129 protein-coding genes are annotated in these 110,009 nt (G+C 47.8%); 40 read left to right on the forward strand and 89 right to left on the reverse strand.

The window, feature by feature from the left end; genetic code table 11:
• The first annotated feature begins 294 nt into the window (after nt 1–294).
• On the forward strand, nt 295–1,080 hold the full coding sequence (locus K2Y22_06015) for a MerR family transcriptional regulator (protein MBX9877997.1): 786 nt from the start codon (nt 295–297) through the stop codon (nt 1,078–1,080).
• Between the two features lie 87 nt (nt 1,081–1,167).
• Here K2Y22_06015 and K2Y22_06020 read toward each other — a convergent pair whose 3' ends face one another.
• The 8 genes from K2Y22_06020 to K2Y22_06055 form a co-directional block, all read right to left on the reverse strand.
• Nucleotides 1,168–1,599 (reverse strand): glycine-rich domain-containing protein-like, encoded by a 432-nt coding sequence (locus K2Y22_06020; GenBank protein ID MBX9877998.1) that lies wholly within the window; start codon nt 1,597–1,599, stop codon nt 1,168–1,170.
• Between the two features lie 6 nt (nt 1,600–1,605).
• Entirely contained in the window at nt 1,606–1,953 is a 348-nt protein-coding gene (locus K2Y22_06025; protein MBX9877999.1) for a hypothetical protein, read from the reverse strand.
• Between the two features lie 16 nt (nt 1,954–1,969).
• Nucleotides 1,970–2,458: a hypothetical protein gene (locus K2Y22_06030; GenBank protein ID MBX9878000.1), complete on the reverse strand. Its 489-nt coding sequence runs from the start codon at nt 2,456–2,458 to the stop codon at nt 1,970–1,972.
• A complete protein-coding gene (locus tag K2Y22_06035) occupies nt 2,455–3,519 on the reverse strand; it encodes a hypothetical protein (GenBank protein ID MBX9878001.1) in 1,065 nt (354 codons plus the stop codon). The genes K2Y22_06030 and K2Y22_06035 overlap by 4 nt, the downstream gene beginning before the upstream one ends.
• A 155-nt stretch (nt 3,520–3,674) precedes the next feature.
• Complete coding sequence (locus K2Y22_06040) at nt 3,675–4,715, reverse strand: S41 family peptidase (protein ID MBX9878002.1); 1,041 nt, start codon at nt 4,713–4,715, stop codon at nt 3,675–3,677.
• Nucleotides 4,716–4,760: 45 nt separating this feature from the next.
• Entirely contained in the window at nt 4,761–5,207 is a 447-nt protein-coding gene (locus tag K2Y22_06045) for a hypothetical protein (GenBank protein MBX9878003.1), read from the reverse strand.
• A 101-nt stretch (nt 5,208–5,308) separates the two neighbouring features.
• Complete coding sequence (locus K2Y22_06050; GenBank protein MBX9878004.1) at nt 5,309–6,571, reverse strand: alpha/beta hydrolase; 1,263 nt, start codon at nt 6,569–6,571, stop codon at nt 5,309–5,311.
• Between the two features lie 84 nt (nt 6,572–6,655).
• Entirely contained in the window at nt 6,656–8,287 is a 1,632-nt protein-coding gene (locus K2Y22_06055) for a M48 family metalloprotease (protein MBX9878005.1), read from the reverse strand.
• Nucleotides 8,288–8,898: 611 nt separating this feature from the next.
• Between K2Y22_06055 and rfaE2 the strand changes: the two genes are divergently transcribed.
• Nucleotides 8,899–9,366, forward strand: a complete 468-nt coding sequence (rfaE2, locus tag K2Y22_06060) for a D-glycero-beta-D-manno-heptose 1-phosphate adenylyltransferase (protein MBX9878006.1) — start codon at nt 8,899–8,901, stop codon at nt 9,364–9,366.
• Between the two features lie 51 nt (nt 9,367–9,417).
• Here the strand turns inward: rfaE2 and K2Y22_06065 are convergent, their stop codons facing one another.
• A complete protein-coding gene (locus K2Y22_06065; GenBank protein ID MBX9878007.1) occupies nt 9,418–10,935 on the reverse strand; it encodes a tetratricopeptide repeat protein in 1,518 nt (505 codons plus the stop codon).
• A 201-nt stretch (nt 10,936–11,136) separates the two neighbouring features.
• Between K2Y22_06065 and K2Y22_06070 the strand changes: the two genes are divergently transcribed.
• The 3 genes from K2Y22_06070 (at nt 11,137) to K2Y22_06080 (ending at nt 13,273) form a co-directional block, all read left to right on the forward strand.
• A complete protein-coding gene (locus tag K2Y22_06070) occupies nt 11,137–11,658 on the forward strand; it encodes a hypothetical protein (protein MBX9878008.1) in 522 nt (173 codons plus the stop codon).
• A complete protein-coding gene (mce, locus tag K2Y22_06075; protein MBX9878009.1) occupies nt 11,645–12,070 on the forward strand; it encodes a methylmalonyl-CoA epimerase in 426 nt (141 codons plus the stop codon). The genes K2Y22_06070 and mce overlap by 14 nt, the downstream gene beginning before the upstream one ends.
• Before the next feature lie 120 nt (nt 12,071–12,190).
• Nucleotides 12,191–13,273 (forward strand): class I fructose-bisphosphate aldolase, encoded by a 1,083-nt coding sequence (locus K2Y22_06080; protein ID MBX9878010.1) that lies wholly within the window; start codon nt 12,191–12,193, stop codon nt 13,271–13,273.
• An 85-nt stretch (nt 13,274–13,358) separates the two neighbouring features.
• Here K2Y22_06080 and K2Y22_06085 read toward each other — a convergent pair whose 3' ends face one another.
• Nucleotides 13,359–13,538 (reverse strand): hypothetical protein, encoded by a 180-nt coding sequence (locus K2Y22_06085; protein ID MBX9878011.1) that lies wholly within the window; start codon nt 13,536–13,538, stop codon nt 13,359–13,361.
• Nucleotides 13,539–14,085: 547 nt separating this feature from the next.
• On the opposite strand from K2Y22_06085, the gene K2Y22_06090 reads away from it, so the two are divergent.
• Nucleotides 14,086–14,460, forward strand: coding sequence for an NUDIX domain-containing protein (locus K2Y22_06090; GenBank protein ID MBX9878012.1), 375 nt, complete (start codon nt 14,086–14,088; stop codon nt 14,458–14,460).
• On the opposite strand, the gene lysC is transcribed toward K2Y22_06090, so the two are convergent.
• A complete protein-coding gene (lysC, locus tag K2Y22_06095; protein ID MBX9878013.1) occupies nt 14,450–15,835 on the reverse strand; it encodes a lysine-sensitive aspartokinase 3 in 1,386 nt (461 codons plus the stop codon). The genes K2Y22_06090 and lysC overlap by 11 nt on opposite strands.
• Nucleotides 15,836–15,957: 122 nt before the next feature.
• On the opposite strand from lysC, the gene K2Y22_06100 reads away from it, so the two are divergent.
• Both K2Y22_06100 and K2Y22_06105 read left to right on the forward strand, forming a co-directional pair.
• Nucleotides 15,958–16,197, forward strand: a complete 240-nt coding sequence (locus K2Y22_06100; protein MBX9878014.1) for a type II toxin-antitoxin system Phd/YefM family antitoxin — start codon at nt 15,958–15,960, stop codon at nt 16,195–16,197.
• The gene (locus tag K2Y22_06105) at nt 16,194–16,580 is read left to right on the forward strand and encodes a type II toxin-antitoxin system VapC family toxin (protein MBX9878015.1); all 387 of its coding nucleotides are present in this window, start codon (nt 16,194–16,196) and stop codon (nt 16,578–16,580) included. Before K2Y22_06100 ends, K2Y22_06105 begins: the two co-directional genes overlap by 4 nt.
• Before the next feature lie 155 nt (nt 16,581–16,735).
• On the opposite strand, the gene K2Y22_06110 is transcribed toward K2Y22_06105, so the two are convergent.
• The 15 genes from K2Y22_06110 to K2Y22_06180 form a co-directional block, all read right to left on the reverse strand.
• Nucleotides 16,736–18,253 carry an NAD(P)/FAD-dependent oxidoreductase gene (locus K2Y22_06110; GenBank protein ID MBX9878016.1) on the reverse strand — a complete coding sequence of 506 codons (1,518 nt, stop codon included), beginning with the start codon at nt 18,251–18,253 and terminating at the stop codon, nt 16,736–16,738.
• Between the two features lie 116 nt (nt 18,254–18,369).
• A complete protein-coding gene (locus K2Y22_06115; protein MBX9878017.1) occupies nt 18,370–18,981 on the reverse strand; it encodes a hypothetical protein in 612 nt (203 codons plus the stop codon).
• Between the two features lie 88 nt (nt 18,982–19,069).
• Complete coding sequence (locus tag K2Y22_06120; protein MBX9878018.1) at nt 19,070–19,486, reverse strand: hypothetical protein; 417 nt, start codon at nt 19,484–19,486, stop codon at nt 19,070–19,072.
• A gap of 24 nt (nt 19,487–19,510) precedes the next feature.
• Nucleotides 19,511–20,296, reverse strand: coding sequence for a GNAT family N-acetyltransferase (locus K2Y22_06125; GenBank protein MBX9878019.1), 786 nt, complete (start codon nt 20,294–20,296; stop codon nt 19,511–19,513).
• A complete protein-coding gene (locus K2Y22_06130) occupies nt 20,293–20,706 on the reverse strand; it encodes a hypothetical protein (protein ID MBX9878020.1) in 414 nt (137 codons plus the stop codon). The genes K2Y22_06125 and K2Y22_06130 overlap by 4 nt, the downstream gene beginning before the upstream one ends.
• 10 nt (nt 20,707–20,716) lie before the next feature.
• Nucleotides 20,717–21,484 carry a hypothetical protein gene (locus tag K2Y22_06135; GenBank protein MBX9878021.1) on the reverse strand — a complete coding sequence of 256 codons (768 nt, stop codon included), beginning with the start codon at nt 21,482–21,484 and terminating at the stop codon, nt 20,717–20,719.
• Nucleotides 21,481–21,813, reverse strand: coding sequence for a hypothetical protein (locus K2Y22_06140; GenBank protein ID MBX9878022.1), 333 nt, complete (start codon nt 21,811–21,813; stop codon nt 21,481–21,483). Before K2Y22_06140 ends, K2Y22_06135 begins: the two co-directional genes overlap by 4 nt.
• On the reverse strand, nt 21,810–22,460 hold the full coding sequence (locus tag K2Y22_06145) for a hypothetical protein (protein MBX9878023.1): 651 nt from the start codon (nt 22,458–22,460) through the stop codon (nt 21,810–21,812). The genes K2Y22_06140 and K2Y22_06145 overlap by 4 nt, the downstream gene beginning before the upstream one ends.
• A gap of 360 nt (nt 22,461–22,820) precedes the next feature.
• A complete protein-coding gene (locus K2Y22_06150) occupies nt 22,821–23,384 on the reverse strand; it encodes a hypothetical protein (protein ID MBX9878024.1) in 564 nt (187 codons plus the stop codon).
• A gap of 213 nt (nt 23,385–23,597) precedes the next feature.
• A complete protein-coding gene (locus K2Y22_06155; GenBank protein MBX9878025.1) occupies nt 23,598–23,972 on the reverse strand; it encodes a hypothetical protein in 375 nt (124 codons plus the stop codon).
• 28 nt (nt 23,973–24,000) lie between these two features.
• Nucleotides 24,001–24,381, reverse strand: a complete 381-nt coding sequence (locus K2Y22_06160; GenBank protein MBX9878026.1) for a hypothetical protein — start codon at nt 24,379–24,381, stop codon at nt 24,001–24,003.
• A gap of 19 nt (nt 24,382–24,400) precedes the next feature.
• Nucleotides 24,401–25,072, reverse strand: coding sequence for a hypothetical protein (locus K2Y22_06165; protein MBX9878027.1), 672 nt, complete (start codon nt 25,070–25,072; stop codon nt 24,401–24,403).
• A gap of 87 nt (nt 25,073–25,159) precedes the next feature.
• Nucleotides 25,160–26,188, reverse strand: coding sequence for a hypothetical protein (locus tag K2Y22_06170; protein ID MBX9878028.1), 1,029 nt, complete (start codon nt 26,186–26,188; stop codon nt 25,160–25,162).
• Nucleotides 26,189–26,567: 379 nt separating this feature from the next.
• The gene (locus tag K2Y22_06175) at nt 26,568–27,713 is read right to left on the reverse strand and encodes an acyl-CoA dehydrogenase family protein (GenBank protein ID MBX9878029.1); all 1,146 of its coding nucleotides are present in this window, start codon (nt 27,711–27,713) and stop codon (nt 26,568–26,570) included.
• Nucleotides 27,714–27,862: 149 nt separating this feature from the next.
• Nucleotides 27,863–29,071 carry an ATP-binding protein gene (locus K2Y22_06180; protein MBX9878030.1) on the reverse strand — a complete coding sequence of 403 codons (1,209 nt, stop codon included), beginning with the start codon at nt 29,069–29,071 and terminating at the stop codon, nt 27,863–27,865.
• Nucleotides 29,072–29,251: 180 nt separating this feature from the next.
• Between K2Y22_06180 and K2Y22_06185 the strand changes: the two genes are divergently transcribed.
• Nucleotides 29,252–29,551 (forward strand): hypothetical protein, encoded by a 300-nt coding sequence (locus tag K2Y22_06185; GenBank protein ID MBX9878031.1) that lies wholly within the window; start codon nt 29,252–29,254, stop codon nt 29,549–29,551.
• A gap of 110 nt (nt 29,552–29,661) precedes the next feature.
• Here K2Y22_06185 and K2Y22_06190 read toward each other — a convergent pair whose 3' ends face one another.
• The 11 genes from K2Y22_06190 to hisS all read right to left on the reverse strand — a co-directional run bounded on the left by K2Y22_06190 (nt 29,662) and on the right by hisS (nt 35,768).
• Nucleotides 29,662–29,928, reverse strand: a complete 267-nt coding sequence (locus K2Y22_06190; GenBank protein MBX9878032.1) for a hypothetical protein — start codon at nt 29,926–29,928, stop codon at nt 29,662–29,664.
• Nucleotides 29,929–29,989: 61 nt separating this feature from the next.
• Entirely contained in the window at nt 29,990–30,949 is a 960-nt protein-coding gene (locus K2Y22_06195; protein MBX9878033.1) for a hypothetical protein, read from the reverse strand.
• A gap of 90 nt (nt 30,950–31,039) precedes the next feature.
• A complete protein-coding gene (locus K2Y22_06200) occupies nt 31,040–31,705 on the reverse strand; it encodes a hypothetical protein (GenBank protein MBX9878034.1) in 666 nt (221 codons plus the stop codon).
• A 48-nt stretch (nt 31,706–31,753) separates the two neighbouring features.
• Complete coding sequence (locus K2Y22_06205; GenBank protein ID MBX9878035.1) at nt 31,754–32,266, reverse strand: hypothetical protein; 513 nt, start codon at nt 32,264–32,266, stop codon at nt 31,754–31,756.
• A 71-nt stretch (nt 32,267–32,337) separates the two neighbouring features.
• The gene (locus tag K2Y22_06210) at nt 32,338–32,664 is read right to left on the reverse strand and encodes a hypothetical protein (protein MBX9878036.1); all 327 of its coding nucleotides are present in this window, start codon (nt 32,662–32,664) and stop codon (nt 32,338–32,340) included.
• A gap of 20 nt (nt 32,665–32,684) precedes the next feature.
• On the reverse strand, nt 32,685–32,876 hold the full coding sequence (locus K2Y22_06215) for a hypothetical protein (protein MBX9878037.1): 192 nt from the start codon (nt 32,874–32,876) through the stop codon (nt 32,685–32,687).
• Between the two features lie 27 nt (nt 32,877–32,903).
• Complete coding sequence (locus K2Y22_06220) at nt 32,904–33,212, reverse strand: hypothetical protein (protein ID MBX9878038.1); 309 nt, start codon at nt 33,210–33,212, stop codon at nt 32,904–32,906.
• 17 nt (nt 33,213–33,229) lie between these two features.
• Nucleotides 33,230–33,655 carry a hypothetical protein gene (locus tag K2Y22_06225; protein MBX9878039.1) on the reverse strand — a complete coding sequence of 142 codons (426 nt, stop codon included), beginning with the start codon at nt 33,653–33,655 and terminating at the stop codon, nt 33,230–33,232.
• A gap of 96 nt (nt 33,656–33,751) precedes the next feature.
• Nucleotides 33,752–34,147: a hypothetical protein gene (locus K2Y22_06230; protein ID MBX9878040.1), complete on the reverse strand. Its 396-nt coding sequence runs from the start codon at nt 34,145–34,147 to the stop codon at nt 33,752–33,754.
• 67 nt (nt 34,148–34,214) lie between these two features.
• Complete coding sequence (locus K2Y22_06235; protein ID MBX9878041.1) at nt 34,215–34,415, reverse strand: hypothetical protein; 201 nt, start codon at nt 34,413–34,415, stop codon at nt 34,215–34,217.
• A gap of 69 nt (nt 34,416–34,484) precedes the next feature.
• On the reverse strand, nt 34,485–35,768 hold the full coding sequence (gene hisS, locus K2Y22_06240) for a histidine--tRNA ligase (GenBank protein MBX9878042.1): 1,284 nt from the start codon (nt 35,766–35,768) through the stop codon (nt 34,485–34,487).
• Between the two features lie 561 nt (nt 35,769–36,329).
• Here hisS and K2Y22_06245 point away from each other — a divergent pair.
• Both K2Y22_06245 and K2Y22_06250 read left to right on the forward strand, forming a co-directional pair.
• On the forward strand, nt 36,330–36,671 hold the full coding sequence (locus K2Y22_06245; GenBank protein MBX9878043.1) for a BrnT family toxin: 342 nt from the start codon (nt 36,330–36,332) through the stop codon (nt 36,669–36,671).
• Nucleotides 36,619–36,954 carry a BrnA antitoxin family protein gene (locus tag K2Y22_06250; GenBank protein ID MBX9878044.1) on the forward strand — a complete coding sequence of 112 codons (336 nt, stop codon included), beginning with the start codon at nt 36,619–36,621 and terminating at the stop codon, nt 36,952–36,954. Before K2Y22_06245 ends, K2Y22_06250 begins: the two co-directional genes overlap by 53 nt.
• A 1-nt stretch (nt 36,955) precedes the next feature.
• Here the strand turns inward: K2Y22_06250 and wecB are convergent, their stop codons facing one another.
• Nucleotides 36,956–38,074, reverse strand: coding sequence for a UDP-N-acetylglucosamine 2-epimerase (non-hydrolyzing) (gene wecB / locus K2Y22_06255; protein MBX9878045.1), 1,119 nt, complete (start codon nt 38,072–38,074; stop codon nt 36,956–36,958).
• Between the two features lie 96 nt (nt 38,075–38,170).
• Here wecB and K2Y22_06260 point away from each other — a divergent pair, with 96 nt between their 5' ends.
• The 4 genes from K2Y22_06260 to K2Y22_06275 all read left to right on the forward strand — a co-directional run bounded on the left by K2Y22_06260 (nt 38,171) and on the right by K2Y22_06275 (nt 43,023).
• A complete protein-coding gene (locus K2Y22_06260; GenBank protein MBX9878046.1) occupies nt 38,171–39,103 on the forward strand; it encodes a DnaJ domain-containing protein in 933 nt (310 codons plus the stop codon).
• Between the two features lie 395 nt (nt 39,104–39,498).
• Nucleotides 39,499–40,461 carry a hypothetical protein gene (locus K2Y22_06265; protein MBX9878047.1) on the forward strand — a complete coding sequence of 321 codons (963 nt, stop codon included), beginning with the start codon at nt 39,499–39,501 and terminating at the stop codon, nt 40,459–40,461.
• Nucleotides 40,462–40,530: 69 nt separating this feature from the next.
• Nucleotides 40,531–41,442, forward strand: coding sequence for a hypothetical protein (locus tag K2Y22_06270; GenBank protein MBX9878048.1), 912 nt, complete (start codon nt 40,531–40,533; stop codon nt 41,440–41,442).
• A gap of 105 nt (nt 41,443–41,547) precedes the next feature.
• Nucleotides 41,548–43,023 carry a hypothetical protein gene (locus K2Y22_06275; protein ID MBX9878049.1) on the forward strand — a complete coding sequence of 492 codons (1,476 nt, stop codon included), beginning with the start codon at nt 41,548–41,550 and terminating at the stop codon, nt 43,021–43,023.
• A 288-nt stretch (nt 43,024–43,311) separates the two neighbouring features.
• Here K2Y22_06275 and K2Y22_06280 read toward each other — a convergent pair whose 3' ends face one another.
• The 10 genes from K2Y22_06280 to K2Y22_06325 form a co-directional block, all read right to left on the reverse strand.
• Nucleotides 43,312–43,899: a hypothetical protein gene (locus K2Y22_06280; GenBank protein ID MBX9878050.1), complete on the reverse strand. Its 588-nt coding sequence runs from the start codon at nt 43,897–43,899 to the stop codon at nt 43,312–43,314.
• A 34-nt stretch (nt 43,900–43,933) separates the two neighbouring features.
• A complete protein-coding gene (locus K2Y22_06285; GenBank protein ID MBX9878051.1) occupies nt 43,934–44,860 on the reverse strand; it encodes an N-acetylmuramoyl-L-alanine amidase in 927 nt (308 codons plus the stop codon).
• A gap of 115 nt (nt 44,861–44,975) precedes the next feature.
• Nucleotides 44,976–45,473: a hypothetical protein gene (locus K2Y22_06290; protein MBX9878052.1), complete on the reverse strand. Its 498-nt coding sequence runs from the start codon at nt 45,471–45,473 to the stop codon at nt 44,976–44,978.
• Complete coding sequence (locus tag K2Y22_06295) at nt 45,474–45,731, reverse strand: hypothetical protein (GenBank protein MBX9878053.1); 258 nt, start codon at nt 45,729–45,731, stop codon at nt 45,474–45,476. It lies immediately after the preceding gene.
• Between the two features lie 265 nt (nt 45,732–45,996).
• On the reverse strand, nt 45,997–47,100 hold the full coding sequence (locus tag K2Y22_06300) for a histone deacetylase (GenBank protein MBX9878054.1): 1,104 nt from the start codon (nt 47,098–47,100) through the stop codon (nt 45,997–45,999).
• Nucleotides 47,101–47,251: 151 nt separating this feature from the next.
• Nucleotides 47,252–47,587, reverse strand: coding sequence for a hypothetical protein (locus K2Y22_06305; GenBank protein MBX9878055.1), 336 nt, complete (start codon nt 47,585–47,587; stop codon nt 47,252–47,254).
• 37 nt (nt 47,588–47,624) lie between these two features.
• Nucleotides 47,625–47,858: a hypothetical protein gene (locus tag K2Y22_06310; GenBank protein MBX9878056.1), complete on the reverse strand. Its 234-nt coding sequence runs from the start codon at nt 47,856–47,858 to the stop codon at nt 47,625–47,627.
• A 105-nt stretch (nt 47,859–47,963) separates the two neighbouring features.
• Nucleotides 47,964–48,893, reverse strand: a complete 930-nt coding sequence (locus K2Y22_06315; protein ID MBX9878057.1) for a hypothetical protein — start codon at nt 48,891–48,893, stop codon at nt 47,964–47,966.
• 302 nt (nt 48,894–49,195) lie between these two features.
• A complete protein-coding gene (locus K2Y22_06320; protein MBX9878058.1) occupies nt 49,196–50,083 on the reverse strand; it encodes a hypothetical protein in 888 nt (295 codons plus the stop codon).
• A 101-nt stretch (nt 50,084–50,184) separates the two neighbouring features.
• The gene (locus K2Y22_06325) at nt 50,185–50,790 is read right to left on the reverse strand and encodes a hypothetical protein (GenBank protein ID MBX9878059.1); all 606 of its coding nucleotides are present in this window, start codon (nt 50,788–50,790) and stop codon (nt 50,185–50,187) included.
• Between the two features lie 460 nt (nt 50,791–51,250).
• On the opposite strand from K2Y22_06325, the gene K2Y22_06330 reads away from it, so the two are divergent.
• The gene (locus tag K2Y22_06330) at nt 51,251–52,084 is read left to right on the forward strand and encodes a BtpA/SgcQ family protein (GenBank protein ID MBX9878060.1); all 834 of its coding nucleotides are present in this window, start codon (nt 51,251–51,253) and stop codon (nt 52,082–52,084) included.
• A gap of 96 nt (nt 52,085–52,180) precedes the next feature.
• Here K2Y22_06330 and K2Y22_06335 read toward each other — a convergent pair whose 3' ends face one another.
• From K2Y22_06335 to K2Y22_06380, 10 genes are all read right to left on the reverse strand, one after another.
• Complete coding sequence (locus K2Y22_06335; protein MBX9878061.1) at nt 52,181–52,372, reverse strand: hypothetical protein; 192 nt, start codon at nt 52,370–52,372, stop codon at nt 52,181–52,183.
• A 303-nt stretch (nt 52,373–52,675) separates the two neighbouring features.
• Nucleotides 52,676–52,981, reverse strand: coding sequence for a hypothetical protein (locus K2Y22_06340; protein ID MBX9878062.1), 306 nt, complete (start codon nt 52,979–52,981; stop codon nt 52,676–52,678).
• 115 nt (nt 52,982–53,096) lie between these two features.
• Nucleotides 53,097–53,573 (reverse strand): hypothetical protein, encoded by a 477-nt coding sequence (locus tag K2Y22_06345; GenBank protein MBX9878063.1) that lies wholly within the window; start codon nt 53,571–53,573, stop codon nt 53,097–53,099.
• A 147-nt stretch (nt 53,574–53,720) separates the two neighbouring features.
• A complete protein-coding gene (locus tag K2Y22_06350; GenBank protein MBX9878064.1) occupies nt 53,721–53,918 on the reverse strand; it encodes a hypothetical protein in 198 nt (65 codons plus the stop codon).
• An 84-nt stretch (nt 53,919–54,002) separates the two neighbouring features.
• On the reverse strand, nt 54,003–54,743 hold the full coding sequence (locus K2Y22_06355) for a hypothetical protein (GenBank protein MBX9878065.1): 741 nt from the start codon (nt 54,741–54,743) through the stop codon (nt 54,003–54,005).
• Nucleotides 54,744–54,788: 45 nt separating this feature from the next.
• Nucleotides 54,789–55,052 (reverse strand): hypothetical protein, encoded by a 264-nt coding sequence (locus K2Y22_06360; GenBank protein MBX9878066.1) that lies wholly within the window; start codon nt 55,050–55,052, stop codon nt 54,789–54,791.
• Nucleotides 55,053–55,143: 91 nt separating this feature from the next.
• On the reverse strand, nt 55,144–55,377 hold the full coding sequence (locus K2Y22_06365) for a hypothetical protein (GenBank protein ID MBX9878067.1): 234 nt from the start codon (nt 55,375–55,377) through the stop codon (nt 55,144–55,146).
• A gap of 342 nt (nt 55,378–55,719) precedes the next feature.
• The gene (locus K2Y22_06370) at nt 55,720–56,943 is read right to left on the reverse strand and encodes a type II toxin-antitoxin system HipA family toxin (GenBank protein MBX9878068.1); all 1,224 of its coding nucleotides are present in this window, start codon (nt 56,941–56,943) and stop codon (nt 55,720–55,722) included.
• On the reverse strand, nt 56,940–57,176 hold the full coding sequence (locus K2Y22_06375; GenBank protein ID MBX9878069.1) for a helix-turn-helix domain-containing protein: 237 nt from the start codon (nt 57,174–57,176) through the stop codon (nt 56,940–56,942). Before K2Y22_06375 ends, K2Y22_06370 begins: the two co-directional genes overlap by 4 nt.
• 238 nt (nt 57,177–57,414) lie before the next feature.
• Nucleotides 57,415–57,669 (reverse strand): hypothetical protein, encoded by a 255-nt coding sequence (locus tag K2Y22_06380; GenBank protein ID MBX9878070.1) that lies wholly within the window; start codon nt 57,667–57,669, stop codon nt 57,415–57,417.
• Between the two features lie 122 nt (nt 57,670–57,791).
• On the opposite strand from K2Y22_06380, the gene proS reads away from it, so the two are divergent.
• The gene (gene proS, locus K2Y22_06385) at nt 57,792–59,258 is read left to right on the forward strand and encodes a proline--tRNA ligase (GenBank protein MBX9878071.1); all 1,467 of its coding nucleotides are present in this window, start codon (nt 57,792–57,794) and stop codon (nt 59,256–59,258) included.
• Between the two features lie 175 nt (nt 59,259–59,433).
• Nucleotides 59,434–60,078, forward strand: a complete 645-nt coding sequence (locus K2Y22_06390) for a hypothetical protein (protein MBX9878072.1) — start codon at nt 59,434–59,436, stop codon at nt 60,076–60,078.
• Nucleotides 60,079–60,240: 162 nt separating this feature from the next.
• On the opposite strand, the gene K2Y22_06395 is transcribed toward K2Y22_06390, so the two are convergent.
• Both K2Y22_06395 and K2Y22_06400 read right to left on the reverse strand, forming a co-directional pair.
• Nucleotides 60,241–60,801: a hypothetical protein gene (locus K2Y22_06395; GenBank protein ID MBX9878073.1), complete on the reverse strand. Its 561-nt coding sequence runs from the start codon at nt 60,799–60,801 to the stop codon at nt 60,241–60,243.
• Nucleotides 60,798–61,100, reverse strand: a complete 303-nt coding sequence (locus tag K2Y22_06400; protein ID MBX9878074.1) for a hypothetical protein — start codon at nt 61,098–61,100, stop codon at nt 60,798–60,800. The genes K2Y22_06395 and K2Y22_06400 overlap by 4 nt, the downstream gene beginning before the upstream one ends.
• Before the next feature lie 525 nt (nt 61,101–61,625).
• Between K2Y22_06400 and coaE the strand changes: the two genes are divergently transcribed.
• Genes coaE through K2Y22_06425 form a run of 5 tightly spaced genes read left to right on the forward strand, consistent with a single transcriptional unit; the run spans nt 61,626 to nt 63,957 of the window.
• The gene (coaE, locus tag K2Y22_06405) at nt 61,626–62,441 is read left to right on the forward strand and encodes a dephospho-CoA kinase (protein MBX9878075.1); all 816 of its coding nucleotides are present in this window, start codon (nt 61,626–61,628) and stop codon (nt 62,439–62,441) included.
• 34 nt (nt 62,442–62,475) lie between these two features.
• Nucleotides 62,476–62,784: a hypothetical protein gene (locus K2Y22_06410; GenBank protein MBX9878076.1), complete on the forward strand. Its 309-nt coding sequence runs from the start codon at nt 62,476–62,478 to the stop codon at nt 62,782–62,784.
• Entirely contained in the window at nt 62,774–62,965 is a 192-nt protein-coding gene (locus tag K2Y22_06415; GenBank protein ID MBX9878077.1) for a hypothetical protein, read from the forward strand. The genes K2Y22_06410 and K2Y22_06415 overlap by 11 nt, the downstream gene beginning before the upstream one ends.
• A gap of 19 nt (nt 62,966–62,984) precedes the next feature.
• Nucleotides 62,985–63,506 (forward strand): hypothetical protein, encoded by a 522-nt coding sequence (locus K2Y22_06420; protein MBX9878078.1) that lies wholly within the window; start codon nt 62,985–62,987, stop codon nt 63,504–63,506.
• Nucleotides 63,507–63,546: 40 nt separating this feature from the next.
• The gene (locus tag K2Y22_06425) at nt 63,547–63,957 is read left to right on the forward strand and encodes an ATP-binding protein (GenBank protein ID MBX9878079.1); all 411 of its coding nucleotides are present in this window, start codon (nt 63,547–63,549) and stop codon (nt 63,955–63,957) included.
• 156 nt (nt 63,958–64,113) lie between these two features.
• On the opposite strand, the gene K2Y22_06430 is transcribed toward K2Y22_06425, so the two are convergent.
• Nucleotides 64,114–64,524 (reverse strand): hypothetical protein, encoded by a 411-nt coding sequence (locus K2Y22_06430; protein ID MBX9878080.1) that lies wholly within the window; start codon nt 64,522–64,524, stop codon nt 64,114–64,116.
• A 316-nt stretch (nt 64,525–64,840) separates the two neighbouring features.
• On the opposite strand from K2Y22_06430, the gene K2Y22_06435 reads away from it, so the two are divergent.
• Both K2Y22_06435 and K2Y22_06440 read left to right on the forward strand, forming a co-directional pair.
• Entirely contained in the window at nt 64,841–65,389 is a 549-nt protein-coding gene (locus K2Y22_06435; GenBank protein MBX9878081.1) for a hypothetical protein, read from the forward strand.
• Between the two features lie 55 nt (nt 65,390–65,444).
• Nucleotides 65,445–65,654, forward strand: coding sequence for a hypothetical protein (locus tag K2Y22_06440; protein MBX9878082.1), 210 nt, complete (start codon nt 65,445–65,447; stop codon nt 65,652–65,654).
• A gap of 87 nt (nt 65,655–65,741) precedes the next feature.
• On the opposite strand, the gene K2Y22_06445 is transcribed toward K2Y22_06440, so the two are convergent.
• From K2Y22_06445 to K2Y22_06455, 3 genes are read right to left on the reverse strand one after another with little or no spacing between them, the layout of a single operon-like run.
• The gene (locus K2Y22_06445; GenBank protein ID MBX9878083.1) at nt 65,742–66,614 is read right to left on the reverse strand and encodes a 1-acyl-sn-glycerol-3-phosphate acyltransferase; all 873 of its coding nucleotides are present in this window, start codon (nt 66,612–66,614) and stop codon (nt 65,742–65,744) included.
• Entirely contained in the window at nt 66,611–66,964 is a 354-nt protein-coding gene (locus tag K2Y22_06450; GenBank protein MBX9878084.1) for a hypothetical protein, read from the reverse strand. Before K2Y22_06450 ends, K2Y22_06445 begins: the two co-directional genes overlap by 4 nt.
• Nucleotides 66,965–66,983: 19 nt before the next feature.
• Nucleotides 66,984–67,820 carry a hypothetical protein gene (locus tag K2Y22_06455; GenBank protein MBX9878085.1) on the reverse strand — a complete coding sequence of 279 codons (837 nt, stop codon included), beginning with the start codon at nt 67,818–67,820 and terminating at the stop codon, nt 66,984–66,986.
• Between the two features lie 494 nt (nt 67,821–68,314).
• Here K2Y22_06455 and K2Y22_06460 point away from each other — a divergent pair, with 494 nt between their 5' ends.
• The 4 genes from K2Y22_06460 (at nt 68,315) to K2Y22_06475 (ending at nt 72,617) form a co-directional block, all read left to right on the forward strand.
• Complete coding sequence (locus K2Y22_06460; GenBank protein ID MBX9878086.1) at nt 68,315–69,769, forward strand: TldD/PmbA family protein; 1,455 nt, start codon at nt 68,315–68,317, stop codon at nt 69,767–69,769.
• A gap of 23 nt (nt 69,770–69,792) precedes the next feature.
• Nucleotides 69,793–71,142 (forward strand): TldD/PmbA family protein, encoded by a 1,350-nt coding sequence (locus K2Y22_06465; GenBank protein ID MBX9878087.1) that lies wholly within the window; start codon nt 69,793–69,795, stop codon nt 71,140–71,142.
• Nucleotides 71,143–71,241: 99 nt separating this feature from the next.
• Nucleotides 71,242–72,165, forward strand: coding sequence for a patatin-like phospholipase family protein (locus K2Y22_06470; GenBank protein ID MBX9878088.1), 924 nt, complete (start codon nt 71,242–71,244; stop codon nt 72,163–72,165).
• A gap of 2 nt (nt 72,166–72,167) precedes the next feature.
• Nucleotides 72,168–72,617, forward strand: coding sequence for an acyl-CoA thioesterase (locus K2Y22_06475; protein ID MBX9878089.1), 450 nt, complete (start codon nt 72,168–72,170; stop codon nt 72,615–72,617).
• 156 nt (nt 72,618–72,773) lie between these two features.
• Here the strand turns inward: K2Y22_06475 and K2Y22_06480 are convergent, their stop codons facing one another.
• Nucleotides 72,774–73,355, reverse strand: a complete 582-nt coding sequence (locus tag K2Y22_06480; protein ID MBX9878090.1) for a hypothetical protein — start codon at nt 73,353–73,355, stop codon at nt 72,774–72,776.
• A 126-nt stretch (nt 73,356–73,481) separates the two neighbouring features.
• Nucleotides 73,482–74,081, reverse strand: coding sequence for a histidine phosphatase family protein (locus K2Y22_06485; GenBank protein ID MBX9878091.1), 600 nt, complete (start codon nt 74,079–74,081; stop codon nt 73,482–73,484).
• A gap of 108 nt (nt 74,082–74,189) precedes the next feature.
• On the opposite strand from K2Y22_06485, the gene K2Y22_06490 reads away from it, so the two are divergent.
• The gene (locus K2Y22_06490) at nt 74,190–74,759 is read left to right on the forward strand and encodes a 2'-5' RNA ligase family protein (GenBank protein MBX9878092.1); all 570 of its coding nucleotides are present in this window, start codon (nt 74,190–74,192) and stop codon (nt 74,757–74,759) included.
• On the opposite strand, the gene K2Y22_06495 is transcribed toward K2Y22_06490, so the two are convergent.
• The 9 genes from K2Y22_06495 to K2Y22_06535 form a co-directional block, all read right to left on the reverse strand.
• On the reverse strand, nt 74,748–77,012 hold the full coding sequence (locus K2Y22_06495) for a nucleotidyltransferase domain-containing protein (GenBank protein MBX9878093.1): 2,265 nt from the start codon (nt 77,010–77,012) through the stop codon (nt 74,748–74,750). The two genes, K2Y22_06490 and K2Y22_06495, sit on opposite strands and share 12 nt — an antisense overlap.
• A gap of 71 nt (nt 77,013–77,083) precedes the next feature.
• Complete coding sequence (gene metG / locus K2Y22_06500) at nt 77,084–78,703, reverse strand: methionine--tRNA ligase (GenBank protein MBX9878094.1); 1,620 nt, start codon at nt 78,701–78,703, stop codon at nt 77,084–77,086.
• 92 nt (nt 78,704–78,795) lie between these two features.
• A complete protein-coding gene (locus tag K2Y22_06505) occupies nt 78,796–79,431 on the reverse strand; it encodes an HAD family hydrolase (protein ID MBX9878095.1) in 636 nt (211 codons plus the stop codon).
• A 22-nt stretch (nt 79,432–79,453) separates the two neighbouring features.
• A complete protein-coding gene (locus K2Y22_06510; protein ID MBX9878096.1) occupies nt 79,454–79,765 on the reverse strand; it encodes a hypothetical protein in 312 nt (103 codons plus the stop codon).
• Nucleotides 79,762–80,484 carry a hypothetical protein gene (locus K2Y22_06515; GenBank protein MBX9878097.1) on the reverse strand — a complete coding sequence of 241 codons (723 nt, stop codon included), beginning with the start codon at nt 80,482–80,484 and terminating at the stop codon, nt 79,762–79,764. Before K2Y22_06515 ends, K2Y22_06510 begins: the two co-directional genes overlap by 4 nt.
• An 85-nt stretch (nt 80,485–80,569) precedes the next feature.
• Nucleotides 80,570–80,761 carry a hypothetical protein gene (locus K2Y22_06520; GenBank protein ID MBX9878098.1) on the reverse strand — a complete coding sequence of 64 codons (192 nt, stop codon included), beginning with the start codon at nt 80,759–80,761 and terminating at the stop codon, nt 80,570–80,572.
• 26 nt (nt 80,762–80,787) lie between these two features.
• A complete protein-coding gene (locus K2Y22_06525) occupies nt 80,788–81,522 on the reverse strand; it encodes a hypothetical protein (GenBank protein MBX9878099.1) in 735 nt (244 codons plus the stop codon).
• A 37-nt stretch (nt 81,523–81,559) separates the two neighbouring features.
• The gene (locus K2Y22_06530; protein MBX9878100.1) at nt 81,560–82,360 is read right to left on the reverse strand and encodes an HAD family hydrolase; all 801 of its coding nucleotides are present in this window, start codon (nt 82,358–82,360) and stop codon (nt 81,560–81,562) included.
• 69 nt (nt 82,361–82,429) lie between these two features.
• Nucleotides 82,430–83,107, reverse strand: a complete 678-nt coding sequence (locus K2Y22_06535) for a hypothetical protein (GenBank protein ID MBX9878101.1) — start codon at nt 83,105–83,107, stop codon at nt 82,430–82,432.
• A gap of 780 nt (nt 83,108–83,887) precedes the next feature.
• Here K2Y22_06535 and K2Y22_06540 point away from each other — a divergent pair.
• The 4 genes from K2Y22_06540 to K2Y22_06555 all read left to right on the forward strand — a co-directional run bounded on the left by K2Y22_06540 (nt 83,888) and on the right by K2Y22_06555 (nt 88,264).
• Nucleotides 83,888–85,219, forward strand: a complete 1,332-nt coding sequence (locus K2Y22_06540) for a hypothetical protein (protein ID MBX9878102.1) — start codon at nt 83,888–83,890, stop codon at nt 85,217–85,219.
• 77 nt (nt 85,220–85,296) lie between these two features.
• Nucleotides 85,297–85,695 carry a hypothetical protein gene (locus K2Y22_06545; protein MBX9878103.1) on the forward strand — a complete coding sequence of 133 codons (399 nt, stop codon included), beginning with the start codon at nt 85,297–85,299 and terminating at the stop codon, nt 85,693–85,695.
• A gap of 5 nt (nt 85,696–85,700) precedes the next feature.
• Nucleotides 85,701–86,315, forward strand: a complete 615-nt coding sequence (locus K2Y22_06550) for a class I SAM-dependent methyltransferase (GenBank protein MBX9878104.1) — start codon at nt 85,701–85,703, stop codon at nt 86,313–86,315.
• An 83-nt stretch (nt 86,316–86,398) separates the two neighbouring features.
• The gene (locus tag K2Y22_06555) at nt 86,399–88,264 is read left to right on the forward strand and encodes a hypothetical protein (GenBank protein ID MBX9878105.1); all 1,866 of its coding nucleotides are present in this window, start codon (nt 86,399–86,401) and stop codon (nt 88,262–88,264) included.
• Between the two features lie 176 nt (nt 88,265–88,440).
• Here K2Y22_06555 and K2Y22_06560 read toward each other — a convergent pair whose 3' ends face one another.
• Nucleotides 88,441–90,174, reverse strand: coding sequence for an FMN-binding glutamate synthase family protein (locus K2Y22_06560; protein ID MBX9878106.1), 1,734 nt, complete (start codon nt 90,172–90,174; stop codon nt 88,441–88,443).
• A gap of 578 nt (nt 90,175–90,752) precedes the next feature.
• Between K2Y22_06560 and K2Y22_06565 the strand changes: the two genes are divergently transcribed.
• Together K2Y22_06565 and K2Y22_06570 are read left to right on the forward strand one after the other, a co-directional pair.
• Nucleotides 90,753–91,277 carry a hypothetical protein gene (locus K2Y22_06565; protein ID MBX9878107.1) on the forward strand — a complete coding sequence of 175 codons (525 nt, stop codon included), beginning with the start codon at nt 90,753–90,755 and terminating at the stop codon, nt 91,275–91,277.
• The gene (locus K2Y22_06570; GenBank protein ID MBX9878108.1) at nt 91,277–91,675 is read left to right on the forward strand and encodes a hypothetical protein; all 399 of its coding nucleotides are present in this window, start codon (nt 91,277–91,279) and stop codon (nt 91,673–91,675) included. The genes K2Y22_06565 and K2Y22_06570 overlap by 1 nt, the downstream gene beginning before the upstream one ends.
• A 113-nt stretch (nt 91,676–91,788) precedes the next feature.
• Here K2Y22_06570 and K2Y22_06575 read toward each other — a convergent pair whose 3' ends face one another.
• From K2Y22_06575 to K2Y22_06600, 6 genes are read right to left on the reverse strand one after another with little or no spacing between them, the layout of a single operon-like run.
• Nucleotides 91,789–92,997, reverse strand: coding sequence for an HTTM domain-containing protein (locus K2Y22_06575; protein MBX9878109.1), 1,209 nt, complete (start codon nt 92,995–92,997; stop codon nt 91,789–91,791).
• On the reverse strand, nt 92,994–93,548 hold the full coding sequence (locus K2Y22_06580; GenBank protein MBX9878110.1) for a hypothetical protein: 555 nt from the start codon (nt 93,546–93,548) through the stop codon (nt 92,994–92,996). Before K2Y22_06580 ends, K2Y22_06575 begins: the two co-directional genes overlap by 4 nt.
• Entirely contained in the window at nt 93,532–95,166 is a 1,635-nt protein-coding gene (locus tag K2Y22_06585; GenBank protein MBX9878111.1) for a tetratricopeptide repeat protein, read from the reverse strand. Before K2Y22_06585 ends, K2Y22_06580 begins: the two co-directional genes overlap by 17 nt.
• Before the next feature lie 10 nt (nt 95,167–95,176).
• Nucleotides 95,177–97,150, reverse strand: coding sequence for a tetratricopeptide repeat protein (locus K2Y22_06590; protein ID MBX9878112.1), 1,974 nt, complete (start codon nt 97,148–97,150; stop codon nt 95,177–95,179).
• Entirely contained in the window at nt 97,147–98,082 is a 936-nt protein-coding gene (locus K2Y22_06595) for an HTTM domain-containing protein (GenBank protein MBX9878113.1), read from the reverse strand. Before K2Y22_06595 ends, K2Y22_06590 begins: the two co-directional genes overlap by 4 nt.
• Nucleotides 98,079–98,663, reverse strand: coding sequence for a hypothetical protein (locus tag K2Y22_06600; protein ID MBX9878114.1), 585 nt, complete (start codon nt 98,661–98,663; stop codon nt 98,079–98,081). The genes K2Y22_06595 and K2Y22_06600 overlap by 4 nt, the downstream gene beginning before the upstream one ends.
• A gap of 116 nt (nt 98,664–98,779) precedes the next feature.
• On the opposite strand from K2Y22_06600, the gene K2Y22_06605 reads away from it, so the two are divergent.
• The 4 genes from K2Y22_06605 to K2Y22_06620 all read left to right on the forward strand — a co-directional run bounded on the left by K2Y22_06605 (nt 98,780) and on the right by K2Y22_06620 (nt 104,695).
• Nucleotides 98,780–99,694, forward strand: coding sequence for a cbb3-type cytochrome c oxidase subunit II (locus tag K2Y22_06605; GenBank protein ID MBX9878115.1), 915 nt, complete (start codon nt 98,780–98,782; stop codon nt 99,692–99,694).
• Nucleotides 99,695–99,699: 5 nt separating this feature from the next.
• Nucleotides 99,700–100,473, forward strand: a complete 774-nt coding sequence (locus tag K2Y22_06610; GenBank protein ID MBX9878116.1) for a c-type cytochrome — start codon at nt 99,700–99,702, stop codon at nt 100,471–100,473.
• Nucleotides 100,474–101,700 (forward strand): tetratricopeptide repeat protein, encoded by a 1,227-nt coding sequence (locus K2Y22_06615; GenBank protein MBX9878117.1) that lies wholly within the window; start codon nt 100,474–100,476, stop codon nt 101,698–101,700.
• Nucleotides 101,701–101,905: 205 nt separating this feature from the next.
• A complete protein-coding gene (locus K2Y22_06620; GenBank protein MBX9878118.1) occupies nt 101,906–104,695 on the forward strand; it encodes a hypothetical protein in 2,790 nt (929 codons plus the stop codon).
• A gap of 51 nt (nt 104,696–104,746) precedes the next feature.
• Here the strand turns inward: K2Y22_06620 and K2Y22_06625 are convergent, their stop codons facing one another.
• The 7 genes from K2Y22_06625 to K2Y22_06655 all read right to left on the reverse strand — a co-directional run.
• Complete coding sequence (locus K2Y22_06625) at nt 104,747–105,643, reverse strand: HTTM domain-containing protein (GenBank protein MBX9878119.1); 897 nt, start codon at nt 105,641–105,643, stop codon at nt 104,747–104,749.
• Nucleotides 105,640–106,167: a hypothetical protein gene (locus tag K2Y22_06630; protein ID MBX9878120.1), complete on the reverse strand. Its 528-nt coding sequence runs from the start codon at nt 106,165–106,167 to the stop codon at nt 105,640–105,642. Before K2Y22_06630 ends, K2Y22_06625 begins: the two co-directional genes overlap by 4 nt.
• Nucleotides 106,164–106,577, reverse strand: a complete 414-nt coding sequence (locus K2Y22_06635; GenBank protein ID MBX9878121.1) for a hypothetical protein — start codon at nt 106,575–106,577, stop codon at nt 106,164–106,166. Before K2Y22_06635 ends, K2Y22_06630 begins: the two co-directional genes overlap by 4 nt.
• A gap of 10 nt (nt 106,578–106,587) precedes the next feature.
• Entirely contained in the window at nt 106,588–107,058 is a 471-nt protein-coding gene (locus K2Y22_06640; GenBank protein MBX9878122.1) for a hypothetical protein, read from the reverse strand.
• A 106-nt stretch (nt 107,059–107,164) separates the two neighbouring features.
• Nucleotides 107,165–107,656, reverse strand: a complete 492-nt coding sequence (locus tag K2Y22_06645; protein MBX9878123.1) for a hypothetical protein — start codon at nt 107,654–107,656, stop codon at nt 107,165–107,167.
• Nucleotides 107,657–107,932: 276 nt separating this feature from the next.
• Complete coding sequence (locus K2Y22_06650) at nt 107,933–109,123, reverse strand: cupin-like domain-containing protein (GenBank protein MBX9878124.1); 1,191 nt, start codon at nt 109,121–109,123, stop codon at nt 107,933–107,935.
• Nucleotides 109,124–109,290: 167 nt separating this feature from the next.
• On the reverse strand, nt 109,291–110,009 hold a 719-nt coding region (locus K2Y22_06655), incomplete at its 5' end, for a hypothetical protein (GenBank protein ID MBX9878125.1).

Below are 110,009 nucleotides of genomic sequence, written 5' to 3' on the forward strand. Positions count from 1 at the left end.
TTCAACTCAAGTGAGTCCGGCGTGCAAACGTCGGGCTCACGCGAGTCAATTTTTTAGCAGTCTATATTATCTCCTATAGTATTCACCGCCTTTTTGAACTATATATAGGTAGACAGCTGTAGCTTGGTTCTAGTAGGGGCGCATTGCATGCGCCCGCTTTAGCTGCCAAGAAGCCAAAATGCCCACCCAGTACATTAAAAATACAGAAATCAAGATGAAATTTCTTAAGCCTTAGCAAAGCTGCGCTAGTTATGCCGTATTATATTGGTGAACCTCTTGGCATTGGAGAAAGAGATGACCCAGACAGACATGTTGTCGATCAACGCCGTAGCCGACAAGCTCGGGTTATCAGTCCACCAGCTTCGCCGCTGGGAATTGATGTTCGGACTGGAAATCAAAAGAGGTCGAGGACAACAGCGCCAATACCGCGCAGAAGATTTGACTGTGTTGGAACGCATCAAAGAGTTGGTCGAGCAAGGCTGGCCGACATCCCAGATTCGCCCGCAACTTGAAGCCGAAGGATTGATCACACCAAAACTAATTGGTCTTCCGGCAGCCCCACAAAACACAGATGTTTTGATGGAAGCACTAATAGGCTTCCGCACATTCAGCGAAAGACGCTTTATCGATTTGTCAAAGCAAATAGACGAGTTGAGACAACTGGTAATTTCGTTGAGTCTGCGTCAGGAATTAGAAAGCGAACAGCGTGCCACCAGCACTCCATCACCATGGCAGCCTATGCAGCGTGAAGACTATTCACTAGAAGCTGTTACCGCACCGCCAACACCAGCTCCTGCTGTGCCACCAAGACCGGTAGAAGAAATTTCCATCGGGCCACAAGTAACAATGTCCATGCCTACGCAAACGGAAGCCCAAAGCGCTGACTTAGCAATTGGCGAAGTCACCGATCAAAACTTCTTGACGCTTTTAGGCAGAGCCTTGGACTTGGTTGGCTGGAGCGACGAGCAAGCAGACCAATATTGCACACAGACTTTCGGTGTTGCTCACTGGGATATGCTCGGACGCAGCCAAGCTGAAACGCTTATTGCTCACTTGCGCTCCCTCGGACAAGCTGCTTAGTCTGAAGATCAGGTATAAAAAGTACCAAAAAGGTAAAAAAGTCGCAGAGTTTGGAACACCTGAATGTTCCAAACTCTGCCTAGTCGACTAACTTTCTGCAGAACCGGTATCTAGTTGTACCGGAATGCTTCCCCAAATTTCTTTGGGTGGTTGTCCAAAGTGATCGATGTACACCATAAGCGTCTCGATGTACTGTTCTTTGAAGAGCTCCGAGTCTTCTTGTCCGCCCTTACCAGGATCGTGATAGACGATTTGTCCAATCACATTCTTGCAAAATGCCAAGTAGTTGCGCAAGTAAAGAAGATGCATGTGCCAGACCGAGTCCACCACGACAGAAGGCGTCAAGGGCTGTTCTGTAACTGTCTTCAGGTACATGAACTTTCGATACTCGGCGATAGCCTTCGCCGTATACTCTTCGTCCCATTCATTCGCTTCACGCAGGCGAACTGAAAAGGGTCTTTCTGCCGTCGGATCATCGAGCGGCCAGTAAAGCACTTGTTGCCAGCGTTCAGCATTCATATAGAATTACCCGCAGCCGCCGTAACTGCAGTTGCCATTCGTGCTCCAGGGCTGACTCCCACTTTGGTTTTGGTTGTCACAGCGGCCGTTACACTTGCTTCGGCAATCGGAAGCGCCTTCTTCTTTCTTAGACTTGCAGTCACCTTTGTGACTGGAAGTTTCGTCGCCACGGTAGATGTTACCTTCAGTCGGAGCATCTGCTGTCTCAAGTTTCTGAATGACCTGCAGTTTCACCGCTTTGGTGTTTTCCTGAATCGCAGCAAGCAATTGCTTCTGCGTTTCATTGCTTGTTTTCAACTCAGTGAGGACTTTATTCAACAGCCCAATCATCTGTCCTAGTTCTTTTCCAAACATAGTCGTTTCTCCTTAGTTATGCATTGCTCGCCAAATCGCCAAGGTGCACGTTACTCTCTTCAGGAAATTTCGCGACAAAATTGCGCAAACTTTCCGAGAAGAAACCACCTATGGTTATGTCGAGCACAGGTTCTGTATCGTCAAACCAAAATTTAGGCTCATTCGTGAAAATATCGCGCGCAGACAAGTACTCGCGACAACGATAGAGCCTAAGAGTTTGCACAAGAGCGTTGCCGGAAAAGGTTGGTGGCAACACCTTTGCAGCGCGTATTTCGTTCCACGGCAATTGAATTTTCATCAGCGTGACATTGTTGTCTGCGCTGACAAACACCGTGTCCTGTGCAGTCGGCTCCTCCACATCCATAAGATGAATGAAGCCTGCTGCATTTGCCCAGACGTAACTGTCACCTGCCTGCATCTTACAAGTGACAAAAAACGGTGCAGCCACGTCTATACATTCCACCACAAGCATTAGAAAAAGCTTGCGCTGATTGAGAGACATCATGATGCCACCTCCTGGTCATCGACTGTAAGCAGACGATAGGCGGGCTCGCCCAAAAGGCGCATTGGAACAATTGGATCCAAAAGACCTGTGCCCCAGCCAAGAAGTCCGGTGCCGTAATCATTCATCGCCACGCCAAGACGCTTGTCCAGTTCAACACAAGCACCAATACAGGTGAAGCGGTTGCTATGCAAGACACCGATAAACAAACCAAACCAGTCGTAGCCGGTCGGTTCGATTTTTGCGTAGATTGCATCACGCAACTTTTGCGGCAGAGGAATAGAATCGGCAAATTTGCGCCGGCGAATTGTTTCTTCGTTACGCCAAACTACATTGTCTGCATACATTTGCTCGACTATGTGACTAGCTCTGACAATTTGCTCCGGCGTCCAGGGTTCTACGAGTCGCAAAACAATGTAATGTTCACCGTCGGCAATTACTTTTGCCAGAACTTGTTCCAAAGGCTGGCGAATGACGCCCTTCTCCATGTAAGAGCTGAAGCTCCACATTTCGCCATCGGCATTGAGATAGGCAATTTCGCCGTGTCCGACATTTTGACGAACACGCTTAGAGACGCGACCGCTTGTTAGGATCATGTCTCCTGGTCGAATGAGTCGCGCTTCCGCATTGACCAATGTACCGGCAGGAAGCGGCCCATGTTTTCTGTCGACATACAAATTACGATTGTGGCGATATTGCATGTAGACATAAAACCAACCAATGAGTTCTGCTACTGCCGTATAACGAAAAACGTCAGACGCACCATGGTATAGAGCCAGTCCGGAGAGGATGGCGCCAATTAAAAGCGGGATCCAGATGAGTATGCGTGACAGCGTGTCGTAATAGGTACGCAATAGCACACGCAGCTCAAGGGCAGTTAGGGCAAGCCAGGCACCGCTCAAGGTGAGGGATGCGATCATAGCTGTTGAGTCGAATTCGCCCTTGCCCAGCTTAATACTGAGGGCGAGTAATCCTGCATACGCAGTGGTTTCGATGAACTTCTTATTCCAGAAGTAGCGTCGCAGTCTGTTTCTCAGCCGCGAACGCTTAAACAACTCGAACATTGCGGCCTCCTTTTTGAGTGTTGTTTTTTGTCATTCGATTTTTTGTTTTGTCATTCTGAGCGAAGCGAAGAATCTGCCGTAGCAGATCGTTGTTCGAGTTGAACTCCGAAAAGCCGCGGTAGATTCTTCGGCTATCGCCTCAGAATGACAAGAACCTACTTCCCTCTAGTCGATTGCTCCTTCAGACGAGTGAGCGCTTCACGAAGAGCGGGATCGCGCTCCGTGTCGCCGAATTCGCTGGTGTTATTAGTGCCTTGCACCGGGAAGTCCGGGTCAATGCCATTGCTGCAACGCCTGTAATCGCTGCCGATACATTTGCCGGCAGGATTATAAAATTCCGCAGCGTCGGCTCGTACAATGCGATCACCGCGATCGTCTTTCTTGCGCACGTAGTAGGCGGTACGTCCGTCACCATAAGTGCGCTCGCCGACAATCTTGCCACGCTTGTTTTCACGCACCGCAGCCAAAAAGATTTCGGCGCCTTGCGTCGTATAGCGATCGGCGAGGAACATCATCGGCTTCTTACGACCTTCTTCTCTGCCTCGGCGGTAATACTCGGTATTACGCTCTTTGGTTTGATAGTTGTAAGTCGTTACAGCCATGCCATTGCCGAATAGCTTGAAGTTCTGCGCTATGTCGTCTCTGTCAACACGTGCGTTCACGTCGGACAAGGTGCCATCGGGCAGAAGCACATGCGAGCAATATATGGACTTGTCGAAGTCGTTGGCATAGCGGATGTTGCGAATATCGATTGCGAAGCCTTCCGCGCCTTGACGATCCATATCGTTAACAGCGCGCTCAAAGTCATAATCGACATCACGATACTCGAGGTCGTTAATACGGACCCAAGCATACTTGTGTCCTTCCCAATCGATTAGCTTGTACTCAACGCCACGTCCGCCGGCATTTTTTGTAGCCGACTTTTGCTGGTGAGCAAACAGGCGTTTGATTTTCTGAATCAACGTCGCTGACTTCTCGGCGGCCTTGCCTCTTTCGGTCATGTTGTATTTAGGCAACCATATCGTATTGCCCGACGGAGCTTGCACATCATCGAAGTTCGGAAGTGTTTTTGCCGGACACGATAAATCCGACGGTGCGAGCGAACCCGCAAGCGAAGGTGAGACACATGCCGTGAGCAGCATCATTACAAATGCCATCGTCATCGACACGAGTCTGGGCAGTTTGGTTTTTATCATAGGATTCTCCTTCATCGACAGGTTGCAACCTGTCCAAAGTGAAATTTATTCGTTGCCTAGTCCGCCTTGAGCAAGAAAGGCGAATACGAAAACGACATCCAGAAAGGCGCCGTAGGCAGCAGAAAAAACGCCGGTCAAAGCGACTGAACGAATTGTCGGATCAACAACCAGTGACAATTGCGGTTGGCACAGAACTCCAAGCACACAGTACACAAACGTCAATGCGAGAATAAAAGCAATAGCTCCGCCCAATATAGCGAAGCCGATTTTGCTTTTAGTTCCCTGTCCAATAACGTACGCGGCATATGCAGGAATTATGTGACCAACAGTTAGAGCGGCTGACATTAAGACGGCCGACAAAAGTCCACTGAATTGCAGAAACTCAACCGTGACCCGAAATTGAATCATCATTTGACTGGCAATGGCGAAGACAAAAAGCGGATTATGCATAATTGTCGTTGTTGTTGTAATAAGCTTTTGAAATTTGTTCACGCGAGTTGCACCTCCGTATGTTTTGTCATTCTGAGGAGCGTAGCGACGAAGAATCTCACGTCTTTAACACGCGAGATTCTTCGCTCTGCTCAGAATGACGACTACTCGTCGCAGTCTTCTTTGTAGAGTTCTTGGAAGTGCTCGTTGGTGGGCACTTTCACTCGAAGCTTCCACGGACTGCGCGGCTTGCCAAAGCTAGCCATATCGGATTCCAGCCATTGCGGCTCAGCATGACCTGTGGGACCATGATCGGCGACACTGAAATCAATGGTTGTTACACCATCGACTTTAGGCGGCACTTTCCAATCAAGATCAACGCCGGCTCTACCAAGACGTGTGTAGCCGTTAATTCCTTTCGACCAGCGAAGCGGATGATCGTATTTGGAGATGTAGTTGAAAACCTTCTCCTTTCCTGAGCAAGCAACTACTCTTGTACCGTCGTGGCAATACGTTTCCGTATCCATGTCGGGTGAGGCAAATTGCGTGAACCAGAAACGATCTTTTTCCGGCAATGGCTGCACATCTTGCATCATTTGCACGCTCACAAGATCACCATTTGCCGGACACGTGCGGCTGAGTTTTTCGTATCTCAGCTTTTCATACCAGAAAATAATTCTCGTGCCCATGCTGTGTCCTGTCAGTCCGATGTTATTGGGACCACCAAATCGCGAATCAGCAGCCAATGCATCGACGAACTCTTCAAAATTCTTGAGAGTCCACTCAGCATTCACTGAAGCAGCAAAATAGCTGCGCTTCTTCGCATCTGACGGCCATGCCCAGTTGATGACCATGCAATTGGACCAGTAGGCAAATTCACCGGACTTGCGTACTGAATATAGCCAGTCGTTGTTGTAACCGTGCACACGGACAATCAGGCGTTCGTAGCCATAGCGCTTCATCACGCCGGGGATACGCTCGAAAAGCGCAGCCTGCGATGGCACCAGCTCGACTGATTCGATGTGCGAGTTTTTCTGAAACGGTGTATCAATTCTGTGCACGATGGACTTCATCAGTCTTGTGTGCGGGCAGACTTTCGGCTCGGTGGACATCACTGCTTTCACCTTATCCAGGTGCAAAACGACAATGCCGTAATGAAGTCCGTTTTTGCTACGCTTTGCTGTGAAACCTGTCGGCTTGCCTTTCTTGTCACAAGCCAACTCTCTGTCAGTGGCAAAAACAATTGCCACGTGTTTGGCGCCGAGTTTCTCGGGATGTTCAGGGTTGGCGCATCGTTGCGGGGGCATCAAGTAGTCACCGGAGGCAATTGCCGTATCTGGTGACGCCGCTTGTACACCCGGCGAAACATAACTAAAAAACATCATCAAAACTGCGGCTATCACGCTAAGAATTTTGGGTCTGAGCATAAGCTCACCTCCTGGACGTTCCTCCCAAAAGTAAAAAAAGAGAACAGGGGCATCGACTGATACCCCTGCATCTCAATTTTGAATCTAGAACTCCTGATCCGGATTCGGTTCGGTGAAGACAGGGCAGAAGCCAGCCTTGCCAAACTCGTATTCGCAGTTTTTCCAAATTCTCGTCTCAATCGACGGGTGGGTGTAGAAGAGACTATCCCAAGCACGTCTGATGCGAGCAACACCGGCCTTAACGGCTGCCACCAATCTGATGATCAAATCAAGAATGGGATTGCCGGTTTTAGGCTGTGGCGCTGGTTCCTCTTTCTGTGCCGGAAGGGCATCGTAGAGGGAGTCGATGAACATGATTGGACGCAAAGCCATCATCGCCGATTCCATACGATGTTCTTCGTAGGTCTTGGCGAACTTAGCACCCAAGAAAGAGCGACGAAGCGCGTCTTTCGATTCACGACGCCACATGACGAACGGTCTCAACGCCTTCAGGCTGTACGCCAGATCAAGCGGTCTGTCCGTTACCATGGCTGCGTATGCATCAGCACCAGACTCACGGCTACGTGTTACGAAAGCCGGGATGATCTTCTGCACTTGCGAAATGCCCATCTGAATCACCTGACCGACAACACGCATAATCCAATCAAGACCCAACGCTTTTGCAGCATCCGGCAATCTCAATTTGTTGAGCAGTGTTTCGACCCACTTGGTTCTGATGAAACCTGTTACCAGGCGAACCGGTGTGTCGACGATCATTGAGAGAACAACCGTCTCAAGGTTCATCAGCGCGTTGACCATAATGTCCAAGCGAGCAACGTGACCACGTTCGTGCGCAAGCACGCCTTTCATACCACGACGAGTGATGCGCTGTTCAGGAAACTCCTTCAAGTGCTCAACTACATCAGGATCAGACGGCAACCACTGCTGCAGAATGTCGCTGGAAACAGCGATGACGCTCATGAACGGCAGCGGACCCGACGCGAAAGCGTTGGAGTCGCCGTCGAAGAAGAACAACTCAGGATCTTCGGCCAGACGATTCAAGCCGGCGATGGCGATGACGAATCTAGCGAACGCTCTGCGCTGAAACTCAGGCATCTTAGGCATCAGCTTGTCGAAAACGAAATTGATACCATCGCGAACGTTACGCAGTCTCCTCAAGAGCCACGGCGATTCCAACGGAACATCATCACCAAGCGACAGCAGATGCTGCAACTGCTTAGCCTTTTTCGGATCGGCTTGATACTTCTTGATCAATTCCTTGCGCTCTAGCTTGCGAGCATCGCGCAGGACTTCGTTGTACACTTCGATGAGTTTGGCTTCACGAGGATCAGCCGGGTTGGCCTTTCTCGCTCTCACCATGAACAACGCTGTGTTAGCGCTGTGCCAGTAACCCATGAAAGTCATGACCATCATGACGATTGCTGTTTCGTTCAGCACTTGATCCTGCCAACCGAAATGCTTCGCAACCAAAAGAATGGTCACTCCACGGAGCAACATTCCACCAAGAGTCTTCAAAGTGCTGACCAGCAAGCCACCCTGAACACGCGGAAAACGTGGGTCGGACGGCGTGATGATTCTCTTGAGACCGTGGGGTTTAACCAGCGGCAAAATGTCGATCACATCTCGCAGGCGGCCTAAGCCTTTTTCCCGCGAGGTAAACAAAACACCTAGCGCGCATGCAATGAGCGCCAGGATAAACGCATTAATTGCAAACATAAAATTACCTCCTGCACCTCATTGAGCGGGTGCCAGATAGAAGTTTCAAACGAAGAAACGACGGCGGCCAGCATCTGGCCAACCAGCCACGGACGGCAAAACCGTTCACCGGGCAAGTATGTTCAGCTACGTCGACGCAAACGCGGCAGCAAATTCCAGTCTTGAACGAGTACAACGTCATGTGGGTGCAACCACACATGAGCGCAACCTCGTAGGGGGGGGAACTTAAAACCTCGTAGGGGCGCATTGCATGCGCCCGACTTAGCACCGCCGGCAGTAGCAAACTTTGTGTTGAACTTCGACGCCTTCAGGGAAATTACTCTCTGAAGAACTTCTATTTCAAACCAGTACTTGCTTTAGGCGATCGTTTCTATATAACTGCAATAAGTAAATAACTAATATGCAAATTCAAATTACTCTTTAATTGCGTTGCAAAGCAATTTAAAAGCTTGCAATAAAGCCTGTTTTGGGGCTTTTTACTGGTCCGAAAGCTAGCGCAGCGCGGGCAAACCCAGCAGATCAGCAGCCAAAATCGATAGTAACTAGCGAAGCTCACCAACCGCTTGAAAACTATATCGTCTTACAATAAAGACCACAACAAGGTGCTCAAAATGAACTCCGTCATAGAAAAGTCAAACCTAAAAGCCCTCGCCGAGAGACTTCGCAGCGAAGGAAAAACAATCGTCTGTACTAACGGATGCTTTGATTTGCTACATGTCGGACACGTGCGTTACTTAAAAGCAGCACATGAACTTGGTGACATTCTTATCGTTGGATTGAACAGCGACGCATCAGTAAGCAAACTAAAAGGACCTGAGCGCCCAATAAACTCACAAGATGATCGCGCCGAAATTCTGGCGAGTCTGGATTGCGTCGACTACGTCTCCATCTTCGACGAGAACACCGCCGATGAATTTCTGAAGCTCATTAAGCCGGACATCTATGTCAAAGGCGGCGACTACGCCCCCAGAGACCTCCCGGAAGCGCCCACAGTCGAAGCCTTAGGTGGACAAGTGCGCATCCTCCAACACGTGCCGGGCAAAAGTACAACAAACACCATTGAGAAAATGAAGAAATAAAAGAAAGGGCGGTCATAAGACCGCCCTTTCTTTGTTCGTAACTCTACTGACTTACTGAGTACCAGCATCCTTCTTAGCCGCTGTCGCTTTCTTGTTGCTACCTGTGAGGAAGCTCAAGCGTTGACGTGCGTCTTCTGCGTATTCAGCATTCGAAGATACCTTCAAAGCCTGGCTGAACTGCTGAGCTGCATCATCTAGACGGTGCTTACGCTCCATGATGAGTCCCATGCGGTAGTAGGCTTCGCCAAGACGATAGTCATTTTTGACTGCGTCTTTGTAAGCGTCAACTGCTTTGTCGTATACCTTTTGGATTTCGTAGGCTGTGCCCAAGTTGTAGTAGGCAGTAGCCAAATGCGGATCGAGTGATACCGCTGTTAACCAATTCTTGATTGCGCCTGGAAGATCACGCTCAGCACGCAGTGCAGCGCCGATACCGTTGTATGTGATCGCATCTTTCGGGTTAATCGCCAACGCTTTGCGAAACTCGGAAAGAGCTTGCGCATAGTTGTGCTGTTGATTGTGAATCAATCCCAAGTTGCTGTGCGCTTCAGACAAATTCGGATCAGCTTGCAAGGCAGCCTGGTATTCAGCAACCGCTTCGGTCAACTTACCGGTGAGGTGCAATTGAACAGCTGCGTTATAGCGCTTAACTGCTTCAGCTCTAGCGGCTTTACTTTCTGTCGGAGTAGAAGTTGATTCAGCAGAAGCTGTTGTTGTTTCGCTTGTAGCTGGAGCAGCTCCCATTTCAGGCTTCAACGGAGCAGAATTATCTGCTGGAACTTCATTTGTTGTTGCCGGAGTTGCTGGAGCGTTATCGAGACCACGCAGACCTGGCTCAGAGGAAGCAACCGGTTGTGCATTGGTTGCTGGAGCTTCCCAACCAGCTGTTGGAGCTGGAGTTGGAGCTGGAGTTGGAGCTGGAGTTGCTGCCGGTGTTGGTACCGGCTCTGATACCACTGGCATTTCAGCCGGTTTGGCTGCTTCGGCTGATGCAGGTGCTGCAGCGGTTTCAGCAGCTGGAGTTGCTGCCGGCTCAGTTGTTGCCGGCGTTGTTTCAGCAGGCTTTGTTTCCGTTGTTGGAGCAGCAGCAATTGTTTCTGTTGTTTCAGCAGCAGAAACTTCTTTGCCGTTGGCACCGAAATTGATGGTGATTGAACCTTCTTCAACTTTGACGACACGCGGCTTCACTGTCAAAGCTTCCGGCAAATCGATTACGACACGAGCTGTCGGTTTGGCAGACTTAGTGAGGTCGCCGTAGCGAACCGACTTGACGTAAGGAATTGCTTGATGCAATTGTCCGCCGAGTTCTTCAACAGCAGGAAGAGAATTTTTGTCGAGAGTAGCGTCGACAAAGTCCATGACGATACGGTGGTTTGGTCCCGGAAGATCAAGAAGCTTCGGGACTGTCGGGAATGCACCTGGAGCAAACTCCACAACTAGTTGTTGCGCGTTGTCGACCGATATCTTTTTGATTGGCAAAATGGCGCCTTGGGCAAAGACGGCTTGTGACGCCATCACTCCGGCGATCCCGGCTATCCCAAGATACCCCATCAGATTTTTGCGACTCATGCTCTAAAACTCCCCTCATTTCCACAGAATTTTTCGCCAGTGACTGAGCCTTCTCAGGCTTTCTCACCGTGCAATAGTTTACTTTACTTCTGATAACATTGCACTGAATATTTGGGTTAATTTGAAAGAAAGCTTGATTCAAATTAAGCATTCAAAGCTATTATGAGCTTAGATCAATCTTTCAACTGGAAGGCCCGCGTCATGTCAAAACACAACGCCCAATTTATTGCCCTGACGCTTGTGTTAGCGAGCTTTATCCCGGCAATTGCCGCTGATGCTCCAGCAAGCGGTCAAGCACAACCGGCAAGCAAAAAGCATCTTGGCTTCCCATTCAAAAAGCAAATTGCCGCCCGCTTCTTTGCTCAACAGCCAAGCGATCCGTCACAACTTTCATATCCTCCGGCACCACCGGCACCTTCGGGTCAATTAATTGCGCCACCCGGAGAAAGTCCCTACTATCCAGTTCGCAAAGACGGGCAACCTTACGTCAACAATTTGGACACCCACACCAACCAAACCGCGACACAAAATCGTTTCAAATATGACCAAGCATGGGACGGACTAGTTAGATCCGATTTTGACTCCTATTCAATCATTGGACGAGCCGAGCGCTCTATGGCGACCTGGCCCGAGAAAAACGAATTTAGCGTCTATCGCGTCGGCACACGTATCAACAAAATGTTCGAGCGCTGGATGGGCTTCGATCCCTATGAGTTCCGCTGAGTCAGGCAAACGGCTTGATCACATAGCGATAGCCGTCAATAACCTTGAGGAAGCACTTAAGTTCTGGCAAGAGCAATATGGACTTGCCAACTTAGGCGTGGAAGTCGTCGAAGAACAAGGCGTCAGAGTCGCCAAGCTCGATGTTGGCAACACGCACATCGAACTTCTTGAACCGTTGTCCCCGGATACTCCCGTCGGAAAATTCCTGGCTCAAAAAGGTCCCGGACTTCATCACATCTGTATTGGCGTCGACGATATCAAGTCCGACCTTGCCAATTTGTCCAGCCAAGGCACCAAGCTAATTGACAGCCAGCCAAGAATAGGAGCCGGTGGGGCAAAGATTGCCTTTGTTCACCCAAAAGCAACCGGCGGCGTGCTTCTTGAATTGTCCCAGCCGCAAAATACTGATTAGTTTCACCTCAATTTCAGGCTAAATAGCCTCTGCGCTTGCTAGCATTTACTGGTGATGGCGCATTAGCGCAAACCCAAGGCACATTGCGGTGCGCCATACCAGCGCAATGAGGAAGGCAAAATGGCAGTTATGACAAAAACAAACAACGCCAAGATTGACGTTGAAAAAATTCTAGGTTCAACAAAATCAGCTTATCTGATGGACCACAAATGCAAAACCATCTCCAAAGATCTCTTGCATTTGCCGGGCCCTGATTTTACCGATCGTGTATTTGTAAACACCGATCGCTCACCGCAAGTTTTGCGCAGCATCCAGGCTTTGTTCAACCATGGTCGTTTGGCCGGTTCCGGCTATCTATCTATTCTGCCGGTTGACCAAGGAATTGAGCACTCAGGTGGAGCATCTTTTGCCAAAAACCCAATATACTTTGACGGTGAAAACATCGTGAAGCTTGCTATCGAAGGCGGCTGCAACGCTGTTGCTTCAACTTACGGTGTTCTTGGGTCAGTTGCTCGCAAATACGCGCACAAAATTCCATTCATCGTAAAAATCAATCACAACGAATTCCTCTCCTACCCCAACAAATTCGACCAAATCATGTTCGGCAATGTGCGTGAAGCATGGGAAATGGGAGCCGTCGCGGTAGGCGCAACCATCTACTTCGGTTCAGAAGAATCAACAAGACAGATTCAAGAAGTGGCTCGCGCCTTCCGTGAAGCACACGAACTCGGCATGGCTACAATTCTCTGGTGCTACTTGCGTAACTCCGCTTTCAAAGTCGGCGATACCGACTACCATGTCTCGGCTGACTTAACCGGTCAAGCCAACCACTTGGGCGTCACCATCGAAGCCGACATCATCAAGCAGAAGTTGCCGGAAAACAATGGCGGCTACAACGCCTTGAAATTCGGTAAGACCGATTCACGCGTCTACTCCGAATTGACCACCGACCACCCAATCGATTTGACTCGCTATCAGGTAGCTAACTGCTACATGGGACGCGCAGGGCTGATCAACTCCGGTGGCGCCTCCGGTCAAAACGACTTGGAAGATGCAGTTGCCACGGCAATCATCAACAAGCGCGCCGGCGGAACAGGACTCATCTCCGGTCGCAAAGCCTTCCAAAAACCAATGAAGGATGGCATTCAGTTGCTCAACGCGATTCAGGATGTCTATTTGTCCGACGATATAACGATTGCCTAGGGGCGCATTGCATGCGCCCACTGTCCGTGGGAAACAAAAAAGGGCGCCCAATGGGCGCCCTTTTTTTAATGCCTAGTAAAACGGCTTAGCTGTTGACTGCTTTGTTGGGCTTCCAGGTAATCTGGCAAGCTCCAGCGCAGCAATTGCTTTCCGGGTTGGTTTCCTGATTGGACTGGCCGACTTGTTGTGCGTTGTTCAAGCTGTTCGCTTGCTCATCGCGCCCTGAGAAATCCGAAGGATCTGCAACGTAAATCGGGGGATTCATAGCCATGGTCTCCTTGGTCTAGTTCAATATTCGGTTTGTCCGCTCTGATTCTATTGACTACCGAATTGGGTAATTGTTCCATCCACCACTAAAAGACATTTATTACGGTCCAAAATCGCTGAGACATATTAACAGCGGTCGATCGTTTATGCAAAAGTGATCGAGCGCTTATCCGTCACTGGTTGTTAACAGATCACTTGATCTCAAAACGACACCCTGCGAGGCTTTGCGCGATTTTCCGCAAATTTCGATTCTCTTTAGGATGATTAAAAATCCACGAACTTTTTCGTACCATCTGTGGTGGCACATTTGAAGCCTGCACGCGTTTTTACGCCACTGGTGAAGGTCTTGCAGCTTTTTCTTTTACGGCTATGATGTATACAGTTCCTGAGTTATCCGTCATTTATAAAACTTGATATCATCCAGTTTACAATCATTAGTTATGAACACCTGCCCGCTTTGCGCTAGCCCGCTTAAGTCCGTCCACATTGGCGGACGCGATCGCATTGGCTGCAGCAAGTGCGAATTCGTATATTGGAATAATCCGTTGCCGGTTACCGCAACACTAATCCCACACGATGATGGACTTGTATTAGTAAAACGCAAGTTTGAGCCATTTGTTGGTTGGTGGTGTTTGCCTGGTGGCTTCATGGAGTCTGCCGAACATCCAGAAGAATCCGCCATTCGCGAAGTCTATGAAGAGACAGGTCTAACCGTTGAAATAGACCGACTTCTTGGAGCCTATTCTCCTGGTCGTGGCATCAACGTACTTATTTTGTTCTACCTAGCAAAACAAAATAGCGGCATTCTTCAAGCAGGCGATGACGCTGAAGAAGTGAAGACCTTCCAGCTAAAAGATTTGCCTGAACAAATTGCATTTGATCTACACAGAAAAATGATCGGCGATTTCTTTAACGGCTGACAGCCTGATTTGAAATAGATTTCACAACAGCAACAGTTGATAGAAATTCAGCATGAAGCATGCGCACCGCATCGTCTGCATTTGCTCCTTCGACAACGAAGCTCAAATTGATATCGGAAGCCCCGCCAGAGATCATAACGATGTTCACGTCTTTTAATGCGGCAAAGACACGTCCGGCGATGCCTGATTTTTCTCTGTATTGACGTCCGACAACAGAGACAATGGCCACGTCATGAACAACACGCACTTCACCGTACTCTGACAAGTCGCGCACTATTTCTTTAAGACTTTCTGTTTGATCAATAGTCAGAGCAACAGAAATTTCCGATGTAGCAATTGTGTCAATTGATGTTTGATATCTATCAAAAATGGCAAACACTTTTGCCAAGAAACCATAACTCATCAACATCTTAGGCGTGCTGATGAAGATAGCCGTAATGCCTTTCTTTGAAGATACCGCACGAATTATGTCGTCAGACACAACAGTATCTTTGATAAGTGTCCCTGGCTCATTAGGACGAAACGTATTGAGAATTCGCACTGGAATTTTCTTTTCCACGGCAGGCTTGATCGTCAGCGGATGCAAAACCTTCGCCCCGAAATACGCAAGCTCAGAAGCTTCTTGGAACGAGACTTCCGATATCACACGCGCATCTTTCACCACACGCGGATCAGCCGTCATCATGCCATCCACGTCAGTCCAAATTTGTATTTCGTCAGCATCAATAGCAACGCCCATGATAGAAGCTGAGTAATCAGAGCCGCCACGACCTAATGTTGTGGAGACTCCATTTTTAGTCGAGCCAATGAAACCTTGCGTGAAGACAACCGTACCTTGTTCCAAAAGCGGCACTAGAGCTTCACGAGTCGCCGGCACCAATTCTCCCCAAACAGGGTTGGCACGCCCGAATGAATCATCAGTAACCATGAATTTGCGTGCATCGAGCCACTGGCTACGCAATCCTTGTCCATTAGCAATTCGAGCGACAATTGCTGATGAAAGAAGCTCACCCATTCCAGAGACTGCATCAAGAGAGCGCTTACTCAGTTCACCAACAGCAGCAATGCCTTTATAGGTAACGACTAGTTCAGAAAGTCTTTCCTCGACTTCGGACAGGAGATCCGCACCACCCGAAATCGCATTTATAGCTTCAACGTGCTTCGCCCGAATCAAATCAACTTGGCGAAGCGCATCATTGAAATTTCCAGCAGCCGCAGCCTCAGCTCCGGCAATCAATGCATTGGTCACACCAGACATTGCGGACAGCACAACTACGGGGCATGACTTTGTCGCCGCCTGTTTTACGAGCTGCACAACTTCCTGCATGCGCTCAGCACTGCCAACCGAGGTACCACCAAACTTCATTACAATCATGCCGTCACCTACAAGCGAGAAGCGCCCATATTGTCTCACAATGATCAATTACTTTGGCTATGCCATCAGTCTATGATGTGATACACTAGACTAAGTTAAGTAAACTAAGTTTCTTTATTTTCATGCAAATCATCAACATTCACCAAGCTAAGACTCACCTTTCTCGGCTCATTGCCCAAGCGGTCAAAGGGGAATCATTTCTGATCGCCAAATCCGGAAAACCACTCGTAAAAATTAGTCGCGTGGACGAACCTCCTGCAAAACGCCGCCTGGGTTTTCTAAAAGGCGAGATTGATGTGCCTAAAGATTTTGACCACATGGGCGCGAAGGAAATTGCACAACTGTTCAATGGTGAGTCGTGAAATTACTACTGGACACTCATTTGCTGCTCTGGGCATCAGCTACCCCCAGCAAGCTGTCATCAAACGCACGAAAACTCATTGAAGATACAAACAACGAATTGCTATTCAGCACGGCCAGCATCTGGGAAATTGTAATCAAACACGGTCTTGGACGAAAAGATTTCCGTGTTGAACCACGCGTCTTAAGACGCGGATTACTAGACAACGGCTATGATGAGCTAGCCATCACCAGCCTACACGCGGTAACGATGGACACTCTGCCGCCAATTCATAAAGATCCATTCGACCGCATAATAATTGCCCAGGCGATTGCCGAAGGCATAACACTAATCACAACTGATTCAACTATGGCAAAATATCCAGGACCTGTGCGCAAAGTTTAATTCATCCCATCCTACATGGACTAGTAGTACCTTGTCAAAAACAAGGACAAGCGTGGAAACTACGCACATGGATCAAGAATTCCAAAACAAAGCCAGAAAGAATCTCACAGTTTAAAGCTGTGAGATTCTTCGCATTGCTCAGAGAATGACGGTACTTATTTCAAGCGACGAATTATTTCCTGAGCACACATATAGCCGACTGTTCCTGCGACAGATCCGCAAGGATAAGCGCCGGCACCGCAGTAGTAGACATTTTCATGTCTGCCAAATTGGTAAAAGCGCTTCGAGGGATTAGCCGAAAATGTGCGTGCAAAGAAATTTTGCCCGTCGCAGAGTTCAATGTGGTCAATGTTGCCTTGGGGCATGAAGAAGTTGTCTCTTATGTCCTTCGGTGTAAACAAAAGACTGCCGATCAAATCCTCGCGATTGAGAATTTTTGAAAGCACAATGTCCTCTACCTGTTGTTTTACTTCAGGCAACTCGATACCGGTTTTGGCAATAGCTAGATTTTTCAAGAAGACAGCTACAACATCGTAGTCCATCTTGTCGCCCAGGCGCCGGCGTCCGGCTCCTTCGCAGTAGACCTCAAAGTAGGCATCAGAGAAGTCCTTCTTCCCGAGTTCTACTTCTTTTGATGACTCTGCAAATTCGCCTGGGCTATTCGTATTGATTATGAATCGAAATGCCGAATCGAAATCAGTGGCGCCAGTTGAACCTTTCCACTGAACAGGATTCTTGAAAAACAGCAAGACCTTGCCGCTTGTACCAAGCATCTTCTTACCGGAAACCCGCACTTCCAATTTACTGTCTTGAAGAAGTCGTGCAGCGCTCAAGGGATCAGTTGCAAAAACAACATAGTCTGTCTTTAATTTGTGCAGCTGTCCATCGAATACATAGCGAACTTCCTTACCAGACTTTGCCACCGAGCGAATTTCGACACCGCTAACGAGATTCACTCCCAACTCAGCGTTGATGTCCGCCAGAGTCTCGGTAATTTTTCCAATACCACCGCTGACAAAGCCCCACTTGCCATCAAAAATTGCGCCAGTATTCATCAGCGCAACATTGAAGGCGGAATAGGGAGAATCAAATTCGACCGGACCGCTTTCCGTGACCTCAATATAGAAAAACATCTTGGTTTTTTCGGACGTGAAATAGTAATTCAGAAGATCGCGAGCACTGCCGGATATCCAGCGATCACTCAATTCCTGACCTAGAGTGTCGACAGCAGATGTCATTGAAGGAATTGTTGCAGATTTGAAGTTAGCAATTAGGAAATTGCAAACCTTCTCCATATCCTCTATGAATCCCTCAACATCACCTTCTTCACTCCACTTCTGCTTCAGCTCTTGCTTGAGCATTTGGACATCGTCGTGAAGCAGGCAAGATTCATCTTGCCCATCAAAGTAAACAATCTCCGGATGCTCTGGGGCACCAACAACGACTCTTTGAGCAAGACCGGTTTCTTCAAAAACAAAATCCTGCATAAAGCCAAATGCTGATGCGCCGTTTGAATAGCGATACTGCTTCCCGTCGATCGAAACAACATCAGAAGTGCAAGCACCACCAATTGAAGTCTTCTTCTCCAACATTGTTACAGCAAAACCGTTGCGTTGAAGATAATTTGCAGCCACAAGTCCATTTATTCCACCACCAATTACAACTACCTTCATATCAACACCTCCTTCTACTTGATACTATGCATGTTTCTCTACTCCAAAGCAGGCAGATAGGAATTGAGATCCTCCCTGCCTACTTCGGTAATAATTGACACGCGTTAGCGCTTGGATTATTGAGCGACGTTGGCGCTGTATGCCTGGGCCTCGCCGTAATACCGATTCACCTTTATCACCCAATCGGCCTCGTTGAACCTTCTGATCAAACCGGCCTTCACTCGCACAAGCCTCGACTTGGTCGCATCATGTCTTGCATCGATTACACGAGCGCCATGCTCTCCGAACAAAGCCAGGAGCTTCTTGGACACTTCGATATCTGACATCTCTTCTTTCAGATGCAGGCTAACATCAATGCCCTTATCAAAGGGAATTGCAGCCTGATTAAGATATGCGCGCAATCCTTCACTAAGTTTGTTTTCCGCTGGTGTTTCTGGTGCTGCGGGCTTCTCTTCCGGTTGTCCCTCTTCCTGAGCTTTGAGCGTCTTTAAGCGCACAAGAATCTCTACTGGCGCCTTACACTTCTGCTCATTGAGCGTTTGTTGGATGTGCGGCAAGGCTTCTTCGGCTGATTCTTGAGTGAACACAATCATGCGAACGGATGTTTTGGTCTGCTCCAATTTAAATTCGTCCGGTTGTTCACCAAACACCAAACGTATCGCCAGTGCAGTTTCAAAAATGTCTTTCTTTGTAACTTTGGTGGATTTACCACTTGCTTTGCGTGTCATAGCTAGAACTCCTTTTTTTGGATTTACAAATCGAATAACGAAGGGGAAGCTCAATAGCTTCCCCATATCAACACAATTGGAAATATTGTTATCGCCAGTTGATCACATCGAGCCAAGCGAATGGAATACCGATGACGGTATTCACAGCAGCGCCGGCTAATGCGCTTAAACCAATTGCGCCCAGCAAACCAAAAGTGCCGGTGGCAACCATTACACCTCCTGGAATTAGCGCGGATAATCCCAGTATTACGCCAGTCAAAACGACCGCGTAGATTCCCGACACAAAAAACATGGCTGCCGCCGAGCCAAGAAACGTGTTGGGACCACCGCTGCCTGTAGACCAACCCGCTACTGTCAAAAGAGTTACTGCCGCATTGAGAAAGGCCAGCAACAAGATGAGTAATCCAGAAAAGATTACCGACTTAAACGTCAGGGTTGCTCCAAATACAAACCCCTGGACAACCAACTGCAACAGAAAGATAAAAATACATCCGAGTATAATCATACACTTTCTCTCCTAGAGTGAATTTCACAGCTGCTTTTGCATTTTCACGCAGGGCATTTCGAGGCCCGTATGCAGTGTGTAAAAAATTGGGGCAATACGCTCATAGCCGTGCTTTACATAAAAGCCTTCGGCATTTATTGCTGCATCCAGCTCAAGATATGTACAACCGGCACCTCTAGCTAGTCGTTCCATCTCTTGCAAAAGTCGAACACCGACTTTCTTTCCGGCAGCTTGCGGACTGACATATAAGCTCAAGAGATAATTTTTCTCCGGCACATATGAAGCAAATCCAATTATCCTTTTGGCAAGCTCAGCGACTACAGTCACTCGCTTATCCGGATATCGTTGAGGAAAAGTGCGAACCCATTCCCTGTAGAGAGTAATTCGTTCAGCACTTACCTTCGGCGACCAGTCCTCTAAGATTTTCGGACCGTAATATCCATAATTTGCCGCCGTTATATGTACAGCCTTCCAATGCGTCCAAACCATATCGTAAGCATCAGATTCGACTGCTTGGCGAATTTTGATGGAGGATAAAACCTCTGCCAGCAATTTCTCGTCTCGGTTTTTACACCATAGCAAATTAGCCGGCAGAGCAAGGTCTCTTTCACAAAGAGACCTTTGTACTCCATCCGGAAGGACTTCGAACTCCCGGAATCGCACGATTACTGTGTCATCAGTAAATGTTATGCGTGCGATTTTCTCGACGGTGATGCCTGTGATTTGTGACCATTTTGCAACTAGCTTTTCAGTTGCTTCCTGAAGTTGTTGCTGCCGGCGTACAAATAGATTGTATGTTCCATTGTTCATACTCCCTCCGAACCAGGCGGGCTTGCATCAGGGTACCGGCGAGGTTCATTCGTCGGGGACTGCGATGCCTGATGAAAGTGAAATGAGATTAGACTGACACCGGAGCCGCAGAAGAGTCCATTTAGAATTCCTTCTGCCAGACTGACTTTGACGTCGAATCGGGAATTGTTCATCGCGCCATTGAGAATCTTGTCAGTTGTTTCAACATCAACTTCATTTTTCTCTCGGCTTGCTTGCAGTTTTGCCTGCTCTTCGGCGGCTTGTGCAGCACTTTCAATTACCAATGAGGTTGCGTTTGTAAAAGCTTCAGCAATTGAGTTTGTCACTTTACCGGCTCTTTCTATTACTTGGGCAGCAATATCGGCAACGCGAATTGCCAGCCTTTCTTCTATGTTGTTTCCATCAGCCATTGTTGTATCCTCAATAATATTTCCTTACTTTCAGTCCTTCGTGTCGTGCAAAGACAGGACCACGCTGTCCTAGCTGCCAGTCCTGCAGCAGAAGCTTGTTGAATCGAATATCGGCTTTATGCGGATCGGTTTCGCGGTCGTCATCTACGAGTATCAATCCGTGATCCAAGTATTCCTGCAAATACTCTTTCCCGATGCTACTTCTGTAAAGATGCGCGAGCGGAGGCAAGTCCGCGTTTTCCACCGCGCGCTCCAAATAGATGCTTCTTTCAACCAAATTCATGGTGCCGGTTCGTTCGGACAACACCCTGATAAGTGTTGTCTCAAGTGCAGCAAACTTTCCTTGAGGCACACGACTGACTAGATTTGCGATAGCATCTACGAAGCACACTGCATCGATGGGAAAGCGCTTCTTTTCCACAGCGACTTTGGCGACTTCCTCGACAAGTGACCATAGCCAAAAGTCGTTGAGACATAAGTCGCTAAATATGTCGTAGCCATCGCCTCTCGTAACGAGCTTCAATTCGAATAATTCGCGCTTAACAGAAAATGCTCCGAATCGAAGTAATTCTTGTTCAGAAAATTCGTCTTTGGCAAATTCATCTGTGCGCTTACCACTGGCGGCAATTGCAATACCGGCAAAACTGCCCCAAGCCGTTGAATTGTTGATGCCGTATTTGGGCACATAGAATTTCTTTCGAGGCTCCTGATAGTTTTCCTTCAGCCGAGCCGCGACTGCGGACATCGAGTGCAAACATTGCTTTTGTGTTGGATTCATAAATCTCTCCTCTTGCGCAGCAGACGCGCCAAATCCGCGCTCTGCTTTTTGAGTAGACGTTTAGCCGATTTGATCTTGCGATTACTCTCTAGAAACTTGTCTATTGCTTTGACGACGTCTTCATCGAGAGTTTCGAGATTGTCCGGGTAAGCACTTGCAGGCTCACCCGTTTTGCACTGCCCGAGGAAAGAGTTTGCCCAACCGCACTTTTCCGCTACTCGCCATCGAGCAAATTCATGCTCTTTTGCAAGTTTGGCGATGGACGCAGTCGTGGCTTTAACTCTTTCCTCGGCGACCTCAATTTGGTCCTTGTCGGTATTCGAGGTCATCTCGTTCTGCCTAATTTGCCAAGACGGTAGATGCCCTTCACGATAGACAGAAGTCCGGCGTTTAGGGCGGCGTTGGCGTCAGCCTTTGCACGGAATTGAACAGCTTTAGCATCGAAAAAGGCGTCTTTAATGTCTCCCAATATGGTGGGCGAAAACTCCTCCCACCTTTGAAAGACTTTGCCAGCCGTTATCTTTGCTAGATCGTAATCGTCGTGTACCTTCTTCGCCCGTATGTCTAATTCTTTCGGGTCATCGTCCGGCTTAATCTCACGATAAAAGAAATTCGACGCTTGTTCGTACTTATCGATAGCTTCGTGATAAGCATTTCTTGCAGCCTCAGTGCTCGCGTCATAAAGATCTGCTTGCACTCGAAATGTTTTTACGGCTTTGTCATAAACCTTTTGTGCTTTCGCATAGGCTTTATCCCGTGCATTTAAGAGGAGCCTCACCTTTGCTACAACTTTCTCATCGCGACCGGATTCCAATGTCTTGCCACAACCCTGGCACCTATCTTCGACAATTGCGCATGAGGTACACAGAGTAATTCCACCCTCATCTGCCATGTGTTTGCATTCACTGGCGACACGGTGGATTCCTATAACGGCCATGTGCATGCACGTGCTGCACTCCAAAGTTTGTTGTTTCATGTTCCTAGGTCCTTAGTGAAATGGTGTACAGAACTTCCAGCCGAACAAAAACCGAGCCGCGAATTAATCGGCTCTTTTGGTGGTTGCTATGTCCAGCTATCTAATTTCTAGTTTCTGTTCAATATCGGAGAAGTTCTATTTCTAATGGACTTTGAATTTAGAAAGTTCAGCACACCCAAGTCAAGCAGCACGAGCCTCTCACCCCGCGCCCTACGGGGCATACAGTCACCTCTTAGCAACATCTAACTAATTCTTGCTGTGCGCTAGCTGTGCAACGCAATGAAATTTGCCCCTTGGCTACCATGCGCAAGGAGTTTTGTACTATCCACCCTAGTATTCAAAAGGCAAAAAGAGAAAGCCCTATTTAAGAGCTTTCTCTTGAAGTTCCATCAAGATTCGAAACGGCAGAGGCACCTGTTTACCAATCGGCACCCACTGCAAATCGTTGTTTAGCGCGTCTTGCAAAAACACACGCAGATTGGCTTCATTCAATTCCTTACGAAATCCGCTACCGAGACGGTCAGTTTTGGTTTTGTAGGAAATACAAATGAAGGTCTGGTCATCAATGTGAAGTTGTGCTCGGAATTTTGCAGTGATTTTAGGTGATTTCTGGATGTTGATGCGGATGAATTTCATCCCCTTTGATCCAAATTCCGCCGCCATCTTTTCCAGCAACTGATCAGCATGGGGCGTAGAGCCGCCATCTGGAGCGCAGGCTGGTTGCAAAAATGCGAGCACAATGTAGGGTTTGCTCGGGTCGAGAAATTCTTTTAGAAAATTTGTTCGATCGACCGGGATTATGAGCGAAGTATTGGTGTTCGGCTGCCCTTCCGAGCCGTCTAGTTTTTTGTGGATTGGAGCTGTGTTGTCCGCCAAGCATAGGCTGGGACTCAACCACAGAGCCATACCAACAATGGCGGACATAAATTGTTTTGGTTTGAACATACTGTGGATTTTCGACATTACGCAGTCGGGGTGGCTCCTCCACCTCGGGCGGTACTTTCGGCAATAGCACTTATAAACACACTACAGGAACAGGAGCCACCCTGTCCACAAGCTTCAGATAAAGCCCGATGACAAGCGCTGCCGTTACCGAGCTGTGGATGCAGCGCGATAACGGCGATCACTTGGGCGAGTCTATTCCAGAGTGAATGAAATTTCGCCGTCCTCGTCATCATCGACAGGATCAAGAACATCGACAGACTGAATCGAGCGACGCCCCTTTCCACCCAAAATGAACTCAATGACTTCATCGCCTTCTTCAGTCGCATCATTCATGCGCACGGCAACAACGTCATCACCGCGGAATGCTCCGTGGATGCCCGGTTTGCGAGGAGTTATCGAAAGAACTTTGAATACTGCTTCGGCACGCGTGGGATCAAATCCATCTTCATCGCGATAGCCAATCATCAGACGTTCTTTGCCTTCAATTTCCGCTCTGCGAGCGTAAACGAATGCTTCGGACTGAACAAATTCACCAACTTTCAAACCAGTTTCGTTCTCATTTTGCATATCAATTCTCCTTTCCGTAGAAGTGTGATTAGTGTGGGTGACAACGACAGTCCTTCTGCCCCGACCAGGGCAAGAAGAGCCGATATCGCGCAACAAATTCGTGACGAACGCCGTTCACCTTGCCATTTTCATCGAGTGAAAACAATCGAAACTCCGCCGTGCAAGCTTTCATGATTCCGCCATCGACCGGTAGCATGTCGGGATTCTTCGGTGCGCATAGCAAATCCAAGCGAAGTCTTGCCTCAGTTGTCTTGCTCGCTTCGTTGAACAACCTTTCTGCTCGATCAGCAACGATACTCACGTGATCCGTGCAGGCTTGTTCTTCCAAGAACTTCGTCAACTGTTCTTCACCAAGACGGTGATCTCGGCGCCGGAATGCCTCCAGCGCCTCATCTAATTGCGTATTCATTTGGGGTTCTCCTTTCCGCTCAACGAATCAGCTGAATGTATTTATTCAGCCAAAGTCTCGAGCGAAGTAATTGAATGAGGTATTCCCTGCTGCTATCTAGGCTGTCTTCAACCAATCGTGCTTCAGCCGAATCTTCCGAAGTCAGCCTGTACACGTAAAGCCGCTCGCTAGTCTGAACACACCAAGCATCGAATCTGACGACTGCCGCACGCATGCAAAAGTCATCTTCGGGTCGGACAACAACTGCAGTCTCAATGCGGTTGGCGTCGAGACTGTCGACTATGCGGCTTATGTCTTCCAATCGATAAACGATGTCGATGATTTCGTTGTGAGTGTGCAGCAAGTCTTTTGCTTTGGAGACGAGCTTGTCACCGACAATATCCTTGCCGAAGTGCGTATTCACAATCGCGCCGCTAACTAACCACACGATCAAGGCGCGCAGCAACATCTCACGCCAAGCAGCAGCCGTCATTCCAACTTCCGGATGTGCGTGCAATCCCCAAGTCGCCAGAATAACTGGAATTGAAACTATGAGCACAAAGCGCCAGACTTTGATTGCCCCGTGTTTACTGATGGATTCTCCAAATGCTTTGTCTAAGTCCTCAATTCTTTCTTTGTTAATGCGAATGTTGCTGGTAATTGCCAGCGCGCGATCTGCTTCGCTGCCATCATAGGCACCTCTAATTTCCATTTTCGTCACCTCGTAAAACTTCAACAAGCAACAGAAAGAGGCGCACACCGATGCGTGCACCTCTTTTGAATTTAGTCAAAAACCGCTTTAAGCTAGCGGTTCATCAATAGCGAGTTGTTTCAATTCAGCAAGCAATGTCTTGCGCCCTTCTTCTTCCGCCTTCGTCAGGGAGCGCTGCAAAAGATCAACCAGGTTCTGTAGATCTTTGGCCGCCGATTGGTGAGAGACAGCGTTTTTATTCTGTGTTTCTCGCTTTGCACTGCAGTTTCGAACTCGTGCCTGCAAACCAGATACATCAGACAGCAGTTCTGTCTTCTGCTTCTCAAGAAATTCCAATTCTGCATCCGCAGCCTCAGGTTCTATGATCGCGCCAAGCCTCGCTACACTTTGCTCGGCCGCTTTCAAGTCTTTCTGCTTGGAGAGCAATTGCTCTGTATAGCGATCTAAATCACGGCCTGCCTGCAGAGCTTCTCCCTCACAGCGAGAAACTGATCTTTTCTCGTCCTGAATTTGGCGACAACAAACAACTACTAGCTGCTCAATTGCGCTCACGGGTCCATTAACGCCACTGCCATACCACTCGGAGTTAAGCACTTCATCGAGAAATTTCAGTCTGTTGTTCATGGTTAACCTATTCATCGCAGAGTTGAGAGTATGCTCCCACTCAAATTCGGCATAAGCTCGCAGTAAAGGTTGATTGGGTACATTTTGCAACAACTCCGACGCAAAATCGTATCCGGGTAACTTATCTCTTCGCCAATCCGTAAATAACTTGTAGATAACTTTCCTGAGCAGGCAGGAGCTACCAGTAACCCACAGATCTTCGTCTTGATAGACTAACTCACCTTCCTTAATCACCCTAGTCGCTTCATCAGAAAGTCCTGTGTACTCAACCGAAGTATCTCCTTGACCCAAACGCTCCCTAATGAGCCCTTCAAATCCATCCGGAAGATTTTTTACGTCCAATCTCGTTGGAGCAACAGCCATGATGCCCAAGAGCAAATGAGCTGTTCCCGCCTGAGCGTGACCCAACTTACGTGCCTCGTTGGCCGCGTACTCCAAAACTGCTTGCACATCGCCGTCTAATTGCATTGTCTTGCCTGAATATCCTTTCATGGTCTTGCTCCTTTTGCTTGGGATAGACAGCGAGAAAGTCCAGCGAGCGGCAAAGCACATTCCGATAAAGATCCGGAATATCGCGCTGCCGTTCGATGGTTATTTCCCGCGTGCTGAGTCTTTTAGAAATCCAAATATATTTTTGAAGTAATAACTTCAACTTACAGATTTGATGGAAACAAACCAACAAATTAGGCTTAACTCTCTATATTCAATTTCAATTTAATTAGTAGTTCCCGCAAGCAATCATCTCTCACAGCTCGCGCGAACATGTTTCGTTTTGTCATTGTAGGGGCGCATTGCATGCGCCCTTGAATAATCTGGCGCAAAGAAACGGGCGCATGCAATGCGCCCCTACGCTTGGACTGACAAAGGAACCTTAGAATCCCAACTGTCTGGCAATAAGCAGACGTTGAATTTCAGATGTGCCTTCGCCGATTTCGCAAAGCTTGGCGTCACGCAAGAAGCGCTCTGCCGGGAAATCTTCGATGTAGCCATAACCGCCGTGGATTTGAACACAGAGGTTGCACACACGCGAAGCAATTTCAGAAGCGAATAGTTTGGCTTGTGAGCCTTCCAATGTTACGCGCTGTCCGTGGTCTTTCATCCAAGCAGCATGATACAGAAGCAATCTTGCTGCTTGTATCTGCGTGGCCATATCAGCCAAATAACCTTTAATAAACTGGAAGTTACCAATCGGCTCACCAAATGCTTCACGCTGTCTGGCATAAACCAATGCCGCATCAAGAGCAGCTTGAGCAATACCTAGTGCCAATGCGCCGATGGAAATGCGTCCGCCTTCCAATGTCGTGAGAGCTTGCTTATAGCCTTCACCTGGTGCACCAATAATATTGCCGGCAGGAATGCGGCAGTCTTCCATGGTCAAGCTGGCTGTCGGCGAACCGCGCATACCCAATTTCTTTTCCACTTTGCTGACAAAGAAACCAGGTGTTCCTTTTTCAACTATGAAAGCAGAAATGCCCTTTTTGCCGAGAGACATGTCCGTCATCGCCATAATGATGGCAACATCTGCGTGTGTGGCATTGGTGATGAATTGCTTTGTGCCGTTCAACACCCAATGATCGCCATCGAGCTTGGCAGTAGTTCTCTGCGCAGCAGCGTCTGATCCAGTGCCTGGTTCAGTCAATGCCCAACATCCGATGTATTCACCGGAAGTCAACTTCGGCAAGTACTTCTTTTTCTGCTCTTCGCTACCAAATTTGTAGATTGGGTTAGTACCCAACGACACGTGAGCGGCGTAGCTCAAACCTGTCGAGCCACATGCGCGACCAATTTCTTCAACGGCAATAGCGTAGCTTCTGTAATCAGAACCAGCTCCGCCGTACTCAGCGCCAATTGGCAATCCCAGCAAATCCAGTTTGCCTAATTTTTTGAACGCCTCAACGTTAAAACGTGCTTCGCGATCAACCGCAGCTGCTTGAGGAGCAAGTTCCTTCGTCGCAAAATCACGAATCATCTCGCGTATTGCCTGATGCTCTTCGGTCAGGAATTCGCCGTAAGGCATTACTTCTTGTGTAGTCATGGTTGGGCTCACGTTTCCGTCTCCTTCGCTATATCAGCCCTGATCATACAGCTTATTGAAAACAGTTAGCCCGCTTCCCTGCTTGTAAAACTCTCATGTTTGGGGCTGTCAGGAGTTTATTCAATCAAAATTCACAGCCCGGCCAGCAAGGCCGTTAATTCTTCCAACCCAATTGCCTCAATTCCATCGCCTATTGGATAGCGTTCACTGCCGGAATAAACTACAAACGCTCGTGTAGGTTTGAGGTCTTCGCAAGCAGAATAGAATCCCTTTTCCAGTTTGGCTGACAAACTACGTTTGATTTCGATAGCCCAGCACTCACCATCCGACAACTCGAGAACCAAATCAATCTCTGCACCAGTGAAACTTCTATAGAAGAAGGACTTGATTGACCAAGGTAAGACGGAAAGCAAATTTTCAATAACGAAGCCTTCCCAGCTAGCACCAATAACCGGATGTCCTGCTAACCTCTCCATGTTTTCTATCCCCAACAATGCGTGGACCAAGCCGCTGTCTCGCACATAGACCTTGGGAGACTTCACTAACCGCTTACGCGCATTGGCATGAAATGGTATCAAACGACGAACCAAAAGAAGATCAACCATCAGATCAAGGTACCGAGCAATCGTTTTTCCATCGACAGACAAATTTCTAGCCAGTTGCGCAGCATTCAATAGATTGCCCTGATTGTGAGACAACATTGTCCAAAATCTGCGCAAAGTCTCGGCTGGAATGCGCGGCCCTAGCTGAGGAATGTCGCGCTCCAGATAAGTGCGAATGAAATTGTCTCGCCAAATGGTGCTCGCATGATCATCTTTCGAGATAAAACTCTTGGGAAATCCACCACGCAACCATAGGGGATCCCGACTTGCATTGATCTCCAACACATCCAAAGGGAAAAGTTCTTCATAGGCAATGCGTCCGGCTAGGCTTTCGCCGGATTGTTTCAACAAATCAACAGAAACAGAACCAAGGAGGAGGAAGCGTCCTAATCCTCTTCCATCGCGGATGCCTTGATCGATAAGTCCCCGCAAAGTTTGAAAAAGCTCGGGCGCTCTCTGGACTTCATCCAAAATTACCAATTTATCCTCATGGGCAGAGAGGTATGATTCGGCATTCAGTAGCTTTGCGCGGTCTGTAGCAATTTCAAGATCTAGATAGATACTTTTGCGGTCTTTAGCAATCGTGTGGGCTAAAGTAGTCTTACCAACCTGACGAGGTCCAAGCAAAGCCACAGCAGGGAATTGCTCCAAACGATTGATAATTGTCGGTGTAAGTCGTCGAGGTATCATTATTGAAATTATGGCACACGACTCCATGATTTCAATGTTAAATTTCATCTTACACGATAGGGCGTAGTAGCTCATTTCGCACAGAAGGGAGGAGAGCCCAGCCATTGTCCACATGCAAATCACGAGCGGCGGGGGCGCCTGACAAGTCTGTGTTTCGTAGCGGCGCGCTGTATGCGCCCTCATGCATCCGCCCGGCAACCAGTCTGATGAGGTCAGTTATAATGCTTTGTGAAGGCGAAACTTGCACGTATGAGCAGCTATGACGATTACAGACTGTCTTCTGATACTTCTCCTGAGACAGAAAGACTACTTTTCCAATTGCTGGCACAAAAATCCCCAGCAGAACGGCTGCAGATGGTTTCCAAATCAACCATCATGATGCAGTCCCTATCACTTAGCGGTTTGCGTGAGCGTTATCCTGAAGATACAGACGTTCAGCTGAAAATTAGACTGGCTGAACTCCTTCATGGCAAAGACGTCGCCAGAAAAATAGCCGACAAATTGATGAATAAACAAGATCATGAATGACAGACCAATTTTCCAACGACTTCTGCCAGATTGACAAACAGCTAAAGGTAAAAAAGTGCCAAAAAGATGAAAAAGGGAGTTGGTTTACTCCCTTTATTCATCTACTTTCCCTACTCCACGCTGGTAAGCATTTCGAACGAGAACATCGTGGTGTACTCGTCAGAAAGACAGCAACAGTATTCTTCATATCCCACTACGACGCCTGCATCTGTAGCCGTAGCTGTTCGAAATTGTCTCTTGAGACTAGGTTTACAGGGATTCAATTTGTTCCAGACTGCAAAAGCTCGTTCAGCCGTTTCCTCTAGCTTTTCTTGCAAAGGATTTCGTTCGGCATTCAATTCAATCAGTCTCTTCAACTCGTCTTGTGTGATTTTCATGGTGTCTCCTCCTGTAAATTTGACATTTTGCTTTCCTCAGATTGAATTGGTTTTTAGCAGCTCATGATTTCCCTAGCGCGGCAATGCGCGCAGCAATTGCGCCGGAAGCTTTGCGAGAGTCCAAAAGCTCTTGCCAGAGCCTGCATGCGTCACTGCTTATATTTCGGCACAATCTGACATCTGCATCGGTCAGATATGCAAGATGCGATATGTGCGCCAAACCGGCATCTGTTATCTTCGCGCCGCAGATTCGAAGCACCGCAAGATTGCTAAGCCCGGATAAATACGCGAGTCCGGCATCAGTTATTTCCGACTTGTGGCTGTCGCAGTGAGAGACATCAAGCTCTTGCAACCTTGTGAATCCCGCTATATGCGATAACCACGCATCAGTTATGGTGTTTTCGACATTGTAGAGGTAAAGCTTCTCCAATTTGGTGAGACTTGAAAGGCTTGCCAGTCCCCTATCGGTTATTGCTGTTCCTGTTAGGGTGAGAGTTTTCAAGTCAGTCAAACCGGACAAGTGAACTAGTCCCGCATCGCTTACGGCAGAGCTATGCAAGTTCACTCCCTGTAGCTTTTTTAGCTTCGCAAAATACGGCATTCCCGCATCAGTTATATTTCTCCCGTCAGTCCAGAGTACTTCCAGATTAGTAAGCCCTTGCAGATGCGCTAAGCCTGCGTCGCCAACCGTGGTTGAGTAGTCGATGTTCAAAGATCGCAACTGAGTCAACCCGGACAAATGCCTCATTCCGTCATTGGTAATATTGCTCATTTGTCCCAAATCCAGCATTTCCAGATTTCTCAGTCCCGACAGATGCGCTAGTCCAGCATCTGTTATGTCAGTTGCTCGCAGTTTGAGCGAGCGCAGGTTAGGACAATCCGGTAACAATGCTGCAAGATCTTCGTCAGTCAATTGGTGACCGAGAGTGAAATCCAACTCCGTTGCCAAACACGCAAAGTTAACAGGAGCAGGCGGTCTTGCCTTGCCTAGTATCGATACATATTGGTCAAACTTATTCATGAGCTTGTGTCTCCTGAGGTTTCCTGTCTCCGCAAGAAAAGAGCGTGCAGCAGCTAAGCAGCACAGAAGCTGCCTAGCTGCACACACTAACTACATTGTAAATCTGGATTTTTCTTCGTCAGTGTATGGTTTAAGTCTGACAGTGATTTTGCCGGACTTATACAATCTAACGAATTCTTCCTGCAAAGCTTTGAGTTTCTTTTCCTCCTCATCCGTGTCGGAAAGAACATTGATCGTTATATGAGTGATCTCCTTTCCGGCTTCTTTACTGATGTTTTTCGACCTAATCTGAAGTGAATACGTTGGTTCTTCAGCCTCAGATTCTTCTCCTTCCGAACTCATGGCCTGCAAAACTGCAAGAAGATCCTCTACACTAACTTCATTCAGCGCTTTCGTATCAATAAACACCATCGCCAGTGTCATCAAAAGTGCACCGGTAAGGTCAGTGCGCTCACCGGATTCATCGATTGTTTTTTGTCCTTCGGCTGTTGGCACCCACTTACCCGCGGCATCTTGCTCTACTGGTATTGTCTGCACGCCGGCGGTCTCCATGATGCGTGACAACACTCTGATGTCTCGTTCTGCTGCGCGAACATAGCTCTCTTCACTCGAACGTACATTTACAACAATCTCCGGCGGATTCGGTCCGTCTTCAGTTTCGACCGTTAAGAAGAAACTATTGCAGGCAGAATTCCACAATTGAATGAGTTGCTTAGCGGCTTCCGATGCGGGTTGTGGTTGATCTTGGTTAGTCATGATTTTTCCTCTGTTAATTGTTGATCTGTTTCTCAAGAAAAATGGGCGCTAAATTTCTGGAGGCAATTGGGGCATTACTACCAACCCGACTCGTGCGATGTTTTTGGAATCATCGACACCCAAGTGCGGGCTGCCTTCGAATGTCATTCCGAAGGTGGCAAGCATGCCTTCCAAGCTAACCTTCTCCATTTGCCCTGTCTTCATTGCGTACAGAATGGAGATATTCATTCTGTGGTCGCTAAACTTAGCGCCCAATTGTTCTTCCAAGAATTGGATTTCGTTACTCATGTCAGTCAACAACAGCCTGTTTTTGAAACCGTGTTTGTTGATCAACATGTTCGCAATCTGCTCAAGTGGCATGCCTTGTCGCTGCAACTTCCGATTAGTCCAACCAGTAAGTGCAGTAATCTCCGGTGAAATCTCGAAGTCGACTTTTACAGGCATGCAGTAACTCTTCAGGATTTTTCTCTCTTTCAAATTGAGCATCGTCAATCCGACCTCAATCAGCCGACCTTCTTGGTGTTCGCAGTCGACTACGTTTGCGATATTGGAAAACTTCATCGATTTCACCTCCGTAGCAAAACAGAGACTCCTTTCGAAAGAAGTCTCTGTATGGGTTCGTTTATCGTCGATTACTTACTATGCTGCTTCAGCAAATCGACTTCCTTTCCCGTGTTGTCCTTGCCTTCGTATTTGATCTCGACAAGCTCTGTCAGATCATCAAGAATGTACCAGCAAGGAGCATGATGCTCTGGAATAATCAGCACACAATTGTACTTTTCCTCCTTCTTGCGAGGATGTGTGACTGTCATGAACTCGTAATAGCAGGATGAATAATTCAGCTCGGTTCTGTCTGAATGTTTGACTCTCAGCTCGCGGCTGCAGTTATCCAGCTCTCCGAGTTCGGCATCCCTGAGCTTCTTCACTCTATCTACGACTTTCTGAAAAATGTATGCCATGTTTTTACACGCTCCTTTGATTAATGTCCACCACTGCACGACTGGTGTGACGGTCTGCCATAGCCGTTATAGTGCTGCATTATAGGCATCGAGCAGGAATTGCCGTTGCCGTCTCTGCGTGCACAATAAGAGCCGGTAGAATGGGAGGGACGAAATTGCGGAATTAGCTCTTCCTGCTTCTTTGTTGAATCTTGTTTATCTTTCTTGCTCATGGTCTTTTTCCTCACGTGTTTTCGGAGTTATCGCTTCTCATAGATGGCGCACTTGCCTTCGTTGGCGCCAACGATTCCCCAAAATTTAAATTCTGTCGACGACGGCCGACGATAGGGTATTCCGGTTTTGTACATGTGAAACTCGATTGTTTCGTCTTTGAGAGTCTCCGTTGCATCGGGCACCGGCTGTTGTACCGTCACGGTCACGTTACAGCCCGTTGATCTCACCTCGACAACTCGAGAGCCTACCGGCACTTCAATGGAAGAAATTCGTAGAAACTCTTCCGTGAAACCGGTCGATGAAAATCCGTGTTCCTTTTCTACTATCAATGGCATGTTGTTTACCTCACTGTTTACTCCAAATGTCCCCGCGGAGATCCTTCAATGCAAAGCACTCGGGGATCGGTCGACAGTAAATCGATGGCCTCGAGAGTGGCTCTGCACGCCCAGACATCGCCAATTTTGGATGAGACACTCAATCCCGGAATTTCCTTCGCGTCGAATTGTTCTTTCACTCTCATCAAAAATGGATATTGTCGATTCGGATTTTCGCTACCCGCAATCTGGTGAGCCAAATACGCATCAACGTTACCGCCGAGTCGCTTCGCATCAAGAAATCTCTGTGTTACGTCTTCGACTTCGTCTGTTTCCTGAATTGCCGGCTCGATTTGATCGTCCTCATCGGCAGCATTTTGTATGATGTTCTGAATCGCACGGACAGCAACCGCGACAGTGGTCACTCCAGCGACAATTAAAACTACGCCCAAAACTTTTATCATAGTAAATCCCTCGCCTTTTTCTGTGCCGAAGAGGCAAGCACGATGGTGTGTCATTCATGCCATCGAACTTGCCTCTGCGATTAGTTGTTTTTCTATTTATGCGCCATGCGCATCTGAAAGACGTTGCGCAAACAGGGCATTTGCCGCACTGCCAGCAACTACGCTTGAGGCGAGCAATTGCCAGAATTGTGTCGTCACCAACGCACCCGGAATAGCAGCAGCTGCAATGAGAACCATGAAGCTACCGACTGCCGCAAAAATCAGTGAATTACCGAGCATGCTCAGTCGTTTCTCAACACCAGATGCAGGCATCTTATACGGCGGATTCACTTGGGCAGATACTATCACCAGAAGAGCAACCACTGCTTGAACTGCGGCAAGCGATAGTGCCAGCGCTGCGATCGACAATGTCGACGAGCTAGAGTGCATGTGAACGAGATAAGCCTGCATAACAAGTTGGCATGCGAACAGAATTGAATATACTTTTTTCATGCTGAAATCTCCAAGAAAATTAGTTTTCGACCCATATCGGAGAAGCAAAACCTCTCCTAATCTCTAATCAGCGACGTGTATTAACGTCGTATACATGCTTGGGGCACTTCATTACTTCTGCGGTCCATTCGTCCCACGGAAGATCGCAGTGCACACACGGACCTCCTTCTTCTTCAGCCTGGTGTAGTCCAGTTACAGCTCTTGCTACTGGGACCGGTTCACGTCTTGTAGTCGACTCACTTATTTCTAGTTTTCGATCTTCTGTCATTTGTTTGTCCCCACTTGGGTATTCGCTGAAAACAAAAGAGAGGACTCCACGAGGAGTCCTCCCGTGAACTTATGTCAGTTGATTGAGTTTCTTTGGCAAATCTGAGATCGGCACTGAGATCTGCAAACCTTTGATTCGCATGTCCTTCAGCGCAACCTCGTTGTTTGCCAATTCGTTTTCGCCTATGATCACCGCCCATCTGCAGCCAAGCTTGTTAGCCTCCTGCAATTGCTTGGTGAAGGAGCGGCTCTTGGTTCCTGCAGCTGGAAACTCGAGGTCAGCAGAGATTCCTGCTTGACGCAACGATGTTGCAACCTGCAACGCTACGGCGACGTCCGTGCTAACAACAAAGACATCGACGTTTGTCGTAGGCGGCTCCTTAAGTAGCAGAAGCAACCTTTCCAGCCCAACAGCCCAGCCGACTGCAGGTGTTGGTGGTCCGCCAAGACTTTCGATGAGATTGTCATAGCGACCACCGGCTGCGATTGTGGACTGAGCACCGAGGCGGCTGTCTTGCGAAACGATTTCGAAAACCGTCCGCGTGTAATAGTCCAGACCGCGTACTAGGCGTCTGTTGACTGCAAACGGGACTTTCAGTTGAAGCAGAGCAAGTGTCAACGCATCCCATTGGCTGTCGCAATCAGCACACAGATAGCCGAGCGGACCCCGTACATCAATGAATTGCTCTTGATCGGCTTGGACCTTGCAATCGAGCATGCGCAACGGATTGCGTTCGTATCTGTTATTGCAGTCTTCGCAAAGACTTGACAGACGATCACGCAACTTTTCTTTCAGCGCTTCACGATAGGCTGGGCGACATGCCGAACAACCAAGAGAGTTGATCTGCACTTCGAATTCAGCCACGCCTGCCTTCCTGAGGAAGTCGCAGGCGATGGCAATTGTTTCTGCGTCAAGCAATGGACTGGCACTACCGAAAGCTTCCAATCCGAGTTGATTGAATTGCCTGTAGCGGCCGGTTTGTACAGCTTCGTTGCGGAAGTATTGACCCATGTAGAACAGCTTTGTCGGAGGACGCAGCCTGTCCATTGCTGAGTTCAAAAACGCGCGCGCGGCTTGTGCAGTCCCTTCCGGACGCAAGGTAAGCGGGCGGTCTGCTTTGTCGACGAAGGTATACATTTCCTTGTTGACCACGTCGGAGCCTTCACCTGCCGTGCGGCAAAAGAGTTCTGTCTGTTCAAAAATCGGCAAGCGAATTTCCTTGTAGCCGGCAGACTTCAGTGTCGTGCGCGCAAGCTCTTCCAACTTTTGCCATTGTTCACTTTCAGCAGGCAGCACGTCGCGAGTTCCACGTGGCGGCTGCATGGAAATATTCTGTTTTTCTGGGTTAGTCATTTCGGTTTCCTCTCAAAGAAGAAGTCGCAGAATTGTCACTCTGAGCAAAACGCAGTGAAGCGAAGAGTCTCGGCCGTTAAGGCGTGAGATTCTTCGCGGGGCTCAGAATGACGTTCCGCGACGGGATTTCAGATAATTGCTATGCGAAGACGGCACAAAGTCAGACGGTAAACATGCCGTCGAAAATTGCCGTTAACGTAATCTGTGCTTTGCTTGCGCTTTAAGTAATGCTTCTTTTTAAAACCAATGTATTGGTGAATCTAACTTACACATTAATGTCCAAGGGATTTTCAAATAAACTATGTAAGTGGGGATTACACCACAACTTAGTCCTAGCGCTGTTCGCGCACCCCCTCTCTTTGTCATTCTGAGTCCGCAAAGCGGGCGAAGAATCTCGTAGCTTAAGTAACGAGATTCTTCGTCACGGCTGGGTCGCTCCTCAGGATGACGCAACCACAAAGAGCGCATGCAATGCGCCCCTACGCCAAAGGATGACTATTCCAGAATTAACCACTTGGCTCGAACTTTTTGACTCGTTTTCCGTATTTACACTAGGAAGGCGTGAACACGGGGACAGTTGACATGTCTATACATGTTGTCTACACTAAAGTTGGGCGACTCGAATGGGATCCCTCCAAAGCAGAGAAAAACTTCCACACGCACGGCTATGAGTTCAGTATCTGCGAACAGTTGTTTCTGGGAGAATTCACAGATCAAGTTGATGACAAAAGAGATTATGGCGAACAACGCCATATAGCCACAGGATCAGTTGCTTCCACGGTATTAGTAGCCGTATACACGCTGCGCAACGAGGGCAAAAGAATTATTTCCGTAAGGAGAGCCAACAGAAATGAAAGGAAAGGCTATTTCAAAAGAAAAACTCAAAAAGCTCAGTCGCTTTAGCACCAGAGCTTATGACCAGACACCCAGGCGTCGTCTACCGGACGTCAACTGGGACCTTGTTAAAGACATGACGGATGATGATATCGACTATTCGGATATTCCAGCAACTGACGAAGAATTTTGGGCGGATGCGGAATTGATTGTGCCAGAGAACAAAGTTGCATTAGGCGTACGCTTTGATCGTGACGTCGTGGATTGGTTCAAAAAGCAAGGACCAGGCTACCAAACCCGCATGAATGCAGTGTTGCGCCTCTACATGCAACGCAAGAAAAAGAGGCGATAAGCTATTCCAGATACTTCTCGATGGCTTCAACAATACGCTCAGATGCTTTGCCGTCCCCGAACGGGTTCACAACTGTCGACATAGTCTTGTAAGCACCGGCATCTTTCAGCAATGTGTTCGCGGCTTCAAAAATTCCTTCGCGGGTGACGCCGACTAACTTGGACGAGCCGGCAGTAACTGCTTCGGGTCTCTCTGTATTCGTGCGCATGACGAGCACTGGCTTACCGAAAGTCGGTGCTTCTTCCTGGATGCCGCCGGAGTCGGTTAAGACGAAATGGCACTTCTGCAGAGCATAAACAAATGGCAAATAGTCCAAAGGCTCGATGAGAATCAATCTTGGATGATCTTTGAAAATCGGCTTGAATGAATCACGCACGACAGGATTTTTGTGAATGGCATAAAGCACTTGCACATCTTCATGCGCATCGGCAATTTGACGAAGAGCATGGGCAATTTCTTCCATGCCAGTGCCCCAGTTTTCTCTGCGGTGGGCTGTTACCAAAAGCACTTTCTTGTTATCAAAATCCGCATTAGCGAAAAGATTCTTGTCGACGAGATTACCGTTGAGACGAGATACTGTGTTTTTCAACGCATCAATAACAGTATTGCCAGTTAGGTAAACGTGATTGGTAATTCCTTCACGTCTTAAATTGTCTACTGCAAGTTGAGTAGGCGAGAAGTGTAAAGTCGCAAGACGTCCAACTTGTTGTCGCGCCATTTCTTCCGGAAATGGATTGTATCTATCGCCTGTGCGAAGACCTGCCTCAACGTGTCCGACAGGAATTTTCTGGTAGAAAGCAGCGAGTGACGCCGCCATCACCGTCACCGTGTCGCCTTGCACTAGCAACATATCCGGCTTGGCTTCGGTCAACAATTTGTCGACACCAAGAATTACTTTCGATGTGAGCTCCGGCAATGTTTGCCCGTGTTGCATCAAATTCAAATCGTATTGTGGCTCAATCTCGAACCACTTCATCATCTGATCAAGCATTTCTCGATGCTGCGCCGTTGACACAACAATCGGCTCGACTTTCTTAGACGCCCGCAAAGCATGGACAACCGGCGCCAGCTTTACAGCTTCCGGTCGAGTGCCAAAAACACACATTACGCGCTTTTTCATGGGTCGATTTTATCACCTCACAATCTTTAGCTTCGGCTCGTTGCTTGGAGTCCCGGCGTGGAATAAATAGATGAGAAACGACTTGTGTTTAATGTCATGACTGATAAAGAAGCTGCACATAAGGACTACTACTACACCCTTGGCGTCGGCCCTGATGCGACGTCCGAGGATATTCATGACGCCTATGAGCGGCTCTATCATAAATTCGGGCCCCATGTGACTTTGTCGGGTCAGGACCCGGAAATGATGCTTAAGACGTTTAAGGAAATTACCGAAGCCTACGAGATACTTATCAACCCCGAAAAGCGCAAACAGTTCGACAGTACGGGTTCCATCCATTCGTCGCGCTCGGATTTGCGGAAATTATGGGCACAATCCGCAGGACCCAAACCGAGCAGTGGTGGGTCTAAAGGCGAGTTGAAAATTGCCCGGGACACCACAGTCACTATTCCGATTACCTTGAAAGAAGCACTCAAGGGCACTCGCAAAGAGGTAACTCTTAAAGACTCGGTTGTTTGTGAAGATTGCAGCGGGTTGAAGCCGTTAGTCAGAATGCAATGCCCCAACTGCCACGGTATTGGATTTACCAGAGCCGATCGCAAAGAAGAAATCGACTTGCCTCCCGGCATGTATCACGGAGTCGAGGTTCGAATTCCGGAAAGTGGCACACTGGATACTCAAAGCGGAAAACATGGCGATCTGGTCATCAAAATTGAACTCATTCCCCACCCGCAATTCAAAATTGTCGACAACAACCTAACCTGTACAATTCCGGTCACGCTGTTTGAAGCAATGTTGGGCGCAGATATTGAAGTGCCAACCGGAACAGGCAAGGTTGTCATGAAGATACAACCCTTATCGCAAAACGGAAGAGTTTATCGATTGCGTGGACTTGGTTTGGCAGGAGCCGATCAGTTAGTGACGATTGAAATTCGCATTCCGGAAAAGCTAACCGCCGAAGAAAAATCACTTGTTCAAAGACTGGCGAATTCGTCAAAGATGGCGAACCCGCGCAAAGATATTTTGTAAGTCAATTTTGTTGATTGAACCGCATTGTCAAGCGGATCAAATCTCTATCTGCATGGCAACTATTTTTTGCCTATTTGATATTGGTTTGAACATAGATCGATATCCGATCGCATAACGCTTAAAGAGCTGCGCCAACCACTAATTCCTCTTGTCAACTATACTTTGGTTAGTTCTAACTCAAAGTGCCACCAGTTGGGCGTTTCCGCCCGACATATATTTGCTTTTCAACAGGTAATTTATATAGGGTGAGGGCGTCATTTTATTCTTCTCTTTTCACAAAGAACAAACCCCAAGAAATAAGTATTCAAAAGCATTTTCCAGATCTGAAGCCCAGCATATTGCGGGTCAGGTCTTTATGTCTTAACTCCACAGTTACTCAAAACGGAGAAAACCATATGAAAGACGTATCCAAACTCACGAAAGCTCAACGCGCAGAAATCGCCGACGGCATTCGTTTCAACCATGTCCCTGTGAACTCGAAGTATGGTTTCTCCCAACTTCAGCAAGTTCGCAACCTTGACCTTCCAGACGGCTCAGTGCTTCTTGGCTGGCCAGATATTCACGGCGAGGTGGTCAATGAAATGGCTATACAAATTGGCGAACGCCTTGCTCGCGATCTCAAACCAATGGGCAATATTCTCTTCGGCGATGTGTCAGATCAACCGAACATCAGTCGCTGGCCACAACCCATTAACGCCAAGTCATACGATCTCAATCGCGAAGAAACAAAAGTGGGCAAACTCATTACCCGCATTCACGTGATTTCAGGAGCCGCAATCACTCTGGTCATCGACGGTAATCACAACAGATACCAAGCGTATTTGAATGACAAAGCTGCCCCGCTGGCAACTTTGGACAACCGCGACGGCTCTCGTGTGTTCAACACCAAAGAACGCATGAAGATTTCGCGCGACCTACCGATCACAATTCTGGCAGGCTCCCTCAATCGAGGAGGCTTCGACGGCGGCGTGCTCATCAACAAGAAACACTTGGCCACACACGGCAACAGAAGCACACGCCAACCAGGTGGAGCTTCTCGAGTGATGTCCGACAATCTGAATAAATCAGTGCACATCGGGCACACACACAAAGCTGCCAACGGCGCACGAGAAACAACCGGCATGGGCGTAATTACCTGGTCGGAAAACGGATTTCTCGCCATGCTCAGCTCGCACATCATGGCCTACCAAGGCAATCTCGATAAAAACTGGCAAACAAATTTGACGGTTTTCACAATCGCTCATGGTGGTGTAGTTGCTATGCAGCTTGTACCCATCATGCCGATGGTGACGCCAGATGGACGAGAAACATACGGCCTTATCTGGAACGGTAAGACGTATCTCGCTACCGACTATTGATATCGACCAGCACATCTAAGCCCTGCTGCTCGTGCGGCGGAGCTTTTTGCTGTTTTCGGAGACTTACAGATGAAAAACAACAAAAACACAAAAACAAAGGCTGGTCGGTCTAATCAAGTCACAACCAGCCGAAACACACAACAGGAAAAACTCGCCAAGAAAATTAAGCGCGCTGCACGAGACGAAGTTTTGCTTGAAATCGTCATTAGCAACTGCATGCGCACCGGCGAACTTCCCTCACCAGAAGCGGCACTCGATTGCCACGAAACACTGTTCGGCTTCCTCGGACCGTATTGCGAATACGTCGCCGAGCGCAGGAAGAACCAGAATCTTCCGTTTGATAAAGTGCTTCAAACAAAGAGAATCTGGAACTTCAATTGCGACCCGCTGAACGATCTGACTCCTAACGAATTCGGCGACGAATTCATGGATTTCTCTTGCTTGGATAGAGGCGGCTTTTCTGATCTGCCACTCATTTCCAACAGAATCCCCGGCATGCTCAAGAGACTGCATCAAGGCGGCCGCGGCAAACCACGCGTAACGCTGCACTTGTGGACGGATGTACCTGCGTTTAACTCGATACACCCCAGCACCGGTGCATGGCTCGAATCCGACTCCGCGAGATTCGGAACGTACAAACTAGTTCGCAATCACGGACTTCCGATTGCGTATGAAAACATCGAGTTCTACAACCCAAATGAAAAGGTTGCGAACATGCGCAAGAAAGGCGTCTTGATTCTTGTTGACGACAAGGATTCAACCGCCATGAAGGTCCAAGAGATTGGACGTGTTTGCTTCGTTCCGAAACATGCGTTCAACGGCAAGGTCAATGACCCTCGTGTTGTTTACCTCGACAGCATCGATCAACTGGAATTTGCCGTGCGCACATTCTACACAGAGTTGTATCGAGCATTGAAAGAGCGCGAAGCAATCACCGGTCCGCTCCGCAAGCCGTTCTTCGCGGATTTCCCTATTAGCTAATTGCTGACTCACATATCGTCATCCTGATTCGTAGGGGCGCATTGCATGCGCCCTTTTGTCAGCATGGTGGTTCGAGATCAGCATCAGAATGAGGACAAAAGTCTTATGCCAAACGACAAACAAACTCAGTTTTTGGTCTCAATCTGCAAGCACCCAGATTTGAGCTTGGCGAAAGCCGGCACGTACGCTCCGACTGCGGACTTGCCTGTTGGTACTGAAATAATTACCGTCGCCAACCGCGCGTGGCCTCTCATTGACGTAGGCTGCAACGAGGTGCTCATCGATATTCTTCGCGAGAAGCAAAGGCAAAAAACGCCTGTGCTGCTCATCATCCAAGGCGGAGAATTCGACTATCACTCTTTCGAGAAGCTCAATGCCGATAAGCCATTGACCGAAGGTCATCCGTATTTGATTGACGCAAGTCAACAAATCAGATACGAACGGCGAATTCTACGCATGTTCGAGCTTTATCGCCAAGAAATCAGGGAACAGTTTTTGCAATTCGACAATATCATCGGTCTTATACTTCTGCTGAAAAACATGGGTCCCGGCATTCGCAATGACGTCGACACACTGCACGTCATTCAGCGTGAAAAAACCAAGCGTGACATTCTGCGCTTGAAGATGTCCACCAAGGCCATGAAGTTGGATCGCAGACTGGCTCAGCATATGAATAGACTGACAAACGGCAAGTTCATCGAAAAACTCACCAAAGAGTTCAAGACGCAACATGTCGCCCGCTTGAAGGCCGAGTACATCTCAGTAGCATTGGCGTCGAGAGACAAAGATGCTCCACCGCTCACCGAGGAAGAAGAAGCGCAACTGATGAGAGACGCAAAGAAATTTGCTGAATCAGATGCGGCTCGACTGGCAACGGACGAAGCTGTGGCAGAAGCAAAACGCTTGATGGAAGAAATTCAGACAGAACTCGGCGAACAAATTGCTGAAGAGTTTCCGGAACACGAAAAGGAATTCATCGCATTTCCGGATGGTGACTTCGACAAACTCATTGGCTTCAGCAAGAGCGAAAAGGTCAAAGTGTTGCCTTTGGGTGCAGGTATTGTGCTCAACGGCTTCAAGCCGGAAGACAACGCCGTTTACCGCGGTACTCTCTTCAAGTGCATTGACTTCAATCGCATGATTCCCGGCCAAGCAGCAATCTACGAACGCAGACAGCGTGGTATCGACGTCGTGTTGAATTCCGGTGGCGCTTTCAGCAACACCTACAACATGACCGCCGACGCCAACAGCTCGCTAGCGTTTGCTCAGTGTCAGGCTATCGAAGTTGGTTGCAACTTCAATAGAACCGAACTGCGCGCCCGCGACTACAAGAACATCGCCGCCGGCGTTTACGTCGGTGTCGTCTTGGAAGGCGGACGCATTTTCGGTCAGGCATACAACATCCAGCCTGGCAATGATGGCATCATGTTCACTGTGATCGGTCCTAAGATCTTCAGTGCAACTAAAGCCACTGCACTCTGCAACTTCAAACCACTGCCGCTTCCACTGGGTCAAACCGTGGAAATCGAAGAAGACGGCGATGCTTGCAACAACGAGCATTGTCACAACTGCGAAGAATAAATGACATGCGAACATCGAGAAGCGCTCACTAGTTGAGAACTCAGTCTGGATGCTCGCAAGACAAAAACAAAACGCCGGGCAACGGGAAAATACCATTCCCGCCTCGGCGTTTTTGTTTTTTTTTACATTCTTACTACTTGTTTTAGTATCTTCACAATTTTTTTTAAAATTGAAACGAAAACACTTGCGTAGGGGCGCATTGCATGCGCCCTTTTGTCATTCTGAGTGAAGCGAAGAATCTCACGTCTTTAACACGCGAGATTCTTCGGCCGTCGCCTCAGAATGACGTTAGCGGATCGTCACGGCTTTCTTCTTCGCGCGGCAAGCTTTCTCAATTTTCTTGAGAACGGTTCCCCAGCGATAGAATCCGCGCTCTCGCAGAACCTGCGAAATGCGGCCTCTCGATTGCTTAACCACCTTGCCTGTCTGATTGTCGATCGTGAAATCAGTGCGTGTCTGCCCGAATGCGTGTTCGAGCAAAACAATCACCTTCGTTCGTTCCGGACTGACGCGCTTCATCTCGAATTCGCGCAGGTCAGCCTCAAAGCCGTCGTGTTTTCCACTAACGCCTTTTATGGCTGTAGCTTTGACAAGCTCAATGTTAGGATCAAGAACCGCTTCCACTGTCTTTTTCAAGTACAGCGTGTCCTTGTCGTTGATTGGCTTTGTGTACGGCTCAGCAAGTATCAGCCTGTACTTGAGCTTGCCGTTGCGAACGAATTGCTTCGCCTTGATTTCAGTAAGTCTGTCGAGAAACTCCTTGCTAAAATGCTCGGCGAACTCCGACTCTGGCGTAGCACCCTCCCGAAGTTCTCTAAGATCATGGAAGCCATGAGCGACTTCCCCGTAAATATCTCTTTCTGCATGTTTGCTCATAATATGTCTCCTTACATGGGAAACGAAGCTGGTATTAAAAGCCCTGGCATCCCGGCCATTCGCTATCCGGTTGCACTTTGAAAAACGGTGCATAGGACGGGCCAGAGCTTTTTTCTTGTGTTGACTCCTGCCCATCAATCAGCCCCTGGCGATTCGGGGTAGGTGTTGGCGCAAGTATCGCGGGAGCGGTTTTCTTCTCCAAAGACTTGAAGTAATCTTCGAGCCCCAGCTCCATACCGTCAGCGAATTTGCGCTGATATTCCGGAGATGACAAAAGCTTTCTTTCGTCGGTGTTGTTGATGAAACCGTGCTCCAAAAGAATCGTCGGTACAGGTGAATTTTTCGGGATGTAGAAGTTATTCTGGTGAATGCCTCTATCCTTAGCACCGGTCGATTTCAAAACCGCCTTGTGAATGAATTCAGCAAGTGGTTTGGACTCTGCAGTCGTGTAATACGTCTCTATTCCGGAACTCGTTGTTTCGCCTTCAGACGAATTGATATGAACGCTGACAGCAACATCAGGTCGGTGACGCTGAATGGTGCCTACACGTTCATCGAGTCCCAGAAAAAGATCCGTAGCTCGCGGCAGAATAACAATTGCACCTTTTTCCTCAAGCACCTTGCGGTACATGAGTACGAATTGCAACGTGAGATCCTTTTCCAAAACCCCACCGCGCTGGGCGCCCGAATCGCTGCCGCCGTGTCCTGCGTCAAGGAGAACGGATTTCGCATTCGAGAATTTCCATTCCGCCTCATCGACGAAAACACTTTTCAGCGTGAGCTCGGGGCGCTTGTCCTTACCGGCACCACACACATTGGGATTTGTGCAGGGCGGCAGCTGGTCCAGTGGTACGGGTTTGTTTTTAGGTGAGGTGTCTGCGGCAGCTTGTGATGACTGAGACAGAACATACGATGCGAACAATGCCATCAAGATGGCGGCTAGTTGTAGTTTGTTTTTCATGGACCGTGCCTCCGGTAAATGCGTAGAAAAGAAAAAGGGCGCATGCAATGCGCCCCTACAAAATGTGTGAGCCCGATGGCTATATCCGGAGAGGAACCATCAGGTTCGTCTGTGGCTAGATCGGGAATGATGGATCCATTGGGTCGTGCGGGTAGTCAGGCTCTCGCCATTCACCAACAAATGTCGAAACTCGGAAAGTCATTCTGACTATGTGTTTACGCCAGAAAAACCCAACGAAGCACTCAGACTTTTCTTCTGGAAAATTGCAGGCGCCAATTGTATTGCCGGGTAGAGCAAAATATAGCGCGCAATGATCAGCAGCTGACGCCGAGAGATGCGCAATTGCCTCATCGAGATCGATTGGCTCATCGTGCACTTTGCGCGCTTTAGTGATCCGCATTGTCACTGAAGCTTTGAGATAAAGTCCACCGTCTCTGTACCGAATGTACAACGGCAACTCCTGCTCGCCTTCGTAAGGTTTTCGTCGGACAATGGGGTATTCGGGTAATCCGGTTGGTTCAATGCATTGCTTGACCGCCCAGCGAAATGCCCTAGCAATTACCGAACGCATTGATTCCTGATCTAGCGTTGATTCCGCTAATTCTTCAGACATCTAGACAGTCTCCGGATTTGGCGACTCTTGCAGGTGTCTGACATGTTTGAGCTGTTTCATCTCACTGCATTTGTGGTCGATACAATACTGTCTGTCCGGACTGTTCTTAACCACAGCCTGGGCAAGTTCGGCTTCGAGCTTTTTCTTCTGAGCCAATAAAGCTTCCCTTTCTTTCTCGGAAAGTTGACCGGCCAACTTGGCTTGAATGCGGTACAAAGCGTCGCGCTTTTTGTATAGATTTTGGTTGTTGTTAGACATTGGATTGTCCTCTTGGTTTTTTGAGTAACAAATTGACAGCGTGGTACCACCCCCTCAGCGACAATTGGCTGAGAGAAGGGCACTAACGCTTATCAGGAAAAGTTTTTCGGTGTTTAAACGAGCTATAAATCAAAAGACAAATATACGTTCACAACATACTTGTTTTTTATATATAGACTCAACTAAGAAGCGTGTCACAAGGGGCTATTTTTCGGCACCCGTGGCGTTTCCGCATCTAGCGCAGCTAGCGCACAAAACGTGAGCACTACTTAAGACTTGTCCAATATTGAGAAAAGTGGTGGCGAAGCTCTGAAATTCTTGCGTCCACCGCAAACGGCTCGCTGTCTTCGGTGACAGGAAGGAGCAAACTGGTTTGCGTATTGATTAGCACCTCACCGGCATTGACACCTTCCGGTCGAGGTGAATTCAGAACATTCATTGTTGCAAGTACTGAATTCGCTAGCGCCTTGGTGTTGTAGCCACCTTCTAAGAAGCAGACTACCTTTGCGTCAGCATCCTTTGAAAGTTCACAGACCCTCTGAGTCATCAATGCAAATCCGGAAGTGGAAACATTCTGCATTGCCAGAGGATCAGATCGGTGAGCATCGTATCCTGCCGATACCATAATTAACCGTGGCTTATATTGCCGACATATCGGTGTAACAATTTCGTCCCAAGCTTTGAGGTAGCCTCTATCGCCAGTTCCTGCTGGAAGAGGAACATTGATGTTGTAGCCTTTGCCTTCACCCTTGCCGTCATCTTTGTACCAGCCGGAGTTTGGCGGCCAAAACGGAAATTGATGCATAGAAAGGAAGCAAATACTTGGATCGTCATAAAACAAATCTTGCGTGCCATTGCCGTGATGAACGTCCCAGTCAATAACCATCACACGCTCAATGCCAAGTTTCTTTTGCGCGTATCGAGCAGCCACTGCCAAATTATTGAACAAACAAAACCCCATTGCCCTGCCTGCAAGCGCGTGGTGACCAGGTGGACGCACAGCGACAAAAGCACTGTCGTAATCGCCGGCAATGCTGTCGACACCAACAAGACCGGCACCAGCAGCCAATTTGGCAATATCGTAAGTCTCCGGGCTCATCCACGTGTCAGCATCAATCGGAATAAGCTTATCGCCTTGTTTAGCTTGCGCTTCGTAGTCGAGTAATCCTTCGATGTAACTATCTTTGTGAACACGAACCAGCTCATCTTCTGTCGCCGGACGCGGGCGGAAGTGATCGAGCGTTTCATCCATCTTATTGACGCGAAGCGCTTCGTCAATTGCCGCCAAACGCTGCGGCGACTCCGGATGCATCTGCGGCGTCAGATGATCTTGGAATTTGTCATCGCGAACTACAGCAAGTCTCGACATTGCATCCTCCTCCTGCATTGTATCTCCTTGTCATTTCGAATTGCGTTCCGTCATTCTTCGGTTTGCTCAGAATGACAAAATACCTACTACCATCACTCGTAGCTTATCACGAAGGAAAAAGCGAAGAAGTGCATTCTTCGCTTTTTCCCAGCTATTTCTCCGCCGGCGGTGAGCGGAAGATGCGGTTTAGAGTTGCAAGCGTGTCTTTTCCTGGTGTTGTCCGTCGCTCGCGAGCTGCGTCTTCTTCTTTCTTCTCCGCGTGGAGAATAAATGGAACAGCTACGACGAGCAACCCAGTAAATAAGGCCGCTAGCATTGCCATACCTTCGCGCCCTTCAAACTTCAGGTCGTGAAATACCACGCCAAAAACTGTACCGGCAATCAAGAAAAAGAAACTCTTTCGAGCACTACCTTGCGTTAATACCGCAAACGCCAATAAACCGCCGGCAATGAATCCTGCCACCAAAAAATTGTTATTTATTTCCATGCTGTGATTCTCCTCGCTCGGCCGGCGAGCAGCCTATCTATCTCGCTATGACTGGTTCCTTTTCTTCCGATGGTTGCTCCTGAGCCGTTTCAATCGGCTGTCTATGGAAAACAACTCGGTAATAAGGTTGTTCGGACTCTCCGTCGCGTCGACTGCGCTTGCTAATAGTCTTAATGCTGCGCAAGTCATAACCTTTTTCCAGGTGTTCGTTTAGTTCACGCTCGAGATCTTCTTGCCAGATGTTTTTGCGTACAACGTTCTTATTTTTCATTCTCATGACTCTAACTCCGTGAACAAAACCCAACCTCAACAATCCACTGCGAGCAGATCTCGAAAAACCTGCTCGCACGGATGGTAATTTCAGAACGTATCAGCTTTAGCGCTTGAAGAAGGGACGCCCGACAGAGCGAACGAGCGACTTCAACGCGTTGAGCGGAGCTGTCAGAAATTTGTTGAAGTATTTGGGTCCTGTTACGGATTTGACATTCTCGCCTTCACGGATGCCGGGGACGTAAATGCCTCCGCCTTCCTGAACGCAATACTGCTTTCCGTCAACAGTAACTGTGCAGCAATTGCCACTCCATTTTCCTTTGACGTCTTCGCGAGTTGTCCAGCACACACGCTGCGGAGGCTGTCCGGGGCTGCCGCCGACCCATGTACATTGCTGACGTGTCACTTGAACCGTGCACTCCTCGCCAGGCTTGCGATCGGTATTAGCCGAGCAACACACAGGCAAAGCAAGAATGACTTTCTCGAAAGAAGTCACTGGCTCGCCATCAACTGTCAGAGTGGAGTTCTTCGTGGGTTTGGTTACCACAGTAAGCGATTTGACAACGAAGCCTTTATCGCCAGGCAGAAGGCCAGGAATGTAGATACTGCCGCCTTTTTGAACGCAGTATTGTCTCCCGTCAACTTGAACCTGGCAGCATTTTCCGTCAGTGCTTGGTGTTCCTTTCACATCTTCATGTGTTTTAAAACACTGCCTGATGGGACCAGAAGGTGGCACATAGATGATGCGACAGATTTCTCTATCAACACCAACTGTGCAGGTTCCTTCATCGGCCGTCATCGTGATTTTCTCGGAGACTTCAGTGACGTTCTTGCACTTGTCGCACTGGGAACCGCATTGAGTCTTCGAGCAATCACAATCACCAATTGCCTTATTCAAGCACTGGCTTTCGATTGATTGAGTTGCGGCAGCCGGCGCTACCGGAGCAGCATCCTTGCAACAAGCAAAGCTCGGCGCACAACTCATTACGGTGAAGACAAATGCCATCACCCATCGAACAAAAGTACTGTATTTCATAAGAGTATCCTCCTCTTACATCACGCTTTCGCGCTGTGAAAAAACTCGACCTCACTAGCGCTGAGTCCTGCGCCGGGGTCCTGTCAAAATCTTTTTGGTAACATCAACATTTGTCATTTCGACCGGAGGCGCGCGGAAGCGCGCCGAAGTGGAGAAATCTTCCACTACTCAACGCCGTTCGTGTCGTAAGACTCGTGACCTCGTTGACGTGCGGCAGAGAATCCGACGGCACATTTAGTGCCGTCTCCCCCCTCCACGCGCTGCGCTTTCAGCGCGCAGCTTGGTCGAAATGACAAAGTGAACTACGACTGCGTTTCAGCGGACTGCGCCTCGGTAGCGGATTCGCTGGAAGCTTGTGTCACCACAGCCTTCGGTTTGCGATTCCGCGGGCGGCGCCTGCGCTTTTTCTTCGTTTCCGAAGTTGCGGGCGCATCGGCAGACGCGGTTGCTTCAGGAGCTGGAGTCGCGGTTTGCACAGTCGGCGAGATGGCAGCTGCACCACCTTTCCGTCCACGCTTGCGTCTGCGCTTCTTGCCGGGCTTGGCTTCGGCGGACTTCTCCGTCTCCACTTTCGCTTTCGGCTTCGGTGCAGGCACGGCGGTCGCTTTGAGGACGCCGAGTTCAACACCCAGCTTTTCCAGCTGCGCAGTTTTTGCCGAATCGCCCTTCGCAGCTTCCAGTTGAGCAAGGAAGTTGGCTTCCACTTGCTTGCCCAATTCAACTGCGTCCGACAACTTCTTCGGCAATGCCGTCAGCGTCACACCAATATCGCTCAAGACGATATCGCGGACTAATTGATAGCGCTGCACGCGCTTTTTGCTGCGGCTGTCGAAACCGAACAACACCACTTCGGAGCCGGCGATGTTGACCAACTTGTGCAGATCGCGGTTGTCTCGCACATACTGCAGAATGCCACGTTCGCGAAGCACGCGATTGTAGGCAACGAGCGCAAGACGCACTTGCTCACCGGTTTCCACAAGTCCAGCAAGACTTGCTTCAAAGATGACCGTGCCGTCGGCGCGGGTGATTACACCTTTGCCCGACTTCACGTCATACCGCGGCTTTGCTTCGCCGTCCTTCAACAACACTCTGCCGAATTGCAGCATGCTGTTGAGTCTTTCGCGAAGAGCCAAACGAGCGAGATCGTGATCGCCATATTTTCCAATTTTCAACACTTGATTATTTTTCATGAGCACTTCCCCTATCAAAACATTGGTGTAAAACTCGAACACGGGCGCATGCAATGCGCCCCTACAGAACCAACGGCATACAATGCGTCCTTGGAACGCCTTCAGTCCGAGTAAGCGAGACTTCGCTTTACCGAAGAATGCGCAACACAGGCATCTTCAGTCGACTTTCTTTTGACCAAACCAAGCTGCTCCCCTACTCGCACAAGCGGTTGTGAAACCTGCTTTCGATCGGCAAGCCTGTTCGTTACGTTGAGATAAAGCTGTTCAATCGCTTCGCCTTGTGCAGCCAGAAGCCACAACCGACGATGCAACCTGTAACGCTTATCGATTTCTTTGTTGGAGAGTCTTCGTCCACCGCTTGTTGCTTCAAAAACAAACACTCGACGGATGCCGTCAAACGACCACCAAAAACTCACTCTTTTACTTTCATCCGGCTCTTGTGACGGCTTGGGATATTGCCCAACCCTCAACCAGATTGCCGCTTCAGCCAGGCGAAGTTGCCGGCCTATTTCGATCCATTTGGCGATAGGCTTTCTCGAGCCACCAACTTCAGCCTCATTCTCATCGAGTATGAAGCCCTTGCCATTCTCAACTTTCCACTTAAACCGACGCTCATTGCGCTTACCGGTTAATTGCCGAGAGAGAAACCAGGTAGTGTGATCTAAAGCCCTAATCGCACTATCCAAATCACCTGCGGTATTGCTCATAAACAGGTCCTCCATTCACCACGCCAGCATGCGTTTCACGCGACGAAAACGTCGGCGATCCAGACACGGTATTGCGGTGAAAAACTTATGTAACGGGGTGAAACCAGGTCATGCCAAACAACCCGACGCTCAGCAGCACTGCTTGCAGTGCTTTACGAAATAACCAAATTTGGTATCAGCTGGACGCTTCGGGGTCTGAGGTACTGGTTCCTAAAAAAGATAATTGAAACTTACATCACACCCTAGATGATGCCAATAGCTAGAAGCAACTGTTTATTTGAGGCAATTAACCACCAATTGATATCTATACTGGAGAATTGTTGGAATCGTAATCACAATGCTCCCAACAACAGCTAGCGAAGCTGGCAAAGCGAGAGCGACAAGGGCGCATGCAATGCGCCCCTACAATCGAGTGCTACACTTACATTACTTCGAGTTAAATTAACCAGGAATCACAATCATGTCCGCAACCACAAACATGCTGGAAGAAGTCTTCGGCACAGCCAAACCGGTAATTGGTGTCATTCACCTTTTGCCCTTGCCCGGATCACCCAATTGGGATGGGCAAATGGAGCCGATGCTATTGCGGGCAGAACAAGAAGCTGCATCTCTGGCATCCGGCGGCGCACACGGAATCATCATCGAAAACTTCTTCGATGCACCTTTTGCAAAAAACCATGTTGATACGGCAACTGCTTGCGCGATGACCCTGGCTGCTAAACGCGTCATGTCCGTCTGTCAATTACCGATTGGCATAAACGTCTTGCGCAATGATGGAATGACAGCACTTGCAGTGGCTGCAACAGTAGGCGCCAAATTTATCCGTGTTAACGTCTTCACCGGCGCAATGCTTACTGATCAAGGACTTATCGAAGGACAAGCGCACGAGCTTCTCAACTACAGACGCCATCTCGCCTCAAAGACCATCAAAATATTTGCAGACGTCATGGTCAAACACGCAAGTCCCGTAACACCATTGGCCAACATCGGACAAATGGCAGCTGAAGCCGCCTATCGCGGACATGCCGATGCACTTATCGTAAGCGGCGTTGCAACCGGATCTGCTCCGGCTATCACCAGCGTCACCTCAGTACGCGAAGCCGTCGCCGACAAACCACTCTTAATCGGCAGTGGAGCAAACAGAGAAAATGCAGCAACTTTACTCGCCTCAGCAGACGGCGTGATTGTCGGTTCATCACTCAAACGCCAAGGCAAAATCGAAAACCCAATCGACGTTGAGCGCGTCCGCTCATTCGTCAACGCAACAAACCGCCAACCCGCCCAACAATCCTAGTTGACCCTACGTTACTGGCGCTTTGTACTGGTGCTTTGTACTGGTGCTTTGTAGGGGCGCATTGCATGCGCCCGTTCCGATGGCTCACGGTGACAACTATTTGTCTTTCTCCAACTGCCCAACAATTTTCTCAAAGTCGGCATCAGCCTGATACATCCACATCTTCGCTTTGTCAGCCCAAATGACCAAGTCCGCAATCGCTTTGGCCACATTGGGATTTTCCTGCCGCAACCGCGCAGCCACCCAAGCTGGTATTTCCACACTTTCCATTTCGTGATCATCTGCCATCGCCGGATCCCGCTTAAATTAATGACCTCAGTATACGCGATATGTTGATGTCTCTGCTTAAAAAAACCAAGAATCAACCTTGCAATTCTGGATCATGATTCCAGAATTGCAAGGTTGAATGCGGCTTTCATAAAAAAACTCGCCGATTAGCCATGGTGTCTCCAACAAATGTCACTCAACGCCCCTTATGTTTCATGAACTGCAGAAAGGCTCACGGGATAAGGTTTTGATGGTCTTACATGCAATAGTAGAATAATTTCAAGAGTAAGGACGCCGGAAAGTGGCATCCTTACTGGGTTTGCACTAAACGGACACAGATGAGTCAGTCACAACCGAAACATCACTTAGCACCGTTTTAACGAGACCGGCAAGCTCAACACGAATCGTGTGGCCTGTTGTCATCTTTTGATCATCAATAACAACATCAACTTCACCGACAGAAAGTGCTCCATAACAGAGTTGAAACTTTCCGGCGTCACCGCGCTCGATCCGAATGAGGAGGTCGCGCCTGTATGTAAGTTGCTCTTGTGTGAGAAAGTAAAGCCAGTCCTTACCTGTTGAGCTTTGGACAATTCGAATCACGTCTGTCAATATTTCCTTTATGTTCATTCGCTTGCTCCTTATACATAGGGAATAGAAATGGGCAACACACAAGCTGCACCAGTAGCGGTTTATCACTACTGGTGCAACATAATGCGCATTAGCTGCCATGGTTTGGATGCAATCACACATCCGTGCCATCAGGTAGCGGTAAAGTTATATGTTGGGTTGCTTCCAACTTTAGGCGGAATGCTTCAGGCGGGTTGAACTTGCAGGGATCAAGAAACTCCAACACCTTATCTCCTGAGTCTGTCGACAACACTTTGGCTTGAGACTTTACGATTATGAGAAACGGTATGCCAACATAAAACTTGTTGGGTGTAATGAATACCGGCGTTGCAGTCACCGTTGCGCTGCGCAGGGCATCCCGCAAAGTTTGTATCACCGGAAGCCCATCTTTGCTGACTATGAAATCATAAACGTCATTGAGACCATCGACGGACTCTGTTTCAAACACTTCCATTTTGAAACGGTTGGTACGTTTAAGTTGCTCATAGTCTGATTTAATTACCCGCTGAGTATCCTCGTTCAGAGATTCCGGACATCTTAGTTTCAGCAAGCGAACGAGTTTTCGCTTGGTCATATTAGCTATCTTTTTCATAACTATATTCTCCAATTGGTGTGTGAATGACGTTGTACACGCTGACTGAGAACAAACAACCCGCAAGTTGTCTGTTCTCAATAGCTTGATGCAAACTTGCGTGTGTGTGTGTGTGTAGTTTGTCCAAATAATTATCTTCGTTCAAGACTACTCGTACGTAGCGTGCGATTCGAATTGGCCGTTTTGATCGAATTTGAAATCGACACCAACTAGAGTTACGACGAAAGAGCCATCAGCCTCGGTTCTGACTGCGTACACTTGGTCTTCAATATAGTGATCCTTGTAAGACACCTCATGCTTTCCGAATTCCTGTAGCAATGCAATAAATTTATCCTTGTGTGACATGTTTCTATTCTCCCGAGTAAGTAAAACCAACGATAGAAGAGCATGGACAAGACTTGACTCCTGCCCATGCCTTCAGTCAACCGACTATTCGTCGTCGTCATCCGCACCAATTGCGCGGTCGAGCTGAATGTCGGTTACATCAAGTCCAGCCCTGAGCATGACGACTTCCACTAGGTCCTGCACCGTTTTGTCATAGACGGACTTCGCCGCCTTAAGCCTAGCGTTTAGCTTTTCCCTATGCGGTCTGAGCGCAGCGCCTAGCTGACTGTCGATTGCATAGGCGGCCTTCTGACGCTTATCCGAGAGATCACGTTCTGGCTTATACAAAGCCTTCTGAGTCTCCCAGTCAGCGTCAGACATCGAAGGCACTAGGCGCTTTTCAATGTTGTATTCAGCAATTTCTACCGGTCCAACCATTGCGCCTAAATCCTGCTCTTTGGCTTCATCGTAGCGAACAGCTTCGCCATTTAAGCCGTCAAAAAGCGGTGCCGGCAATCGGTTTTCAATCGACTGCATAAGCTCCTGTATTTGAGCGCTCAAAGATTTGGTCACCGAGTGAATTTTGTCTTCGAGAGGCTTTACAGCCTGGTGATGTCGCTCAAGCGGAGTCTGCACTTCATCCAATACCTGCTTAGCCGCTCTAAATTCTGCCCAGAGTTTCTGCCTCTTCTCTTCGGCTTCACTTTCAATTGGTGCGGCAGCGTGATCGTATTCTTGCTGAGCAGCAGCAGCTTCAGCAACGACTGTTTCAAATGCCTGCTTAAGTGCAGATTTTTCTTCTGCTGTCAGTTCAAACAGTACGATGTCGCTAACGTTATTTTCCATGGTTAAGGCCTCATGAGATTTGGGAACACAATCGAAAGTAAAGTCCTACTGAGTGCGCATGTAAGTGATCAGCTCGGTCTCGTAGACACCAGGCATTTGTTTTACTTCGCGCATTATCCTTCGCCGCGAGCGTCCATCGCTGACAACAACTTTGAGGCGCGCAACGCGCTTCTCATCGCTCAAGTCCACGCTCTGCACTTTTGGAAGCTTGCCGATAGAGCTTGCGATGTCCTTTCGTTTTTCGACAGCAAGCCCGTCATCAAAAAGTACAATGAATGATCGGCGGTCGTCATTTTGTTTTTTATTCATAGTTTTGTTCTCCAGTTGGTGTGTGAATCAAATTGCACGCGCCACTGAGGACAAACAACCCGCAGGCTGGCTGTCCTCAATAGCAAGGTGCTTAGTACTTGTGCTTCTCCCAGATACCGAGAAGTGTAGTCAACTTGAATAGCAACTCATTCTGTGTGTTCAAGTCCTCGGGCTCGCTCTCGATATTAGCTCGAAGTTCTTTCAGCAATTGCTCGAACTCCCCTGGCTTGGCAGCGGCAAGCGCTGGATATTGATCCCTCGATTGCTCAATATCATCAAGGCTACGTAACTTCCTGGCACGGTCCAGTTTCTCAATATGGTCCATTTGCGCTTTCCTCCGGTTGAGACGTGTGGGACAAGGTGCTTTCCTAATTGTTGCGCTCTCTCTCCTGCTTGGTTCAATCGTTTGCTTTTCTTGGCATTCGAATTTGTCATAGATAGTCTCCTTGGTAATGAACTCAGCTCAACAGTAGACGGCACTTCCTCGGTCTGCGCCGAAAGGGAAATGCTTGTGGTGGTATCTAGGTTTGCTTTCGCCTAATTAAAAATCTGATTGAACTGAGGAATGTGTTACTTCAACTTACGAAGTTCTATTTAGTAATAGAAAGATATTTAGTGGGGTATTTCCCATGCGCGAAGTTAGCGGAGTCTCTAATGTTTCTCTTCTTCAGATCAGCCGCTCCCGATTTGCTTCAACCATTGCACTAATTTTCTTCATAGTTTGAGTTCTAATTGGAAGATTCTCCACAAAGTCGGTGAAACCATCCGCAACGGTAGTAATTCGTTCTATTACTTCCGTTGCTGCTTCCTTAGTAACACCAGTCTTGCTTGCAAGTTCTAGTAAATGTCGGCGGGATGGATTTCTGGATTCGCCGCAAATATCCATCTGATGCTCCCCACGCGGTCCCTCACTGAATGTCAGATCGTAGACTGGTGAAACCCTCCATCTACCATCCTTATCCATCAAGAAAGAGAAGTTTTTCGAGTGGTCGTCGCGATTGTTAAACACCACATTGAATACACATCGCTCAAAAGCCTCCAAGACCTCGCGTGTATCATGTGTCATCAACTGAGTTAATCGCAAAAGAGAAACATAGTCCAGTTGTGGGATACGGAAATTCACATGTGCTGCTCCGGCGGCTGTGTGCATTGGTATACGCATGCCATTTAAGCGGTCGAAACGTTCGATGCCAAATGCCGAAAGCTCCTTATTAAGATCAAAATACTCGGTAACAGGTATTCGAATTCCACAAGTGTCCGCAATCCGACTATACATTGCTTCCATCGCACAGACTTCTTTGTGCTCGTACCGTGCGGGAAATTTCACCATAACAGGAATCCCGGCACCGCTTGCTGAATTGGACATGCGATTATTTTCGCGGTCGAAATTTACCAAGACCTTTGGACGAGCACCATGCGGCGAACCGCCCATCATTGCAAGTTGACGCAACAGCAATTCGCTTTCACCTTCCAGTACATGGCGGACATCTTCTGCAAGATCCAATAGTTGCACATCCTTTTTTGTTAATGTCTCAGTTTCGGACGGTTCAAAACCTAGCGCACCCATCGCTCTGTCCCCAATAAATGCAAGACGATCTAATGGCGAGATATTAGCCGGGTTTCTACCTTCCTTACGAAACAGGCGATCCATCAACAGCATTCCCCAGCCATCCGGCAAGGCGTCACTTACAAGTCCAGGCAAGCGAAGCTGATGTTCCGGAAAATCACCATAAGTATTCGCGCTAAGCGGCAATTTGTATGGAGAAAGCTCAAGTCCACGCTTTATCGCCTCAGCAGTATATTCAAAAAGCAGGCTTTTGCCATCGTCAGCCAGCACACCTAATTGAAATCGCTCTCCCCAGCCCAAGTAAATTACATTCAGCTTCTTCATTCGGATTGTCTCCGTGACGCTCGCCGGCGCTGTCGGCTGGCTTTCTCCATGTCTTTGATGGATTTTGTCCTTAGCTCAAACACGCCTGCCATAGAGTCAATAACCCCGAGCGCCATCGCGACACGCAATAGCACCTCAAAGGAAACTCGCCCAGAATGCTCCAGTTCGACTAACGTCCTGGTAGATATGCCGGCACGAGCCGCCACCTCACTTTGCTGAAGGTTCTGCGACAATCTCTGAGCCCGGAGCCTACTGCCGATCTCGCAAGCAATCTCATCTACGGTAGCTAATCTAAAATGCAACATATTGCCTATTATATCCATTTTAGGTCTATAATACGCATTTTCTTGCGTATTAATTGCGTAGACCAATTCACAACGCCGACTGAGTACTATTGGCTATAGCACTTTTGCGAGCAAAAAAAAGGAAAGCCCGGAAGCTGGGCTTTCCTTTCGAAAGTCTCGACATAAATTACTCCTCTAAATTACTCGTACGCTGATTGCGATACTTGTTCAAATCCTTTTTGGATTTTTTTCGAGCGCGTTTCTTCTGCGCGTCCACAGTACCGCCATGAGCTCCGCCGCCCTGAAAGGCTGGGTCATAGCCTTGCGCAATGCGTTCATCACGATCGGCTTCTTTCTCCAGCTTGCGCAGCTTATTTTTTGAAATGACGAGCTTTTTGGACTTCTTTTCGCCCTTGGTCTCGTGCATTTTCTGTTTAGGCATTATTTTTACCTCCTGGATACATTATGAGCCAAACCAATTTTTTGGGATATACTTGTCTTTCACCCGCCAGCAGGCTTGTCAAGCCTCGGATTGGTCGCGGGACTTTTGATGGGATATAGAAAATGGAAGTTAAGGACACGGATAACGCTCAAGAGACATTTGAAGAAGAAAAAGGCAAAGACGCCGAGCGCTCGCGCTGGTACACCGACGTGGTGACAGGTGCCGAGCTTGCCGACTATTCACCCGTCAAAGGTTGCATGGTTATTCGTCCCTACGGCTATGCGCTTTGGGAAAACCTCCAGCGTGCTCTTGATCAAATGATCAAAGACACCGGTCACCAGAATGCTTACTTCCCGATGTTCATTCCGGAGTCATTTCTCAACAAAGAGAAAGAACACGTCGAAGGCTTCGCTCCTGAGTGCGCCATCGTCACGCATGGCGGCGGCAAGAAGCTGGATGAGCCACTTGTTGTTCGTCCGACATCAGAAACAATCATCAACCATATGTTTGCCAAATGGGTGCAGTCTTGGCGCGATCTGCCGATTCTCATCAACCAGTGGGCAAACGTTGTACGTTGGGAAATGCGTACACGTATGTTTTTGCGTACAACCGAATTCCTCTGGCAAGAAGGGCATACTGCACACGCAACCGAAGAAGAAGCAGAAAAAGAAGCGCGTGTGGCATTAGAAATGTACAGAGTGCTTGCCGAAGAATGGATGGCATTGCCTGTTATCACCGGTGAAAAAACAGAAGCTGAGCGTTTTGCCGGCGCTGTAAGAACATATTGTATTGAAGCAATGATGCGCGATGGAAAAGCATTGCAAGCAGGAACATCACACTTCCTCGGACAAAACTTCGCCAAAGCATTCGACATTCAATTCCAAGCACCGGAAGGTGGACTTGAGCACGCCTGGCAAACAAGCTGGGGAGTTTCAACAAGACTCATTGGCGCCATCATCATGGGACACGGCGACGAGAAAGGCTTGATATTGCCGCCGAAGCTAGCGCCAATACAAGTTGTAATCGTGCCTATCTACAAGAAGGAAGACGAGAAAGCACGTGTTCTGGATCGCTGCCGTCAAATTGCTGCCGAGTTGAAGCCGACAATGCGCGTATTCTTAGATGATCGCGATACACAAACTCCTGGTTGGAAATTCAACCATTGGGAGCAGAAGGGTGTGCCGTTGCGTCTCAACATCGGACCGCGTGACGTCGACAGCAACGTCGTCGAAATTGCTCGCCGCGACACCGGCGAAAAATTGCGCGGCGTAAGCCAAGACGGACTCGCTGCCGAGTTGGGTAAACTTCTCGAGACTATTCAAAAAGCAATCTTCGAACGTGCTGTGCAATTCCGCAAGGAGCATAGTGTCACCATCGACAACTACGATGACTTCTGCGCCAAGCTAGACGAAGGCAACTACTTCATCGAAGCTCACTGGTGTAAGTCCGGTCAGTGCGAAGCCCAAATCAAACAAGACACCAAAGCAACAATCCGCGTAATTCCATTCGACTGGAAACCACAACCAGGGAAATGTATCCGCTGCGGTACCGCGTCGGATACAAAGGTAATCTTCGCGAAGGCGTACTAAGCTGAGCCAACCCGAACTCCAACCACAAGAGAAAAAGAAACCCGCCGCCGGACCGATTGCCGGAGTCGTAGGTGTTCTCGGGCTTATTCTCCTGAAATTCAAGGGCGCGGCCCTCATTGCCCTCAATGCTCTGTCACTAGTCAAACTCGGCTGGCTGCTCAAGGGCTTCTCCACGATGGCATTAAGCCTCGGCATCTACACAATGATGTTCGGCTGGAAGTACGCCATCACAATTATTGTCTTACTCTACATCCACGAGATGGGGCACTTCATCGTGATGCACTTCTACGGACTCAAACCGAAAGCCCCCGTCTTCGTCCCGTTCGTCGGAGCATACACCGCCATGTCTACAGTCCCTGGCGATCTTGCAACGCACGCTTGGGTAGCCTACGCAGGTCCATTCATCGGCGGACTAGCCGCCTTCGCCTCTTTCCTCCTCGGCGTCACCACCGGCAACACCTGGCTCATCGCAGCCGCCAACACAGGCGCCATTCTCAATCTCTTACAACTTGTCCCCATCAAACCATTCGACGGCGGCTTCATCGCACAAAGCATCACGAAGTGGTTATTCATCCCTGGAGCAATTCTGCTCGGCTACCTTGCTTTGACTCTTCGCTCACCCCTGCTCATCATCATCGCCGTCGCATCAATCTTCGTCATGTTTTCCCAATTCCGCAAAGGCGCCGATCCAGAAGCTGAGCGTTACCCTGCAACCCCCATACAACGCATCTTCATCAGCCTAAGTTACATTGGCTTAGCAATCGCGCTCACCTATCTCTTCATGCATTCACATATCAGAGCACCATACGGACACCCTTAAAGGTAAAAAATTGTCCGTGTCTCGTTGCCCTCGCAGAAGCGCATTGCAAAGCAACTTCCCTCCTCCTCCGTAGGGGCGCATTGCATGCGCCCGTGCCCTTAAAGGTAAAAAAGTGCCAAAAAGCTAAAAAAGGGAGTGAGATCACTCCCTTTTTCTTAGCCCTTACCTGTCCGGCTCGACTTTATAAATTGATTTCAGATCTTCACCAGCAATATCACATGCCGACTCGAACTCATACGAAGCCAATCGCATCATATAGTCAATTCGTTCAGCCATATTTTCTTCGTGAGCGACATAGAGATCGCGAGACGTCTTCACACTATCCTTGGCATGTTGCAAAAGCTGTTTGACTCTTGCCAAACGCGGAGTCTTCACGCTAAGGCGCGATTCCAATATGGCGATTCTCCCTTCTAGATGAACCATTGCCACCGTAAGCCCGTGATCAGTCATGTCGGTTCGCAAATTCGCATCTGACTGTTCTTCAGGTTGCGATTCCGCTTGCTGATCTGTGGATGCTTGCTGCTCCATGTTTCCCTCAGATGACGACTCATTGAAACTCTCTGGCTCGGCCTTCTCTGTTGCGATAGTACTCGAAACACTTGGGGCCATATTGGTGTTTATATCCGCATCCACATGGGCACTCCGCTGATGACAATTCCAGCCAACAAATCCCAAAACCAATGCTGCACTTATCACCATACCCCCGATTAAGTTGATTTTCATTTCAGTTCCTCCAAATGATCTGATTCGTCTTTCTTCCAGCCTCCGGGCGGCAAGCAACGCTTACCGGGGAGTCCTTCCATTGCTTCGATTTTGGTGATTCTTCCATCGTCGGTATAAGGCACAGCCTGCACCTTTTCCAAAACCGAGTCGATGCAACATCCAGGCAATTTGCCGAACCACTTACGCACAGCATCTACGCATGCCGCAGATTCGTCCTTTGCATATACGTCAACGGGTGCATTTTGGCTGCCTGTGTTATCCAACACACGAAACCACTTTCCTATTTCTTGTGTGCTCATATTTTTTCTCCAGGTGTAGTAATACGTTGTTCCAGAGTTCGACAATTGAAGACAATCTCCGGCAAACGCTGAAGGACTCATTTCCCCTAGCGCTTATTTCAAAATACTTACTGGTCTTAAGTTTCCGGCTGAGATTTCTCGAATTATCAAATGCTGATACAAATACAAATTTGAAACTAACAAAGATCAATTTCTAATTTCTTGTAGTCATAAGGTATTAACTAGTAATTGCCGCACAATTGATTGAGGCGCAGCTAGCGCTAACCCGATGCGGGCGCATGCAATGCGCCCCTACAAAACCACTTGCACAAGCTAGCGCTAGCAGATATCGACGTAATTCCCCCACTATATTCTTGGCCAGTTATTTGTTATTTGAACTTCTCAATTGCTAGGGTACTTACATAACTGTCTTATAGATTTTGGTAATTAAAGCATCGTAAACGCTTAACCACCCAACCTTTTCCTTAACCGCCTTGAGAGCTACCGGCTTTCGGGGCGGTTCGCTTTTGATACACAGGAGCAGCAATGAACAGAAAAACAAGAGCCGAACTCAGCCAACACATAGGTGACCGCATCGGCAATAGCATTTTTGCAATCGAGACTAATTTCGACACGCTAGCTCGACGTCTTGAGCGCGGTGAAATCGACAAAGTCAAAGAACTTATCCCCGCCATTCAGCGCGGCATGGAAAACGCCAAAGAGCGCAAACGGGAAATCTGCCGGGAGTTAAATGCGCCTATAAGAATTGGCATAACCGGCGGCATTGCTTGCGGCAAAAGCTCCGTTAGCCAGGTCCTGAAAAGCAAAGGAGCGCTAGTCATCGACACTGATGAAATTGCGCATGCATTGCTCGCCGGACCAAATCCAACTTACGATGCCGTGCTTGCTCGATTCGGTGAAGACATCGCGACTCATCCCGGCGGTCCCATTGATCGCAAGCGGCTAGGTCAGATTGTCTTCAGCGATCCGCAAGCCAAACGTGACTTGGAAGAAATCACTCATCCAGCCATTGACGCAAACATGCTTGAGGCAATGGCACAACACTCACCAGGACAAGTCGTAGCCGTTCAGATTCCACTCTTATTCGAGTGCAATATCGACAAGCGCGGCTACTTCGATGAAATCTGGGCAATCACAGTCGACCCGGTAACACAGCTGGAAAGACTGATGAAGCGCAACAACCTGACACAAGAGGACGCACTTAGGCGCATCAACTCACAGATGAGCCAATTTGAAAAAGCCCGGCGTTCTACGCGTGTCATAGACAACAGCGGCACCCCGATGCAAACACGAAAGCTCGTCTTGAAACGACTACGTTCAGTCAAAGAGAAATTCCAATAGTAGTTCGTCTTTTTCGACCCAAGGAGACTCCGTTATGGAAACACAATCCATCCTAATTGTCAGCGTCGCACTGGTAATCCTGGCTGTTGCCTTCATTGCCAAATCGATCATCAAACGACACAACAACAAACGTGCATGGCATGACTATTGGTCCGACAAGGGCACCTTTGGCCATTGTGGACAAAACATCAAATGTCATTGCATGCGCCCTGGGAAACCTTCGGGACCCTGGGACCTCTCCTATTTCTTCAGCAAAGAAGAGAATGACGAGATGGACCGGATTATAAAAAGATGCGCACAACTAAACACCGTAAATTTTGAAGGGGGTAAAAATGAAAAATGAAATCAACCGGCGCAATAGTCAGAAATTGAGAAGTATCCCTGGAAAACTCATCTTGAGCTTCGCCGGCAACAAGAAGTCTCGCAAGCCGCAATTAATGCGCTGGATCGGCGCTAAATGCGATTGCTGCGGCGTAGGTCCCAACTTCGTGGCGACAAATCTGAAGTTAAACGCAGTGTCATAACACACATGGAGAAATCACAATGGCTTTGATAGGAAGAATAAATCGAGAATCTTATCGCAAGACTCGGAGAAGAAAACGTTCACGCACTGAATTCCGCCTTCCCGAGCGCCAACGTATCACTACAGTCGAGAAGTACGCCAGAAACGGATACGAACACATTCTCTCCGCGCAATACGTTGACGGAACACGCCGAGCCAGTCGACTAGAACTCTATTCGGGCAAACGTCTTGCCGTGATCGAGCTAGAAAATGACTCGTACAAAATCACATATGCACATCCAACGCCGTACACACGGAAAGTGGTTGAACTCAAATTCAATCAACGAATCGGCACCCTTACCTGGCACGAATTGGAAGATGACGGCACGGTAGGTCCGAAACAGAAATGCACTATTGAAGAGCCCCTTCTGTCCACTGCCTTTCTGCTTCTTCTCTTTCCAATTGGCTGGTGCATCCTGCCATTCCGTTCACAGTTGAGCAGCATTTCTCAAAGCTGGAATTCGCTGCTTGATTCGGTCGCTGACGCATACAGCGAACGCTAGTTTATCCCGTTATCCCTAAAACAATTTGCTCGACAGGTCTATGTACGACCCCTTCGCCTACTTCAGCATGTTTAACCTCGGCCTTCCAGAGTACCTGGAAGTGCTGCCAAGCAAGCTGTACAACTTGGTCTTCATCTTTGACAGACTACCCTGGGTGAATGACGGCATCAGACATGAAGGTGACAAATTTGCGAAAGCAATCGAGCCGTTTTTCAAGAGCAACTACACCCACCGCGGCGTAGATCTCATCCACGTGCCTGTCTTCACATTCACCGAAGATGATCTTACCGATGATGAGTTACAAAAATTGTCGAAAGAAACAGACTACGAAACTCGTCAAGCTAATCTCAAACAAGTACTCATCGACAAATCCATCGCCAAGCGTGGGCAATACATCATTGGCAAAATAAAAGCCAATTTCCCGGAAGTCGAACTTCCAGCAGGAGTGTAACAACACTCTGACCAACAGGCGGCGCAGACACGAGTCTGTGCCGCTGTCTTAGAACACGGGCGCATGCAATGCGCCCCTACAACTGCCCGACGAAAATGTCGCCATCGTCATAAAACTTGAGATGACTAATTAGTACTCTCCTGAAGAGGCAGCTACTCAGCCCGCCTCTTCAAGTTTATCTACGCGATTTTCCAAAGACGTAATTCGTGTGTCAGTCCTATCAGCTCGATCGCTCAGAGCGATTGAGCTGGCAGACTGCACATGTACCAAAGTATCCAACTGTTGATTAGTCTTTTCCAACTGTCGCTCTACATTGCTGAGCCTGGTATTGGTTTGATCCAGCCTGTCATTGGTTTGATCCAGCCTGTCATTGATTCCATCTATCCGCTCGCCCAAACTGGCTTCAACTGAACCCAACCTTACATTGGTTGCATCTATCCGCGCCCCCAAGCTAGCTTCGACTGAACCTAGCCTCATATTAGTTTCGCCGATCTGCCCGGCAAGCAACTGAAACCCAGTGTCGAGCTTATCCCTAATTGACTCCAACAGTTTAATCTCTGTGCTCATTTATTAGCGCTCCTTGCATTTGTCTTGCTACTAATAAAGACGGAAAAACTAGTAAAAAGTTCAATACCTTTACAGCCATTCTATCAAAATTAACCGACTGACAAATACGCCTATTTTTTGAATATTTACTACTATTTCATGTAGCATATACAAGAAAAACCAATTTTGTATTGAGTACATATGGAACAATGGTGATAAGTAGCCGTCGATATCAACCGTGTATTACTACCTGGCGGGTTGTTTCATGCACAAGTCTCTAATATTAACTGCCATGTTTTTGCTATCCTCGCCGGCTTTCGGGCAGGACTCGCCCATAATGTTGCAGGGCAAGGCTGAGAAGAAACACCACGCCAAACATTACGATGCCGATGAGCCGTCGTTGGATGCCTATTCATTTAACAAACAGACTAATGCAGCGACCAACGCCATAGGTGTTGAAGATCAGGCGATGATGATCGAGTGGGACAAATGGCGCAATAGATTCTCGCGCAAAGTGTGGCTAAAGCTAAATGAAGAATTGACCGGAGGATTTTGTATTAATTTCGGCGGCATTTTACTAAGCACGGGCGAGGGTTCGGGTTATCGCTTCCGCAAAGGAATTCAAGTTACCTTTATGTGTGACGTCACAAACGACAGGCGCATTCGGAATCTACATGTCACTGACCCATCAGGCGACCCTACATACGATAATCTGGTACTCGCTTGCGTACAATCACTTGATGGCAAACATTCGCTGAAATTTCCGGAAGGTTCGAGACGAACAAAGGTACGAACAGCGGCAACTCTAAGAATCGGCAAAGCCTTTTTCCATGAGACAAAATACAACGACAATGAAGTTGTAAAACTACCAAGTGGGAATGACTAGTACTTTGTGATAAGGTAAAAATAGGACTCCCTATAAACAAATGGAGGGCACGACTATGCATCAATCAAGAAAATTCGACACAGCGCGCCACTTTAGAATTCCCAGAGATCCATATCCTGGTAGTAGGGAAATAAATTCACTAGATGATATCCCGGATTTTCAAACCTCAGAAGACGAATGCAGATTCTGGAAAAACTTCCACATGAGCCAAGACATGCTGGACGATGTGCCGCATTCTTTCGATGATGAAGAAGGTGCAACTTAGTGCGCGAAGCCGCATCACGGCGAAGCGAAGATCTCACATGTTAAAGACGTGAGATCTTCGACTGTCGCCTCAGAATAACGAAACCACCTATTTCAAAACCAGCTTGCTTCTTCTCTCTTCCAACATCGCAGCTGCAATCGCCTTAGCTCTGTTGCTGCAATCCTCAATTGCTGCTACAAGAACAGCCTTAGCTTCGTTCTCATCGTGTGGCAATGCCGCCATCACTATTGGTTCGCCGATAACTAAGACGGCTGCAACGTTGTGCACCATCTCGCCCCGACGAGCTGATTTTCTACCAACCTCATTGAAATAGCGGCGAAGACCACCGACCGTTTCGTCTTGGACATACGCAACCGCCATGGGAATTCCGGCAAGAGTTGCATCGTTTGTTCTTTCCACAACGGCTTTGGCAATACGCAATGCACCAGGTTTAAAATCCGCATCAGAAATCACATTGTTGCGTACAAGTTTTCCTTGCATGAAAATCGTAAACGCAGCACGCTGGCCGTCACGCACCATTGCTTCGATTGCTGCTTCCAGCGCACCACCACGTGATTGTCTTTTCTTGTTATCTACGGCAAGCGCACCGGTAAACGCGGCAAGGCGTTTTCTAATGCCAGTTAGCTGATCACGAGCCGCCATATAACGCGTTGGTCGTCTCAATTCAGGAAAGACAACGGACCAGTCCGCTTCATCGACGTGCGACGGCAAAAATATCACGCGCTGGTCTTTGACTTTGTCGATGTTTTCTCTGCCGACGATGGTGCATTTACCGGCTAACAGGAATCTTCCGATGTAAGACGAAAAAGCCATGACTTTTGTCGCACGAAGTCCTGGAGTTGGCGGTATGTAGCCGTCTTTGGAATGCAATTTACGCCCGTGATAATTCCAGTAACCGTACCACCAAAGAAGAACCACCCCGATAAAGACGAGGGTAAGTGAAATCGCTAAGCTGTTCATTTGTCCCCTCCTTTCAGGGTATTGCTGATAAAGGCTAGAAGGTCAGTTGCGGTTAGAAGTTGTCCGGGTTTTTCCGCTAAACGTTGATAGTTTTTGGCGCAGCCCAAGGATAACTTATACGTGGGTGGCAAAACATCACTTAGTTTACCCTCTTCCACTTTTTGGATGGTGGATATCCAGGTTTCCAAACGAATCGATGTGCCCGTTGCTTGGAAAAGCTTTTCAAGCTCTTCGATAGATCGTCTGCACTCAGCATGATGGCGAGGACCAACCTCGCATGCGAGAAATAGAAATACAGAACTCTCCGTCCCATGCCCACACGCGGGCAGGGACACTGGTAATTGTGTCATAGGGATTATCTCCTAAAAATTACGGTGGGTTGGCACGCCCGTAGATGGCGTGTTGTGACTTACCGCCATTCATAACCCACATTTGGGTTCCATAATCGTAGTGCCACCACTCGTAGGGATAGTTGGTGAATCCCACAGCGATCATCGCACTATATAAAAGTCGTCGATTGCGCCTTGCTTCGGCAAAGCTGGCGCTGTTAGACGGTCCTAAATTTTTCTCGTAGTAATCCGAGTTGCTAACCTCCGATGCATCATCGAAAATTCCACCCATAAATACCTCTCTCTGCGAGCCAATCTCACGCAGAGTTAGATCAACTGCACCGCCTGTGATGTGAGTCGGCCAAGTGTGCCAATCATCTTTTTTGAATGGTCCGGGATTTGAGCAAAATTTACCGGCAAATTCGACACATGCTTCCTCAGACGGATTGTTCAGAACTTGCTTTGCTTTACCCAGAAAATAACTCCAGAGTTCACGTTGCAGCTCAATCGGTCGATATCCATCGAGGAGCACAATCTCTACACCGTTCGGCTTGAGAATTTTGTTGACTTCGGTAAGTTTCTTCGCCACGCCCTGTCGAACAAATACTTTGTTCAGTGCCGAACTGAATTTATGAAAGTAAGGCGGGTTGAGTTTGTCTTGTGCGTAATAGCTTCTTGCAGCAAGGCCAATCTTACTCACATCTACCAATGGCTCATTTGAACCTGCCATATTGTCAATGGGTATGTTGCGATAATTGAGGGCAGTGGGCGCATCTTTCATCAACGGAATGGCTTGCTCGTCTGCGAAACAAGGCGAAAGACAAAGCAAAGTCATTGACAACAACGCACAATCACTGAGTCGCCAAGAGATCTTCAACGTCGCCCTCCTTCGAAAGTACGAACTTATCCCAGTTGCTTTGGAAGAGCAACTAGAAGAGAAATAGAAAGTACCACTTGATTTGTAAGACTTAGTGCCTAAAGAAGTTCAATTTGAAATTGCATAAGAACACTAGTTGAAACTCCTAGTGCAAAACAACAGTTGTAAGTTGAATGAGTTAGAGTCAACCTTTCTCCTCTTAGCGCAATTAGCGCAATCACAAAAATCCACGCATTCAAAGGCTCACAGGCTCTCGTTAGACAGAATTGCCCCAATTGCCAAGTTGACAAGATTGATTTGAAGTTCAATTTCAAATAGTTTTTGTTTGTATTTAAGTAATTACTTCTTACTGGTTTTTCAATTAGACCTCAGCCCGAAATTCACGCGCAATTAAAGCTTCAAGATTTCCATGCAATAAATTTGCCTGGTGGATTTTCAAGAGACCAAACGAAACATGTCCGTGGTCTAATATTTCCTATAAAAGGAAATACCAAATGAAGGAACTAGCTGAACAAGCTCTTGATGTTGCTACCGGTTTGGGCGCAAGTTATTGCGACGTGCGCATCATCGATTCGGAAGCTCAATTTATCGAAACCAAAAACTTGCGCGTGTCAGCCGTAAATTTCGGCTCGAGTTTGGGCGCAGGCATTCGCGTGCTCTACAACGGCGGTTGGGGATTTGCTTCTACGCAGGATCTATCGCGCCAAGGCATTGAGCAGGCAATCAAACGTGCAGTAGCAGTTGCCAAAGCAAGCTCGCAAGTCATGGAAAAACCCATTGTATTGGCACCCGAACCAGTGCATGTGGACACTTGGTCTTCACCGTGCAAACAAGATCCATTCACAATTAGCCTAGAGCAAAAACTCGCCGTGTTGCTCGATGCGGCGAAGATTATTACATCCGTCAAGGGTGTAACACTAGCCACAGGCAGCATGGCTTTCATCAAGGACAAGAAATTTTTTGCCTCGACGGAAGGCAGTCGAATTGAACAAAACTTCGTTCGTTCGTCGTGCGGCGTTGTCGCTAACGCAACCGATGACCACGACAGACAAAGACGGTCATATCCAAGTTCGTTCGGTGGACAGTGGGAATTAGCCGGTTGGGAAATGGTCGGCAAATGGGATTTGCCCGGGCACGCTCAACAAACAGCCGAAGAAGCAGTGGCATTGCTCACCGCTCCCGTTTGTCCGCAGGGAACCAAAGACTTGATTCTTGGTTCGTCGCAATTGGCACTGCAAATTCACGAGAGCACCGGTCACCCGACAGAGCTTGATCGCGCACTCGGGCAAGAAATCAATTACGCCGGCGCATCTTTTCTCACGCCCGACAAATTAGGCAAATTGAAGTACGGCTCGCCAATGGTCAATCTAGTTGCAGATGCAACGACCAAAGGCTCACTGGGGTCATTTGGCTATGACGACGAAGGCGTACAGGCTCAGTGCGTGGACTTAGTCAAAGACGGCATCTTCACTGGGTACTTAAGCTCGCGTGATACAGCCGAACTCATTGGATTAAAACGCTCCGGCGGATGCATGCGTTCAGAGTCCTGGAATAGAACACCCATCATTCGCATGACGACAATTTCTCTTTTGCCGGGTGACTCTGGTGAACTAGACAACATCATCTCCGACACAAAAGACGGCATCTACATGGAGACCAACAAAAGCTGGTCTATCGATCAACTCCGCTACAACTTCCAATTCTCGACGGAAATCGGCTGGGAAATTAAGGACGGCAAGCGCGGTCGCATGTTCAAAAATCCAAGCTATGGCGGCATCACGCCAGAGTTTTGGAATAGCTGCGATGCTATTGCCGGCGAATCCGAGTTCATCACTTGGGGTGTTCCCAACTGCGGCAAAGGTCAGCCGTCCCAAACAATGTGGACAGGACACGGCGCCGCACCAGCACGTTTTCGCAATGTCAAAGTCGGCATAGCCACCAAAGTATAAACTCACGACACAATAGGTCTTCAATGCTCACCGAACAACAGCTAAAAACCTTGATTAACACAGCACTTGATCACGCTCGCGGCAAGACTGATGGTGCTGAGGTGCATGTCTTTTCCTCGGACTATGCAACATCGCGTTTTGCCAACAACAGCATGACGCAAAATCAAGCACCTTTGCATACGTCCGTATCAGTACGTGTGCTGGTCGACGGTAAGCAAGCGAGACTGACAACAGACAAGCTTGATCCGGACAACATTCGCAATGTAGTCGACAAAGCAATTGTCGTAGCCAAACTCTTGGAAAACGATCCAAAGCTTTTGCCTGTTCTTTCCCCGTCTGGTTTGCCGCCAATAAAGCCGGTAGATCGATACGACGAAAAAACCGGCAAACTTTCGCCAGAAGATCGCGCCAAGGCGGTTACTTCAATCATCAATGTCGGCAAACCAAAGACTCTAAAAGCGGCTGGAACATATTCCTCCGGCGTGCACATGCAAGCTATGGGCAATTCCGCCGGACTATATCGCTATCACCAGGAAACAGGTGCAGGTTGTTCACTGACAATGTGCGCCAGTGATTCAACCGGCTGGGCGAAACAAGAACAGCCTCATGTTGCATCACTGCATCAAGTAGACATGGCACAAAGCGCAGCTTCAAAAGCTGTCGGTAGTGCAGATCCACACGAGATTGACCCTGGTCATTACACAGTTATTCTTGAACCATCAGCCGTGTTGGATATGCTGGGGATGCTCTGGCATGACTTCACAGGCACGAGTTACACCGATAAGCTTTCATGTTTTCTAGACAAACTAAACACGAAAGTATTCGGCGATAACATTACTATCCACGACGATGTCTATCATCCCTTGCAGGCAGGCGCGCCGTTTGACGGCGAAGGCGTACCACGCAAGAAAGTGACTCTCGTAGAAAAAGGAGTTGTGAAAAATCTTGTCCATGGTAGGCGCAGCGCCAAAGAATTCGGCGTTGAACCAACCGGACACGGACTAATGGAACCAACCAGTCAGGGAGAGTATCCGGTCAACATAGTGGTAGAAGGTGGGGATACATCTGTGGAAGAAATGATACGTACAACAGACCGTGGAATTTTGCTTACACGAGTTTGGTACGTACGTGAAGTTGATCCGACAACTAAGATCGTGACGGGCATGACCCGAGACGGCACTTTTCTCGTAGAAAACGGACAAGTAAAGCACGGCGTAAAAAACTTACGCTTCAACGAAAGCATCATCGAGATGCTCAATCGTGTCATTGCACTTGGCCCATCAGTGCGCATAGCCGGCGAGGAATCATTCCCCGCAGTTGTGCCCCCGATGAAAGTTGCCTACTTCAACTTCGAATCAACAACGAAATTTTAAACTAACAACAGTGTAACAACAGAGCGCCCCGGCGCTCGTTTTGTGCTGCTTGCGGTGCGGTGTATGCCGTGCCGTTGGCACTGCCACGGAGGTGTGGCTATGAAAAAGAAAAATTCCAAAGGAGCAAAATTCACAAAGCGACAGCCCCCAAAAGAAGCGATTGAAGTCGTTTACGGCGGAGGCGGTATCAAAGGCTTTGGACACATTGGTCTAATAGCGGCACTTGAGGAACACAATGTTGACACCGGCGTACATACTGGTGTTTCCATTGGTTCGGTGATCGCAACATTGGTCGCTAATGGCTACAAAGCCAGAGAAATCGAGACCATATTCCTCAAAGAATTTGGCAATATCGATCCGGATTTGCTTGGAAAAACTCTGCGCTGGCGCGGACTCAAACGCTTCTTAAAAGCTGGCGGCTTAATTGACTTCAGCGAACTGCTGAAAGACATCTGCCAACGCTACGACTTGAAGCCACAACCCAACTTGCGCATCATCGCTTTCAACGTTCGCACCTGCGAGGCCGTTGTTTTCGAAGGCACCGACTACTGCTTGCATGAAGCTCTTACAGCATCATGCTCGATTCCCGGTATCATGCGCCCGGTTTGGTATGGTCGCAACTGCCACACCACCGACGAAGATATGAGCCACAAACCAGTCGATGTACTGGTGGACGGTGGACTTCACCACCCAAATCCAGGCAACTTCTCGGAGCATCCGGCAATCATCAGCGCGCTCGGCTTTGCCAGCAAGCTGCCCAGTCGTTTGCTATCGCCTGCCGATTTCCTATTTCACATGATTGAGCTTTTCGGTGCGGCATTGTTTCAGTGGTGCTTCGCTGATCTCGAACCTGATCACATCGTAATCAAAGTCGGTGCGCCCAACGTCGGTATCGTTACTGCCGGTCTCACTCTAAAAGAGTGCCGCAAGCTTATCGACCACGGCTACAAAGTCGCCAACAAAGAGATCAAGAGAGCGATTCAACAAAAGCTAATCCCCATCAAAAAATCAAAGGAGTGCTAGTCATGGCTTCCAAAAGAATACCCATTCATAGAAAACGGATGAGATCAGAAAACGCCAACGACTCGAGCAATCGAGTCTTTGGCGGACACATTCTGGCTGAGATTGACGAAGCCGCAGTATTCGCTGCCGAACAGCTATCGCCGTCTCAGCAGTTTGTGACGGTCGCATTCGATCGCGTCATCTTCAAAAAGAAAGTGCTTGTCAGAGACATCTTGCTTTTCTACACGACAATAACCCACATCGGCAATTCGTCGGTAAAGGTGCATGTCGAAGTACAGACGAAGCGCGACGGCGCAACTATCGTCGTAACAACCGCCGATGTCACAATGGTTGCAATCGACGAGAATGAAGAATCCACACGGGTGGTGACTAATCAACGCAAGCGCATCAACAAGCAACACCTAGACGAGCACTGCGCACCCGTCCCCAAGTGTCCGCCGACTCAGTCCTGAACCGTAGGGGCGCATTGCATGCGCCCTTTCCCTTTGTCATTCTTCGCTTCGCTCAGAATTACTTTTTTTGATCGCTTCTACGACTTTCTATAGTATATCTCAACAAAGAAAATTGGGAGCAGAGTAGTTACTCCGTTCCCAATTCCCAAGCGCTGGTTACTGGCCCAAGCCAGCCGCGAGTGCACGCAGCTCAGCAGCTCGTTTATCGGAGTTGATGCGTTCATAGGCATCAGCCAGCAAAACGAGCGACCGTTCTATACCGGCCCTATCATTGGAGCCTGCAAGTTGCTTTTTCAAATCACGCTTGATCGCAGCACGCAGCGCCAGAAGCGCGCACGTTATTGCAAGGCCATAACCGCGATCTTGCGCCAGCTGAAGCTTGCAAGTTTCGGTGTATAGCGCTTCAAACATGTCTGTCGCCATGTCATAGCCTGGTTCCAATTTAGTTTGGACTTGCTGCAAGATGTCTCCTACATCTGTTCCTTCGAATTGGCATTTTTGTGACATAACAACTAGCACTTGCCGCAACGACGCGAGGTTGTCTTCAGTTATCTCAGAATCGCCGAGGCGATCAACGACATCCAGAGCTTTCAATGCGGCTTGTCGTTTTTCACTGATCAAATCAATGTTGTCCACTCTCAGCAAATGACGACCGATTTGATCCGGACACACATGCCGATAGTTGAGAATCTCGCGCTCTTCGCGTCGTTTTGTTTCTATCGTGAATTTAGTTGCCATTACAACTCCTCCATTTGTTTTTCAACTGTCGAATTATTTGCGCATATCCCTTCAAGCACCCAAACGGCATCGACCAATCGTCTGGAATTGAATATTCCAGGCGATTGGCGTCCGATGTTAATCAGCCTATTGCTGGTCGATGGCACCTGCGAAAATTAGAGAATTATCCGCACTACTGATCGTTAGACGATACGCACAACAATTGCCGATTTTAGGCATTTGACCGGGATAATTGACACAGGAGCGCAGTAGCGTCTTAATGACAGCGCTATGCGTTGCTACACCTATTTGACTGTACTTGTGCTTCCAAAGAAATTGAAGCAATGCGGAACTTGCCCGTTCATGAACTGCAGCAACCGTTTCCACAAATGGTAAGGTTTGACTGAAGTCGTCATCATCCATCTCAGGCAGCTTTTTGAATCCTAACTTACTTTCAATTTCAGCAACAGTTAGCCCTTCTGCCTTCCCGGCATCAAATTCGCGTAAATGTGGGGTGCGAAATATTGATATGTGTAGCCTTTCAGCAACTGCCTCTGCTGTTTCCACAGCTCGAAGTAGATCGCTGCTAACAATGCACTCTATTTTAGTGTCCGCCAACAGACCAGCCAGCAACTTCGCTTGCTCTCTGCCTAAGTCATTCAAAGGTATATCAGCATGCCCTTGCCATCTGCCAGCTTTATTCCAGTCTGTTTGACCATGTCGAAAAAGAATCAATTGATGTTGCATATGCCTACCTAGCCATATAACCTAGTCTAAACGATTGCCGCTCATAGAGTTATAATTACTCATCTTCATCATTCAGGAAGTGATTAAGAATTATCCAGAGGAACACGAATGGGACAGACAAATAACGAAAGCTACCTTCCGAAAGTTGGTGTTGGAATTCTATACCCCACTAATTTTTACAATCAGGCTAGAAAACTGCAGTTGCAAATTGCACAATCCACATCCAATTGTGACGGATTGACTCAAAGTCCTCACGTCACCATCAAACGTCCCTTTCGTGTGGATAACATGGTCGGTGCTTTAGATGCAATCAGAGAAGTTCTAAGTAATCAAAAAGCAATAACATTGTCTGCCAATGGCTTAGGAAGCTTTCCCACTGGAGCAGTCTTTCTCAAGATCAACCCCACTGATGAACTAAACATGCTGCATCACAAGCTTCTATCAATCCTGAAACCGTTCGGAGTAGAGCCCGACCAGTTTGAGGGAGCGAATATGCTGTTCCACACATCGCTAGCCCTCAATCTAAAAGGAGAACAATTATCACAGACCTTGGACCTCCTGCACGGAATGGAAGAGTTGCTTCGATTTGAACTTTCCTCTCCGGATTTTGGTCTATTCTATGAACTGTCCCACAATCGGGGTTGGTCGATTGGAGAAAAAATCTCCTCACATACCTAGACTTCTCATTTTGAGAGAGCTGAGCAATTCGGCGGCGGAATCAATTGGCAGCTCCTGTGCTCGCAAGATAGAGGCTATGTTTTCGATTACTTTGGGATAATTTTTATAACCCAAGTAATCTTCACCTGTTGCTCCATCCGTGCCAGCGAGAAGGGCCGACATCCTGTTCTCAAACGTGGGCAAAAGCGATCGACTGGCACAAAGATCGTAAGACAGAAGGCTAAGGTTTTGCTGGGCAGCAAAAACAAAACCCTCAGCCGCCAATGTGCCACCAGTTACATGGGGTGTGGTCAACGCATTAAACAACAGACGATGTCTGATTTGAATGGACCCTAAGAACTCTTTTGATTTCTTAACCGGCGGAATCTCTATAGATCCATGGGCGCCAAGTTGAAGTCCAGACAGGTTAACGGCTGCGCGCAAATCGTCCAAGCTTACACAGAGCTTGTTTCGAAAAGGCACTTCGTTATCTATCGTCAAGCCATTTCCATTATGAAAGGCTCGGACTGTTTTTCCAATCAAATTGGTCAGTGCTTTTGTCACTTTAGGTACAGCGACAAAGACATCAATGTCAGAACTGCGACGTTGTGCACCGTATGCCATTGAGCCATAAACGCAGACAAAGTAAGGTGTTTTATCCCCAATCGCCGCGTCAATTTGCCGCAGCAATGAAGCGATAAGCGGATTGTATTCGCTGGCACTTAGGGTGCCCTCTTGTAACGGCGCAAACGAATTGCCTAATCCTGCCGACAGGGCGCTCACCACCTGGCGAGATTGCTTTTCGGATTCCTGTCGACATAGCAAGCGCACGTACTCAACCATTGCGTCAATTTCCGATTCTGTGGTCAAGGGATTACCGCACATGAATCTAAGCGGATAAATGACGGCTCCCGGACATATAACTCCATCATCAGGAATACTGAATTGATGAAGATGATATTTGCCTTCTTGCAATATTCGCTTATGTACAGCCCTGCTAATCGCATTCATCTCTGCCACCGTTCCAAGTGCACCGTTGCCATCGTAAATAAAGGCAACAGCGTTAATCTCAGGCTCGTTCAGAGTAATGAAATCTTTGTCCTCTTTTAACTTGCCATGAAGATATTTTGCAAGTGCGCATCGACGCTCAATAAGCTCCGCCAATCCACTCTTGCCGAAGTTCTTCATCATAAACCACAATTTCAAAGAGTTCCAACTGCGACTGCCCAGGAATGGTGTAATCTGCCCGAACGCAAAATCTTCCGACATGATCAAGTCCGAAGTAGTCGTTATCAACTGCATCTTCTGCGGTTCTCGCACGAGCAGCGTGCTTACAACATACGGCGTCAGCAGAACCTTGTGAGGATCCGTCGTCACACTGTCGAATTTCTCGATACCGCGAATTCGCTCTTTCAGAACAGGACTAAATCCGAGAGAGAATCCGTGACAAGCATCAGCATGCAGCCAAATGCCAGGGTCGATATCACGAACTAAATCATGCACGGATTCAAAATCCTCCACTGTCATCGTTCTGCTGTCACCAGCATAGGCAACAACAGCCATGATTTGCCCCTTATGCGCTTTCAAAGTCTGCTCGAGAGACTTCAGGTCGTATTTGTAACCGTTCGTTTTTACCTGAAGCAACTGATTGCCACAGCCAAGCCAACGTTGTGCTGCACGAACAGAATAATGTCCAATGCCTTCAGGAATAACAATACGAAACCGCGATCCGGGTGAGACGCCCTTATTCATGACGTCTTCACCATGCGCCTCTCGTGCAAGCATCATAGCCAAAGCATTACTGAGAGTGCCACCAGATGTGACTACCCCTCCGACATCCCAAATGTTGCCTATAGGATAAGTATCGTACCCAACGGCTTCTCTAAGCCACTGCAGCACAGCGATTTCAACAAATGTTGCTGACGGCCCACAGAAACTTTGGTTTATCAAATTCTGCTGCAAAAAGTCCGCAATGACAGCTCCGGAAATTGATGCCACTGAATTTGCGGCATCAGGGAAACCCATGAATCGGGGGCTGGCAAAATTCGTGCAAAATGGCAAAACCAATTCCTCGAATTCCCTGAACAAATCATCCATTGATGCCGGATCTCTATCAAGCGTGGTTATGATGCGAGACACGTCATCTGCTGAAATTGACTTTGACGCTACAGATTCCTGCAACTTGAAATTCATGCCAATTTCGACAGCGCGTTGAAGATTTTTCAAAGCCTCCGCTTTATTATTTGGTCCCAGTATAAATTTCTCAGTATCCATAATATCTCCTTTGCACAAACGACCCCACTTCATATGAAGTGGGGTCGTTGCTACTGATTAATGTTTCCAACTTACAAACTCACCTTGCTGAACAGCGGCTTTATTTCACCAACTACCAATTGATCAATCGGAGCTGGATACTCCCAATCAAGCTTCTCGAGTCCCACAAGTGGACCTAAGTAAGCTGCAGAAGTTGGAATAAACGGTTCAGCAATGATTGTTAGGGCTCTCACAACCTGTATAGCCACAGCGAGGTCGTTGCCCGCTTGTGCTCTATCGCTAGTGACAGTCTTCCACGGTTGTTGTACCGTCAGAAATCTGTTGGTCGATTGAACCAGTTCCAGAAAAACACGGATGGACTTCTTGAAGTTGCCGGCTTCGACATGCCGCCCAACATCATTAAAAGAACTCTCCGCTTCATTAATCAGGGCCGATTGCGCATCACTAAGAGATACCGGGTATGGCAATCCGTCAGCAAAATGTCTCCTGGCCAAACTTGCCACTCGATTTACCAGGTTGCCAAATTTTCCAATTAGATCAACATCCAGAATCTCAGCTACTCGTTTTAGGGAAAACTCCGTGTCCGACTGTTCCGGTCCGTAGGCCAAAAGAAAATACCTCAAGACATCGGCAGGAAACAGTTGCAACGCGGTTGCGCCATCGATTCCATTAGTAGAGCTTTTGGAAAACTTCGCCTCGCCGGAAAGCAGATATTCCGTAGAGAGAATTCGGTCCGGGAGATGCAAGTTTCCCAAACCAATTAAGATCGCCGGCCATATTACCGTGTGAAAGAACACATTGTCCTTTCCATGGAAATATGAATGCTGGGAAGAATCATTACACCAAAATTCTTTCCACAATTCCGGCTGCCCGATGCTCTGTCCATACTGCATGGACGCAGAGATATATCCCAGTACAGCTTCAAACCAGACATATATCCGTTTTTTCTCAAAGCCGGGGACTGGGACTTCCACACCCCACTGCAAGTCACGTGTCACCGCCCGATCTTCAAATCCTTCTTTTGCGAATTTAAGAGCGGTAGCTATCGCATTCGGCCTCCATTGTGCCGAACTAGCAGCAATCCACTCAGCCACTTCACTTTGCAAAGCAGACAAACGCAGGAAGTAGTGCTCGGAAGTTTTCCATTCTGGCTTGCTTCCACACACCTTGCAGTATGGATTTACCAACTCCTCAGACGTAAACGTAGCGGTGCAATCATCACATTGATCGCCTTTCGCTAATTTACTCCGGCAGCCAGGACAAGTTCCCAAGAGCAGTCTGTCCGGCACAAAGCGAACACACTTAGCGCAATAAGGCAGACTTTGTAGACTAGGCACCAACAGCTTTCTTTCAACCAACTCCAGAAAGAACTTCTGGACTACGCGTTTATGCAAGTCCGAGCTCGTTGCGGAGTAAATATCGAAGCTGAAATTCAGTTGGTCAATAAGAGTCTTGCGAAACTCCTCGTGATACCGACTGGCAATTTCTGCCGGGTCAACTCCTTCCTTCTCAGCTCTAACCGTAATTGGTGTACCGTGGCAATCAGTACCAGACACAAATAACACACGGTCTCCTTTAGCTCGGTGATAACGAGCCAGGACATCAGATCCAACCAAGGCAGCTATATGCCCTAAGTGGAGCGAACCGTTGCCATATGGCCACGCCGCACCAATAAATATGTTCTTGTTCATGTTTCTATACCTCTAAAAAATGGCAATTTCTCCAATACAAAAGTGAAGACTGGAGGCATCTGCGACCAGACACTGCTTTTGTTTTTTTCGTCCTATGAGTTGTGAGCCTGGTTCTGAAGCTTCTCCTCAATCACCGTGATATACGGCAAAAGCGATGGTGGATCGGAGTCCAGATCTCTCAGCTGCTCAATCGCCCAGCTATCGCACAAGACAAAGTGCCTATCGGCCAATGATTTGTGCGCAGCCGTCCAATACTCGTAATTGCTCGGCAACTTAAGTCCGAGCCCCTGGAGTTTGGTGATGGAGCGCAATTCGATATCATTGTTCAAGTCAGCATCGTCGATTAAGACGAAATACTTTGGTCTTGGGATGCAGCTAGTCGTGTATTGAAGCTTTCGCTTGTCGTAGTGTTTGCGACCAAGGACTTGCAGGAAATACTGCGAGAGTCCCAATTGGTCAATAACTTTTGCCTGATACGGGTGCGGACCTCGCGTCAGAATGAACAGTTGATAGCCTTTTGCAGTTAACTCTTTGAGAAACTGCTCAGCATCAGGACGTAGCCAATGCGTTATGCCTTCAACCAATATTCCAGGACGAGGAAATGACAAGCCAAGCTTCGTTGCTTTTTGCCTTTCATTCCACATCAGACTCGTTATCAATGTTTCGTTCAAATCAATGAACACGGTTGGTTTGTCCTTGTCGTAATCGACAATTCGCAATTTGCTCATCTTGCTCACCTCCTTTGGTGTGTTAGCGCGGATACAGCTTTCTGATCACCTGGCGCATTCTCTCCACGCCGACAGGATTGGAGCTGACTATTTCGATATGTGCAGGAAGATATTGAGGAAACTCTTCGAGCCAGCACATAACGTCATAGCCAGTCCATTCTTTTTTGTTTTCAGGTCGCCGGACTAGATGGGAGCCCGTGAAGTCGGCCAAGTCGTGGTCTAGATAAAGGACATCCCAGCCACCTTCCGTGAGCGCCCGAATTCCGTCGTGGAATGTACGAGCGACTCGGGTGGCTTCGATTTCTCTTTTGTCGTCAATTAGCAGAGTTTTCATGTCCCCCTCCTTTCCTGATGGCTGCACCCGCACCGGGACTGCTCGTCAGCAGTCCCTTCATTTTTCTTCTTTTCAGAGAAGTCACGAACACGGGCAGCGAGTGATTCCTTGCCAAGCTTCTTCAAAACGTATCGAAGGTTCTGCAAAGAAATCTGTGTGAATGGATGTGATGCCGAGCGCCATGCCTGAATGCTGGCAACGTAGGCAGTCTTAGCTACCTTTTCGGCTTCGCTCCATGCTTCATCATCGATGAGCATTTCGACGCAGTTGTTCAACTGGTTTGCCACATTCTGATATTGGCTTGAGTACTTCGACAATTCCTTGCAAAGTACGTCATAAAGCGCAGCGGCAGTCTTGCGATCACTTTGTTGTTCCAAAACGCGAATTTGACCTTCGAGACAACGGACGGCACCCGGCGTTCCGGCTAGACCAACCTTTCTCCAAAGCTTTTCGGCAACCTGATAGCGACGCAAAGCCTGTCTCAGGAGGGCAACACGTCTCAGCTCGTGGATTTCACGCTCAACCGCTAGAAGATCGAAATCATCAGCTTGATCGATTGTTTGCGCATTGCATTCAATTCGATAAGCGAGTTGTCTCAAGTAGACAAAATCACCGTCTTGACTAATGTCATTGATGACAGCTTCAATGCCTTCCTGATCATTTTGCTCCATCATGAAATTGAGGAGCAGGTAATATCTGTTCAAATCATCGAGAACCATCGCCCTCACCTCCTTCAAAAACAAAGAGGTGAAGACTTGCCTCACCTCTTAAGATTGATCAATTTCCAACTAAAATTCATTGCCCCTAGTGACGGGACGGCTCGTAATGCTGCGTGCATTGCGTCTTCTTCGCTTGGGTCAGTTCCTCGGCTTTTGCCTTGAGCGCTATCGAAACAGCCTGTGCGGGCGTGCAACCCAGCAGCCGACTTATGACTTCGATGTATTGAAAGTCTTCGCTATTTTTAGGTTTTTCGTTTGAGTCTTGCGAGTTTGACATTCGTTTACTCCCTTGTATTTTGTGTCCTACTGCTCTTGTTGATTGGCTTGCAGAGCCTGCTCAGCCATTTTGGCTGCTGCTTCTGGATCGTATGGTCGTCCCCAACAGTTTCTCGTGTAGTACCTGCACACACGATCGATTTCATCTGATGGATACGCTGTGTACTGTTCGTACAGGAACAGAGTTCTGTTGCAGAGTCTCTCGTACTCTTTGTATCGCTTGTCGCGCTTATCAATGTCACGCAGCTTATCTTGCATGTTAGAACCATCGTCAATGCCCAATATGAATCCCAGCAATAGGGATTTGTTGTGGTAGGCATGAATGATCGTATGCAAGTATTCCAATGGAACACCCGATTTCAGACACTGTCTGTGTCCGCGTACACGGGAAAGATTCTTCGCTTTGAGCATGTGAAACACTACCTGTTCAATGGGTGCGAGATGCGCTATTACCAGGTGATTTAAATACTCAAATGGAGGAATCGCTTGATGGATTCTGTCTCTATCGAGAGGCATTACATCAATGTACCGACTGAGCTCATTGCAAAACATCAGCTCAAACGTCTCGACGGTAGCACCGCCTTTGCCTTGTAAGGCATCAACTGGATTTTGACCATCGGGTTCTTGATAGTTTCTGACCTTAGCCATCAATTGACTAGTGATTGTCTTCGCCCAGCCCGGCAAGCCGTGCTGTTGACACAGTTTGGCCACTTTGGCAAGGTCAACTAGAACATTTGTTTTTACTTCGTGAGTAAATACCATTCGTTCTCCTTTGTATTTGAAAGGGAAAACCCCAGCGTCAGCGACGCCGGGGTTTGAGTCCTTCAACCAGTTCAGACAAAGTCTTGATCACAGGAATATCCGCCACCATTGCCAACAGCTCGGGTTTGAGAACTCTGCCTTCGCGTTCAATGCGCACTACGTCGATGCCCAGAGCGCGAGCGGCAAGTAGGTTCAACGGCTGATCGTCAACGAAGAGGAATTCCTCTGGTTTAATGCCGAGATCTTTCAGCACTGCTTTGAAGTAGGCCGGCTCTGGTTTTGCCAAACCCAGCTCATACGACCAATAGACTTTGTCTATGTCCTGACCCATCACACTACCCAGGTACTTCTCGCTGTTGAATTGCGATTGGTTAGGCATAAGAGCCAACGTATAACCCTGCTCCTTGAGCGCTTCGAGCGCACCCGGCACATCGGGGAAAACGTGGAAATCTTTTCTTTCCTGAGTCGTGATCTGTTTCAGCTTCTTTATCGCGGCGGGTGTCACCTTACATTCAACTTCGAGGAATTGAAGACTTTGCGCGAGTTTCTCGAGAAAAGCTTTTTCATCGCCTTTGACGTAGGCCGTACACCAGAAGTAGATGAGCCACGCATCAATTTGTTCTTGTTTCGACGCCAGCGCCGGAATTGAAAGCCCTAGTTCAGCTTTGAGCAACAGCAAGGGTTCTACTACGCCCCTTACGTCTGCTTTATTCCAAAACTCACTTTCGCGAACAATTTTTGCAAGCGTCCACCACATATCAAGGCCGATGGCCTTGTGTTGTTGTCCACCCCTAGCTTGCTTTCCATAAGCAAACGGGGCGTCGTTTGATGTATCCATAAACAACTCCCAGCGGGGCCATTCAAGAGGGCCCCGCGATAAGAGCGCAAACGATTCATCGATGAAGAGTTACATACCCTTCTCGATTCTCGCCCTGATCCCCTTGCGCACAGTCTTCACTGTGCCGTCGGGATGCGTGTAATTGCGCTCATGTCCTTTCCAAAAGACGATGTGCGCGTAGCTCTGATCTGGAATTGCCGGAATTGCTTCCGTAAACATCCAGCCATTAGCAAGCAACTTCTCTGCCGCATGAAATTCTTCATCGCCGAGAGTTCCGATATATGCTTCAACCAAATCACGGTTAAATGGAACACCTAATGGTGTAACTTGCTCTGCAGCTTCCCGGTCACGTGTGTTTACAGTCATGTGCAAACCGCCGGAAAACTCCAGATGCATATAGTCATACCAGGTCGGGTCTACCCCATCACCGTCCATAAATTCAGCATTTTTGGTGTGCTGATCCATGTTGTTCCTATGGCGAACCAAGGACAACGGACGGTAACTTGGTGAAGCAATTTCGCCACTGATAAAGCTTGCTATCAGTACGCGTGCTCCGTCGACCTCTTCGAAGACACCTGCACAATCAGCCGGGATTGCGGTCGAATACCGCTCGCATCCGTAGCAGACGTATAGGTCCTCGGAGAGTTGTTGAACATTGCAGGGCTTCTGACTGCCACTTGCGCCAGTTAACTGGGCAAACGAACACTGCTGAACCCCGATATTCGATTTTTCTTTTGATGCTGACATTAACCTCTTCCTCGATTGCACAGCAAAACCAAGAGTCGCCAAAGCGACCCTCGATCAACACCGCGCAACCAGCTGTGAGTTACTGTGTGGGCTAGGCAACGCAAACACTGTTGCGCCACCCGCAAATAAAAAAGCCCCAACCCAAAACAACGGCAAAGTCCACGCAGCTAATTAATTGCTACTTGGACTTGTTATTGCTCTAGAGCTGAGGCTTTACGTTATTTGCTAGGTAAATCTTTGAAATGAAAAAGAAACACTTGTTTCCACCATATACAAATAGAATGAATACAAGCAATAGTGCTTGAAATGCAATTTGAGAGCAATTTCAAATTAATGGGGAATTACCCCACTTTTCACTCACAAAAGTCTTAGCGCGGTTAGCGCTCCGTCTAATATTCGACTGGCGACATCGACATTTGTCCTAGTAGGGGCGCATTGCATGCGCCCGTTTCACAGACCCAACATTAGAATCCACGCTAGCTTCGCGAGAGCATCCTCGCCGCTGCAATTGATATTTCTACGAAAAATTCAATTGAAAATAGAACGTCAAAAGAGAGAAGTTCTAAGCATCGTTTCCAATAGATCTTTCTTTCAAGCAACAGCTATAGCACCCATTCAATAGCTAATTCCGAATCTAACTGAAGTTCTTCTCGAACTTCGGGGAAACACGTTTTTTCACCCAACTCAGTTAATTAAAGCTCGTTACAGGCTCAAGGCAATTTGCTTTGAGCCTTTCGAGTTTGCAATTAAACGCACCCCATTCACATGAGGAAAATGAACATGTCACAGAACAAATCTGTTCGTCGCCCCGTTAAGCCTTTCAAGTCTGTCGCAGAAGCTCGTGAACTTCGGACCACTCTCATGGATTTTCGTCCTCCCAAGGACAGCCGTTTTCTAAAATTCCTGGCTCGCTTCTTCGTACCATTTAGGCTGAAGAACGACTTCAGCGTTATGGACGTCCGACTCACCGAAGGCAGCCTTCAGCGATTGAAGGATCTAAAAGGCAAGCGTTGCATCCTGCCGTTCAACCATCCCAGCCGAAAAGATCCCGAAGTTGCATTCACAGTCGGTTTGATGGCTGGAGAATACTTCAATTATTTGGCTGCCCGCGAAGTCTTCGATGAAGATAAAGGCAAGCGGGGCGAAATGATGCAGAACGTGGGATGTTATTCGGTTGTGCGCGGAGCTGCCGACCGTGAGTCATTCGACTGCACAGTGAAACTTCTGGTCGACAACAAGCAAAAGCTAGTCATTTATCGCGAAGGCGAAATCAACAGCAAGAATGACGAGCCACTCGATTGTGAGCCAGGGTGGATTCGCCTAGCTTTCTGGGCTCTGCAACAGCTGGACAAGGAAGGAAGACTCGAGCCCATCTACATCCCTCGAGTTGGCACTAAATTCCGCAACCTAGACGACAATCAGCCTGCTTATGAACAATCTCTTCAAAGCTTGGAAGCAAATCTTGGTCTTCCTTCCGAAGGCGATTTGTATACAAGACTGCGTACGGTATGTCTCCACACCCTGGCGATCTTGCAAAAAGTCTACAAGGTGGCTCCGAAAGAAGGGGAAAACTCCATGGAGCAAATATCCTTTCTGCGCAACAAAATCCTTGCAGATGTAGGTCGCATACTGGACGTTGAAGTGCCAGAGGTCGCAACCATCGATCGACTACGCTTCGTGAGAAACGCTATTGACACCCGCATTTTCCAAAATGAGGAAAAAATGTGCGCTTACGAGTGTTCTCTCGATAGACGACAAGCAGAAGCTATGTCCTGTGTTTACGAAATGATGAGAACCGTACAACTGTTCATCGATATTCGTGACGGCTACGTCAAAGAAAACATGACACAGGAGCGGTTCGGCGAAGTTCTCGATACTTTAGAGTTAGAGCACTTCGGAGCAATCAGCGTTAAAGGCAAGAGCATTGCATTCGTGCACATCGGCGAGCCAATCAATTTGCTCGATTGGTATCCGCAATACAAAGCAGCAGGCAGCAAAGGTAAGAAGGAAATTCTCAACAAATTAGCTGCCGAAATATCGCAAGGCGGACGTGACGCTATCAAACTAGCTGATGAAGCAAGCGCCTATATCCCGCATCGAACAATCAAATAGTCATATACACACGCAGACAAAAGAGAAGTGCATCTAGTGCATTCCTCTTTGTCTGCCTTCATCTCAGGAGTCGCTAGATGTCAAAACAACACAAAGACAATTGGCTGGAAGAGCAGCTTGCCGAAATCAAAAAAACCGCCGACCTCAGACACAACTGGGACGGACTCGAATCTGATCCTCCAAATCCTTGGGCTCAAAATTGGATTGAAAAGATAGTTCGTTTTCAGCACAGCATTGGTTTTTGCAAAGGCATTGTTACGCCTGACCATGAAGGCGGACTCAAGATCGGCATCCAGGAAGGCAACATATACGCTGACATCTGCGTACTCAACCGGGGGGAGATTCTACCTCTCACAGACGAAGGCAAAGAAGGTATCGAAGGACTCGAGTGCTGGAACATCGAGCCAAACGAAGCCGATATCCAAAAGGCGGTTCGACAGATCAAATCCTTTCTCAAGCACGGGAGGAGGTCGTAATCATTATGCAAAACGACAACGAAAAAGACTGGGGAGAACTCTACTGCACAGCCGTAAGTCAACAACAACCGAGTCCTGCACTCCTACAAACCATTCAACTTCTCTATGAAGAAACAACTGTATCACTTCCAGGTCACGCAATTGATTTAGGTTGCGGATTTGGACGTGATACTAAAAGGCTGCTTGCAGAAGAATTCAGTGTCCTTGCTGTTGATGCCAATGAATATGTCATCGACAAATTGCGCGCCTCAACAGACAGCAAGTTGCTGCGCGCCCAGGTGGCGTCGTTTGAAAATACCGACTGGTCACCAACAACACTTATCAACGCGGCACTAGCTCTGCCCTATTGTCCACGTGAACATTTCGTCTTTGTCTGGTCGCAAATTCTCGCCTCGCTTATTCCGCAAGGAGTACTCGTCGCAGATTTCTTTCTTTTGCTGCCGGGACAATCACGAGATGAGCCGATGGTTCTGTCATTCAGCAAAGAGGAGTTGACTAACTTTCTCTCTCCGCTGAATGTCGCGTTCTATCAAGAATGGCAGAGCACATTCGTTAATGCCGCAGGCGATCACGTCCAACGCTTAGCCTGCACCGTCATCGCACAACGCACACGATATTAATTACAACCAAATCAATAACAAGCCCTGGGTCTCAGACTCGGGGCTTTCTGTTGCCGAGATTTTCACAAAAGAGGAAAAACATTATGTCACAACGCAATCAACCACGCCGCCGCAACAGAATCTTCCTCGGTGACTACACACCAAAACAAGGAAGCAAGCCGTCAGATGAACTAAAAGCAAAAGGAGATGCTTACATAGTCGAGCACGACGGCACGGAAATCATCTATGGCTTTGACGGACGCATCGAAGAAATTATCAATCACAAGGGATTGCCCTATCGAGCAAACTCACCTGAAGAGTTGCTTAATATCGTTGCTAACGACGCGACAATTCGTGACCTTTGCCAACTCGATAGTCCAGGAGCAATTACGACCATGCGTGCTTTGCCTCTCTTCAAAGAGCAAGGCAATTTAGGTACCTACGCCGGCGCTCAACAGGTGGACAGAAACAGGCTGGTTCACGGTGGTAAATTCGCTATCAACGCAAATGAAAATAGCGATGGCACTTGGACCGCCTGGCGAATTGTAGACAACACTGAAAAGTTGCCTCTGGACACAACAGCATCGCTTTCTCTTAGCAAACGACTTGCTATTAAGAAAGCCGAGAAAGCTGCGCGCAAAGGACTGAAGCTCAAAGACAAGCGCATTCGTTGCGAACTGGCTGAAGATGAAGGTGGCTATCAAGTCCAATTGAATTCTCCACCCGGAGAAGACATGCTCAAGCCGATTCAACGTATCTTCCTGCGATTCATTGATCCACTTCAACCGGATATATCAATTCCTGTTGAGGTGATTATCGATTCACACGGGAAAGCCGTCTTCGGTCAGGATCTCAACTACTACATGCACGTGAAGGGCTTTTTGATGGAGCCAACCGCAGGCAACGTACAAGAAGCGATTCTGCAGACTCGTGTATTTGAGCTTCCCGACACCATGTTCGAAAAGGATGAAAAAACGGGTAAAGCCAAGCTGGCTAACAAGAAGGTTGAGATCTACTACGATCCAAAAGATCAAGGTAATGCCAACACAATATTGCAAGCCACCAATAATGGATTGATCCACGAGCTTGGTTCTTCAGAACAGGCAGCCGTGATTGCATTCTACGCACTTAACTCGTGCGCAGAACGTCACGCGCTTACTGGCAGTCCTGTACCGGACAAACTAACCAAAGCTTACATCGGTCTGAAGGAAATGTTTAGGCAGAATATCACAGATAATGCTGCCTATTTTCCATCGGCCGGAGTAATTGGCTTTGGATTGCGTGTCCGCAATGTCGTGGCCAACGGGCGCCACCTTTTGGTTATTCAACATGTGATCTACCACGAAAGAGGTCACAAGGAAGATGACCAAATCCAAAAAGCCAAAGGCAAGCGTATCACCGGCTCATTCATGGCAGGAGTCGGCGAACACGACGGTGACGTGGATGCGTTCTGCTTCACCATCTTGGATATGCTGGACACCATGGAGAAGTTGCCACCTGGCGACAAGCTTCGTGTTGAACTCACGCCTGAAACCTTTTTCGGCATGAAGGGTGAACTCGCCAAACTCGCTTTTGGTGAACCCATTCGAGTGATGGAAAACGAGTGGACTTACCCAATGGACGAGAGCACAGAAGAGCACGACATCGGCGAAAAGCTGGATGCCTTGACACTTCACACACTCAAAGCCTGGGTGAAAGGCGAATACGAAAAGTCCATCACTCCGGAAATGAGCACTGCCGCAAAGCATCTCATTTTCCGTAAAGTTCTTCGAGAAGTATGCCTTGCCATGGTGACCATCCGCAAGATTGTCATCAGCATCCTCAAAGAGAACAGACCAAATCTGCTCGACTTGTACCGCGCGTACAAGCTCGTAGCAAGGAGGAACTATGGTGACACTGTTGAGTCGTACTTCCATTACGGCTACACAGTAAAACACGGTGTTCCCGACACCGCTACAGCGGAAGCTTAGCGTCCAACGAAAGGATAGGGGTGGCAACACTCCTATCCTTTCACCGCGTTCCGAGAATGACAAAAGGGCGCATGCAATGCGCCCCTACGCAGTACTTTCTTTTTCGCTGTTGCTACATTCGATAGTATATTACAGAACAGAGAAAGAGGAAGTGGTTCACTTCCTCTTTCTTGTGCCTATTGCTTGATTTGATCAAGCAAATCGATATCCGGGCTTTCGCCGTCATCATGAGGATGCACGATGTCTGCTTGTCTGGCAAGGTTGACTGCGTCAGTTGCCAATCTCTTCAGATTGTCGGCAACGGTCAATTGCTTTTCTTTTTCAAGCAGCTCATCAAGACGCGATTCGAGTTCCGCCTGAGTGGGAATGTCGATGGTCTCAGTGATTTTCCATCTAGCTCGATACTCCTCAAGATTGTCGATAGTCACCATGTTACGTGGACCATCTGCTCCAATTGGGTATGGATGCAGGTGTACACTGTCGAATCGTCTCACCTCGCCAGGTGCGGTGACCATGACGAGCATTCGCCGATTCATTTGCCACGTTTCCCTGACTCCGCATACTGCCATCAGCAACCGCAATTCCTTGGCTAGTCCATCTGCGTAGTTAAAGGCACGAATGCCCTTGCTTTCCGGATCAAGTCCTCGGCGCAACCACTTATTTTGCGTAGTGATGCCTGTTGGACAGTGGTTGTTATGACATTTGCGAGCCTGAATACAACCAATAGAAAGCAAAAAGGCGCGCGCAATGTGCACCAGATCGGCGCCCAACGCTAAGTGTCTAGCAACATCTGCAGGAGTTGCGACTTTACCAGAGGAAATGAGGGTCACTTCGTCTCTGATGCCGAGCTTGCGGAAGATGTTATCCACAATCGGCAGAGCATGTTCGATTGACATGCCGACATAATCGGCAAGCATCATTGGAGCAGCGCCCGTGCCACCTTCACCACCGTCGATGATGATGTAATCCGGACCTTTTCCTGTGAGCTTCATGTACATAGCCAGCAACTCAACATAGCGTTTGTTGCCGACTACTATCTTTATGCCGACTGGTTTGCCTGTTTCCTCTTGCAGCATCGTTAGCATTTCGCAGAGGCTAACGATGTCGGAGAATTCTTCCCAAGTATTTGGCGAGATGCAGTCTACACCCTTGCGAATTCCACGGATTCGAGCAATCTCTTCCGTGATTTTTTCTTTGGGCAGCATGCCACCGGCCCCAGGTTTTGCTCCTTGAGCCAGCTTCAGGTGGAGGCTTACGACTTGCTTGAGGGCGGCAACCTTGCGCACTTTGTCCATACACAACTTGCCATCGAGAGTTCGATAACCAAATTTTGCCGGACCGATTTCGGCCATCACAAGTCCGTCCTCATCCAAATGGTAGTCGGTCAAGCCTCCTTCACCGGTACACATGTGAATACCAGCTAATGTCGCGCCCTTTCTCAAAGCCATGACGGCTTCTTGTGAAAGTGCTCCGAAGCTCATATCTGCAACACCAATTCTGGAAGTGCAGAAGTATGGATTGCGCCGCTTGGGACCAATTACGATTGGTGTAAAAGTTTTTGGCATTTTTGCTTCCGCGATGGGAAACATACTCGGCAAGAACTGCACTTCGCCAGGGGCTGTGTAATCTCGCTGGGTGCCAAAACCGATTTTGTTGTTCTGACCTTTGGCGGTGGCATAAACATACGATCTGGTGACTCGGTCAAACGGCCTCTCCTCACGGTCGCCCATGTAGAGATATTGCCTTAGCTCCGGTCCCAGCATTTCAAAAATCCAACGAGCACGACCAATAACAGGGAAGTTGCGGCGAATAGTGTGTTCTGTCTGAATTAGGTCGTACCCAGCGATCAAGCTAAGCGAAAATGCGCCATACACCGCGGGGTGAAGGTGCAGTAAATCTACCGGAAACATAAAGCCTCCTCAGCGACTGCAAACCTGCAATCGTTTGAATATCGGGATAACTAAAAAGGCCCGGCAGCACCCGAGGGCTAACCAGACCTTGAAACTTTTTTGAAAACTAACTACTGGATTTGCTTTTCAGCTAAATACGTTGTGTTGAAACCAAATGAAAAACTACGTGTAAGTACTTATAACTTCGCTCAATTTCCCATTTAATATCAATGCAATTTTTTATAAGCAGGCAGACAGCGGTGCATTTGTTTGTTCTCGCAGTTAGCGCGCCAGTGTAGATTTGCGGCTAAATGATCGATCGCTCATCAGTCGTAGGGGCGCATTGCATGCGCCCTTGTCCTAACATCTCCTTCCGCAAGCTGCGCTAGGTTGTCAGCATGGTGTTTGCCCCACCCTGCAAGTTTAATTGTCCTAGTACTTCTAGTTAAGGTGAAACTCACGTACATATCAATTTGAATTTTCAATTCAAGGCTTTAACAGACAAGTAGCAATCTAAGCAACTCATACAAAACCCTAACTGACGGCACGATGCCGCCAGGCGTTGCACTTACTAACGTTTTCAACATAGGAAGATGTAAATGAAACATCAAACATCAAAGGAACTCGTCCCCCTCTTGCGACGAGGTTGGCTGGAAGTAACCAAGGCTGACGTCGAGATCAAGAATACGACAGATGACCAGCTCCTACTCTGGCTCGCGTCAGACGCACTTGTCGAAGCTGAGCACGATCTTAAATTGGCAATTGAATATGCCAGTAGCCTGAAGACAGCAACTTCCAACCAACAGCTTGCCTTGCGCATGCAGCTGATTGCAGTGGTAATGCTGAAAAAGCATCTTGCACTATTGAGCCGTGTCCATCCACAACTGTTTGTGTTGCCACTGTGGGTGACGCAAGTGTCGTTGATGTGGATTGGAACGTACTGGTTCTTCTTCGTTTTTCATCTCAACTACTGGTTGGTTATGCCTTTCATCATTTTCAACCTGGTCACTTTCCCATTTGTGATGCGCATTCCAGACAGGCACGTCATTTGGGTACTCGACTGCGTCAAAAACTTGGCTAACTCGGCTCACGAAAATCTTCTATCCATTGAAGGAAATAACTAATGAACAAAGATCAAGTCATGCAACAGTTGCGCGATCAATACCCCGGAAAGGAAATCATTTGCCTACCGGAAGAAGATCCAACGGAAATCATTTGCGAAATAGGTCCCATCGAAGGCGGCAGTCGAGCGATAGCCGTCATCGATGCGTCAGTTTTGCACTTCCATCTTCGGACAACCGAAGTCTACACAGTGCTCAAAGGACAACTGACTATTGAGTACGACAACTCTGATAAGTCCTGCGTTCTCAACCTCAAGGAAAAAGTCCTTACCGAAGGCGAGACATTCAAAGTTCACCCAGGTACTTTGCACAAAGCGAAAGGTGATGCCGCCTGGATTGAAGTAGATGCCTTCCCCGCATGGACACCTGAAGACCATCATATAGTCGACTGCGAACAATAAGTTCTGCAAGTTGCCCACTCTCAGTCGTACAGCCAGACCGAGAGTGGGCTCTTTTTTTGAAGTATTTCTACTATCTTTGCTAGTATTCCAAGAAAGCAAAATCCAATGTCCAATTAATAGACTCGCAGCATGGTTTGAAAAATTCGCCTCATAACTACTTCGATGCCAGGGGCAAACGTGACCGGATACAAAGGAAGTAATAACGGCAAACGAAGAGAAAGGACACGAACCGCCTGCAACATTCCCACTTTTTCGCTTCGAATTGAAACGGTAAGTCCGTTGTTTGAATCAGCACTTCCACTCTTTAGTTGAGTCAAATGAAAAACATCGAGGCGACGGACTGTTTCTGCTAATCGGCTAGCCACTGCAGATTTATCGTCGTAAGCAACCCGTACCTTTTCTCCAAATATATTGCCGACTAAAGATCTTACGAGATCAAACATGCGTCCAAAATCCTTAGCCTCAATAAATGGAAGATATCCGGCCATCATCACGGGCTGAAATAGCGGTATAACCATTGCCCAATCTAATCCGGCATGAAAGAGAGCGCCTACAAAGAGAAGCGGATAGCGCAACTCCTTAACCCAAATTAGAAACGGGAATGACAACTCAAAAGCTAGTGTCCCCAAGCTCAGCAGACTACACAACCACAATTGATCCAATAGCGGAGAAGTAAAACGTTGAAATTGTGTTAGATGCGCTGCGTAGTAAACAGCAGTACCATCCATCCAAGAAGCGCCATGAAGCTTGCATGATCCAGCGCTCCAATAGACAAGTGCCATTTGCACCTGCATCAAGCGCAGAGCAAAGACACTACCATCCCTGGCCGGACCAAAATCAGGGTTCTTCTTCCGCCAGACGCTCGCAATTCTCTTGAACGATAAGGCTTCACCACAACGAGAGAATACAAGAAAGAGAGTCATCACAATCATGATTTTGATACCGGTGTTTAATACGAAGTGATTGCGACTGTCAAAGGCCAGCATAATCAAATAAACAATTAGAGCGTTCAATCTTGAGAAAACGCCGAGAATCAAACAAATTCCGGATAAAGCCAATAAGTTGAGCGCTGCACTAATCCAATAATCATCCTTTGGCAAAAGGGACAACACATCAAATTGAGGACTGCCCATCCAATGCGCTACAGTGCTCGATTGCACTATTCGGTGCAATCCCAAAAATTGTGTCGCTTCCGGGGAGATCCACCAGCAAAAGATGAGTACCAAAACACCAATAGCTATCCGAAACACGGCTAATGGCATTGGAGACCCTGGGGCAAACCAAAATTCATTCCAAGCAAGCCATAATTCGCGAAGAGTCATTTGAGATCCTCTTCTTGTACGGCATATTTCAAGACTGAATCAGATTTGGCAACACCGGCCCTTTTATCGATTTTTCCAGGCACTGAAATATATTGATAGTCTCTAAATATCTCCACCTGCACTGGCTGATTTTTGGGATTTCGATGAATATAGGCAATGTATTTGGCGGCATCGGGTAGCAAAACCGCATTCTGCTGATCCCAAACCAAGTAGTATTCCCATTCAACCCAAGGCAGTTTGAGCTGCTTCATCACGTCGCTATTTTTATAGTCAACCAAGCTTGGAAAATGCCAGGTAGTCGTCGTACCATCACCGAAAGTTACGATTGCCCGAAATTGTTGATTGTACTGAGCGGGATCAGGTGCAAACACACCAAAGTTATTGCATAGTCCAACACAACTAAACAAGGGTCTGAATAAACTAATCCAAGATAAAGTCAAAGGCGAATAGGGCGAACCGAAAGTAACTCCCAAGATAATAAACATAGCTGCAACACAGCTGAGGGCAATGCGCCTTGCTAAATCAAATGAGTAATTAGTGTTTTCTTTCATACACACACATTGCATCATAAATGCCTGGCCATTGTGGAATGACTACGACATTTTTCAGTTTCCAATCTTTTGCCAATAACAAAAAGAAGTCTTTGTTTCCGTTGCAACCACCAGGTCCTTCACCGATATAAATAAATGTCTTTCCTTTGTATTTGGATAGAGCTTGAAATGCAAAAGGGTCTTCGCCGGGTGGCCAGCAAATAAATAATGTTCTTTCCGGATGCTTTTCTACAACGCTTTCGTCGCCTGCCAAAACTTCCGACCAGCTTTTCTTGGCTCTAAAATGCCATGCATTATTTTTAGCGGGAACAGGGACAACGTCATACGCAATAATATCCACTCCCATCTTCTTCAGCAGCGAAGCCCAATACCCTGTTCCTGCGCCAGCTTCTAAAATGGGTTGGTATTTTTTCAATTCAAGTAACGCTTCAGAATTTGGAATTGCCCAAGCATACTCCTGGGGCATGTGGACACGCTTCTCGTAAAAGTCCTGCAAATGTCTAATGCCGGAAAACTCTGCCAAAAACGGATTGTCAACCTTTTGTAGGCTTGGATTTTGTTGGCGAAAATGTTCTTCTGCTTCCATAAATCCAGCAGGAGCCTTATGACAAGCATGCCAGCTGCGATAGACTTCCGATATGAAATCATCGCGCTTTACCAAAAGATCTTTATCAACTGCCGATACTTGATTGAAAATCTCGATGATTCTGCCGAACAATAATTCAGCCTCTGCATATTTGCCTGCATGACAGTAATAGTAAGCAAGTTTCTCCAAAGTATTTACGACGTCAGGTCCAATTTCCGCAAGCATTGTTGCCGGTGGGCCGGTGCGTTTGTTAACTGGTCGCAGAAACACTCCCAGTTTTCCTTGTGGCATCGGCTCTCTTTTCTGTTCGTAAGTCAAGTCGTAGAGTTGTCCCCAATGCCGTTCGGCTTCAAGAGCGAATTTAAGACCACTCTTGTAACCCTTGCGCTGATTACATAAGTCAGCTTGATCAGATTCCACTTGAGCCAACTGATCAAGAAGAGGATATTTGAAATCGACAAATTGCGGAGTACCAATAACTTCATTGGCGAATGCTGCGGACTTACCATACATAAGAGCCGCCGGCTCAAGCTTGTCCAACTTCACAAACGAGTCAGCCAGCTTGCGAGTGCTGGACACCATACTGATCATCCGTCCTGAGACTTCCGATATATCGGCAGAACGCTTGTAAGCCTCCATGGCTTCCTTGTATTTGCCTTGCTGGTAAAACGTATCTCCCAACTCCGACAAATTCCAGGCGAGTCCCAGAAATTCTCCTTTGTGATACTTGTCTTCGATAGCAATTAACTTCTCAAAGTTATGCTGCGCTTCTTCGTATCGACCAAGATTGCTTTGCAATTGGGCTAAGTTATGCAAAGTCAATGTGTATCTGTAATCTTTCTCTCCATATTTTTCAGAACACGCAAGAGCATCACTCCACTTTTTGCTGGCAGCATCGAGTTCTCCTTTTTGCTCAAGTGTCTCGGCTTCGGAGAAGGCGGTGCCCCAGCAATGCGTGGTTGTACTGCAAGACATCAGCGGCAGAGCAATAATTGCACAAACCAAAAGCGTTGAAAACAATCGATGTCGCATTAACTAACTCCTAGGGTCTCGCCGATGAGCGCGGAACGGTTTCATCGTACCAATGACTAAAATGTTCGATATAACCTTCTTCGTTGGCCGAATTTTTGGATAAATCAATGTATCTCAATACAGCGTCGCGACCACTTTGCTGATAGGCAGTAAGTAGTTCCTCTGTCGCCTTATCTATCGGCACACCAGCTGCTTTTAACTCTTGCGCCGCCATCAACTCATGTATTACTGCATCCGCTTCCTGCTCGAAGCCCTGCAAAATGAATTCTTTACGTCCTGTTTTTCCTGGAATAGGGTTATTGGTTGGATTCAGTACGGCATGAGCATATTCGTGAGATAAAGCCAGAAGTTTGTGACTATCGCTGAATTTTGTTGATACGTAAATCGTCTTGGTTTTTTGATCAAAATAAGCACCGTTACGTTTGACAAATTCAATCTTCACTCCACGGCGCAACAGAGTACAAATATCATCAAATACAACCGGAGACTTAGCAGCTATTAGCGCCAGTTTTTCGCCTAGTGGTTTGGACAAATTGCAGGCGGTGTCGCTTTTCACTGGCACATTGCGTTCATAAACGCTGAGCTGATCATAGACACCGGGCCATTGCGGAATGTCCAGACGCTTAACTAGATGCCATTCTTTTTTCAACAAGTCGTGAAATTCTTGCGTGCCGGTGCAGCCGCCTTCACCTTCTCCGACGTAAATAAATCGCTTTCCTCTAAATAGTCGCAGCGTGTTGTATCCACAGCGATTGGTATTCGGAGGCCAACTTAGAAATAATGTCCTATCACTAAAGCGCCTGACGGCTGTTTCATCACCGGGCTGAACATCAAAAAATTGTTTTCCGGCGGTCATATGCCACTGATTCCCCTTAGATGGAACAGGAGCAACATCAAAAGCAACGATGTCGCCACCGGCATTTTTCACCAGCCCCGCCCAATAACCTGTGCCCGCACCAATTTCAACTAGCGGCTGAGCAGACAGCAGAACCTCTATAGCTGCCTCGTCAGGAACAGACCAGGCATAGTTTTGACAAAGATTCTGACGATTATCAAAGCAATCCTGTGGGGTTTTCAGAAGCGTGAATTGTTTGAGATACGGATTTTCTTTCGCGTCGGTAGTACTTAAGCTATAGTGCTTTTTACTCTCGCGCTGACATGACGTACGCAATGTCCACACATGCGAAATGTCCTTTTCGTTCAGCCAGTCATAAAGGAACATTGCATCAAGTGATTTTCCCGACTGGCAAAGATGCTTCGCAACGGATTCTATGACGGTCTGTTTTTTCGCAACATTGCTCAGATGCATTTGTTTGCGCAACTCCGACCAAATTGAATCAGCCTGTTTGGCAATGTCTTCGGACTTTGATAATTGCGCCCATTCATCTAGCATCATGGCGTAAGTAACATCAAGGAATGATCGCTTACGTTCAAGCGACGGCATAGCAATAGACTGCTCGTAATTTTTCTTGGCTTGTTCGAACTTAAGCTTGGCAGTGCTTTCGTCGTTGTCTTTCCAATAGCAAACCGCCAACTTATTCAACACGTGAATCGTATCTGGAGTACGGGCGTACTCGTACAACTTGTCGAGTGCTTCTTTGTAAGTTGGAATGGCCAATGTCCACTGACCTGCTGCAGCGTAGAGATCTCCTAACTCTGTCAGATTCCACGCCATGCCGTGGTAAGTGCCGGCTGGTTCGTTCTTCTTTATGTCAATGAATTTGATGTAGTAAGGAATAGCTTTGTCCGGTTGACCGGCTTCGCGATACACGCGCGCAAGCGCGTAACAGGCGTGCTGAGTCGTAGACCAATCTTTCTTGGCTTCACCTGACATAGCAATGTCTGCCAACAACTTCTCCGCGCGAGGTAAGTCGCCGGAAGCTTCCGCCTTTTGCACCTCGGAAAGCGGATCAGCCGGTGGCGCTGGGGTGCAGGAAGTCAGCAATGCAAGACCAAAGGTGGGTATGACGAACTTGAGTTTCACAGTACCTCCGCTTTAGAGACGAACTTCGGCTTTACCGCACGCCACAGTTTTTCATACGTTGACGGTTCGATGAAGCACATGAGGCTCGCAATCATAATTGTTTGGAATTGCGGAATTATGAGCGTGAAGTCGAAGAAGAGGTGCATGATGATGCCACCTATTACAATCGGCAAACGCAAATCCTTGATCCAAATCAAAATACACAGCGCGAATTCACCGACCAACGTAAGCCAACTAAGAATACGCGCAGTCCATAAATGATCGTACAAATACGGCAGAGCATATTTGTTTTCTTCGATAATATGCGTGATGTAGTAAACAGCAGTTCCATCTATCCACGTCTGCCCACAAATTTTTGCGGAGTAAGCCGCCCAATAAACTAACGCTATTTGCACCTGCAACAGGCGCAGCGCCCAGGGATTTACTGCGTCAGGCGGCGCCCATAAAGGCTCCTTCTTCAACCAGCGTTTGATAAGCAAGTCTACCGACAGTGCCTGTCCGCATTGACTGAAGATAAGTAGAAACGACTCGACACGCATTACATTATCCGCGCCTGTAAAGATGAGTGAGTTGCGGGCATCAATTGAGATCAAGCCCAAGTAAACAATTACGGCACTGAGTCTTGTGCAAAATCCTATAGTCAAACAAAACGCCGCGACTACAAACACCGCAAAGAGAAATTCGGCAGATGCTGCAGTTGCAGGCAGCCAATCGAAGGCATTGAGGCGCGCGCCACCGTTCCAGGCAATATTTGCTGCCTGTGAAATAATTGCCTTGGGTCCGAAATACCATTGAAAATCACCGTGCAAGTACCAACTCAATTGCAAAACAATCAATCCAAACAAGATGCGAAAGACAGCAGCAGGAATTGGCGACTCCGGCTTAAACCAAAAGTCATTCCAAGCTTTGAAAAACTGTTGCAGTGTAATCACAGCTCTCCCGGTTTGATGTGGTACGTAAAAAACATGTCTTTTTGCAGAGAGTCGGTTTTAACTTCACCTGTATCTTCTCTACCTGGCAGCAAGGTTCTTTCCGTGACGTTATACAAAACGACTCTCACAGGCGGGTTTTTCGGATCTGCATTATTCTTGCGCGCAGCAAATAACGCCGCATCAGGCAAAATTTCCGCATTGCCAACCGGATCAAACAGATAGTATTTCCATTGATAGTAGCGATGTTTGCTCTGGTGCAAATAGAAGTCTTTTTTGTAGTCTTGGAGTCGAGGAAATTCCCAAGACTTTTCCGTACCGTCGGCATACAAAATATCGGCACCGATATGAATGGTATAAACCTTCGGCGGATCAGGAGCATACATCCAAAAGAATTGATAGAGGCCCATATATAGGAAAGGAGGCTTAATCGCCGCTACCAAAACATCATGGCAAACTGAAGGCGGCGAACACATAATGAAGGCGGCTACTGTCCATACAACTATAAACAGATTGATAAACGCGTAGCTTAAACTGCGCCGGATATTTTGCACTTGATTCTGTTGGGTCGCTTGAGCCTGCATTGACCCATCTTCTCACAAGCTTGCGCTCTTGCAAATTCCCGCTTGAAATCCAACCGTTAGCAATGCAGATAAGCGAAACTGATAATATTAATGCTCGTGACATTGAGGTCTGAACAATGAGAGGCTATCGCCTCGGCGCTATTGGAGTTCTAATACTGTTTTTTGCAGCAGTAGTAGCTACTGTTCTCATGCCGATGATTTTGTTCAATCCAAAACCCACCGGTCACGGCAACATTTACGTTTCTGAAACAAAAGCTGATCCGATTCGCGGGCGCCAGGTCTACATCCGCGAAGGTTGTTTTTACTGTCACAGTCAAATGACTCGTCTACAGGACAGAGGCATGGGTCCACTGGTTGCTGCCGGCGACTATTGCGAAGAAACACCGCACCAATTAGGCACCGCTCGCACCGGACCCGATCTTACAAATGAAGGCGGCAAGCATCCTAACGGATGGCAGAAAGCGCACTTAATCAATCCACGTGCATTAAAGCCGGGATCGATAATGCCAAGTTTCAGTTATCTCTCAATTGAAGACATGCGTGACTTGGTGGCATATATACAAATTCTTGGCGCGAATCGTCCTGTTGAAAAGTTTGTGCAAGCTCCTGAAGAGTATTCACCTATTTTGGCTGCAAAGAAGGTCGATACTAATTCCGATGCCGTCGCCAATGTCGGCAAAGGCTTATATGCCCAGAACTGCGCAACCTGCCATGGACTGACGGGGCGTGGCAATGGACCGGATGCCTTATCGATGGAGACAAAGCCAGCCAATTTTACGCGGCCTTTCTACAAACAATACGATGATGCTTTCTGGTACTACCGAATTAGTGAAGGCGTACCTGGCACAAGGATGCCGCATTGGGGCGAAAACCTAACACCGGAACAACGCTGGTACTTAATTGCCTACATCAAACGATTCCCACAAGACCATGAAGAGGTTGTGGATTCGACCAAACAAATTGATCGAATGCAAATGGAAATGGAACACGTTCAGCACGTCTGGAACCCACCATTCAAGGAAGTTGAATAACATAGATGAATCGCAAATTCTCCCCTATCCTCCTAATTGCAATTACATCTTTGCTCACAGCCTGCACACAGGATCTAAAGCTTGATGGCAGTGAAAAGAAACTTGCCGAAGAGGAACAATCAAAAAGTCAGCCAGTCATTTTCCCTGACTACAATCCCTCAATTGCCGACGGAAAAGTTGTCTACGAAAGACTTAAATGCGCAGAATGTCACGGCGACGGCGGTCATGGCGTAGGCGGGCGAGCCAATCAAGATATGACAGACCCTAACGGGAAACTTGCCGAAGAAACACCAATTTACCAGTACAAATTATTGACTTACGGATTGAAGAATTGGGATCACCCGATTCTGGGCACAACGACATCACGACGTGAAATTTGGGACTTGGTTTTTTACATAAGGTCGTTTAACTCACCGCCCTTATCCACTGCAGAATTAGCAAGCATCAAAGAAGTATTCGGCGCCAACTGTGCCGATTGCCACGGACTCAAAGGTTATGGCGACGGCCCGCTTTCGCACAACCTGGATCCCTTGCCGGCCAACTTCCATCAATACAATCGATTTTATGATCGTGATGATCCGATGTTGAAAATCCACATTTCCGAAGGTCTCTATCCATCAGCAATGCCGGGATTTCTAGACAGAGAAGACAGCACAAACAATGTTGTTTTTGACGAAGAGTACATTGATAAACTAGCTAGATATGTTCGTCACTTCCACATTGCTTACAAATCAAACTATCCTGAAAAATCCAATTCCAATCCGAGCGAGCAAAAGTAAATGACACTGCCAACTGCAAAGACAATAATCCTGCCCATCTCTTTAGCCATGACATTGACGTCAGTTAGTGCCGCCAATCAATTCGACTTAAATCGCACCGAGCAGTTAATTGACTCCGGCAAGCTTGACGGCAAACAAGCCAGCGAGCTTATTGAATTTGTCCGAACACATCCTAAGAATTTAAAAGCTCATATTATTTTGGGTCGTTATTATTCCATCTACAACCTTGGCGAATTAGCAGCAGCGCAATACGAACAAGCTCTCAAAATTGACAATAAGCAGCCGTCCATTTGGCTTTCTTTAGCCAATGAAAAATACCGGCATCGCAAACCGTCCGAAGCAATGAAAATACTCAATGACGCGGAAAAACGTTTTCCAAAATCTCACGACATAATAATGGGAAAATGCAATTTGCTTTTAAAGCAAAACAATTTGCCAGAAGCTATTAAATATCTGCCAAAAGCGCAAGCTTCTGATCCAAAAGATCCGGAAGTGTATGTCGCCTACTCGCGCGCTTGCATGTTGTCTCACAAATATCCGGAAGCCCTCGAGCAGGCAAATCACGCGTTGAGTTTGAAATCCGACTACAGCGAAGCCTATGCGGCGCAAGCACAAGCACTAGTCGCTCTAGGTAAAGACAAAGAGGCACTGCATGCTCTCATCAGCGGGTTTAAATACGACTCGCTAAATAAAAGTCTCAATAAGTTGTTAATTCAAGAAGCGGAAAAGTCCGGGTCCCCCGAATTAGCCTTTGAGGCAGCTCTGGGAATCATCGGGGTCGACGTCAACAACATAAATGAATTGGACGACGACAAGGATAAAGTTATCAGCCTTATACACGCGGCTCAAAAGTCCGGTGCAACCGACAGTTCAATTTCAAGTTCCATTGAAAAGATATCAAATGAATTAAAAGGTACCGGGCACCAGGCAAAATATCTCTTTTGTATTGGCGACATTTACGACAGACTCAAGCAACCTCAAAGGGCTATGACCTTCTACCGCCAGGGTTTAGCAATCGACCCGTCATATGCCCGCGCATATCTAAGAATCGGCGAAGATTATGAGCTGCTTTATCAAAATGAAAAGGCTCTTGAAAATTATCGAAAAGCCTATACTTTGAAACACTCGGATTTGGAGATTGTCTCACGCTTGACAGCAATGGAGAAAAAAGTCTCAGAAGAGAAGAATAATGCGCTATTGAAGCTTTTCAACAGCATTCATTTTTGAGCCACTTCACATCTAAAGAACCACCCTTGATGAAAACCGCTTAACCTGGTATATTGGCAAGTATGAGAAAAAGTTCACCCAGGGAGCGTTCTTACTAAACGACAGGGGAAAAGAAAAGCGATTTGCGGCAAATGGCGTTTGTCGTAATTTGTAGGGATCTCGTTTGCGTTTTTATAGATTTGGTTTGTACAGGAGTACTAGCACCATGAGAAAGAGGCATACTCAGTCTGGCGCGAGCTTACCGCTTGTAATTGCTTTAGCAGTTCTTGTGGTAATCATCGGTCTTGGACTGTTCTACTTCGTGATGGTTCAGGGAGGCCAGAAAGAATTCGCCAACGCGGCTGACGCGGGCGCATTGAACGTCGCGAAAACTGTTCTGACGAAACCGTCAATTAAGTTGAGCGATGTTTCGCCGGAAGCTGTTTCTTATTTCAAAGGTGTCGGTGACGGCGCTAATAAAGATGAAATCAATTTGCGCAACATCAACTCCGTTTGGGGCGCAGCTCTATTAGTCGGTCTCAACTACGAAGCAATGGCCAACTCCAAGAACCCTACCTTGCGTGGCTCCGCTGCTGAAGAAGCCAGACAGAATGCCGTTAAGATGGCAACCGTTGCCGGCGACGTATCGAAAGCTCTCAAAACCAAATTGTCCGATTGTCCCGATTTGAAAACTGCCTTCGTTGACTTCGCTACTGCCAACGAAGCTCGTGAACTTGGACGTAGCGCAACTCACAGCAAAACTACCAAAGTTACAGGAACATGGGATGTTGCCTATTGCGACAAAGGCAGCTCATCCAATGTTTTCTTGAAAGATTCGCAAAGACCGGAGGGGCTAACCGATGAAACTTGGAACAAGCTTGGCTTAGGTGCTAACGGCGCCATTCCTGGTTACAAGGACATCGAATTAAGCTCCGGCTTGAGATACACCTTTGTTCCGCTATCAGGCAAGCCTCACTTGATCTCGCAAAGCGCCTTCAAAGCTAGCGACAAAAACAGCGTAGGCAGCCAAAACGCGGACAATCTAGTTCCTAATACTTTCATGGTTCAAGCACAACTTGAAGCTAAGAAAGAAGGAGAGAACACTGTTGGCATGGTCGAACTGACCAGCTACGGTGAATCAGGCGACTTGGATTCACGCTCCGTCAGCATTCCTGGTGTGGTACGCGTAGCTAACTACCGTGCCATGCAGCAAGGCGGTGGTGAATTTAGAGTTGCATCTGCCCAAACGGTTGCTCGTCCGCAAATTCCACCGCGCGGCTTGCACGCAATTGAATATTTGAATTTTGAAATGCTTTATGCACGCTCAAACTCAGATGGACCTCCCGGATCGAAAGGCGATGCTATCGTCGCTTTGATGGATAGCCCAGTACTTCTTGTAAAAGACCCGGCAAATCCAAGCAGACCACCACTCAAAACTGCAGACAATGCAAGTTTTGTATGGGGCACACAGTTAGCAATTGAAGATACTTATTACAGCAAAATTGCTGATGGTACTGTTCCCGATGCTGAACCAACCACAGATTTGGGTGGTGGCAATCGTTGGGAGTGTTTGAACGCACCATTGCCAAATTCATATGTAAGCAAAGATGTTACAAACACAGATGATTTGAAGAAATATCTGAACCCGAGCAACTGCAAACCAGTTGATCACACAATGATCGGCATACCAAGACCAAACACGGACTTGATTGCTGATGAATGGTACACACAGCAGATCAACATATATGGCCCACACGACGACAACAAGACCGTCTACGGAAGCACAGCTCACCCACACATCTGGTCTGCCGGTCCGCTAGTAGCGGATGGCAACAACAAGATGGGCGTCAAGTTGTGCCAAAGTGACAGTCAACTTGGATTCAGAAATGGTTGGAATGATCCATTCCAAGCAAATCAGAAACCTCTCGTTTATGAGTGGTTGAACGACAAGACTCACCCAGCGCAATTGTTCTCCGGAATGATGATGGTCAGAGGACCACGTGGGGTTAAATTGACAATCGGTAATCCTGCAACCTTCGCCAACGAAGGCACAGTTACTGATTTTCTATTCCCGAATGGTGTTCCAGGTGTAGTTAATGGAGGACCATGGTCTGTTGCTTCAATGGTAGGCGCAGGTCAACGTAATGAAGAACACAAAATGTACACGGATGCCATCCTATCCAGACTGTTGACACGAATTCACCAGATGGGTCACGGATTGGAATCCTATACAGCTGAAGACGTCGTAAAAGACCTAACTCAATTTGTGCCAAACAATAATCCGCAACTCCCAATGGGAAGAGCTGTTTATTTTATGGCAGGAACAAGACCAAACGATCCGACCAAACCAGCGCTTATCTGCAAACTGGATAATGCTCCTGAAGTAAGAGACTATGCGGCACTTAAGCCGGATGGTAAACCGATTGGTGAAGCGCTCGACAAAGATACGCCGCGTTCGGACAATCCCTTCGACAAGGACACCAACACGGTTGCTTATCTTGGACCCCGCTATCCAAATAGAGAAGGCATCTACAACATTGCTGGAGACTGGGGTTACACAACTCCATTCGTCAACCAGCAAACCAACGAGCAGAACGCTACAGACGTTCGCTGGTGGGCAATGTATGTCTTGACTCCATCAACTGGTTTCAAGGGCGTACTTGGTGAGCTAAGCTTGCGCGAATTCTTCAACCAACCAGACGCATCTGCCGGCTGGAATGGAAAAGGCTCGCAAGCTAATATGCCTGATCCTTGCGCAACTACACTAAAGGCCGGCATGTATCACGGAGCCAGACCAATTGACTGTCCGTGTGAATGCTTCCCTGAAGGTGGAGCCGGCGCCTTTGCTCCTGACACAAGCAAGATTCGTCTTGCTCAGGAAAGAGCAGCCAAGCGCCACAAGGGAATCAGCGCTCAACCACACAACGCAGCGCCGCCTTCGAATAACAATAACAACAATAATAACAACAACGGTGGTAAATGCCACCCGAACTGCAGCCACGGAGGTCCTTGCTAACAGACCGACCCACAAATTATGGCGCTAACCGCCACAATTGAAAGAAGGCTCTCAATCGAGAGCCTTCTTTTTTAGGAATCGATCCATGTCTTCGGGATAAATGAAGACCACCAATGAAGCGATCATTAGCCACTCGAAAATTGGGATGTTCATGGTTACATCAATACCAATGTGCAAAAGAATCGCTGCAGCTAAGACGAAATAGCGGAACTTTCGGAACCAGACCAAAGTAAACATCGAGGCTTCGGTGGCGAGCGCTCCCCATGTGAGTATCTTCGATAAAAACAAATTATCGGCGATGAAAGAAACCGGCATGCGAGCAAATTCATCTACGTGCAACGCATAATAGACCGCCGTCCCATCGAGCCACGTGTCGCCGGCCAGCTTACTGGTAAATGCTATGAAATACACTAAAGCCACCTGATACTGCAACAACTTTTGCAGCCACTGACTCTTCATTGGTATTTCAGCCTGTCCATTTCTTTTCGCGTTCCAACGATCAATAGAGAGCGCCTCTCCAGCATTGGAAAATACAAGGTAGTAAGCTCCCAGCCGGAGCAAAGTGTCTCCACTATTAAGAATTAGTACGTTGCGATGATGAATTCCGATCAGAGCTATCAATACAAGGAAAGCACTCAGTCTCGTATGCCATCCTAACGTTAGGAGAATGCCGAACACAAACGCACTACTAAACAGTGTTCCTGTATTCCGTGCCGATTCAAAAAAGTAATTCAAGAAATCGAGACAAGGTCCCTGCACGTACAATCTAGATGTCTCAAAACTCAGTACACCATGTGGTCCATAAAACTCATCTGTATACGGCCACAAAAGTACAAGCGTACAAAGTAATATCACACCATAAAAAATACGGTAAACAGCCATAGGTGTCGGCGATTGTTCGGCAAACCAAAAGTTATTCCAAGCTGATGTGATTCGACTAGCGATCATTCAAGATCCTTTGGATTGACTTTTGCAGTGTAGATAACTGACGTATGCTCTTCACGCTTCTGAGCGTTGCCCGGTGCGGGTGTGTCGATTTCGTGCTTGATCAAGGTTATGAATACCGGCGGATTACTCTGACTATTGTGCAATCTGGCAATATAGCGAATGGCATCCGGCCAAGCTACCGCTTGTTCTGCATCACCAATATTATCGTTGGCCCATTTCCTATAGCGCTCTGCCGGTATTTTTTCCCACCATGTACGTTTTTCCACTCGAGGAAATTCCCATTCCTTGCTAGTACCATCGGCAAACTCAACATCTGCCGACAGATACGTGCTGCACTTGGGAGGATTCGGCGCAAATACCGTCCAAGATTGATCAAGACCGCAAAATCTTATGTACGGTAACAATGGCGATACAAGCGCATCTCTAGCAAAAGATGACGGTAGACAATAAGCAGTTAATCCAATGATATGAGCAAGTATGAAAGTAGAAAGAGCCGGTTTGCGAATGCGCTGCCATGCATTCATTTCATCGGAATCCCCACAATAGGTTCAGTCTGATGTTGGCTTAGCGTATAGTCTTGTGGCAAACCAGGAATCGGTACAGGAAATTTCCCTTTCAAATCCAGAGTAACCGTGACACTTTCACCTTTAGGATCAGTCGTGTTCCAATCAAGCTTTTTCTTTGTTAGCGAAATCAAAAATGGTGTCGGCTTGAAGTCTCTAACCAGTTCGTCCACAGAACTGTTTGCAGCATTAGCGGTTGCTTGGTTGGCTGCGGAGCGAGCAACGTCTTTAACATAACTGTCGAGCGCTTGTTTAGAGATAGCAAAGACAGCCAGGTCATAAAACAGCAGCAGTATCGGCACAAGAATTAGAAAACCAAATGCGAGTTCGGTAATTCCTTGTCCATGTTTTCTTCTAGTTCGATTATTCACAAAGCACCTGTCATTGTGTTGCGTAAAGCGGGTTTTCCATCAACCGTTCGCCAGTAAAGGTGTATTCAATCGGCGCTCCCAAACCAGGGACATTAGCAAGACCGGGAATCGTCATTACTGAATTCGATTTGACGGTTGTGGTGACTCGAACAGTGTAATCACCATTTACCCGTGACTTGTATTCAACTTTAGCAGTCGGCGGGCTTTGACCCTTGTTGACGAATTGCCCTGGTCCCGTGCTCATCCAAGCAGTAGTGATGGCGAGCATCTCAGCATCAACTGCGCTCTTCTTAACCATCGCTGCTTGCCGCAATTGAGCGCTTTGCAGAAGGTATCCCGTGCTATAGGTGAAGCCCATAAACAAAAGGTCTAAACCAGGAAATAGAAGAAGAAGAAATACAATGCCAATCGCAACTGAAAACTCGACGGTTGCTGCACCCTTTGATCTAACTGTGCTTTTCTGCCGCTTGCAACCGCTCATTTCTACGAACTCCCCTAAACGATCTAAACCCATTATTGCTTATTTCAATGACCGTGCCTAGGTTCTCGGCATGTACCGAAATCCGCAACAGGCTAGACTGTTTAACCTACATTTTTCTGGTAACACTGAGAGTGATATCCGTCTGCGATGCAGTACCACGGAGTCCAACTCTGCAGAGCATGCCAGTCTTATAACCTGTAATATTGGCTGCTCCAGCTCCGCCAGGAATCGACTCTTGCAAGCGCCAGCCTGCTGCCTTGAGAGAGCTGCGGTACCATTCGATAACACGCTCCACATTATCAGGAGCAACAATTTGCAGACTGGATGTCTTACCTAAATCGGAAGTCTTTTCCGAACCGCCGGCAAAACGACCCTGATAAACAGGAATTGGAAAATCTCTTGGAGCTTCTGTCAGTTCTCTAAATGACTTTGTCTCGGCGAGCTGTGAGAATTTGACGACTTTCGGCACTATCTTCTGGTACTTCGGCTGCTTGTCACCAGACTCTTTCTTTTGCTGCGCCGAAACAGGCGTATTTAGCGAAGAAACCACCAAGGCTGCCACGGCACTCAGACCGAATAATGCTCTAGTAAAGCTCACAATGTCCCCTCCCACGGTAGTACTTCCTCAGTATACTTCTCTACTTTAGCTATATACCGTCTATGAGAGCTGAACTTCACAATTTTCCCTCTAGTTAATCAATAATACGAGGTTATCGGACACTTACTATTTCTTATAGTTAGTCACAATTTTAAAAAAAACGGACGAGGAAGTCCATTGGGCGAAAACCCTTTGGACTCCCTCTTGCCGAATGTTTAGGCAGGTGATTTAGCAACACAATACAAGAATGCCACCATACTCGGCCGACAGCTATTTTCAGATTTCATTGAACGTGTTGTAGTTTTGTGTAAACTCGTTGGGATATCTGAAATTTGTGAATGTGAAGGTAATGCTCACTTCAAGTCCGGTAACATGGTGCCACCAGCCGACCGGAATGAAGAGGGCTTCTCCTGCTTCGAGTGTGACATCGATTATTTTGACGTGCTTGAGTTCCGGGAAGCGCTCATAGTCAATGTTATCGAGATCAATATCGCTGTAGCAATGCAAGTTGTTTGCAAGTCGTGGCTGCTGGATTGCATTGATGAGTCTAACCCGCTTACTACCAAGCACCTGGACCATGAAGTTGTTGGTCAAGTCATGGTGCAGTGGTGTAACTGTACCGGCAGGACCAAACCAAAGGAAACCAGTACTGTTTGGCGCGTTGCCGTCAAGGTAAGGAAGCGTAGGCTGCATGTCTGGTTGCAATGCCTCAAGTAGCGGCCGATTAGACTTCGCCGAATCATTTGCCGTCAGGTAATAATCATTGGTTTTCCCTGCTGATTTAACCAAATCGACATATTCGGCAAGCGAAATATTCGTGCGAAGGATATTGTCATTTCGTTGATAATGCTTATCGCTCTGGCGATTTTTCTGTATTGCTACATTGAGATTTCCGAAACGTTCCTTGAGAAAATCGGGTGTCCAAAGTTCCATGGCTTTCCAGTTTTTCAGTCCGTCAGTTACTACTACCGGACGGTTGGCCGCATAGTATTGCTCCCGGAATTCGTCCGATGAAAGATTTGATCGACGTGGAACCTCTGTAGCGCTTTCAGACAAATCATTCATTTCGCTGACTGTCTTTAGCACCCATTCTTGTTTATTAAGTTTGCGGCCCAAGGAAAGCGCTGCCTGAATAAACGGATGCGCGGCATTATCTTCAAGAATCTTTTGCTGCTGCTGAACGATATGTTGAGCATCAGTGTTCTTCACACCAGAACTTACCATGATGTTTATTAGGTCGTTGGCATCTTTTTGCAGCAGTAAATTAAGAGCGGCCCATTGCTGCCAACCACACGCTGTGGCCATATGTATTTGAATTGTTTCGCGAGCATAGCCCTTCTTCAACAAAATGTCTGTCAGCTCGTTGGGATCACATTTAGCTTCCAGGTTTTCCTTTAACCATTTGTCCAAAGCAGGATCCCATTGCGGATTTACGCGGTTCGTATTTTGTTGTGTTGCATTATTCATGTTCGGCTTCCTTGTTGATAGTAGTAATTAGTAGAGTTATCCGAACCAATACCAACACGGACAACGCAGCAGCGGCTAAGTGCACAACTTTTGCAAGTTGTACTAACCTTTACCGCTGCTACGTACGTCAGTATTGCGAACCGCTGGCTACCGAAATGCAGTTGCTTCTAGCGTTTCCTTATTGTGTATGGTCCATGCGAACATAACACAGTAAAGATGATAGCTGCATTCTTGAGGATCTTATCGATTACCTTCCTCTCGTCTGTACCGCGTGCGGACTCAGCCAATCGTTTGAACAATTGGCTTTCGCACCACAGCGAATGGATCGAGAATTCAGCAAACGTTACCATTGGGTCGTTGGTTCTTTTCACCCGACGTCTTGCAACGTTATCGCAATCGTCAATACCGATAGTCAGTTCCACGCCGTCTTGAACCGTGTACTTCCTGTAATTGTAGTAGACGGTAGAAGTTCCCCACAGACTCTTTATACGCAAAGTGCGTTCTGAACTACTCACAAAGACAATGTTTCCTTTGTTCACTTTTACCTGAACTCCGGAAGCATTTACTGTCATGTTCGTAGACGCTTCTATTAGTCTGCGTTGACCAAATGAAACTTCGACATCGGCATGAGCCTCAACGAAGTCATCTGACGGCTTAGGTCGACAGCCACATGGATCCTCTGGGCAACCTCTGTCGCACCATTGGCATGTTTCGCCTTTCGCTCTCAGCTGCTCCAGCGTATTTGGATGAATGTAATCCGTTGGTGGCAGCATGTGAACGTATTCATCCAACTTCACTTCACCACGAAGCGGCGTCGGCGTTGGAGTCGGCGTCGGCGTTGGAGTCGGCGTCGGCGTTGGAGTCGGCGTCGGCGTTGGAGTCGGCG

The organism is Candidatus Obscuribacterales bacterium, assembly GCA_019744775.1.
Taxonomy (GTDB): domain Bacteria; phylum Cyanobacteriota; class Vampirovibrionia; order Obscuribacterales; family Obscuribacteraceae; genus SBAT01.

Bases quoted from the DNA above. Each gene is read 5' to 3' on its own strand.
- K2Y22_06120 (MBX9878018.1), bottom strand. From the start codon at position 19,486: ATGATTATACTCGGATGTATTTTTATCTTTCTGTTGCAGTTGGTTGTC.
- K2Y22_06400 (MBX9878074.1), bottom strand. From the start codon at position 61,100: ATGAGCACACAAGAAATAGGAAAGTGGTTTCGTGTGTTGGATAACACA.
- K2Y22_06560 (MBX9878106.1), bottom strand. From the start codon at position 90,174: ATGTTTCCGGTAGATTTACTGCACCTTCACCCCGCGGTGTATGGCGCA.
- K2Y22_06110 (MBX9878016.1), bottom strand. From the start codon at position 18,253: ATGAAGGTAGTTGTAATTGGTGGTGGAATAAATGGACTTGTGGCTGCA.
- K2Y22_06275 (MBX9878049.1), top strand. From the start codon at position 41,548: ATGCCAAACGACAAACAAACTCAGTTTTTGGTCTCAATCTGCAAGCAC.
- K2Y22_06505 (MBX9878095.1), bottom strand. From the start codon at position 79,431: ATGAGCAAATTGCGAATTGTCGATTACGACAAGGACAAACCAACCGTG.
- K2Y22_06620 (MBX9878118.1), top strand. From the start codon at position 101,906: ATGAGAAAGAGGCATACTCAGTCTGGCGCGAGCTTACCGCTTGTAATT.
- K2Y22_06125 (MBX9878019.1), bottom strand. From the start codon at position 20,296: ATGAACAATGGAACATACAATCTATTTGTACGCCGGCAGCAACAACTT.
- K2Y22_06305 (MBX9878055.1), bottom strand. From the start codon at position 47,587: ATGGAAATAAATAACAATTTTTTGGTGGCAGGATTCATTGCCGGCGGT.
- K2Y22_06435 (MBX9878081.1), top strand. From the start codon at position 64,841: ATGTTGCAGGGCAAGGCTGAGAAGAAACACCACGCCAAACATTACGAT.
- K2Y22_06115 (MBX9878017.1), bottom strand. From the start codon at position 18,981: ATGACACGCAAAGCAAGTGGTAAATCCACCAAAGTTACAAAGAAAGAC.
- K2Y22_06410 (MBX9878076.1), top strand. From the start codon at position 62,476: ATGGAAACACAATCCATCCTAATTGTCAGCGTCGCACTGGTAATCCTG.
- K2Y22_06535 (MBX9878101.1), bottom strand. From the start codon at position 83,107: ATGTCAGCATCAAAAGAAAAATCGAATATCGGGGTTCAGCAGTGTTCG.
- K2Y22_06340 (MBX9878062.1), bottom strand. From the start codon at position 52,981: ATGAACATAAAGGAAATATTGACAGACGTGATTCGAATTGTCCAAAGC.
- K2Y22_06100 (MBX9878014.1), top strand. From the start codon at position 15,958: ATGCAAATCATCAACATTCACCAAGCTAAGACTCACCTTTCTCGGCTC.
- K2Y22_06300 (MBX9878054.1), bottom strand. From the start codon at position 47,100: ATGTCGAGACTTGCTGTAGTTCGCGATGACAAATTCCAAGATCATCTG.
- K2Y22_06065 (MBX9878007.1), bottom strand. From the start codon at position 10,935: ATGAGTCGCAAAAATCTGATGGGGTATCTTGGGATAGCCGGGATCGCC.
- K2Y22_06210 (MBX9878036.1), bottom strand. From the start codon at position 32,664: ATGGCATACATTTTTCAGAAAGTCGTAGATAGAGTGAAGAAGCTCAGG.
- K2Y22_06390 (MBX9878072.1), top strand. From the start codon at position 59,434: ATGGCATTAAGCCTCGGCATCTACACAATGATGTTCGGCTGGAAGTAC.
- metG (MBX9878094.1), bottom strand. From the start codon at position 78,703: ATGAACAAGAACATATTTATTGGTGCGGCGTGGCCATATGGCAACGGT.
- K2Y22_06570 (MBX9878108.1), top strand. From the start codon at position 91,277: ATGAACAAAGATCAAGTCATGCAACAGTTGCGCGATCAATACCCCGGA.
- K2Y22_06545 (MBX9878103.1), top strand. From the start codon at position 85,297: ATGTCAAAACAACACAAAGACAATTGGCTGGAAGAGCAGCTTGCCGAA.
- K2Y22_06325 (MBX9878059.1), bottom strand. From the start codon at position 50,790: ATGAGCAATACCGCAGGTGATTTGGATAGTGCGATTAGGGCTTTAGAT.
- K2Y22_06365 (MBX9878067.1), bottom strand. From the start codon at position 55,377: ATGGACCATATTGAGAAACTGGACCGTGCCAGGAAGTTACGTAGCCTT.
- K2Y22_06480 (MBX9878090.1), bottom strand. From the start codon at position 73,355: ATGGCAACTAAATTCACGATAGAAACAAAACGACGCGAAGAGCGCGAG.
- wecB (MBX9878045.1), bottom strand. From the start codon at position 38,074: ATGAAAAAGCGCGTAATGTGTGTTTTTGGCACTCGACCGGAAGCTGTA.
- K2Y22_06140 (MBX9878022.1), bottom strand. From the start codon at position 21,813: ATGACCTCGAATACCGACAAGGACCAAATTGAGGTCGCCGAGGAAAGA.
- K2Y22_06035 (MBX9878001.1), bottom strand. From the start codon at position 3,519: ATGTTCGAGTTGTTTAAGCGTTCGCGGCTGAGAAACAGACTGCGACGC.
- K2Y22_06555 (MBX9878105.1), top strand. From the start codon at position 86,399: ATGTCACAACGCAATCAACCACGCCGCCGCAACAGAATCTTCCTCGGT.
- K2Y22_06080 (MBX9878010.1), top strand. From the start codon at position 12,191: ATGGCAGTTATGACAAAAACAAACAACGCCAAGATTGACGTTGAAAAA.
- K2Y22_06315 (MBX9878057.1), bottom strand. From the start codon at position 48,893: ATGAAATACAGTACTTTTGTTCGATGGGTGATGGCATTTGTCTTCACC.
- K2Y22_06440 (MBX9878082.1), top strand. From the start codon at position 65,445: ATGCATCAATCAAGAAAATTCGACACAGCGCGCCACTTTAGAATTCCC.
- K2Y22_06015 (MBX9877997.1), top strand. From the start codon at position 295: ATGACCCAGACAGACATGTTGTCGATCAACGCCGTAGCCGACAAGCTC.
- K2Y22_06460 (MBX9878086.1), top strand. From the start codon at position 68,315: ATGAAGGAACTAGCTGAACAAGCTCTTGATGTTGCTACCGGTTTGGGC.
- K2Y22_06630 (MBX9878120.1), bottom strand. From the start codon at position 106,167: ATGAATGCATGGCAGCGCATTCGCAAACCGGCTCTTTCTACTTTCATA.
- K2Y22_06370 (MBX9878068.1), bottom strand. From the start codon at position 56,943: ATGAAGAAGCTGAATGTAATTTACTTGGGCTGGGGAGAGCGATTTCAA.
- K2Y22_06295 (MBX9878053.1), bottom strand. From the start codon at position 45,731: ATGTCTAACAACAACCAAAATCTATACAAAAAGCGCGACGCTTTGTAC.
- K2Y22_06510 (MBX9878096.1), bottom strand. From the start codon at position 79,765: ATGAAAACTCTGCTAATTGACGACAAAAGAGAAATCGAAGCCACCCGA.
- K2Y22_06360 (MBX9878066.1), bottom strand. From the start codon at position 55,052: ATGAATAAAAAACAAAATGACGACCGCCGATCATTCATTGTACTTTTT.
- K2Y22_06235 (MBX9878041.1), bottom strand. From the start codon at position 34,415: ATGACAGAAGATCGAAAACTAGAAATAAGTGAGTCGACTACAAGACGT.
- K2Y22_06215 (MBX9878037.1), bottom strand. From the start codon at position 32,876: ATGAGCAAGAAAGATAAACAAGATTCAACAAAGAAGCAGGAAGAGCTA.
- K2Y22_06525 (MBX9878099.1), bottom strand. From the start codon at position 81,522: ATGGTATTTACTCACGAAGTAAAAACAAATGTTCTAGTTGACCTTGCC.
- K2Y22_06260 (MBX9878046.1), top strand. From the start codon at position 38,171: ATGACTGATAAAGAAGCTGCACATAAGGACTACTACTACACCCTTGGC.
- hisS (MBX9878042.1), bottom strand. From the start codon at position 35,768: ATGACTAACCCAGAAAAACAGAATATTTCCATGCAGCCGCCACGTGGA.
- K2Y22_06585 (MBX9878111.1), bottom strand. From the start codon at position 95,166: ATGCGACATCGATTGTTTTCAACGCTTTTGGTTTGTGCAATTATTGCT.
- K2Y22_06190 (MBX9878032.1), bottom strand. From the start codon at position 29,928: ATGAAAATCACACAAGACGAGTTGAAGAGACTGATTGAATTGAATGCC.
- K2Y22_06565 (MBX9878107.1), top strand. From the start codon at position 90,753: ATGAAACATCAAACATCAAAGGAACTCGTCCCCCTCTTGCGACGAGGT.
- K2Y22_06020 (MBX9877998.1), bottom strand. From the start codon at position 1,599: ATGAATGCTGAACGCTGGCAACAAGTGCTTTACTGGCCGCTCGATGAT.
- K2Y22_06200 (MBX9878034.1), bottom strand. From the start codon at position 31,705: ATGACTAACCAAGATCAACCACAACCCGCATCGGAAGCCGCTAAGCAA.
- K2Y22_06355 (MBX9878065.1), bottom strand. From the start codon at position 54,743: ATGGAAAATAACGTTAGCGACATCGTACTGTTTGAACTGACAGCAGAA.
- K2Y22_06580 (MBX9878110.1), bottom strand. From the start codon at position 93,548: ATGAAAGAAAACACTAATTACTCATTTGATTTAGCAAGGCGCATTGCC.
- K2Y22_06265 (MBX9878047.1), top strand. From the start codon at position 39,499: ATGAAAGACGTATCCAAACTCACGAAAGCTCAACGCGCAGAAATCGCC.
- K2Y22_06475 (MBX9878089.1), top strand. From the start codon at position 72,168: ATGGCTTCCAAAAGAATACCCATTCATAGAAAACGGATGAGATCAGAA.
- K2Y22_06625 (MBX9878119.1), bottom strand. From the start codon at position 105,643: ATGATCGCTAGTCGAATCACATCAGCTTGGAATAACTTTTGGTTTGCC.
- K2Y22_06150 (MBX9878024.1), bottom strand. From the start codon at position 23,384: ATGTCCGCCATTGTTGGTATGGCTCTGTGGTTGAGTCCCAGCCTATGC.
- K2Y22_06490 (MBX9878092.1), top strand. From the start codon at position 74,190: ATGGGACAGACAAATAACGAAAGCTACCTTCCGAAAGTTGGTGTTGGA.
- K2Y22_06485 (MBX9878091.1), bottom strand. From the start codon at position 74,081: ATGCAACATCAATTGATTCTTTTTCGACATGGTCAAACAGACTGGAAT.
- K2Y22_06350 (MBX9878064.1), bottom strand. From the start codon at position 53,918: ATGTCACACAAGGATAAATTTATTGCATTGCTACAGGAATTCGGAAAG.
- K2Y22_06130 (MBX9878020.1), bottom strand. From the start codon at position 20,706: ATGGCTGATGGAAACAACATAGAAGAAAGGCTGGCAATTCGCGTTGCC.
- K2Y22_06250 (MBX9878044.1), top strand. From the start codon at position 36,619: ATGAAAGGAAAGGCTATTTCAAAAGAAAAACTCAAAAAGCTCAGTCGC.
- K2Y22_06540 (MBX9878102.1), top strand. From the start codon at position 83,888: ATGTCACAGAACAAATCTGTTCGTCGCCCCGTTAAGCCTTTCAAGTCT.
- K2Y22_06030 (MBX9878000.1), bottom strand. From the start codon at position 2,458: ATGATGTCTCTCAATCAGCGCAAGCTTTTTCTAATGCTTGTGGTGGAA.
- K2Y22_06445 (MBX9878083.1), bottom strand. From the start codon at position 66,614: ATGAACAGCTTAGCGATTTCACTTACCCTCGTCTTTATCGGGGTGGTT.
- K2Y22_06205 (MBX9878035.1), bottom strand. From the start codon at position 32,266: ATGAAGTTTTCCAATATCGCAAACGTAGTCGACTGCGAACACCAAGAA.
- K2Y22_06220 (MBX9878038.1), bottom strand. From the start codon at position 33,212: ATGCCATTGATAGTAGAAAAGGAACACGGATTTTCATCGACCGGTTTC.
- K2Y22_06180 (MBX9878030.1), bottom strand. From the start codon at position 29,071: ATGAAATTTAACATTGAAATCATGGAGTCGTGTGCCATAATTTCAATA.
- K2Y22_06575 (MBX9878109.1), bottom strand. From the start codon at position 92,997: ATGACTCTTCGCGAATTATGGCTTGCTTGGAATGAATTTTGGTTTGCC.
- K2Y22_06515 (MBX9878097.1), bottom strand. From the start codon at position 80,484: ATGGTTCTCGATGATTTGAACAGATATTACCTGCTCCTCAATTTCATG.
- K2Y22_06230 (MBX9878040.1), bottom strand. From the start codon at position 34,147: ATGAAAAAAGTATATTCAATTCTGTTCGCATGCCAACTTGTTATGCAG.
- K2Y22_06650 (MBX9878124.1), bottom strand. From the start codon at position 109,123: ATGAATAATGCAACACAACAAAATACGAACCGCGTAAATCCGCAATGG.
- mce (MBX9878009.1), top strand. From the start codon at position 11,645: ATGAGTTCCGCTGAGTCAGGCAAACGGCTTGATCACATAGCGATAGCC.
- K2Y22_06160 (MBX9878026.1), bottom strand. From the start codon at position 24,381: ATGAATACGCAATTAGATGAGGCGCTGGAGGCATTCCGGCGCCGAGAT.
- K2Y22_06330 (MBX9878060.1), top strand. From the start codon at position 51,251: ATGTCCGCAACCACAAACATGCTGGAAGAAGTCTTCGGCACAGCCAAA.
- K2Y22_06450 (MBX9878084.1), bottom strand. From the start codon at position 66,964: ATGACACAATTACCAGTGTCCCTGCCCGCGTGTGGGCATGGGACGGAG.
- K2Y22_06175 (MBX9878029.1), bottom strand. From the start codon at position 27,713: ATGCCTTACGGCGAATTCCTGACCGAAGAGCATCAGGCAATACGCGAG.
- K2Y22_06165 (MBX9878027.1), bottom strand. From the start codon at position 25,072: ATGGAAATTAGAGGTGCCTATGATGGCAGCGAAGCAGATCGCGCGCTG.
- K2Y22_06285 (MBX9878051.1), bottom strand. From the start codon at position 44,860: ATGAAAAACAAACTACAACTAGCCGCCATCTTGATGGCATTGTTCGCA.
- K2Y22_06195 (MBX9878033.1), bottom strand. From the start codon at position 30,949: ATGAATAAGTTTGACCAATATGTATCGATACTAGGCAAGGCAAGACCG.
- K2Y22_06290 (MBX9878052.1), bottom strand. From the start codon at position 45,473: ATGTCTGAAGAATTAGCGGAATCAACGCTAGATCAGGAATCAATGCGT.
- K2Y22_06605 (MBX9878115.1), top strand. From the start codon at position 98,780: ATGAGAGGCTATCGCCTCGGCGCTATTGGAGTTCTAATACTGTTTTTT.
- K2Y22_06415 (MBX9878077.1), top strand. From the start codon at position 62,774: ATGAAAAATGAAATCAACCGGCGCAATAGTCAGAAATTGAGAAGTATC.
- K2Y22_06310 (MBX9878056.1), bottom strand. From the start codon at position 47,858: ATGAAAAATAAGAACGTTGTACGCAAAAACATCTGGCAAGAAGATCTC.
- K2Y22_06550 (MBX9878104.1), top strand. From the start codon at position 85,701: ATGCAAAACGACAACGAAAAAGACTGGGGAGAACTCTACTGCACAGCC.
- K2Y22_06025 (MBX9877999.1), bottom strand. From the start codon at position 1,953: ATGTTTGGAAAAGAACTAGGACAGATGATTGGGCTGTTGAATAAAGTC.
- K2Y22_06395 (MBX9878073.1), bottom strand. From the start codon at position 60,801: ATGAAAATCAACTTAATCGGGGGTATGGTGATAAGTGCAGCATTGGTT.
- K2Y22_06335 (MBX9878061.1), bottom strand. From the start codon at position 52,372: ATGGCAGATGATCACGAAATGGAAAGTGTGGAAATACCAGCTTGGGTG.
- K2Y22_06085 (MBX9878011.1), bottom strand. From the start codon at position 13,538: ATGAATCCCCCGATTTACGTTGCAGATCCTTCGGATTTCTCAGGGCGC.
- K2Y22_06320 (MBX9878058.1), bottom strand. From the start codon at position 50,083: ATGAAAAATAATCAAGTGTTGAAAATTGGAAAATATGGCGATCACGAT.
- K2Y22_06640 (MBX9878122.1), bottom strand. From the start codon at position 107,058: ATGAGCGGTTGCAAGCGGCAGAAAAGCACAGTTAGATCAAAGGGTGCA.
- K2Y22_06280 (MBX9878050.1), bottom strand. From the start codon at position 43,899: ATGAGCAAACATGCAGAAAGAGATATTTACGGGGAAGTCGCTCATGGC.
- K2Y22_06425 (MBX9878079.1), top strand. From the start codon at position 63,547: ATGTACGACCCCTTCGCCTACTTCAGCATGTTTAACCTCGGCCTTCCA.
- K2Y22_06420 (MBX9878078.1), top strand. From the start codon at position 62,985: ATGGCTTTGATAGGAAGAATAAATCGAGAATCTTATCGCAAGACTCGG.
- K2Y22_06345 (MBX9878063.1), bottom strand. From the start codon at position 53,573: ATGAAAAAGATAGCTAATATGACCAAGCGAAAACTCGTTCGCTTGCTG.
- K2Y22_06470 (MBX9878088.1), top strand. From the start codon at position 71,242: ATGAAAAAGAAAAATTCCAAAGGAGCAAAATTCACAAAGCGACAGCCC.
- K2Y22_06465 (MBX9878087.1), top strand. From the start codon at position 69,793: ATGCTCACCGAACAACAGCTAAAAACCTTGATTAACACAGCACTTGAT.
- K2Y22_06270 (MBX9878048.1), top strand. From the start codon at position 40,531: ATGAAAAACAACAAAAACACAAAAACAAAGGCTGGTCGGTCTAATCAA.
- K2Y22_06380 (MBX9878070.1), bottom strand. From the start codon at position 57,669: ATGCCTAAACAGAAAATGCACGAGACCAAGGGCGAAAAGAAGTCCAAA.
- K2Y22_06495 (MBX9878093.1), bottom strand. From the start codon at position 77,012: ATGGATACTGAGAAATTTATACTGGGACCAAATAATAAAGCGGAGGCT.
- K2Y22_06610 (MBX9878116.1), top strand. From the start codon at position 99,700: ATGAATCGCAAATTCTCCCCTATCCTCCTAATTGCAATTACATCTTTG.
- K2Y22_06155 (MBX9878025.1), bottom strand. From the start codon at position 23,972: ATGCAAAATGAGAACGAAACTGGTTTGAAAGTTGGTGAATTTGTTCAG.
- K2Y22_06050 (MBX9878004.1), bottom strand. From the start codon at position 6,571: ATGCTCAGACCCAAAATTCTTAGCGTGATAGCCGCAGTTTTGATGATG.
- coaE (MBX9878075.1), top strand. From the start codon at position 61,626: ATGAACAGAAAAACAAGAGCCGAACTCAGCCAACACATAGGTGACCGC.
- K2Y22_06615 (MBX9878117.1), top strand. From the start codon at position 100,474: ATGACACTGCCAACTGCAAAGACAATAATCCTGCCCATCTCTTTAGCC.
- lysC (MBX9878013.1), bottom strand. From the start codon at position 15,835: ATGATTGTAATGAAGTTTGGTGGTACCTCGGTTGGCAGTGCTGAGCGC.
- K2Y22_06520 (MBX9878098.1), bottom strand. From the start codon at position 80,761: ATGTCAAACTCGCAAGACTCAAACGAAAAACCTAAAAATAGCGAAGAC.
- K2Y22_06430 (MBX9878080.1), bottom strand. From the start codon at position 64,524: ATGAGCACAGAGATTAAACTGTTGGAGTCAATTAGGGATAAGCTCGAC.
- K2Y22_06225 (MBX9878039.1), bottom strand. From the start codon at position 33,655: ATGATAAAAGTTTTGGGCGTAGTTTTAATTGTCGCTGGAGTGACCACT.
- K2Y22_06145 (MBX9878023.1), bottom strand. From the start codon at position 22,460: ATGAAACAACAAACTTTGGAGTGCAGCACGTGCATGCACATGGCCGTT.
- proS (MBX9878071.1), top strand. From the start codon at position 57,792: ATGGAAGTTAAGGACACGGATAACGCTCAAGAGACATTTGAAGAAGAA.
- K2Y22_06055 (MBX9878005.1), bottom strand. From the start codon at position 8,287: ATGTTTGCAATTAATGCGTTTATCCTGGCGCTCATTGCATGCGCGCTA.
- K2Y22_06070 (MBX9878008.1), top strand. From the start codon at position 11,137: ATGTCAAAACACAACGCCCAATTTATTGCCCTGACGCTTGTGTTAGCG.
- K2Y22_06530 (MBX9878100.1), bottom strand. From the start codon at position 82,360: ATGGATACATCAAACGACGCCCCGTTTGCTTATGGAAAGCAAGCTAGG.
- K2Y22_06600 (MBX9878114.1), bottom strand. From the start codon at position 98,663: ATGCAGGCTCAAGCGACCCAACAGAATCAAGTGCAAAATATCCGGCGC.
- K2Y22_06040 (MBX9878002.1), bottom strand. From the start codon at position 4,715: ATGATAAAAACCAAACTGCCCAGACTCGTGTCGATGACGATGGCATTT.
- K2Y22_06170 (MBX9878028.1), bottom strand. From the start codon at position 26,188: ATGAAAGGATATTCAGGCAAGACAATGCAATTAGACGGCGATGTGCAA.
- rfaE2 (MBX9878006.1), top strand. From the start codon at position 8,899: ATGAACTCCGTCATAGAAAAGTCAAACCTAAAAGCCCTCGCCGAGAGA.
- K2Y22_06135 (MBX9878021.1), bottom strand. From the start codon at position 21,484: ATGAATCCAACACAAAAGCAATGTTTGCACTCGATGTCCGCAGTCGCG.